Source organism: Lentilactobacillus raoultii (genome assembly GCF_900411375.1).
Taxonomy (GTDB): domain Bacteria; phylum Bacillota; class Bacilli; order Lactobacillales; family Lactobacillaceae; genus Lentilactobacillus; species Lentilactobacillus raoultii.
In genome coordinates, this window is sequence record NZ_LS422984.1 from 587,021 (window position 1) to 702,363 (window position 115,343).

The following is a 115,343-nucleotide window of genomic DNA, read 5'->3' on the forward strand; positions in this document are numbered from 1 at the left end:
AATCAAATGCCAGTATTGTGTTGGTGTTAGGTCAATAACTGAAGTTACCGGTTTTCTAAACTGGTAATTCATTAACTCATCAATATTGCTCAGGCCTATTTTTGATACGAGGTCTTGTAACCTCATTTGGATAAAAGCTTTCCGTTTTTTAATTTGTTTTGAGTCAATAACCATGAAAATTCCAATTAAAACCACCGCCGCAATTGCTAAATATATAACACCGTGGATGATTAGTTGAAAACTGTAAAGCTTTCCTAAAATGAAAAATACAACCAGGATAGTAGCAATAGTTCCTACTACAGATCCTAAGTAAGTCCATACCAATGTTAAAAGGTATAAAATGATGGTTGCGATTATAAATAAAGCAATTAACGTAAATGTATCCATTGGGTTGCAAACCTCTATTCAATCTATTTTTAATGTGATTATTGTCAAGCTAAGTGGTTGTATTTAAAATTTCTTCCAATCTTTATATTATCAGCTTTACTGATTTGTTTTAATAATATCACTAAATAGAACGAGTTGGAACTCTTTCTCTAAAAATGGAAATGGTTAATACCAGTAGTACTTTGTGCCAATACTGACTACTAGATTTTTGATTATTTTGTAACACTGGTTATGGTATACTTTGTGTGGTATCAATCGCTTTCATTATTACAAAAATATTATCGGAGGGGATTTCATGAATAAACAACTTAAGTGGCTTATTATGTCCGCTGTTTTTGCGGTGCTATTGTTTATTGGTTTTAATGGGGGAATAACCGCAAAGGCTTACACAACTAGTGGCCCTTTCTATAACAGTAGTTCTGCTACTGATAAGGAAACTCAATACGGAGATGTTTCATTTACAAGCTATTTTGAAACGAAAGATGGTAAAAGTAGCTTTGCAAATGATAACACGCCAACGCCACGTACTTTGATTGATCCGACAAAACAACCAGTTGGTTCAACAATAGATTTGGTTGTAACAATGACCAATAATGGTACTAATGCTGAAAAAATAACTCGAAGTGTCACTTTTGCGAAGCCTGCTACACCATACAATTCAATGCAAATCGTACTTGCAAAGAATAATAGTGGAACATTTCAGGATGTCATAAAAGATGCAACGACGGATGCTTCTGGGTTTACTGTGACGTATAATAGCAAAACTTACGACGATGTTAAAACCGATCCAGATAGTGTTGATGAACTCGACTTTAGTGGGTCGATTGCGCCTAAAGCAACTGTAACCTATAAGATTCCGGTTCAGATCAAAGAGTATCTAGCCCCTGCCACTTCAGCAACTGAGAATATTACGTTAGTCGACCCTAATGTGTTAGACGATTCAATTGGGGGGTATCGTTTTAATGATTACTTTGGTTTACTGAGTGATTGGCTTTATTTGCTTGATGGCCAAACACCAGACGCACCAAAAGCTATTCAACTTAATTTCGCTGGAAAAGCCAAAAGTTCAGTTCCAGTATATCCGACCAGTGTTAAAAACTATGCTGTGACAGAAGATTCAAGTGGAAATTATAGTTTTGACCCAACTGACTTTGGGTTGCCGGCAGATCAAAAAGACAAGACCTCTGTAGTCGAAATTTTAGGTGGTCCTGAGGATTCGAATCTCAAACTCAATTCGCCGCTTCACGCTTATGGAAGTGAGGTAACTAATTTTTTAGGAAATCAGATTGCTACGGGCCCACTTTATGGATTTGGAAATCTTAAAGTTGCTCAATATTTAGCGATGTTACACCAGCCGAGTGCTAACGGCGAAATCTCTAATAGAGTGGTCTTCTTTGAAGTTTTAAAAAATGATGCGCCTAAAATTACAGGACAGGACGCAACTGTGGATCAGAATACCGCAATTACCGCAAAAACGTTCAAGGCATCCCCAGATGATGCAACTGTTAACGTTTTAGATAGTAACGACAATTCGGTAAGTTTGTCGGATAAGGGAACTCTCCCAGCTGGGAATTACACGGTTTGGTTAACCAAAGAGGGAGATGTTTCTAAGAAAGTCAACCTTACCGTTAAAAGTGTGCCAACGCCGCCAACACCAAATCCTAATACAGGTAACACAACCTCTGGAACGACTGTCACGCCGATAACCAATACTTCGTCATCGTCAACGACTGTCAGTTCAAGTAGTTCTTCATCATCAAGCACATCCAAGCCAAGCACTTCTACACAGACAAGTGCTAGTAAAGTTGCGGTAAAAGGAGAAGTGGTTTATGCTACTAAGAAGATTGGCCTGTATAAAGGGACTCACTTTACCAAAGCCAATCGGCTAACTTGGTACCCTAAGCAAAAGCGTGTTAATCGGCCGATGTTTGTAGTCACAGGATACAAACGTGCCGCAAATGGTGCTATGAGGTATAAGGTACGTGATGTTAACCACGGTCGTAAAACTTTAGGCAAAAAGGGTTATATTACGGCTAGTCAGAAATATGTGGTACCAGTTTACTATGCCAGCGTCCCTAAAGCTAAGAAGATTATCGTGATCTCAACTAAGGGTGTTAATGCTTATAAGTCAGCTAATCTATCTGGCAAAGTTAAACACTACAAGAAAGGCGCTCATTTGACTGTTAAGAAATTGGTTAAACATAATTTGACAACTCGTTATCAATTAAGCAATGGTAAGTACGTCACTGCTAATAAGAAATTAGTGATTGCTGGTAATCATTAAAAATTAATTCTTGATTGCAGATCGCGCAGTTTTGACAGAAGAGAATGAAAATATAAGCTCGGAATTTTAAACTGCATCTAAAAAAGGAATCCCATGTAATCAGCATCTCAATATGCTGATTACATGGGATTCCTTTTTTTATAACCGTTTTTGGATCTTTGCGTCAACCTTTTTTGATCTATAAATTAATGAAGGGAGATTGGCACAGCTGGTAAAGAAGATGAATTACAACAGAACTTTCAGTTGAATTCTTAGTAATTTCCTTGAATCACTAATTTCTTGTTGGCCGTGACATACCGACCGTTACTCAGTTGATATCGGGTTGTTAAGTTACGTTTAACAATCTTTTTAACAGTTAATCGAGTACTCTTTTTATAATGCTTAATCTTTTTAGTTAAGTTAAGATTTCGGTAAGCATTAATACCTTTTTTGGCAATCACAGTGATCTTTTTATTCTTTGGCATGGTTCTGTAATAAACATTGACGACGTATCTTTGATTAGCGGTAATATACCCAACTTTGTTAGCGGTTTTCTTACCGTAGTTAACGTCACGAACCTTGTAACGAAGTGCGCCATTATTAGATCGAGCATAACCAATAACTACAAACATTGGGCGATTGGTTCGTTTAGTCTTAGGATACGAAGCAATTCGCTGTGATTTTTTGAAAGTTGCGTTCTTGTACATGTAGATCGGCTTTATAGCATAAACGGCAGCACCCTTAACTGCAGCCGTATCTGGAACAGTGGCGTGTATACTGCTGGTTGAAGTTGATGTGTTATCAGAGGTGGATGTTGATGAATTGGAACTTCCATTTTGACTGCTTGATGTGGTATTTGTGGTTGCTGATGGTGTGGATGCACCACCACCGTTTGATGAGCTTCCAGGAATTATTACGTGAATAATCTTTTTTATTGTTCGAGTTTCTTTATTTGAATAAGTAAATTTGAGAGTGTACGTTACATCAAAAGAACCGGCATAGCTGGTGTTTAATGTTCCATCAGCATTCAATGGTCGCGAACTTTCAATTGTTAGATCCGGTTTTTCATTAGCAGGAAATGCCTTTTGCTCCATGGCTTCTGGATTCCAGATGGTTACATTGCTCTTTGGGTCCCATTTTGCACCCTGTGAAAGTGTGAGTTGGTCTTGGTCATTAATGCCTTTAACATCAATTACCTTAATAAGTTGAAGATTGATGCCGCCAATTCCGTCTTTATTCATCCATTGACTACCACCGCTATTAGCAGTTGTCGCAGCTTCACCAGAGTAATTCCATGCATAACGTTGCAGGAAACTCCCATTAGAAACAGGGACACCATAGCCATTGTTTTGAATAGTTTGAATCCAATCATTTCCATTAGCGTCTTTTAGTTTAGGAAAGTTAACATACATGTAACCGCCGCTAAATAAGTAAGGGAAATCGTTATTTGTTGCGTTATAGGAGGCATCAAAGTTATTTATAACAATGTCTTCAGGTTTAATAATTGGCATCAAATTCTGAATGTCAGCAGCTCGATAATAATTAGTGCCACTTCGATAAGTTACTAGATATCGATTCTTACCGTTTATGCCAAATTGATTATTAGCGTTTGTGCCTTGGGCGAATCGAAAAATAGCGTTGTGGTAGCCCCAGTTTTGATCAACAGTGGATAATTCAAAAGTAGGATCTGACCCGGACGCTCCATTGAAGCTAACTGTGTTAGGATTTTCTAATTTTAATGGAATATCTAGCTGATAATAGCTACCTCTATTTAGAGTTCCTTGAACTCTAATTGCTCGAAGGTTTTCCCAATCGGTAGCAGTCCAGGATTTAGTTCCTTCTTCAGAGGTGTAATTCATATCTTTATCAGCGTATGTTGTAGTCAAACCAGAGGACGTACTGCCCTCTGTGGGGGTAACAGTACCATTCCCCCGGTACACGACAACGGGAGAAGTGGCAGTTGTTGAAATGTTTCTCGGATAAAATAATGGTAACCCGAACGAAACAAAAAGCGGCATTGGGTCCTTTGAATCGTTTTCTATCCTAATATGTTCATATAGGGATGAAGGATTCTTTTTGTAACTGTCCAAGTTAAGGATAGAGCTAGTGGTGCCGTTTGCTTTTGAACCTACATAATTTGATTTTTTGTCATCTAAACTAATCCAAGAAGTAAATTTCTGGTTAGTGTCACCATTTGAATTTGTAACAAAATCCCTTTGTGGCGTTACCCCATTATAAACGCTTGGAACGCTTGTATCTGCTGAATCGCTGGCTGCACTTGCGTTAATTGCAACAATTCCAGTTACAAGAAAAGTTATTGAGAATAAAGCCAACTTAAACACGTTCAAAAATCTTTGGTGAATTTTTACATCCATAAATTAATCACTCCTCATATTTTTTATCCCTCAAAGTTATTTTACATCAAATGAATAAGACATTACATATAAGTAAGCATAAAATTCTCTTTCATTTTTAAATGAACATTAAAATGATAAATTATTGTTGCAATTGGTGTAATTCTGGATAACTCAAGTGGGGCATTGATCTTAGTTTTTTTGAAAATTAATTAGCCCGAAATGTAATGAATTTTGTATTTTAAAGTTATATTATTCTCAAAGTGATATAAATTATATAATCTTTAAAACATATTGCTTGAGCTTAATTGACATCAAGACTACACTTATATGCGTAGAGGATCATTTGAACGCCAATTCTGATTAATTAATAGTTAATTTACTTGACCCTCACCAAGTTAATGGCCATTGATTAACCCGAAAATCAGTCTAATGGGTAAGTTTGATTGAATTAAATAGAATTGGGGTCTTTTATGGAAAATCGTCATTATTTTCACGTTGTTGCTAAGGCTAAAAAGCGGGTTGTCTGGTTATCCGTGGTTGGTCTAATGGCTGGCCTGGCGATTGGCACGTCGGTCGCTGCCGAAAGTTCACCAAGTGATCAAGGTGATGCTCAAGCAAGTCGTTCGTTAGTCCCAACACCACCATCAGTTAAATCACCGACAGCTGGTCAAACTACTCAGCCAGCTGTTAAAGCAGACGGCATGTTGGAGATTAAATGGGGCACTTGTCCACTTAGCCTGAAAGATGGGATTTTAACCATTCATGCTGGTGAAATGGCTCCCAGGACCTGGGATGATCCAGGGAATCCACTCAACTCATTGCTTTGGAGCGGCTGGGTAACGGGCATCCATGTTGAAAAGGGCGTTATTTTACCAGCTGATGCTTCTTATTTGTTTGGTGGCTTGCCGGTTTCGTCAATTATCTTTAATGAAGGAATTGACACGTCTCGAGTTACCAACATGACTGAGATGTTTGCTTATGATCCAAAATTAGTCTCATTGGATTTAGGCCATTTTAATACTCGTCAAGTCACGACAATGTACTTGATGTTTTTTGGCGATTCTTCGTTGACGTCACTTAACGTTTCAAGTTTCGAGACGCAAAACGTCAAGAAAACGGCATTGATGTTTGCTGGGGATACTAAATTAGAATCCTTGGATCTAAGCCATTTTGACACCCGTCAAGCGGCTGCTGAAGATCGGGGGACTTACGGAATGCTGGGATTCACCACCCAAACACTTGAAAGCTTGTGGAAAGTAAAAGTTGGTCCCAACACGGTCATTAGCAACAAGCGCCCAATCGGTGTCTTAGGAATTCCGGGATTGGTCAATGCGCCGGGAAGTTCAACCCCCGGCCGGGAGCATCCGTTTACCGATGCAGCTTTTCCGGGTGCAACTTTTAAGAACAATGGGCCAAAGTGGCAGGAAGCTGGTACCAGTCAAGATGGTCATAATCCAACGGGACCGCTTCTAAGTGCCAAGAAATTGAATGCTTATTTGGCCAAGCCTCGTGATAAGTCCGAAACTTGGGTTTGGCAACAACTGCCCGCTCAAACGCAATCTTTATTAATTCACTACGTTGATGCCGATGGGAAAACACTTGCCCCGGACTACGAAGGCTATGGTTATCAAGGTGGCACTTATGACGTATCTGCGGCTCACTACCGGCCTGAAATCAACGGCTATACTTGGAACGGCAAGTTGCCCGACAACTACCAAGGCACTTACGCCGATCACCCCGTCGTTGTTAAATACGTCTATGATAAAAAGCCGGTAACACCGGAAAAACCGGGTGGCGGTTCATCCGGGAGCTCTCAAACGGGGACTTCGACGACTGGTTCAAGTATCATTAAACCCGGTACACCAGCAACACCAGGTAACAATGGTGGTAATAATGGGAGTAATGGTAACGGCAGTCATTCGCCTACCGATACTACCAGTCGCGTTAAGATCGTGCGCAAAGTGGTTTATGCGGTGAGAGCGATTCATCTGTACCGCAGCGCTAATTTCGAGAGGTCACAGCGCCTGGCTTCGTATTCACGAGTTAAACGAACCGAGCGGCCGATGTTTATCGTCTTGGGTTATCGACGGTCGACCGGTGGTGCGCTCCGTTTTCAGGTTCGAGATATTAACCATGGTAAACATACGGCAGGGAAAGTTGGTTACATCACTGCCAGTCACCGATACGTGGTGAATGCTTATTATCAATCGTTGCCAAAGACACGCCGGCTCACCGTTATTTCACCAAAGGGAGTTCATGCTTATCGAAGTCGAAATTTGACCGGTCGAAGCAGATCCTACAAACGAGGCACTCGGCTAAAAGTTAAGAGATTGCTTAAGCATAATTTGACCACCCGATATCAGCTGACTAACGGGTATTATGTCACGGCTAATAAGAAATTGGTGATTCAAAAAAATTAGTGAACGATTGACCATTTAATTGATCGCATTTTTGATTTATTGCACAAAAAGCCAAGCAGTTGAGAATGAACTCGACTGTTTGGCTTTTTGTGACTTTTAGCATTGTCTGGTAACAGACAGTAGTTGGCAATCAACTAACCAACTGAATAACTTTAACCTCGTGAACTTAAAAGCACTTTGATCGACATTGAAATTATTCTTGATGGTTGAGTGGTGTGCCGGGATCCCGATCGTAATCCAGCTTTTGGGTGATCTTTTCCGGAATTGGGAGAACCGGATCAATGACTGGATTATTGTGATAAACTTTTTGGTATTTTGACCGGAAGGCGCTTGGGGTAACACCGGTCATTTTCTTGAATTGCTTCATAAACAGCTTTTCATCCGAAAAGTAGGCAGAGGTGCTGATTTCTTTAACTGAGAGGTTGGTTCTGATTAACAACGCCTGGGCAGTTTGAATTTTCAAGTAAATCATATAGTGCTTGGGAGACATCCCGACGTACTTTTTAAATAATCGTGAAACGTACTGCTGATTCAATTCGGTTTCGTCCGCAATTTCCTTTAAGGTTGGCGAACGAAAAATATTTGTCCGAATCCATTCCTTTAATTGACTGACCAAAGCACTGTTCTTATCCTCTTTGGCAGTTTGACTAACCGAATTTGCCAACTGTGTCAAAATCAGGGTCATGAATAAGTTTTGTTGGTTTTGGGCAAAGGGCTGCGACCTATCGACCGTTAACAATTGGTGGGTGAGGATCAATAAATCGCTAAGATCGGTTAAATGGTAACTCATGTTCAATGAGATTATGTCACCATGGTGCTTTTCTTTACCATTATTTGGTGAATCTTTAGTTTTGAGGGTTGGTTTATCGGGAATTAAAAAGTGCAGCCAACAGAATTCCACCGCTTGTGAAGAAGGAACGGTGCCCTTCATAGTTGTATAGGGTGGGACAATTAAGACGTCATTAGCGTTTAAAACCATTGTCTGAGAACCAATGATTAAATTAATTGGCCCGCGAATGCAGATGATCAATTCATAATCACCGTGATGATACCGAACCTTGTGTTTCCATCCCGGATCGGCAGAAAAGTTGCCACCGACCATAAACCAAACGGCTTCATTACTGTCAAAAGTCAGCTGCTTCACAATGATCGCCTCCAATCTAGCAAGCCTTAACATTCAATATAAAAAGTCCACCAAATATCTTATTTCATTCACCTAAACGATTGGGTCACTTTAAAAGGGATACTTTATATGCCTATTTTGGCAGTGCTTTTTAGGACCATTTCTTTCAACTTTTAGTTTAGCATTATTTTTTTGAAAGCGTCATCTAAATTATCCTTTTTTGACACCATTTATGTTTTTTATGAGGTTTAAAGTTTTTGATGAAACCGCTATCATTATAAGTGTAATCGAAGGAAACGACTGAAACTTAAAAAACAAATTGTTTCAGTCTTGTTAGAAAGAAAGTTCTTAAAATGCCGTTATGATATCATGATTTGCTGAGCTTTGATTATGACAATTATTCAATAAAGAAAGCGTGAGTTTTATGGATCAATTAACAAAGTTGTCAATTAATGATGTTCAAATCACATCGAAATTTTGGAAACACTACCGCGACTTGATTGCCGAGGATTCGGTGCCCTTCCAATGGGATATGATTAACGACAAGGGTAAAATGGATGTCACCAATGCCAAGGCAGCCGGTGGCGCAGCTGATCACAGTGGCGCCATCGAAAACCTTAAGATCGCTGCCGGTCGGGCTAAAGGACATCACTTTGGTTATCCTTTCCAAGATACGGATGTTTATAAGTGGTTGGAAACCGTTGCCTATGTCTTGAAATATCACTTTGATCAAAAAATGAAGGATGAAGCCGACTGGACGGTTGACCTCATCGCTGACGCCCAGGATGATGACGGTTACCTGTCAACCTATTTCCAGATTGATGCGCCGCAACGTAAATTTAAGCGACTCCAGCAGTCCCACGAATTATATTCGATGGGTCATTACATTGAAGCCGGCGTTGCCTACTATGAATCAACCGGTAGTCAAAAAGCTTTGGAAATTGCTGAAAAGATGGCCGGCTGCATTGATCGACATTTTGGACCGGAAGATGGAAAAATCCATGGTTACGATGGGCATCCGGAAATCGAACTGGCCTTGTCTAAACTTTATGAAGTCACCAAGAACAAGACCTATTTAAATCTGGCCAAATACTTCATCACTGAACGAGGCCGTGATTTGAATTTCTTCAAACGTCAAAATGAAGCTGACGGAATTGATAATGACTTCTTCCCAGATTTGCGCACGATTGGTGATCGGTATTATTTTGCTGACAAACCAATTACTGAACAGAAGGATGCTCATGGTCACGCCGTTCGGGTCTTGTATTTCTGCACCGGCTTGGCTCACGTTGCCCGTGTTGAACACGATGACAAGTTGTTAAAAGCTGCCAAAACGATTTGGCAAGATATCGTTAAGCGCCAAATGTACATTACGGGAAATGTTGGCCAAACCGCAACCGGTGAAGCTTTCACGTACGATTACGATTTGCCAAATGAGACGGATTATGGCGAGACTTGTGCCTCAGTATCAATGGTCTTCTTTAACAAACAGATGCTGGCCGACCAATTTGCAGGCCAGTTTGGTGATGTGATTGAAAAAGAAATTTTCAACGGTGCCTTAAGCGGGATTGCTTTGGATGGTAAGCACTACTTCTACGCTAATCCTTTGGAAGCCGATCCGCTGGCAAGCAAGTTAAATCCGGGTAAACAGCACATCTCACTACGCCGCTCATCCTGGTTTGCCTGCGCTTGCTGCCCGGCTAATATCACACGCCTGATTGCTTCACTTGATCAATACCTGTATGAAATTCACGATAACGTCATTTTATCTCATCAATTCATCGCAAATGACGCCCACTTCAACGATGGGATTGAAGTTAAGCAGGATGGCAACTTCCCATGGGACGGCCACATTGATTATGCCATTGAGAATCCTAAGATGGATCAGTTTACATTTGGTATTCGGATTCCTAACTGGAGTCTTGATCAATATACCGTCAAGGTAAACGGCCAAGCAGTTGATAAGCAGCTGGATAATCACATCCTCTACTTGCCAATTAGTGCTAAATCAACCAAAATTTCGCTTGAGTTGAATATGAATGTTCATTTAGTTCGAGCAAATACTAAGGTAAGCGCCGATATGATGAAGGTTGCTGTTCAACGTGGTCCGATCGTTTACTGCGTTGAAGGTGTCGATAACGAAGAACCTCTCTGGCGCTATGTTTTGGGACAAAAGCCATCCTTTAAGTACCAATATCAAGCCCACTTGCTTAATGGTGTTGGCACGTTAACCACGGATGATGTTTACCGAATCGAAGATGATCCTGACGATAGTTTGTACACGTTTGATCGACCAAAAGGAGCTCAAAAGAGTCATTTGCAGTTCATTCCATACTATGCTTGGGCTAACCGGGCTGAGAAGCAAATGACGGTTTGGCTGCATCAAAACGAAATTTAAATGCTGTGAGTAAGAATTGATGTTAAAAAGACTTTGAAAGCCCGGTTATTTTGGGCATTTGATGCTGATGATGGTTGGCTTGAATGGACCTGTGATGGGCAAGCTTGTTGTTTATGGGGTTATGGGCGGTCTAAATTAACCGGGCTAATTTAAAGGTTCCGTGAAACTGATGAATGTGAGACGCCGTCAGTTTTGCGGAACCTTTTTGGATTGTATTGATTACTTAAAGTAAATGGCCTCGTGCAGCGCACATTTTGGATTGAAAGGGTGGTGGCAAAATGGGCATGCACCCAGTTTGTATTGGTTAAAGGTGAGTGTTTTTCGACAAACGCCGCAGATAACAGGCGCGTCCTCCTTGTCGCAAGGTACGAAGTGGTGATCCATCAATTCGTCGTGACACTGATAGCAGGCAAAATATTGTTGACATTGGGCGCATTTGAGACCGGCGATGTCGTTTTCTGAGTGATAGTGGCGACAGCGGCCGGCTTGATCGGTTTCGATGCCATGAATGGTGGGCATAGTTGGGCCTCCTTGATGAGCTAACGTAGTAACGAAAATTTTAATTGATCATGCTGGCTTGTCTCTAGCTTTAAATGATTATTCGCGTAACTTCTTCCTTAAAGCGTCTGCCAACACTTTGCTAAAATTGATTCCACGCTCCATTGCCTCTTCATTTAAATCAGCAGGAATAGTCGTATTCTTTTTAACAGTCGCCACCTTGATTTCTTTTTTAGCAGCTTCTAAATCCGCGGTAATCATAACAACATAATCGCCTTTTTTAGGAAGTGAAACGTCTTTAATTATACTTGCCTTAGGTAGGTTTCTGCGATTAGCCAACACTAACCCTAAGACTTCATTCGCTGAATATACGGCTTCTTTTTCATCACGACCATACACGACCATATGTGATTGCTTCTGGTATATCTGGAAATGTTACATTAATGGCACTTCCATCCGGTTCAGGATTAAAAATGGCGGGATAAATTACAATTCGTTTTTTTGACATTTCAATTTTCCTTTCTTATTCCACTATGAATTAAAAGATACGCTAAAGCGGCGAGAGGTCTTTGATCGAACCAGTTCGACGCTATGAATGGTGGGCATGGTTGAACCTTCTTGATAAGCTAACCTAGTAATGAGAGTTTTGTGGAAAATGTTTAAAAAGCGATTAAAGAGTAGCTGCTTTACAATAAAAGATTATAGATAGCATGAAGGATCATGGTGCTGTAAATGCTCTTGCTTTTTAGGTATACGACAGCCAAAATCATTCCAATACCAGTTCTCAAAATGATCCCCTATAGTTCAGCTTGACTAAACAATGAAGCTTGCGTGAAGTTCCAGTGAGCGATGCCGAATAGGAAGCTCGAGAGGATAATGGCAACAATCGTTGAATGGCATAAGTTGGTGAGTATCCGTAACAGGCTCTTTCGAAAGACTAGCTCTTCGACAATTGGCACGAGTATTGATCCAAAAAACAGTGCGATAACGGGATGCAATAAATATAAATTGCTTACCACGTGGTCATTTGCATTCTGAATCATTGAAAAAGGGTTGTTATAAACTCCATCCCAAAGGATCATTGAAATAAATCCGATTAAGACAGCCCCTCCGAAAAGCAATTTTCTATGATTGAGTTGTTGCCAATCCGTTTTAAGCTCAGTTCTTAGCAAAAAAATCACAATCACGGCTTCAATCAGTTCAGCGGAGATCCCCCAAAGAAATTTTTGACTTGGTGAATTGAGCAATCCAAATTTGGACATGTACAGATTACTGTATTGAAAAATTAAGAAGACTAAAATAGCAGCCCAATAAGTGCGATATGGTTTGAAACCAGAATTAATTTTATCCAAGAAATGATGCTCCCAGTTTTGTATTATGCTTTTTGTTATACACTTCTTTTGATCCAATTGGAATTTGCCATGTATAATTAATTAGGTGCTAAAAGAGTCGATAAAGGCTATCGTTGAAGACAATGGTAGTTTGCTATGATTAATAAGATAGAATGGAGGTGTTACCATCGCCAAAACAGTCATCAAATTAATTCAAGAAAACTACACGATTCGTGGTGAAAAATTTAAAATCACTGCCAAAGCCCGTTTTGATGCGGAAAGTGGTGAACAGCTATTTGATGAATCACTTGATAACCTGGCAATTCAACAGGCGTTCAATGTTTATCGTGAAAAGCATCATCATATAATGCCAGCGGAGATTACAAGCTTGCGGCAAAAACTTGGACTAACACGAAACGATTTTGCATCACTGTTTCATTGGAGCTTAACAAAGCTTGCAATTTATGAAGCGGGCGCATTGCTTTCTGAAGAGGACAATGGTCTGTTAAAAGTACTCGCAGCATTAACTGACAGATGAATCGTACCATTTTTTTGGCTCAGGGTGAAGATGAACATGATCTGATTTTTGCTTATTAACTTAAGACTCAGTCAGAAAATCGTTTATTTATTTTTCAAACCTTGCTGAATTGTTTTTGTAGATTCGATATGATATTATAAACACATGAAAAAGAGAGTACCGGATGGCACTCCGATGCTCTCAATCGTGAGTTGGATACTGGGAAATCGGCTAACCTACTTGGTTAGTCATTTTTGATTTCATGGTAGGCTTTGGCTAACAAAAGTATGCCATAGCACAAACCGATAAAATCGGCTACCCAAGGGTCCATCCCGACTTCTCCAGGTCTTTCCAATTCGGATACCCGCCACCTCCGTTTGTCGTAAGTTTTTGAAAAGAGTGGTGGTGTATCCGGTACTCACTTGGCCAAAAGGTCCGGGAGCAACTCCATCGCTTTTAACCATGTTGTTATTATACAGTTGCTAGCAAGCACGAGCAACCAAAATTATTAATATATGTTGGAATTAAATGCCAGTTTATTTATTAGCAAGAATCTACAACCCTAGTGTAACTAAGCTGTTAGCCTAGCGATCCCAAGGTTGTTTCTATTATGATTATTTTAGGTTGAGTAGGAAGACTATTGTTAAAGGCCGTCCGCATTCAACTTGTATATAAAAGTTGTTCCTGCATAATTAATACAATAAAAGGAACCAAATCAGTTTTTCCAAGCCGATTTGGTTCCTTTTGTTGTTGTGGCGAAATTTCTTTCAGCTCTTGTTATGGCGTCAACCTTTGAGACTATTCAGGTTTTATCCAAAAATGCCATCAGATCAACCAAGCTCTGTTGAATGGCCTGCAACCAATCGGTGGGCGTCAAAGCTTCACCTTGCCAACTGGAAACTGACAGGCGAATTTCATTTGGCAGAATCCCATAGTAAACGCCATAGCCATGGGCTGAAGTTGGCGCAAAGGTCAGCCCCTGAATCACCGGGAAGGGAATTGAGGTCGTTGAAAGATAATCGGTACGTAGTTTCGCTAATTGTGGGCTGGTGAACAACGCTTTCGCTACCAGCAATTTTTCCGGATCCTTGTGGTAAACAGTTTCCAATCCCAACAAGTGGCGTTCAACGCCCAAACCTTTTTGAGCGTCGCTGATTCGTTGAACGTGAGCTTTTGCGGCTTCTTCAAATAATTGACGAACTTGATCGGCCGGCTGGTTGGCAGCAAATGCCAAAACGAAGCGCTTCTTTTCCGTACTCAAACTACGGGCATTTTCAGTTCGACCCTGGTAGAATTGCCGCATGGAAACCGGTTCGTAAATACTGTGCCAACTGTGAGTCAGCCGATACATCGCTAACGCCAATGCGATGTGGAAAAAGGCATCCGGACTGACGTGATGGCCTTTGAGTTGGGCTTTGCCAAACTGATTGAAGACAGCGGTGCCAACATCAATTCGATCCGCAATTGCTTGAGTGGCGGCTTGATCAGCTTTCAGTTGGTTGGCAAGTGTTGGTGTGATAGAAAATTCTGTGGCAGGGACAGATACTTTTTCAATAGTTACTGGTGGGTCGGTTAACCCGGCCATGGCTTCACTGATTAAATTCAGTGCCGGGACGCCGTCGACGCGACTGTGCTCAATCGCAAAGCCAACCTGGTTGTCACTGTAGACGATCACTTGAAGCGTCTTATCCACAAACCGATTATAAGTGTCCAACAACGTTTCCTTAAGATGACCAGCTTGATCGGTTGGGGCAGCCACCAAACTCAGTGAAAACAGCGCGTCAGCTACCTTCGCCCACAGCTGTTGATTTGGCGATGTGGCCAACAGATCGGTGAGCTGCTGGGCCGCAGTGTCACGCTCAAGACCTGTCAAGGCGCCAGGGAAGACATCGTTAGTTGGCTGATCGGCCAAAATGCCAGCCAATTCAGCTGCCAACGTTGAAGTTGCAATCAGCTCACCGTTTTGGTCGGTGACAGGTAAAAAGTAGAGGGCCTGATGTGCCATGATAGCGACCGTTTGATTGGCAATCTCCGGAACACCTTGATGAAAATGGTCCTGATTGACTTCGGCCAAGCGCATGGATTTAAAGAAATTCAAGTAATAGCTCATATCCATTGGTTGGTCGTTTCGAAAGTGTTCGACGGGTGCTTGACCGGTCGCAAAGTCACGGTAAACTTTGGTTAATCGGGTGATGATTTCAGCCGCCAAGTGAGCGGGGGCTGTTTTCTCAGGAATCTCATCAGGGCTGACCGTAAAGGCAAAGTTAGCCGATGCCTGCAGTGGCTGACGGTCAGTCAGATAGCTGGTTTCCCAGATTGGGGCCAGCCAGCTGCCATCCGTTCGATTAGCCAATTCCAGGAGTTGCTGCTGAAGAATCGGCCCATCGGTTTCGTTAAATTGAGTCACCAGTTTTTGAAAATCGGCTAATTCGCCTGCGGTCAGTAATGGCGTGATCCAATCCACCAATCGGGTTAGGGTGGCACTCAATTCCGGTACTGGTAAAGCGGGGAGTTGTGATTTTAAATCGGTCGTGTATTTGGTTTGAATCATCGTCACTCACTCCTTTTTACGGTCAAATGCTTCATAAACGATCCACGAGATTAGGGTAATGAACAAAATAATGAGAATTGAGGTGATGAGGTTGGCGACGATCGACTGGTTGGCCAAACTTTTATCTAAAGGAAAGTTTTCCTTAGGGACCAATTTCGATACGAGTAAGATGAGCATTGGCATCATGATTCCTTCTTTCCGTCAGCTAACTTGTCAATGAGTTTCTGATTTTTCTCGGCGGCGGTTAAGAGATTTTTACTGTAATCCAAATTCATTTGACGATACATCCCCGAAATTGAAAGCAACACGAAGAACATGAATGGAATTCCAATGATCACCCCAACGGCCTTAACGCCATCCAACGTGCCGGTGGCAATGTTGGAAAAAGCAATCATTGTGGTCAAGACTGACCAGAGCACAATCCGGTTGCGGGGTGCATTTTCCGGTCCATTACTGGTAATGATACTCAGTGAAATCATCCCGGACGTCGTAGCAGTTGCCAGAAAGACGATTACCAGAATCAGGAAGATGGGTCCGGTAATCGCAAAGCCCGGCAGTTCTTTTAAGACCATGATGAAGGACAGATAGACATTTTCCGGGTTATTGGCAATGAAGTGAATGATTTTGCCATCGCCGAAGAAGGCGTTCCAAAAGCCGTTGCCGGCAAAGACACTGAACCACAGAATCAGGAAGAAAGTTGGCACTAAGATTGACATGGTCACAATCTGGCGAATCGTTCGACCTTTGGAAATTCGGGCAATGAAGATTCCCAGGAACGGCGTCCACGAGAACCACCAAATCATAATCGTGTTTGGCCAGGAATTAAACCAGGATTGATCGGAGAATGGGAAGGTCGTGAAACCAACCGAGAAAACGTCAAGAAAGGCGTGGCGAATATTGAGGGTAACCAACCGCATGATTAAGGTTGAATTAGTGATTAGAAAAACGTAGATCATTAAAATGACAGCGACAATTGTGTTGAGTTTCCCTAAAGTGGCCATGCCCTTTTGAATTGGTAAAATGGCTGCCAACGTGTAAATAACAAACATAATCAGTAGTAACGCGATCGATCCGGTATCCGAAGAGATATTGAAGCCACTAACCGACTTGACTGCGTTTTGAATTTGAAAAATCCCAATGGCAATGTGGGCCGCAATCGTCAGGGCTGCTGCACCAGCTGCCACGATATTGGCTAGGACGGCCACACTGACCGCCCAATGCTTATCCGAAAAACCGGCGGCAATCGGTTCACCAGGTAGGAATTTTTTGCCCTTGTAATAAGCAAAGTAGCCAATGACCAGGCCGGCCATCGTGTAAATGGCCCAAGCCGGCAAGCCCCAGATGAACATACTATATTTCATGCCGTTCTCAGCTGCTTGAGCCGGTGAGATGCCAGACGAGATGCCGACCGGTGATTGTAAATAGTGAACGAGGGGTTCCGCTACCCCAAAATTAACAATCCCAATTCCGATGCCGGCTGTAAACAGCGTGCCGATCCAGGCAAAGGTACTCATTTCCGGCTTGGTATCAGCTTGACCAAGCTTAATTTTGCCAAATTTACTGAAGGCCAGATAGAAACTGATGACTAGTAGGATCACGGGTAATGGCATGGTAAACCAGCTAAACGTTGAGTTGTATTGCCCCAACAACGACCACAGTGCTGCGGTCATGCCGGTTGGGCTGACAACTGCCCAAATTGAAAAGATACCAGTAAAAATAATCGAAGCCCAAAAAAGAAAATTTTTTCTTTGGATGAAGGTTTTCATTAAATTCACCCCAAACTTGAATTAATTGAGTGACGAAGAAGTATATGAAAGCGCTTTCTAAATATTACGTACTTAGTTTACCGGGTGTTTTAAAAATTATCAAGCATTTAAATGCTAGTTTGAGATTATTTTAGGGACCATAAGGCACGAATAGTGGTCTTTCCTTAGTTTAATAAGGACTTTGCGAGCATTATTTTTTGGATATAATAAATAACCAATTATTGAATTCTTACTTGATAGTCGTATCAAATTTATGGTAAAACAAAACCGTCTTGATAACCACTTGGTAATTATCAAGGCGGCTAGCTGGTTAGACCTATACATAAATAATTGCCAGTCCCCGCGGTCCAACGTGGGTCATGATAGTGGGGCTGGTTAATTCATTAATGATTTCCAAGTCAGGGCGGGCTTGCTTCAAAAGTTGTTGCATTTTTTCTATCGGCTTACGGGTACCTCTATTTTCACTGGACAAAGTTAGCTGCAATTTTAGCTTGATAAGAAGTAGATGAATAGTAGCAAGCTTGTTACTGCTTGAAATGAAAGATCACCTTAAAGGTTAATAACTTGTGTACGAATAAATAAAGAAGCATTATAATAGTTAACAGTAGGGTGGTAATTTTAAATTGGGAGGCAAACTTAAATGCACAGTGTTTTAAACGTTGCACGATATGTGGTTGAACATTGTCCAGATCTAACTGCGATGAAACTGGAAAAGTTGGTTTACTATTGCCAATCGTGGGCGTTAGTGTGGGATGGTAAGCCACTCTTTAAAGAAGATTTTGAAGCATGGGCTAATGGACCGGTTTGTCCAGCTTTGTACAAGACGCACATTCACCAGTTTTCTATCTCAAATGATTTTTTGAAAGATTATCAAGGGGATTTTGATGAAGATGAATTAGAGACGATGAATGCCGTGATTAAGTTCTATGGGAACAAAAATGCCATATATTTAAGCGAATTAACACATAAGGAAAGACCATGGAAAGAAACACGGGGGGACTTGCCCTTGGGATCCAGATCTAACAAAGTGATTCCTGAGCTTTTGATGCAAGACTATTACGGTGGCCTATAATGAGTAAAAAACGGGCTGTCTCAGAGGTGTTAACACCATTGGGACAGCCCTTCAATTTTATACATAAATAATTGCCAGTCCCCGTGGTCCAACGTGGGTCATGATAGTGGGGCTGGTTAATTCATTAACGATTTCCAGGTCAGGGCGGGCTTGCTTCAACGTGGCTTCAATGGCATCCGTATCGGCGTGGCTATCGACGTAGGAAAGGCCAACTCGACTAACTTTGGGGTTGGCGACAATTTGATCGACAACCTGCTTGAGTAGTTTTCGCATGCCCTTTTCACCCCGGGCTTTATGGGCAACTTCCAGTTTACCGTCGGCCATCACCAATTGAAGTTTTAGCTTGACCAGGGATGAAATGAACCCAACCGCTCGATTGGCTCGGCCACCCTTAACTAAATAATCCAGACTGTTGACAAAGCAGTTCAGCGAAATTTGTGGTAGATAAGCTTTTAACTGGGTCGTGATATCGTCAATTCCCAAACCGGTTTTAACCAATTCAGCTGCTTTTAAGACGACAAATCCCAAGCCGCGATCGGTTAAGCCACTGTCGATGACCGAAATGGGCGCTTGAATTTGATCGGCGGCCATCTGGGCGGCTTGGGCCGTGCCACTCAAAACAGAGCCGATGTGAATTGAAATGATCGCGTCCCCAGGCTTAATAATCGCCTGATAAGCTTCCAAAAAGCGGCCAACGGATGGCTGACTGGTCTTTGGGAAGACCGTATCGGCTTGGGTATCCAAACGACGAGAGAATTCAGCTCGGCTAATATCAACGCGGTCACGATAGTGTTGACCTTCAAATGAGACTTCCAATGGCACAATTGTAATCTGATTTTCCTGGATTTCCTGCTCGGTTAATTGAGCAGTTGAATCCGTGACAATATGGATCATGTGTGAGACCCCTTTTTAAATTAATGTACTTCCTAAATAGTAGGGGAAAACCGGCTAAGATTCAAGCTGTGATCACAATAATTGTGTCGTTTGAATGCCGAAAATAAGATGGTTGTACGATGCGGGTTAAAAATTACCCATGCAAAGGGTTTAGTTGACCCTTCACTAATAGGTAACTTATGAAATTAACGTTTGTTAAATAATTTGGCCACTATAGTTAACAATTTGTTTAAGAACGTAAATTTTTGGTATATTTTAACGGCTTAGGTCCCGTAAAATGGTTCTGGGGATTAAAATGATTCTAACAAGTTAGTTGGTTAAAACTAACAGTCGAGGTGAATACTTTAAATGATCACAAAACGCAATAAACGACTCATTGCTTGGACCATGGCCATTGGTGCGATTGTTGTGATTCTGGTACTGGGGATGTTCATGTATCTATCAAAAAACTCGCTTGATCGGCCCACCAGCCAGCAAAAGACTACCGCTACCAATCACTCGACCACTCCGGTCCTGTTTGTTCATGGTTGGGGTGCCGGTTTGCATTCGCAAATGCCGTTGGCCAAAAAGGCCATTCGCCAAGGAGTGGCTCAAAAAGGGTTGTACGTCTATGTCGGGCCATCTGGTCAGGTCGTCATGTACGGTCACTTACCGCGGCATCCGAAAAAGTCACCGGAAATTTTGGTTAAGTTTCCAAACGCTTATATGGGTGAATTCAAAGAGGCGGCTGCCCTTCACAAAGTTTTAATCATGCTAAAACGTCATTATCACGTGACCCAGTATAACGCCATTGGTCATTCCATGGGGGCGTATGCTTTAACGATTCAAAGTGAGCGGGATGGTAATTCGCCACAGCTGCCCCGGGTGAATAAATTGGTTTTAATTGCTGGTCCATACGATGGCATTTTAAATCGGCATAAGTGGGATCAGCCAACCAGTGGGGCGTTGAGTCGGCTTTGGGATGATCGCGCCGGCCAAAACCATCTGTTACGCAATGGCCAACCTAAAATTAAGCACCCAGAATATCAGCTATTAATGAAGCATCGGCGTCAATTTCCTCGTCAAGCCCATATTCTCAATATTTATGGCAATGTCGAGAACGGCACCAACTCTGACGGCACGGTCACCGTCACTTCAGCATTATCGCTGGGGTCGATTCTAAAAGATCAAGTGGCCAGCTATCAGGTGCGGGGCTTTCATGGTCGCTTGGCCAAACATCCATACTTGGAAAGCAAAAATCATCGCGTTCAACAAACGATCATCAATTACCTTTGGGGCGCCAAGTAACGTTAACAGTTAGTTGATTTAGCTATTTGCCGATAACGGCTGACTATGGTTAATAATCAATTGGCTCATGAACATCACAAAGGTTAACACAATCGTGATGATTAGAATCAGCGTCCACGATTGCGTGACACTTTGAATGGCACCATAAAGAATCGGGCCAACCGCCGCGATGACGTAACCAAATGACTGGGCAAAGCCGGAAAGGGTGGCCGTTTCAAAGACATTACTGGTCTTGATTTGAAAGTAAACGATACAAATGGCAAACGCGCCACCGGAAGCCGCACCCATAATGATTGAAGAACCGGCGTTTAAAATAAAATTGTCGCCGCCTAATAGGACGCCCAAAGCGCCCAAGGCAAAGCCTAACATGATCCCCCAAGTTAAATAGGTGGGACCATGTTTTTTCATGCCAACAATTGGCGTGATCAACGTGATTGGCATCCCGCTAATCTGAAAGAGGGTGGCTAAGTTACTGGCAGCAATCGTTGAGAAGCCGGCGGCGTGCCACAGGGATGGTAACCAGGTTAACAGAGAATAATAAAGTAGGGATTGAATTCCAAAGACCAGTGCGATCAGCCAAGATAGTTTGGCTCGCCAAATCTTGATGTGGTGGTGTTGAACCGACTGATTGGCCTTTCGATCAGCTAATGTCCAGAAAGCCAACCCCCAGACCAGAAATCCCAAGAGGCCGACTGTCGAAAAAACGTTAATTGTTTTGGACAGACCAATTTTAGTGCCCAATAGCCCGGATAAGCCGGTCCCAAGTGAAGCGATTAGCCCCATTGAAACAGTATAGAGGCTGGTCATGACCCCAATCTTAGTGGGAAAGCGATCTTTAATGATGGCTGGCAGTAACACATTCCCACCGGCAATACCGGCACCAATTAGGCAGGTCCCGGCCATTAACGCCAGCGTGTTGGGAATCACCCGTAAATAACTGCCAAGCATCAACACAAATGCTGATAGCAGTAAGCTCCACTCATTTCCCTTAAGGTTACCCAACCTGGCAATTAACGGTGAGATGATGGCAAACATTAATAATGGAATCGTGGTTAGCAAGCCGGCAAAGTTGGTTGATAAATTAAGTGTCGCTTTGAGTTCCGGTAAAAGCGGCGGAATCATGGTGATTGGCAGCCGTAAATTAGCACCAATCAAAAAAATCCCCAGCGTCAGTAACGCTGTTCGCCGCGGTCGATTTAACATAAATACCCCTCCAAATAAAAACAATCTAATAACCATGGTATCATTGGAAAATCGTAAAGCCAAGCGGGGCTGGAGAAAATAGGTATTTTTAAAAAATGTCCCAACATATTATTATTTTGTCCCAGAGTGTGTTAAACTTTGAACGAGGTGATAGAACGTGAAGAAGAGAGACATCCTCAACCTTATCAAGTATCACTATGATAAAGATGAACAGCGGTTTAGAGCAACTGCTAATAACGTTGCTCGCAGTTTTGACGAAAGTGGCGATCATCAATTAGCAGAGTATGTAATGAGCTTCCTCTCAGATGCAAATACATTTGTGCCCCAAACTTTTTCGTTTGAAAGTCATTTTGTTAAAATGGTTAATATTGAAAATACGTCTTTACCTTTACCAACGCCAATTTTGGAAGATATTAAAGGAATTATTAACGCTGTTAACCATCACGTTGGCATTCATAAGTTTTTATTTGAAGGTGCACCTGGAACCGGGAAAACAGAATCTGCCAAGCAGGTTACTCGGTTGCTTTCCAGACATTTGTACCTTGTCGATTTCAATCAATTAATTGATAGCCGAATGGGACAGACAGCTAAAAATATTGAGGCAGTCTTTAATGAAATTAATCGAATGCCAAATCCGTCAAGTGCGGTGATTCTTTTTGATGAAATCGATGCAATTGCACTTGATCGGATTGATGACCATGATATTCGAGAAATGGGTCGGGCAACATCCAGTATGTTAAAGGCACTTGACCAGGTTAATGAAGAGGTGGTCATTATTGCCACAACTAATTTATTTGATCAACTTGATCGTGCTTTCATTCGTCGCTTTGACAGCGTCATTAGTTTCGACCGATATACTCAACAGGATTTACTGGACATTGCGGAAGGGATGCTGACAACGGATTTGAGACGCTTCAAAGATGCTGGCAGAGACATTAAATTATTTCGAAAAATAGTCACCACATCGCCTCAAATTCCTAATCCCGGTGAATTAAAAAATCTCATCAAAGTTTCTTTGGCATTTAGTGATCTAACAAACCCATATGATTACTTATCCCGACTGTATCGAACACTTCATCATCAAAATGGCCAGTTAAGTTTAACTAAACTGAGATCCCAAGGGTTTACGGTTCGGGAAATTGCTATGTTAACAGGAAGTTCCAAAAGTCAAATTGCTAGAGAATTAAGAGGTGCGACAGGTGAATGATGTTTTAACGCTTAAAGGAAGATTTGAACAGAAAAGGGGAAGTGGTGGTGGTGGGGCACCCAAACTTCCTAAAAATGCCAAAGTTAGTAGCCAAAAGCTTCAATCATTGATTGATGATCTTTTAGCGATGCAAAACTTTTGGAAAAATAAGTCATTATTGCCTAAAATGCTGATAAGTGCTTATTATCGAAAAGTTGCTGCCAAGAGTAATCGAATGAAGGGCTTTTTTAGTGACCACAGTCAATCTCCTAACAAAGAAGTTGTTGGTGCTAAGTTTAGTAATGATCATAAGCACATTATTACGTACTTTGTATCAGATCCTGTAGTCGATCAAACGATTCTCAACGCCCAAAAAACGATTTTGATTTTAAACGATTATTTTTCAGGACACTTAACTGCTAAAATTTTTAATGAGAAATCTAGTTTTAAAGCAGTCAATTTTAAGAAATATTCAATTTCCAAATCAATATTTCAAAGATATGTTGCTGATGCCTTTTACGTTGAGAAATTTGATGTTGAACAAGCAACAATGCCAGAACAGCAAAGCGCTATTGTAACTTTGTATGATACGGGAGAATCGATTAAAACGCTTTTAAGTCGCATTGGTATTAAGGTTTATAACGAGCGGGTTTTGGATGACGGAACAGCTCTACTAGATAAGGATTCAATTGCAGTATTAATGCAGAAGGCACCCTATCTGGTTGCAATGGCAACGGAGGACATTTCCAAGCTAGCCCCAAGTCATTCTGTTGGAGCTGATTATTCCGCTCAAATCAGTATCCCTTCTCCTAGTGATCAACCTACAATTGGTGTAATTGATACTTTGTTTGATAAACGGGTTTATTTTCACGATTGGGTAACCTATACTCAAATGATTGATCCAAATATTACGCCGGATTCGACAGACTATAATCATGGAACTGAAGTGGCTTCAATTATTGTGGACGGGCCAACAATCAATCCGTCACTGGATGATGGGTGTGGTCGATTTAAGGTTAAACATTTTGGTGTTGCGACAGGCAGACAGTTCAGCTCATTTTCAATTATTCGAGCAATTAAGGAAGCGGTTGTTAGTAGCCCTGAAATTCACGTTTGGAACCTTTCATTGGGATCGAATTTGGAAGTTAACAAAAACTTCATTTCGGCTGAGGCGGCCGTCCTTGATCAAATCCAGTATGAAAATGATGTCATTTTTGTCATTGCAGGAACCAATCGGAACTCAGACGATCCCTTGCGTCGAATCGGCGCACCAGCTGACTCGATTAATTCTTTAGTAGTTAACTCTGTCGACAGTGAAAAGCAACCAGCTTCCTATTCCAGACAAGGAATTGTCCTCTCGTTTTTTACTAAGCCGGATCTAAGCTATTATGGTGGTGATCAAAGGACTCCTATGCGAACTGTTAACGCAATGGGAGAACATTTTGTTTTAGGGACGTCGTTCTCTGCCCCTTGGTTAGCGAGGAAATTATCATATATGATTGACGTTTTAGGATTGAGTAGAGAAGTTGCCAAAGCGTTGTTAATTGATGCTGCTATTGGGTGGAAAAAGCAACCCGATCATCGACTATTGGCATTGCGTGGTAATGGAGTGGTACCAGTTCGAATAGAAGATATTCTCCATAGTGACGATGATGAGATTAAATTTGTGATTGAGGGGACGTCGGAGTTATATGATACGTATACTTACAATATTCCAGTTCCAATTGTCTCAGGAATGCAGCCCTTTAAAGCCAAGGCAACTTTATGTTATTTTCCAAAGTGTTCCCGGAATCAAGGGGTTGATTACACAAACACAGAGCTTGATTTGTATTTTGGTCGAATAAAAGATAATGGTGAAATCTTTAGCATTAACGAAAATAATCAAAGTGATGGGACACCAAGCTTTCTTAACGAAGAGGATGCACGTAAACTTTTTAGAAAGTGGGATAATGTGAAGCATATTAGTGAAACTTTGAAGGATAATGCTCGGCCAAAAAAAGTGTATCAAAATTCAATGTGGGCATTGAGTTTGAAGACAAAGGAACGATTGAATTCTCGTGATGGTAATCATACTAAGTTTGGGGTTGTTATCACGTTGAAAGAAATTAACGGCGTCAATCGAATTGATGATTTCATTCAATTAGCTGGTTTAAGAGGCTGGTTGGTTAACAGAATCAATGTTCAAACCAGACTTGAGATTTATAATCAGGCTGAGCAAGATGTTAAACTTGATTAAGAAAACTATTCAAAGGTTAACTAACCAGAGGGAGTGATGTTAATGACCCCAATGCCAAAACGTTTTGAAACTAAAATTGCTCAATGGCGACAAGTTGAACCATTGTTTTCCGCGGATCACTCAGCACGCGTTACGGCGCTTCCTGATCGGACAATGTTCAATGGGATACTATGGATCATGCAGACTGGGGAATGGTGGGATGTCTTGCCGCCCCGCTATGGTGATCCACACGCGCTTCAAAAACAATTCGAGATTTGGCTGGCTAATGGCACATTGAAGAAAGCGATTGATCAGCTTAAAGGTCAGCCGGGGATGGAATGGGTTAATCACCCGACGGCACTTATCAGAGTTGAATGAGTCTTTAGGTGATAGAAAGCAGTTTTTAGACTGGTGATGTAGCTGCCGGGTAAAGCTGCTTTTTGTTTTTAGTTTTGATAAAACGAGAATAATTTATCACAACATTTTGTATACTTAATGGTGTCGTAATCCTTTTGAATTGAAAGGTGGAAGAATAGTTCAATGAATAGTGATAAAGAAATAATTGATCGGGTTAATAAAATTATGAGGCAGTATGGTAGCCCTTTTATTGATGGTAGTCGACAACTCCTTGAAAAATTTGGTGAAAATAATCAAAAGACTGCTTCCGATTTCTTGATATCATTTCTCATTGCGATGGTTTCAGCAAGTGTTCATCCAATTCCACAGTTAACTGAAGAAGACATTATGGTAACGGTAGGTGCAATAGATACTGCACTACCAACGGATGTGGAAACCAATGAGTTATTTGACGAAATCGTCCAAACCGGTTATCTTTTTTTGTGGTCACTGGCAGGGCAAGGCGACATCGAGCTCACTCCAGGACAGGTTACCAAAGCTTTTGGAGCAGTGACGGATTATCAACCAATGTTTAGTGACTTCGATGAGTTAGAAGACATGGATGACTTTGATGAAGTTGATCCAGATGATCCGGACTGGGAAATTTATCACTATGAACGACCAGATCTTCCTGAGTATCGAGTTACAACAGCAAATAGAATTAGAGCGACTGCTTTAGATCTTGCGGAGAAGTTGGTTGATAGCGGTCAGCTAAAACCGATTGTTGGTAAAGTTAGTGAGCTATATGAGGATGATGTGATTTTTAATTTAGTTGGGGTGGTGAGTCATCTTTACGGTGAGTATCGTCGGACACCATCAAGATGGACAAAAAAAGCGTTGAAAGGTGTGTTAACCGGCTATTTAGTTAAAGATGCTTCCATTCGGCCAGTAGAATATTCTCAAGTTGGTGCAATCCTTAAAACGTTTATGACATTTGCGGCGAAAAATCGCTTTGTTTCTGAAAAAATTGCTGAACGGATGAAACGAGCAATTGATGAAATAGAGCCGAAGATGATCCAATTGGGATCTGATAAACAAAACTTTTCAGAAGATAAACGGGACTGGTTGGCTAATACCAATGCAAATCACTTCATGAAAGAAGATGACGATCAATTCTCCGACGTATCAGATGATCAGTTATTTGATAACTCGGCTTCGGATAACGCGTCGTCATCCACTAAGCCTGGCAGTGAGGGCCGGGTGATTTCACTTTCAAAGTGGAAGAAACAAAATAAGAAAAAGAAGAAGCGAAAGCCCAAGAAGAGGTGAGATTGAAAAATAAAATCCTGCCGGGAACTGGCCCCCTTTCACCATGACATGTTAAAGACTAACAGATTAATAGTAAAAGCAGCTTTAAATGGTCAGTTGTCACGACCAACTTAAAACTGCTTTTAAATTTGCTAAAAATAAGTTTTTTGGTATCTCTGGTGGTTAATGGTTGGTATACTAAGAAATAATTAGATTTTAATTTAATCGTCAGGAGACAATGGGATGACTAATGATCAAGAATTAAAGACCGAAATCAAGCAACTTAAGGTTCAAGCTGAACAGATTATGACCCAGTATGGCTACCGATTTATTGATGAAAGGGGCATTGAAATACCAGGCGTAACTGAAGCGGAAAAGAGTGATCTTGATAATCGGCTAAGAGCATTTTTCTATGTATTAGTAGGTTCTATGGCTAAACCGATCTCGCGACTAACAGAAAATGACCTTACGCAAATTCTTTGTGATCAACATCGTTTTTTGTCAGATGAACCGGGAGACGATGTTGCTCAATATTTTTTCAGCATAGTTGAAACAACTTATATCTTCCTAAACTGGTTGTCAGCACGGGGAGACATTCAGTTAACATCTGGCCAAATTAATACTGCTTATCGAAGAATGACAGCCGCCATAGGCATTTTTAATGATTTTTCACGTAATCATTCAAATGTTACCGAGACGGATGCAGCATTAGGTGACCCCGGTCGAGCAATGTATTATTATGATCGACCAACCCTGCCAGCGTTTAATCATGAGTTGGCAACGGTAGTTTGGAATAAGGTGGAGCCTGTCGCAAACGACTTCATTAATTTTGGTTATCTAACACCAATTACTGGTGAAAAAAATTTTTGGTTTAAAGACGATCTGGTTACTAACTTAAGGCAGATTGGGCTCCATTTGTATGGTGAACATCGCCAGATGCCGGATGAATGGACTGTTGGCGCGTTAAAAGATATTTTAACTGGTTATACGATTAAGGATGCCCGGATCTTTCCAAGTGAATACTCCCAATTTGGAACGATTCTTAAAGCATTTATGGATTTCTCTGTAACTGAAGGGTTAACCTATGAAAGAGTTGCTGAGCAAATGAAGCAGGCAATCGAAGAAATTGAACCGGAAATGATTCGGTTGGGCGCAGATGAAACTCGTTTTTCAGATGACAAAAAGTGGTGGCTCAAAACCACTAATCCCGATCATTCGGCTAAAGGGACTACTAAGCAGGAACGAGAATTGGCCAAAAATCCAAGCTATCCTTTTAACAAAGTTGTTTTGGCCAATCAAACCGGTCATGAGGGCCATTCAATTTCACTTTCACAGTGGAAGAAAAAGAATCGGCGGAAAAAGAAGAAATCAAAGAAAAAATGAAGCCTTATTGTGTTTTTTAAATCATAGTAATAAGTGACTTTTCTTGCCATTGTGATCTGAAATGACTTACCCTACAAGTGAAGAACCAGTTTGGTGTAAGATTCATATAAAATCTTGAATTAGTGAGGGAAACTTATGGATGAATTACAAAACAAAAGCGAACGCGTTGATCAATTAATGAACCAATATGGGAAACCGTTTATAGATGACCAGCATTTTTCTGATCCGCATTTGACCGATCAGCAAATAAAAGATGATTATACAAATTTGTTGCGGGCCTTCTTGAGCGCTTTTGTGGTTGCAACTTCCCGGCCAATTTCACAACTTTCCAAGCAGGAGATCATCGCAACCGTTGACACATTTGATCAGCTGCTACCAACTGGAGACGACTATACATTATATTTCGAAAATAGTGTCCGAACCGGGGCCACATTTTTAATTTGGTTATCGGATAAGGGAATTGTGTCACTCACGCCTCAGCAAATTGCCAATGCGTTTAATGAACGGACGATGGCAGCTTCCATGGATGAGATGCCAATGAATATTAAGGAAGGTTTCGATACCTATCTGGTCGATCGGGATCGGGAAGCCTATCATTACGACCGACCAAGTTTGACGGCTTATCAAGATGGGACGGCTGGCAATATCAGAATTACAATTGGGCAAACTGCTCAAGCACTTTTTGACAGCCCGCAATTTAAGTCGGAGATGGGTCAAATTACCCATGGATATACTCTTGATATATTTGACTATTTAATTGGCATGGCTAGTCACTTGTACGGCGAGTTTCGTAAAACACCAAAATCCTGGACCAAGAAAGCCTTAAAAAGTGTTTTAACCGGCTATTTGATTAAGGATGCCACAATTCGACCAGAAGAGTACCCAGAAACGGTCACCATCCTGAAAATGTTTATGGACGTTGCTGCTCAAGAGCACGTTACAACTAAAACAATTGCTGAACGGATGAAGCGGGCGATTGATGAGGTGGCCCCTGAAATGATTCAGTTAGGGAAGAATCGACGCCACTTTTCAAACAAGAAGAAGGGTATGTTAGCCGACATGGATGAAGACCATACATTAAAGGACGAACAGGATGATCAACCATCTGCGAGTGAAACGGCGACCTCGCCGACTTCAAATCCATCCAAAAGTTAAATTGAAAGGGAAGTTTGGCGATAAATCATTACGAAATCAATCCCATAAGCCGAAAAAGGATTAATCTTTTTTTAAAATGTATAAGAGATTATAAATTTTTAGAGCATAATTGATTGTTTTTTAGTTTGAACATTTGTGAAATATTTTACAAGGAGATTTTGGTGAACTATACTTGAAGTGTAGATAGGTGTGGTTAAAGCTTTGAATTAAGTATCGGGAGGTCGATATTTATGGGGCGTTTAGATGAAAAAGTTGCCATTATTACCGGTGGTGTCAAAGGCTTTGGATTGGCAATGGCCGAGCTGTTTGTTAAGGAAGGCGCCAAAGTCGTGATTACTGACGTTGATGATCAGCACGCGGATGAAGCGCTCGATGAGATTGGTCGGACTAATGCAATTTTCATCAAGCAAGATGTTTCACAAGAAGCTGGCTGGGAACCGGTATTCAAAACGGCCGTTGAAAAATTCGGTAAAGTCAACATTCTGATTAATAATGCCGGAATCCTATCATTTAACGATGCTGAAAACATTGATCTCGCAACTTGGCACAAGGTATTATCCGTAGATTTGGATGGTGTCATGTTGGGGACTAAGTATGGCATCAAGTACATGAAAGAAAATGGTGGCTCGATTGTTAATATCTCATCAATTGCCGGCTTAATCGGCATTAGCAATCTCTATGCATATAACGCTGCCAAGGGCGGGGTTCGCATGCTCACCAAATCAGCAGCTCTGTACTGTGCGGAAAAACATTACGCTATTCGGGTTAATTCTGTTCATCCCGGATACGCTCACACGCCAATGGTGGATGCTTATCCTGAAATGCGTCAGCACTTGGAAAGTTTACATCCAATGGGGCGTTTGGGAACGGCTGATGAAATTGCCAATGCGGCACTTTATTTGGCATCCGATGAGTCCTCGTTCTCGACTGGTTCGGAATTAGTTGTCGATGGTGGTTATACAGCGCAATAAAGCTAATTATGAATGGATTGAAATCGACTAATTGTGAAGACGACTTTTTAAATGCAAAAGGTTGGAATTTTGCATTTGGAAAGTCGTTTTATTAATGATCACAATAGTCATCACGATAAGCACCAATTTACCATGATGGCTGCTTTTTAGTTGAGAAATAAAAGCTCATTTGTTTTGTAACCGGTTTCATAAATGCTATGATAACAGTGGAAAATGGTTTTTAGCCATTGATTAATGCACAATTTTATTTGGAATTAGCTGAGGAGGATATCAACATGTCAGCGAAAAAGATTGCAATTTATGGGGCTGGTTCAATTGGCACGATTACAGGGGCTTACCTGTCACAAGCCTATGGAAAAGATCACGTCACTTTAATTGATGCCTGGCAGGAGAACGTGGATACGTTAAATGAAAAGGGCGCCCACATTATTGGCGCAACGGATTTAACCGTTCCGGTTCACGCGGTCACACCGAATGACGTGGACGGTCAATATGATGTGATTTTGCTGCACACTAAACAGGGCTTTAATGGGACAGTGCTGCCAGCAATTAAAAAGATTTTGTCACCAGACGGCACTTTGATTTCACTTCAAAATGGGGTTCCAGAAAGAAATATCTTGAAAATTTTTGATGCTAAAAACGTGATCGCCGGTTCAGTTGAATTCGGTGGCACTGGACATGGACCAGGTGTTTCAGAATTAACGACCGAGTTTGACGCTTTTAAAAAGAGTGCTTTTCAGATTGGCGAGATTGATGGTAAACTGACTGACCGAATTGAAATGATTCAGGAAATTTTATCTAATGTTGGTGGAACAACGATCTCAGATAACTTGATGGGCACTAAGTGGACAAAACTATTAATCAACGCATCGTTTAGCGGATTATCCGCCGCGGCTAATACAACCTATGGTGGTATTTTAGCCAGTGACGTTGGCATTAAATCGGCTTTGCATATTATCAACGAAGCTTTGACAGCCGGCCATGCGGACCAGATCAGATTTGCGCCCATGAACGGCGTCGATTTCAATCAGTTGTTTAGCCTAAAAGGAGCCGATTTTACCCAAAAACAAATCGATTATCTACGGGAAATTATGAAGCCGTGGGCCAGTTTAAAAGCCAGCATGCTGCAAGATTTGGAGCATCATCGAAAGACTGAAATTAACGAAATCAACGGCTTAATTGTTGAAACGGCTAAAGAGCATCAGCTGACCACGCCATATAACGATCTGATTGTGGAGATTGTCACGGAAGCTCAGGATACCGATACGTTGCCGAACTTTGATGAGACAATGATTCGTTTTAGCAAACTGTTAACGAATAAACCGATTCTGTCGTAAAATAATTGCTAATAAAAAATGATAATGTTAAAAATCCGGATCAACGACTACCTTGAGTAGCCATTGATCCGGATTGTCTATTATGTTGAAGATTTTGGTGTTGTCAGTGAACCTTTGGGGGTAATGCTTGAGTTTTGATGTAAGTGAATGACTTTATCAAGTGGCTGATTATTTTGTCGAGCAATAAGTAAATCAGCAACTTCTTCATTGGTTAGCGGCCTTCCTAAGGCTTTGATGATTACATTAATTTCTCGAATATTAATGTAATCCAAAAGCAGCTGACTGAGTTCAGTAGAAGCGTTCTGGAATGAGCGGGAATCAACTGGATCGTGTTCGATGATTTGATTTAGCTGAGTTAACTTTTGTAAAATATCGGTCTTATTCATGAATGCTACCTCCTTTTTTTTACCTTGGTTCTAATCGTATCAGATTATATGTGGCTTTATTGAATGTGCTGAAAGCGTCAAATGCATATTATAAGATGTCTACTTTCATTTTGCATGATTAACTTAGTATTATCAATCTTGAGTACAAGTTTCTATTCATCTTTCTCCTGTACCTGTGATTTTAATTTAGCCTCACTGATAACAGTTACGTCGTCATCTGGCAATTTTAAGCGGTGTTCGCTTTTGGAGATGAGCATTGCCGTTGTGGTATCGCCCACCACGTTGAGAACGGTTCGAAACATACCTGAGAACCACTCAATTCCCGCTAAAACCGCAATGCTTGACGTGGGCAATCCCAGCGTTGGCACGACAATGGTCAGAGCAATAAACCACCGCCAGGAACAACGACCGTTCCAAAGCAGACCAAAATTGCCAGGAAAACAGTTTTGGTCATAAAAGGTAAGCCAAAGTTAAGATGGTATAGTTGAGCCAATGTTAAACAGGAAAGGGATAGAAACATTGCCAGACCGTTGCTGTTCAACGACATTCCCAGTGGCAAAACTAAATCAGCAGTTTGTTGATCAACACCCAGTTTTTCTTTAGCGTCTTGCATTTCAATTGGTAGACAAATTGCTGAAGAAGTTGTTGTTAAGGCAACGACGATCATTCTGGAAAAACCTTGGCTTAACGTTTTGTAGGGAACTTTGGTATAGAGATGGACGATTAGAAACAAGATTCCCAAAAAGAGGCCGGTTCCTACCGCGAAAGTGAATAAGAATTTCAACAGTGGCAATATGACGGTTAGGCCATTTGACCCAACCACGTTGGCAATCAAAGCACCAATTCCAAATGGTGCGGCTTTCATAATCAGCGAAATAATCTTGATGGTAATTTGATTTAATTCGTGAATCCCGGTTAGAACGCCTTGAAAATGACCATTGGCATTAAGCATGTGTAATGCCGTGCCAAAGAAGAGGGCAAAGATAATGACCTGGATAATGTTACCAGAGGCTAGGGATGCAAAGACGTTTTCGGGGATAAAGTTCAAAATGGTTTTAGCCAATGTTGTGTGAACCGTTGCCATGTGAGTGGTGGTTTGACTCATTCGGATACCTAAACCAGGATTGCTAAGATAGCCAATCCCAAGGCCCACGACTGCTGCCGCTGCGGTGGTTCCGAGAAATAGAAGAATGGTTTTAACACCCATTCGTCCCAGCTGGTTTGATTTCAAGGTGCCGATTGCTTCTATAACGGCGCCTAAAATTAGGAGAACGACCGCCATTTGAACTAATCTTAGGAAAATATCACCAACCATTTTAATGCCAGCAATATTTTTGCCAAATATCAGTCCTAAGGTGATGCCGATTATGATTCCAATCATAATTTGTGAAAGTAAGTTAAGCTTTTTCATTTGATTTGCCACCTCGCAAATAATTAATGCTTTTAGTATAGGTGGTCTCGTTTAGAAGTACATTGGTGATGAGTGACAAAGTTGGCGGGAAAAAGGTGCAGAATCGCCAATCACATGTTATATCTTATAACATACCAGTTAAACTGATTTTGGCATGAAACATTGGCTCGTTTTTCAAGGGCATGCTATAATAAAGTTAATAAAAAGGAAGTCCCACATGAATAGGACTTCCAATATAAGCCGCTTTAAAGGCGGTGGCAGAAATTTAATAAACGATTTTAGCTCGTCCTGTGACCTCTACCAAAGTTACACAGGGCGGCTTTTTTATTTGGTGTGTTGGTCGATGTACGTCAGCAGCGCCACTAAAAACGTGCCGAACAGTAACATCAACGTGAGTGCCTGGAAGACGCTCATTGGCTGTGAAACCTTTCTGAAGATTATTCCATGATCCCATAGACCTCACCTCTCAAGGGAAAAGACAGCCACCGCCCTTAAAACTTCTTACTTGATCAATTATACAGAAAGTGTTGATCCTAACCAACCCTTTTGATAAATTTTGATTTATGTGAATATTTAAATAAAGCACCCTGAACCTTCAATCTCACTGGTTAAGAGTTTTAAATCAATGAAACATTGGCTCACTTTTTAAGGGCATGCTATAATGAAATTAACAAAAAGGAAGTCCCGCGGGAACAGGACTTCCGATGCAAGCCGCTTTAAAGGCGGTGGCTAATTACATTAGACTATTTAAGGTCGTCCTGCAACCTGCCAAAGTTACATAGGGCGGCTTTTTTATTTGGTATGGTTGTCGATGTACGTCAGCAACGCCACTAAAAACGTGCCGAACAGTAACATCAACGTGAGTGCCTGGAAGACGCTCGTTGACTGTGAAACCCTTCTGAAGATTATTCCATGATCCCATAGACCTCACCTCTCGAGGGAAAAGACAGTCACCGCCCTTAAAACTTCTTACTTGATTAATTATGCAGAAAACATTGATCCTAACCAACCCTTCTGATAAATTTTGATTTATGTGAATATTTAAATAAAGAGCCCCGAACCTTGAATCTTACTGGTTAAGAGTTTTAGTTTAATCAACTACCGGTCACTAAAGTAACGGGTTTCTTTGCCTCAACTTTAAATGGAAACATTGGCTCGCTTTTCAAGCGCATGTTATAATGAATTTAACAAAAAGGAAGCCCTGCGCGAACAGGACTTCCGATGTAAGCCGCTTCAAAGGCGGTGACTTTAGTTACAGAACAATTTTAGGTCGTCCCATAACCGGTCAAAGTTATGTGGGGCGGCTTTTTCATTTGGTATGTTGGTCGATGTACGTCAGCAGCGCCACTAAAAACGTGCCGAACAGTAACATCAACGTGAGTGCCTGAAAGACGCTCGTTGGCTGTGAAACCTTTCTGAAGATTATTCCATGATCCCATAGACCTCACCTCTCAAGGGAAAAGACAGCCACCGCCCTTAAAACTTCTTACTTGATCAATTATACAGAAAGTGTTGATACTAACCAACCTTTTTAATGAATTTTGAGTTATAATGAAATCGATTACAATATTAGATGACGAATTAATAAGGAAAATCATTGTTGTCAACTTGAAACAGTTTAAGGGAGGTCATTTAAATGTCAATTACAGCGGTTCTCCAACAACAATATAATCGAATTGAGCGTGAGTGGCTGCGCTATCAGAATAACCCTTACGATGCGGATCGAGTTCATGATTTACGAGTAGCGATTCGAACACTGCGGGGGCTGATTAAATTTCTAAAACGCCAAATGCCACAAGCCGTCTACCAAGTATTGAATGCAGATTTGGGGCAGGCTGCTCGGTTATTTGGGCCATTAAGAGATTTAGATGTACTGATTGGCAAAGCCGGTGAATTTGCGGTTGAGCATCCCCAAGCCGGCAGTGCCTATCGCGGCTTATTTGATGAGTTACATGATCAACGAAATCAGTTAATGGAGCAAACGTTAAGTGATTCGGCGGCACTGATGTTAACAACCTGTTTGACACGGGTTAAGACTCATTTGGACAATTTGATTTTTAAAGGGCATCCCGATCAGGCTTTCGTTAAGGAATTTAAACGTCGGGATCAGAAATTGATGAAACAGTACCAAAATTTGGATTTTCATGATTATCCGCGGGTGCATCACGTCCGGAAACGTGCGAAAACGCTACGTTATTCAGCCGCTTATTTTTCACCATTTTTACCTAAAAAATCCAAAAAAGTGTTACGGCAGGCTAAGCACGTTCAAGACGTTTGTGGGTTGATTACCGATGCTCATGTTAACGATGGTCAATTACACCGACTGGCCGATAAAATGAAGAATTCGACCGATCGTCAATTATTGTTACAAATGGCTCAAGCTCAGCGTAAAATTTACACAGCTAACCGAAAAACAATTCTTAAAAAAGCGGCTCAAACAAATTAATAACGGTGATTGGGATTAACGAAAAAGTCTTTCATTTTGAAGTGAAAGGCTTTTTTTCGTCGCTGTTAATAATGGGTTCTAAACAAAGCACGTCATTTGAGCGTCACGTGACGGATTTGGTTAATGGCGATCAGTTTTTGGTCGTCGATCACGATTCGATCGTCATGGTAACCGTAGATATAAGTTTGACTATCAGGCAACTGCCGGCCATTTAAATCAACCTCGTTTAGTTGAAGAGTAACCTGGCGATGGCGCTGATAGGCGTCAGCCAACAGTTTTGAAATGGTCGGCAAAGTTTGCTGCGGTTGGCGTTGGTAAATTCGTTGTTGCTGGTCACGTTGATGGTTTAAGGCTGCGGTGTGATCTGATAAATAAAAGCCTTGCCACTTCAGCATGCCCCGATCGCGGTAATCGTGTTCAAAAAAGTGGTTAACGACGTCCATGTCAAAATTTTTGTGGTTATTCAAGTTGCTCACGCCTCCATTGGATTATTTTGTGAGTGGTCGGCCAGCGCATGCCGGTAAAGCCAGTGAATTCAATCGTTAAGTTGGTTTTGGCCCTTAGCCCTTTAATGAGTTGCTCGAGGTAGGTGAGCTGATAGTTAACCAGTTTATGTAACGGCACCGATTTTAATCGTTCACCCCGGCGTTGGCTGTTAAAAAAGAAATTATAAGTTTGATCATAGGGGTCATTGACAATTTGAATCCAATAACGGGTTCGGCTAATGCGTTTAAATAGTTTTTCAATTCGTTGATCAATAATCTCCAAATCCTTATTCATAAGCGTTGCCTCCGTTATGGCCACCAACCAGCTTGGCCCGTTGCACAGCGGTACCACCACGAGTCAAACTAGTGGCATAAATTAACTTTGTGAAGCCGAATTTTTGATGAATTTCGTCAATGACATGGCCCAACCGGTCGTTTTTGATTTGTTGGTGAGGATCGGTAAATAAATCCAATTGCTGACTAGTGTCCGGTGTGAGTCGACTGCTGTAAACAGCAATGTTGCGGACAGATTGGCCGGTCCAAAGTTGGCGAAATAAGAAGAGTAAGGGGGCGACAATTTCCCGATCACTGTTGCACGGGGTGACCCGGATGGCGTGGTGGAATCCGGCTTGACCAGTTTCTGCAGCAGCTGCGTAGGAGAAACCGATGCTTAAGGATAAACAGCCGGCAAGTTTTCGATGATGACGCAGTCGGGCAGCCACCTGTTCACCGATTTCTTTAATGACCGTTTCGATTTCGGTTTGCGTTTGATAATCACGTGGTAAAACTTGAGAGTTGCCGAGACTGGCTGATTTAACAACCGGTTTACGGCAAACTTGGGAGCGATCCACACCCCAGGCTGTCGCAAAGAGCTGTTCGCCAATTAGGCCCATTTCCTGTTTAAGAAAGTAAGGGTTGGTGTGGGCCAGGTCATCCATATTGTGAATGCCCAGTCGGTTGAGGTGTTTGGCGGTGCGGTTGCCGATTCCCCAAACATCGGTTAGGTTAGGAATAGTCCAAATCATTTTCGGTACGGTTTCGTAATGAATTTCGCCGATAAAATCAGCCGTGTGTTTGGCATAAACGTCTAAGGCAATCTTGGCCTGTAGGGGGTTATCCCCAATGCCGACAGTCGTGTAGAGGCCTAATTTTCGACGGACAGTCTCTTGGATCAATCGGGCAACCTGGCGCGGTGACTGCCCAAATAACTGCCATGAGTGGGTCATATCGATGATACTTTCATCAATCGAATAGGGCCAAATATCTTCTTCGGCCGCAAAGTGGGTAAACAGTTGGTTAATTTGTAGATTGCGTTGAATATAAAGGTTCATCCGCGGCGGGACGACAAGTAAGCGAGGATCGTTTGGCAGATCCCGTTTACGCGAGACGTTGGCTTTTAGATGAAACAAGTGCTTGGCTTCGGGGGAAGTCGCTAGAATGAGGCCGCCGTTGGTATTTTTCTCTTCACTTAATACGACTAATGGCACTTTTAGTGGATTGAAGCCGCGTTGAACCGCTTCGCAACTGGCATAAAACGACTTATTATCAATTAAAAAGAAAAGACCATGTGGTTCCTGATCAATAAACATCGTTCACTCATCCCCCTGACTTGATGTTGACTAAGGTCGAATGCTTGTTTGGATACTTCTATCTTACGAACGCACGTTTAAAAAGTCAAGAGAAATTTCAAAAAAATCGAAATTGTGAACATGATTACGAATTGGTACATAGATATAAAAATTAGATGCGAAAAGTATACTAGTTTTAAAATCGATAGTGAATCATTATGCCTGTGAAACATTAATGAGAATTAGTGAATTGTTTTTCATGAATAGTATGTATTTTATGTTATCTAGATGTTAGAATGATAGTGTTGTGGAAAATAGATAGACTGGAGGGGGAGATAAAAGAGAATTTGGATAATGAATAGAAAAAACATTTGGGGGTTAAAATAATGAGTTTAAATAAAACTCTCTGAGGGTCGCACGCTCCCCTCGTAACCATCAATGAAAAAAGCCGCCTGCTCCCGTATAATATAGGTGAAGGCGGTTTCATTGTACATCGTTGCTTTATTGGTGCTTTTAAGCCTGAAAATAAAACCGATGGCCTTTGATCCTTGAGATTAACCCATTGTTGCCACGAGCACGCTTATAAAATTTCATACCCTCATCGCGATCATTAGGCAACCGTCAATTTTAATTATACGAGGAGGGCTTCACCATGGAAGTGATTGTTGAAAAGTGTTGTGGGATCGACGTCCACCAAAAACAGATCACCCTAACGACGCTGATTGGCCGGGCCGATCAAAAGCCCCAAAAACACAGTCGCCGTTATGGCACCACTTCACCAGAACTCCGTCAATGTGCTGCTTGGTTGTTAGCTCAAGACATTGAAGTGGTTTTGATGGAAAGCACTGGCCAATATTGGCGACCAGTTTGGCAAATTTTGGAACCCTATGGGTTCAAAATGATCCTGTGTAATCCGCGCATTATCAAAAATATTCCAGGAAAGAAAACCGATCAGAAAGATTCCGAGTGGATTGCTGAGTTAGCTCGCTTAGGGTTGGTGGCGGCCAGCTTTATTCCACCGCGTCCCATTCAAGAGTTACGTGAATCGACGCGGGCACGTAAGTCGTTTACCCAAGCGGCCACCCAAGTTAAGAATCAGATTCATAATATCCTCCAACGCTCGAATATTAAGTTAACGACTTATGTAACTGATATTTTTGGGACTTCTGGTCAGCGATTATTGGCACTCCTAATTAGAGACCAACCCATTACCCCCAAGTCCGTCGCCGCGTGTATGCATGACCGTATGAAAGCGCAGCCGGAACAGTTGGTGGCGGCCTTAGACGGGTGCTTATCGGCTAGTGACCGGCGTCTCTTAGAAATTCAGTTGGCGCATTTGGCTGACCTTAAGCGCACCATTCGGGAATTGGAATTACTGATTGAAGAACAGCTTCAACCCCTTGAAGACTTGTATCTTCGTTTACAGACCATTCCTGGTGTTAGTCAGCACATTGCCAAAATTATTATTGCTGAAATTGGGACTGATGTGACGCCGTTCCCATCGGCGCGCCACTTAGCTTCTTGGGCGGGCGTGAGCCCCGGCAACTATGAATCGGCGGGAATTTCGAAAGGCAGTCATGTCACCCATGGCAATGTTCATTTGAAGTCGGCTTTGGTAACCGCCGCTTTAGCTGCCAAAAAGCAGGCCCATTCCGGCCTTAAGGATTTCTTTTATCGTTTAAATCGTCGCATGGGTGCCCAAAAAGCATTAGTTGCCTTAGCCCATAAAATTTTAAAAATCATTTATGCCATGATCGAGCGAGGAACTTGTTACCAAGAATATCAAAAAGACCAGCGAGTTCAAAGTCTCACTGGTCCAACAGATGTTTAATAAGTTTCTCTAGCTAATGATATTATACAAAATTTTTTGGTAGCCGGCTACCTTTAGGTTAGTGCGGCCTCCAGGAGGTTATTTTCTTATAAAATTCATGTCTCGTTGGTAACAAAAGTGATTTTTACTTTTGTTATTAGTTTGGCTTTTATGGGGGTTTCAGCATCTGCTGACTATAATGGCCCATTTTATAATGATGGTAACAAGCCATTCGTGTACCACCTTAATGGGTCGGACACGGCTACGGCTACCATGACGTTAACTGATGATAAAAGCAACACTGAAAAAGGATTTCCAACAAGTTCTGGTACAGATGAAATTCTTCCCATTGATAGTAAAAAATGGGAAACCGGTGGTTATACAAAATTATATGCGAACCTGGATATAGAAAATAACTCTTCCACTGGTCAACCGGTTAACGAGGAGTTAAGACTAGATAATCTTGATGATAGCAAGAGTAAGGGCGTCTATGTTGCAGATTCTGATAAAGGACCGATTCTTGCTAAACTAAAGGGTTGGCTCAAAGATAAGCAAGTTCAAAAGCTTGATTTTTATACTGATAAGGGCGGTGATACTGATACTATTATCAATTCCACAGATAGTCAAAGTGATATAGACAAAAATTTTGACATTTTGGAAAATGCAAATTGGAATGCGAATGGATTTGCGATCCATGTTACTACTCCTGATGGTGGTGATGGATCTCCACTAAAAGCTGGAGGGAGTCTTTCGTTAAAAATTCCCTTAAGTGTTGCGACTAAGGCTAATTTAAAAAGTAATACTGTCGGTTTCAAAATGACTCAGTATGATGGTGAGAATCAAAATCCAACTACACTCAGACCATGTTTCTCTGAGGGATTTACCAAAGCGTCTGTTAACAGTAAACCATATTTAGTCACCGAAAAAACAACAGATGGTACGTATCAGGCAATAACAGATGATGTAAAGAGTTTAGTGCCAGATGCTAAATCGAATCCAATTATCTTTGATCCATTTGGGGTTGGCTTTGATAAAGCTGAGGATCAGCGAAACGATCCTCAGGCATTTAAGACCGGAAATTATTTTGTTGATACAAAGCCAATTTTTAAAAAAGTTTCTCAAGATGGTTGGTCAATTGACTATAGTGATAAAAAGAACAATGTGATGCCTCCATACTATCGATATATTTGGGATGATAGCTCACAACTTAAAATTGTCGACCAAGACGGGAAAACGATTGATATGAGCCAAGGCAAATATGCGACTTACGTTTCTCTAAGAAAAGTCCTTGATGCAAAAGATTGGACAATGAAAGCTGGAGAGACTGTTGACCCAAGTAAAGGGTTTGAAAGTTGGACCAATAGTACTGGGACAATTAAAGATCTTGCAGAAGCTGAGAAAGCAGGTTTGAAAGTAGGTATTAAGTCACTTAGTAATGGTAACTATGATGTTACTTATACAGTGCAGGACGCAAAATTTGATGGCGATCCTACTGTTCAAAATGTTTCGAAGACAGTTCAAGTGACTGTCACTGGTAACGGCGGCAACACTAATAACGGTGGCGGCAGTAATTCAACCAGTGGATCAAGTAGTACTGGTTCAACTACCAACACGAATCCAAGCACCGGCTCCAATTCAACCAGTAACTCGAATAATAATTCGACCAGCAGCAGTAGCAGTTCAACCAGCAATAATGGTTCCAACTCAACTTCGGTTACGACAAGTGCACATGTTAATACCAAGGGGACTGCTGTATATGCTACTAAAAAGATCGGTTTGTATAAGAAAGCTGATTTCTCGAGACGTAATCGAATTAAGTGGTATGCCAAGACTAAGCGGGTTAACCGTCCTGAATTCATCGTTAAAGGTTTCAAGCGCGATAATTCTGGTAAGCTGAGATATCGTGTTCAACAATACAATCCATATACCGGAAAATACGTCAAAGGAACTAAGGGCTATATCACAACCAGCACTAAATATGTTGTCTCTGCTTACTATCAATCAGTTCCGAAGAGTAAGAAGATTCGAGCCATTAACCGCAAAGGCGTAAATTCCTATAAGAAAGCTTCATTAACGAAGAAAGTTAGGAATTACAAGAAGGGAACTTTGCTGAAAGTTAAGAAAGTCATTCATCATAAATTAGCAACACGCTATGTTTTGACAAATGGCCGGTATGTCACAGCAAATAAGAAATTCGTGATTCAAAAGTAAAGATTGGCGCTTATTTAGAGTGCCAGTAACTAAAGCATATAAAGACCTCATCAACGCAATCAGTTGGTGAGGCTTTTTGTCTGAGATGTTTTAGCAATTTTTTAACTCTATAATCCCCAGTTAGCAAATGCCACCGCACCAACCTGTTCATTTAAATTAGGATGGGGCGGTTGTAAGGGTGTTCTAACTGAGCACCGATCTCTCGCTGCCAGTACCTCAGCCAATTTTGTGGTACTGTCTGATTTTGTGCAATAATGAATGGTTATTTAGCTTTAAATTCATTCTATTTAATAACCTATCTATCATATTCAGACTTTAATTATGCGAGTGAGATTTTTGGATCTTTAGCACAATTTAATAACAAAGACACCGCCGATCATGATTAAAATACCAATAATTTGGAGTAGATTGATTGGATTTCTTCTAGCACCAACCCAACCAAATTCATCGATCAATAAGCTGCCGGATAGTTGACCAATTAGGACGATAGCAGCGGTCATTCCCGTCCCAAGAATTGGCACTAAAACCGAATTGCCAAAGACGAAGGCTGCTCCAAAGATACCGCCAATCCAAATCCACCAAGCATTGTACTGATGCAGACGAAATTTGATAGTGTTTATTCTTGGCCTGTCAAAGAAAAAGATAATGACGAATAGCAAGATCATTCCAGTTACTAAAGAAATATAGGATGCTTTTGCGGGAGAGCCTAAAGCATGTCCCAGAGCCCCATTGATGGCTACTTGGCATGCATTCACGCCGCCGCATAAAATTCCAAGTAATCCCCAACTGAATTTACCGGCACTTCGTTGTTTTTTTACTTGAATCAATCGCTGTCGGTTGATCAGATATGTAGGCAAAACAACAGTTGTTAAGATTCCTAAGAGGACTAAGACAACACCGAGTAGACGAAAAGCGGTGATTGCATGGAATGGTGAATCAAATAATCGAAAATTATCTATCAATAAACTACCAAAAATTTGACCCAAGATAGGCATTAAAACAGTTGCAACGCCACCCAAACGTGGAAAAAGCAGAATGTTTCCCATTTGGTAAATGACACCTAAGACACCACCCAACCAAATCCAAACGGGAACATTCTGAACAAAATTAAGCGAAATTCCTAAAGATTGTCCGGTTACTAAAGCTAAAATTGCTAAAACAATTGAACCAATGATAAAATTAACAAGGTTAGCTTGCAGTGACGAGGCGATGGTTTGCTGAAGTTTTGAATTGGTTGCAATTTGAAAAGGTAGGGTAACGCCGACAATAATCCCAAAAATAATAAAGAGCATAAGACTGTCTCCTAACAATAGTTTAGTTTATAATCAAGACAGTCCAAATCGATTTGAACTGTTACCAGTATAGTCCAAAATATTTTGGATTGTCAATCTTAAATCGGTCAGTTTTTAATCATATTTTGGAAATTTGGAAGGAATTTTAAAATGACACAAAATAATCAAGAAATTATTAGGTTAGCGAAGATTTTGGCTGATCCCCTACGATTTCAAGCTTTAAATCTCATCAAAAAGGGTCGTGATGAAGATTGCGAAACGCCGGTTAATCCAGAACACCCAACTAGTTTATGTCCCACTGATTTGTCTCATAAAATGGGCATTAAAAAAACCAAGTTAGATTATCATTTAAAAGTGATGGTTGATAATCACATCATTTCAAAGTATGTTCACGGGATTCACACTTACTATGCGCCAAATTTGCAAGGGTTAAAGCCTTTGGAAAACTGGATTGTTAATTTTAAGTAATGGGCAGTTTTAACGAGGAATCCATGAAAACCGGGATGCAAATTGGCCGCTTTTAGTTATTACGTTGTGGGCTACATCATATAAAAATAAATTCATAGATTTTCAGTTTTTAAAAGCAGACTTTTTTGACTTGGTTTGATATACTATCACCTACTGTATGTTAAATTTGTAAATCGGCCGCTTAGAGCCAAATAAGGAGATTCAATGAATACAAACGACCAAAGTAATTATTTAGACCAGTTGTTGGCACCGTATTGGCAGGATTTTGTTGCTGAAAATGGCGCAGACGATATTGTGTTGAATGAGGATGCAACTAACGCGATGTATCTGCTGGCCAAGGGATTTATGGCAGCTGTGTTAACTGCTAATAACTTTAAACCACTGTCGCAATTGACGCTGGCTGATCTGAAAGCCGGGATTGAAATTCTGACAAAAGCGTCGGACTTTGATGATCAAATGGCTGATGAGGCCGATGATTTTTTGGCAAGCAGCTTAGAGCTTGGCCATTTATTTATCGCCTGGTTGGCACACAAAAAAGTGATTCAAATAACTGACGATGAGGTCGATGAAGTTTTCAATGACCAATTACTTGATGAAGCGCCGTTACTTTTCGACGATGAAGCGGCTAATGAGGATCCGGATTTCGAAGCTTATCGATATGATCGCCCAGAATTGCCCGAGTATCAGGAAAAGACGGCCCAAAAAATTAGTGACGCGACTTTGACCATCACCGCTGAGTTTCTTAAAACAATTGGTTTTAGAAAAATCGCGACGACGGCTGACGATAGTTACAGTAAACGGGTGATGGTCTGTCTCGAAAGAATTACCAGTCATCTATACGGGGAGTATCGCCAAACACCGGCTAATTGGACAGGCGAAGCGTTGAGCCACGTTATGACAAATTATTTAACAAAAGACGCACCACTATTTTCAACGGAATATCAAACTTTTGATCAAGTAATGAAACTGTTCATTGATTTTGCCGGTGAAAAAGGATTCTTGTCCCCATCCTTAACGCCAATATTAAAAGCGGCTGTTGATCAATCAGCCCCAGAGATGGTGGCATTGGGTGAAGATTCTGACAACTTTTCGCTGAATAAGGAGACACTGCTGTCACTATTGGCGCCTGCAACTCACTCAAATGACTTGTTAGGGGAATATTTGACAGAAATGAGTCAAAAAGGGAAAGCTTCTGACGCCCTTGATGGCGAAACTGTTATTTCATTTGAAGAATGGAAAAGGCAAAAACATCAATAATAGGGGTCACTGATGAACTCATAAAGCGTTAAAGGCCCAAGCAAAAATGACTTCGGATAACTGCTAATTTAACAGTTGTTCGAAGCCATTTTTCATTTTAAAAAGTGATGAGATTTTTAATCGATACTGCCTGCTTTTTGATCTTGTTGAATTTGTTCCAAGGATTTACCGGCTGTTTCTTTGAAGAAGATTTGAATAAACAAGCCCATGGCAACACAGAACAACCCGAAAATCACAAATGTCCAGACGCTGCCCAATTTATCAAGCATGACTGGGAAGAGCTGAGTTACCACGTAGGTTGCTAGCCAAAGAGCGGCTGAAGCAATTGAAGAAGCCCGGCCCCGAATTTTGTTTGGAAACATTTCGGAGATCAAAACCCAGGTACCGCCACCCCATGACATTTCAAAACTGGCGGTATGAAGGACGATCAACACAATGATAAAGATGTTAAAGGCTTTGGTAATCGGATCTTGGGCAAACAGCACAGCAATGATGAAGAGGCAAAGGGCCATAGCGTAACTGCCCCATTTCAGCATGCGTTTTCGACCAAGTTTATCGATCAGCCCCATGAAGAAGGCCACAAAAAGCACTTTAATGACACCAATAAAAACGGTTTCAATCATGGCCGCATCAGCACCGGCGCCGGCATCTTTGAAGATGGTCGGGGCGTAGTAGCCAACCGCGTTAACGCCGGTTAGTTGTTGGAAGACCGAGCACATGATGGCGACGAACAAGGCCATTCGGGTCCCTTTTTTGAAGAGGTCCTTCGTGAAACTCTTGTTTTGACTTTCGGCGATGACATTTTGCTTAATCCCTTTGACCTGGGCATCGATTTCTTCTTTTGGTTGAACGGACATCCGCTGTAAAATGCTGGCGGCCCGGTCTTCTTGATCTTTGTTAATCAGAAACCTTGGGCTTTCAGGGATGGCAAATAATAGCAGGAAGAAAATAATGCCTGGAATCATTCCGGCAAGAAACATCATGCGCCAACCAACATCCTGGTTCCATGCCATGGAGTGGGTGTTGGCAATGATTGCGTTGACAAGGTAAACGATAAAAATTCCGGTGGCAATCGCTAACTGGTAGCCACCAACCATCTTGCCGCGAATTTCCTTTGGTGCGATTTCGGCAATGTAGACGGGGACCAGCGTTGACACCATGCCGATTCCTAAGCCACCGATTAGTCGGGCGGCAATCATAATTGTCACGCTGGTTGCTGCAGCACAGCCCAAACCGGAGATGGTGAATAAAATAGCAGAAACAAACATCACGATTTTACGACCGACCTTATCGGCTAACCAACCGGCAATTAAACAACCGAAGAACGCCCCCAGCGGAATGCCACCGGAAACAAAGCCCAACACGCCGCTGGACATATGAAAGACCGGCCCGATAAAGTTAATGGCACCTGACATAACACCTTGGTCGTAACCAAATAGGAAACCACCAAAGGCTGCTACGAAAACGGTCACCAATAAATATCGGGTATAGCCCTTTGATTGAGTCTTCAAAATAAATCATCCTCCTAATAATAGCAATTAAAACATGTGGTGCATGGTTGTTGTATCATCTCCCTAGTGTAAGCTGACCAGTAGCCTGGCTTCAGCAGTGAATCCACTTACACTAGCTATTATATTCTGATGTACTAGATTGTCAAGAAAATTTCGAAAAGAAACTAAAAAGGTCAGGCTACTGGTGGAGAATTAGACAATTGATAATTAAAGGATAATGAGAGAATTGGTGACGTGATGGTGATTTTTGATGATGATTAGTCTATCAAACCATGTAAAATTTAGTCTGTTCTTTTTTAAGAAGGCTGATAAAAGCTTCGAAAGTAATATATTAGTGTGAAGTTAGTTATAACGTCAAATTTAAAATGATCAGGGGTAGGCAGCCAGTTGTAAAAAGTTTAGTTAACGGTAAGTGACGTCATCGGAAAAGGAAAAACAACCTGAGAAAGTGCTGATAAAAAGGCATCCTCTCAGGTTGTTTTTTGATAAAAATTTAATGCATCATACTGAAAAACTCATGAAACGATCACAGCCGAAGTTACTCAACTGCTTTTTCGATAACAACTTGACCCTGGTCAGTGGTCCGAAAAACCACGCGATCACCAGCTTGCAGAAGATCTGCGGCGTGTAACTCTGCTGGCATTACGACTCGACCATCGTTGGAAACTATCTGTACATTCTTTGACATAATAATTCCTCCTTGAAGTCTATAATGTTGTTGAGCTCGCAGTTACATTAAAAATTTAAATTATGTAACTGCGAACATTCTATCATATCATTTAAAATTTGCAATCGATTCGGGCAATTTTTAACAAATGACCAAGGATACGCTGGGATGATCGCATCATTAACAACAGCATTCTTATAAAAATGGTTAAAGTACGTTAATTTTATGGTCCTTGAGTGTAAGCGCTTGATTAATTGACGAAAATCGAGTACATTATCCTTGCTGGTGTATCGATACACCCATTTAAAAATAGCAGAACTAGTTGTGTTGAAATAAACCAAGGTTGATTCGTTTAGGAGGATAAACATGATGACAAATTTTGATAAAAACAGTTTTTCTTTGAAAGGCAAAGTGGCATTAATTACCGGTGGTGCTGAAGGATTGGGCCGAAATTATTCAATCGCACTGTCACTGTATGGAGCTGACATTTTTATCGTTAGTCGGTCTCAAACCGGGTGGCAGGAGATTCAGCAACAGATTGAAGAAAATGGGCAACAGGTTGGCTTTTTCCAGAAAGACATCACGGAACCAGGAGCTGCTCAGGAAACCGTTGCGAAGGTGATGGATCAATTTGGCCATTTGGATGTTTTAGTGAACAATGCCGGGATGCAATTGCGAAATAACGTATTGGATTTTAAAGATGCGGATTGGCAAAAGGTCATTAATTTAAATTTGAACGCACTGTATTACATGTCCCATGAAGCGGCCAAAGAAATGGCCAAACAAAAGCACGGTAAGATCATTAACATTGGGTCCATGCAATCTTATCGGGCTGGTAAGTATATTTTTCCTTACACTGCCAGTAAACACGGTGTTTTGGGCCTGACCAAAGCATATGCGGACGCCTTGGCACCTTACAATATCCAAGTAAATGCTTTGGCACCGGGCTATATTAAAACCAACATGACCAAGCCACTGCAGGATGATCCGGTTCGGGGACCCGAAATTAAGGGTCATATTCCTTCCGGCGAGTGGGGCGTGCCGGAAGACTTAATGGGACCCATGGTTTTCTTGGCGAGTTCAGCAGCTGATTACGTCACAGGTGTCATGTTACCGGTTGATGGGGGATATTTGCTTAGATAAGACTAAAATGAATGCCCCCAAACTCTGGTCGCGGGGATCAGCTGAGTGGCCGGTGTGACCGCTTTGGGCTCTTTGATGGTAGTAAGCAGCGTTTTAGCAGCGGATCGACCGATCTCCTTTGGGTCTTGTTGCATGAGATCAATTCCGTCACTGACAAATTTGGACCAGTCCCAATCATCAAAGCTGGCGAGACCGATTTGATCGGGAAACGTTAACTGGAGTTCTTGAAATGCCGTTAGTGTTTTGAACAACAGTGGCCCCATTAATGAAACAACAACCGTCTTTTTGCCCTGATTCAAGTAATGACGGATTTGTTGAGGAAGCCAATCATCAGTATGGCCGGCTAAGTTTAATTCAATGACTCGACTGGCGGTTTCTTTGACACTGTCTTTAAACCCTTTGATTCGGGGCACTTGAGCCGAGATTGGCACAGTGGTGCTGCTAATCAGTAGCAGTTGGTCATACCCGGCTTTAATCAGTTCGGCGCCAAATTGGCGGCTGGCTTGGAAATTATTCGTCACGACTTTACCAACCGTTTCGGGCTGGTCGCTAACTTCCCGATCGACAGTTACCATCGGCACGTGATTTTTCAAAATAACTTGATAATTCTTAAAATTGGGTTGGCTGGGTTGAATGATCAACCCGTCAATCTCCTGCTCGAGTAGTCGATTGATGCCTTGACGTTCTTCTGAAGCTGAGTTGTTTGCATTTAGTAAAAGGACACTGTAATCCCTGGGTTGTAAAATTTCGTAAATGCCGCTAAACAGCAGTGATGAGAATACATTTGAAACATCACCAACGATCACGCCGATCATTTTGGATTGGTTGGTCCGCATTTTACGAGCGGAAGCGGAGGGATGGTAGTTCAATTGTTGAATAGTGGTCGTAATTTTAGCTTTTGTCTCGGAACTCATTTTGCTAAAGTTGCCGTTTAGGTAACGGGAAATTGTGGTGACGGAAACCCCGGCTGCTTTGGCAACGTCAGAAATTGTCACGTTTTTCATTGATTTAGGTCATCCTTCCTGATTGTGTAAACTTATCATAACGCAAAATGCGGCCAAGGTGATTGCTGGTTTTTAAATGACAGGATGAATTAAGCCAACAAACAACCCCCGCTGAACCATTTTTAAATGGTCTCGCGAGGGTTGTTTGTTGACTTCTAATTGAAATAGAAGTTAATGATCAATTAGGACAGTGATAAGCCACCGGTATAGTGAGCTGAAGCACTGGTTAATACTTTAAGACTGTAAGTTCCCTTGTCCACGTTCAGGGAACCTTTGGCAGCGCCGGTGCTTGACTTAAGCGTTTTGTAAAGTGAGCCATCTTTGTAGATCTTGATGGCGAATGGTTGACTTGAAGCACTGCCATCTGAGTTATAGGTGCTGACGGCGTAATTCAACGTTGCGTTATCATTGGTTGCGGTCACCGAAGTTGAATAGCCCTGGTTGGCATCCGTATAGCTCGAGCCTGTGTAACGTGGTGCCTTATGGGTGTAGTCTTGAGCCACTTTGGTTGGCGTGCTGGTTTTAAAGGCCCCAAAGTCCACTTTACTGAGTGACTGGGAGGCATCGGTCTTAGCCGGCGTTGTCTTCACAGAGTTGTTGTTTGAAGCGTGGTCATTTGCTTTAGCGGGTGTTGAACTGGTTGCCTTGTTATCAGCTGCCTTGTTGTCGTTTGCCTTGGCAGCTTGTGAATTCGCGGTTTTGGCACTGGTTTGGTTGGTGTTTTGATTACCAGCCTTTGCAGTAGCTTGGTTAGTGGTTTTATCGCCGGCCTGTTTGTTATTGATTGCTTTGCCAGCCTGTTGATTGTTGTTGGTTTTACCGGCTTGGGCGGTGGTTTGCGTTGGGGCACCGGTAGCGGCATTGGCAGCGACACTGGTTGCCAACGTTGGTGCGATCATTGCCAAAGCTGCGGTTGAAGTGTATAAGATGTGTTTTAATGTCATAGATTTAAGATCTCCCTTTTTCTTTTGATTGGAATTGTGTTTTTGTATTCATATAGCATGAAACCGGTCAAGTGACTCAGTTTCAAACATCCCCGAGTCATCATTGAACGTGGCCAACATTCAATGACTTGAAACTTGCTAATCACTCCCTTCGGATTTGATGTTTCTTAATATAGATGATGCCCCTTAACTAAACCTTAAAGCAGCCGATTTTTTTCGAGTGCGTTTAAAATTAAATGGCGGGTTAGCGGTTGAATCGTTGGTAGCGTTGGATTTGAGCAATTTAAAAATAGTCAAAAAAGCCAACCCGTTTTTCTAAAATGCGAACAGGTTGACTCTTTTAGGAAATTATTCAGGTTATCTTAGCAGTCGCAATCAACTGCGCAATTTGACAAGTTCTTTAAGTACATATTGTTAATTCGGTATTGTTCAGCCACTTCAGTATTGATTGGCTGATTGTCCCGACGCAGAATCAATTCGGCCAGTGGCGCAAACCGTTGTCGATACTTGTAGACGTAGCAGAGAATGACTTTGCCGTGAACGACTTCCGGGCCGACCATGAAGACGTTTTTGGTGCGGGTTGATTCGTCTTCATCATTTAGAACGGCGCGGGCGTTTTCAACCGCAAACAAGTCCTTCACCAATTTACTTTGGGTATTTGAAAAGCCGGTAGCCAGTAATGGTTGGCTGGTAATTAATTGTTTGGCTCCGTTAGCGAAATCTAACTGGTACTGGTCCCCAATTTTTTCAATTTGAACGACTTTAGCGTCATTTTTAACGGTAATCGAACTTTCAAATGGCTGGAAATTGTTGAAAGTGTAGGTCGATAAACGCTTGCTGGGGTCGGGTTCGTCCAAATTGAACGCCGGTTCAGCTGTATAGAGGGTTGATTGAATGCCCAAAGCGGCTAAATGAGTTGCCAAATCAAAGGCGGACTCATTACCGCCGATGATCGTTTGGGGCCCCTGACCGATAAACTGATCATACTCTTTAATGTCCCGATAGTGGCGGCCTAACTCGGCGTTCTTAATGTTGGCTGTATCTGGGAACGAGTAATCACCCAACGCAATGATGACGTATTCGGCGACGATTAGCGAGTGATCGGCTAAGTGGATGTGGTACTGATCGTTGGCGGCTTTCTCGATTTGAACGACGTCGGCATGTTCTTCAACCGGTAACTGATAGTAATCGACCAAGGAGTTTAAATAGGCTTGGTATTCCGGCCCCGAGGGATGTTCTTCCAGTAGAGTGAAGGCTGGGGAAGTGGTTGGGGTGACCGCATTTAAATCAGGCACACCAAAGCCGTTGGTGGTAAAGGAAGGCGAAATAAATCGGGTTTGGGTGTTCCAATGCTGAAAGCTGTTTCCAACCTGGCCCTTTTCGAGGACAATGTGGTCCTTTAGCCCATATTGTTTAAGGGCAACGCTCATCCCGATACCGGCTGCTCCGGCACCAATGATGGCAACTTTATATTGACGATTTAACATTAACGGCAGCTCCTTTTTCTTGTGGATGACTTAAACGATTGAGCACAGTTTTGGATAACCAATACGCAACGGCTGATCCGACAATGGTGATCAGGGCGGTGATAGCGATTGCCAGTAATTCAACGCCTGCAAAATGACCGTTGCCGGTTAAAAGACCGTTAGCGCCGGCCGGGTTGACTTTTTGACTGGCAAATAGGATCAAGCCTACCGTGCCGACTAACCCACCAATGGCGTTGATACTAAATGAATCGACCGCATCGTAAAATCGGTTGGTAGTGTGGCAAACTTGCGTGACTGCCCAACAGGTTAGCCCACTGACCAGGGCGGTTAAGCTTATTTGGAAGGGTGACACGTAACCCACCAGGGCGGTGCTGGTTACCAAGCCGCAGATTACGCCGTTAATCAACTCATCCATTTCCAAAGCCTTATTCCGGCGATAAGCGGCCAGCCCCCAACCGAGTGTCGCAAACAAAACGGCTAATAGAGTATTTAAAATGATCAGGCCCGCTAAACTGGATAGTTGACCCAGTGGGGCTAAATTAAAACCGAACCAGCCGACAAAGATCAGCACCATGGCGGTGTAATTGTTGGTATTACCAATTGGTGCCGCATACGGTTGCTCCTTAGGTCGGCTTATCAAGGTTGCCATGACCAAGCTTGTTAGACCGGCGGTAAGATGGACCACCAACCCACCGGAAAAATCCAAAGCTCCCAAGTGATTTAACCAGCCACTGGGCGACCAAATCAGGTTGGCCAGTGGGCCGTAAACCAATAGGAGCCATAGCGGGACGAAAAGCGTGAAGAAGTGCCACGAAAATCGTGGCACAATGCTACCACTAAACATGATGACCGCGTATAAAAAGAAGTCCAATTGAACCAATAGGCTGATCAATTCAGAGGTGTGGGGGACAGTTTGCCAGATCGTTAATAATTGGGATAATTGGCCGTGAGCGGTACCGGCTTGAAAAGCTTCAAAGTAGCCAAAAATAATCCAGGCAATAATGCCGATTAAGATACTAACCAGCATCCCGACCATCCCGCGATTTAGTACCCGGCTGGTTAATGCATGGCTGTAAATGACGGGGACACTGAAGATCATGGGAATCATGATCAAGGCGCAGACTAAAAGAAACAAGTTTTGCATGTGAGTGATCCTTTCTATTAAAATTGTAAACAGTAATTATTACTCTTTACATAGTCGCAAAAAAATGGCCGACTGTCAATTCTTAAAATTAGAAATTAACAATCGGTGGGGAGCCTCAATCACTGTGAACAGCGACAATCATCCGGTGGACAATCACAATCAAGCTGGTTAGGTGCGGTTAATTGGCGTTGCTTCAGGATCGCCATTAGTTGGGCGATATCTGTCTGGTCCAATGGTAGGGTTGCCAATTCGGTTGCCAAAATTTCACCAACCTTAACGGTACAGGTACTTTGAAGTAGATGGAGTGATTTTTCCAGAATGGCGTCGGGTTCACTGACAACCGGGCGATAACTAAAGGCCCGGCCCCGTTTCTCGGTTCGCAAAAGCTGCTTTTTGGTTAGCCGCTTTAACAACGTTCTCACCGTTGATGGCGCCCATTGGTGGTCTTCTTGGACAGCCGAAATGACTTGATTGCTGTCAGGATTGCCAAAGGTCCAAACAACCCGCATAATTTGCCATTCGGCTGCAGAAATTTTGAGTGCTTCGGTTTTAGTTGGCATTGTGAAACTCCTTTCCGGCTAATGGTGACATTAATTTGTGGAAAACAACGTGATTTCAGCGACGGTTACCCTTTTAATCCCGCTTCCTGACGGGCCATATTTTCAACAACAACATCGAAGATTTCACCGAGTGACGCGCCGTATTCCAGAATTTGCCACGGTTGATTGGTATGAAAATGAATTTTCATCAAGTCAGCATCGCCACCGACAATTAAGGAGTCACCAACAAATTTTTTAGTGATTTCCTCAGAAATTTGGTGATCGGTCAATGGGCTGCCGACAATTAATAATTGGGTATCAAATTTGTATTTAATGGGCATAGTAACTTCCTTCCAATTTAATGGTGGACCACCAATTGTTTAAAGCTTCGTTCGAATTTCCATCTGGGCAGCAATAGTAAATGCCAGCAGCAATCACACTGCAGGCGGATGTCGGCGCCTAAGCGGATAATTTGCCAAACTTGGCCGCCACAGGGATGGGGCTTTTTTAACCTGACATGGTCGTTTAAATGATAACTTGGTCGATTTTTCAATCCGAAGACCTCCTGATGCTAAAAGATGGCAGCTTGCAATTAATGATCGTCTCTAATAGAATATAAATAGTAATGGTTACGTTTTAATATTCTATAGCGCTCGATTTTCGAAGTCAAGGACGATTGTGCGTTAACAACTAATGAAAGGATGGCAAGCTCATGAAACTTTCAGCAAAACAATTGCGTCGATTGATCGCTCAGGTCGACGATGATCCAAAAGAGAAACAAGACGATTGTTGTCAGTCGGATGGCTGCTGTTAAGCCGTCGATGAGAAACTAAAAGCGCTTGGCAGTCGGGGTTAAAACCTGATGCCAAGCGCTTTTTATTCATTAAAGGAACGGGGCCCATCGTCAGTTAGCAATGCCAAGTCCCACCGATTGAATTGATTAGCTAAATCTTCAAATCAGTGACTTACCACGATTTAAAAAGAGCTGGTAAGTGATTGGCTTAGGCAATTTTGAGCGCTTTGGCAAGGCTTAATGATAAGATATAAGTAACTTTAGATGTTTGGGATAAGACCAAATAATTTCCAAAGTCGACATTGAAAGAAGGCTTTTTTATGCAATCTTTGGCGGAAAAATTGAACCAATTAACCCCCGAAGAACTGATTAAATTAACTTCCGGCGCAGATTTTTGGCGATCGACTGCCATTGCCAAGGCTCACATTCCCAGTTTTCGAATGAGTGACGGGCCAAATGGGTTGCGCTATCAAGCAGGTGAAGGGGATGCACTGGGAATTAATGATAGCGTTGTCAGTACGTGTTTCCCCACGGCCAGCGCGATTGCCTGCACGTGGGATCCTGAACTGGTGGCTGAGATGGGCCGGGCAATTGGCTTGGAAGCCCGCAGTTTAAAAGTTGATATGGTCCTGGGCCCTGGCATTAATATCAAACGAAATCCGTTGTGTGGCCGTAACTTCGAGTACTTCAGTGAAGATCCATATTTAGCCGGCATGATCGGGGCTGCTTGGATTAAGGGACTGCAATCACAGGGGGTGGCCGCCTGCTTGAAGCATTTTGCAGGGAACAATCAGGAAAACGACCGGCTCTTATCGGATTCTCTGATTGATGCCACCGCCCTTCATGAGTTATATTTGGAAGCTTTTCGCATTGCTGTTCAAACGGCCCAACCGGAAGGCGTCATGTGTTCTTATAACAAGGTTAACGGGACCTATGCCAGTGACAACGCTTATTTATTAACCGACGTTTTACGCCATCAATGGCAATTTAAAGGAACGGTTGTCACTGACTGGGGTGCATTAAATAACAAAGTGGCCAGTTTAAATGCCGGCACCGATTTGGAAATGCCATCCAGTCACAATATGTTCGATCAACAGGCGTTGGCTGCCTTAAAGGCGGGCCAGTTAAAACCCAAAGCCCTTTTTCGAGCGGCTGGAAACGTTGCTCGACTGGCTGAAACCCCTCGGCCTGAATTTAAAGGGAATCGTCAGGATTTGCTGGCTAAGAATGGGCAGTTGGCCCAAAAGATTGAGGAACATGCAGCCGTGTTATTGAAAAATGATGATCAGATTTTGCCGCTTCAACCCACACAAAAATTGTTGGTCGTCGGTCAGATGGCAGCGGAAACCCGGTATCAGGGCGCTGGTTCTTCCCACATTAATCCACCGGCTCACACCTCGATTTTAAAGGGGCTAACCAAAGCCGGCATTGCCTACAATTACCAGCAAGGTTACGATTTCACTAATGAAACGGCCGGGCAACTCACTGCCGCCGCGGTCACGGCCGCTAAAAAGGCGCAAACGGTTGTGGTAGTGGCTGGTTTACCTGAGAATGATGAATCGGAAGGCTTTGATCGCCAAAACATGAGCTTACCGGTTAATCAGAATGTGTTGATTGACCGATTAGCAGCGGTCAACCCAAATATCATTGTGTTGCTGGTAGCCGGAGCACCGGTTGAATTGCCGTGGCTGGCCAAAGTTAAGGGGTTGCTCAACTTGTATTTGGGTGGCCAATACGTTGGGGATGCTGCTGCAGCAATCTTGACGGGAAAGGTCAACCCATCCGGTAAATTAGCCGAAAGCTATCCGGCGGCCTATCAGGATGTTCCATCGGCTGAGATTTATGATCAAAATCCCCGTTCAGTTGGTTATGCTGAAAGCGTTTATGTTGGCTATCGTTATTATGAAAAAGCCAAGCAGCCGGTGGCCTTTCCGTTTGGCTTTGGGTTGAGCTACACCACTTTTAAACTGAGTGACACTAAGTTGAGTCGTGATCACATCCAAGCCGGCCAATCGGTTGACGTTACCGTTAATGTGACTAACACCGGCCACTGGGATGGTGCCGAAGTTGTTCAGGTATACGTTGGTAATTCACCTAAGCGGGCCCTGAAGCCATTAAAGGAATTGAAAGGGTTTCAGAAAGTCTTTTTAAAGGCGGGTGAAACCAAGTCGGTCACGATCACGCTGCCAACTCACGCTTTCAGTGAATGGAACGATGAGCAGCAGCGCTGGCAGCTACCGACAGCCGATAAATTTGTGATTGTGGGCATCAGTTCGGCTGAAACGTTACCACCGTTAGTCGTTCAAACGGTTGGCAAACCGTTAGCTGATAACCCACAACTACCAACTTGGTACATCACACCGATCGGCAAACCAAGCTTGGTTGATTTTACGAAAATGAGCGGGCTAACCGTTCAATCACCGATTATCCCCCGGCCCGGGCAATATACGCGGTTGAATACGCCTCGAGAATTGGGAACGCATTCATTGATTGTGCGTAAAGTGGCCGAAATTGTTAAAAAGAACATGACAAAGGGCATTTCGGATCCTAACAGTCCGGAGGCCAAGTTCATGGAAACCATTGTCATGGACACGCCACTGATTCGGCTGGCACAACAGTCCAGCGGGAAACTGTCATTGACGTTGGTCGATAAGTTGGTGGCAGTGGCCAATCGGCATTATTTTAAGGCGGTGTTTGGGTCTTAATGAGGGGGAATAAACAATGAGACAGCAACCTAAATGGCGGCTTGCGGCCGCACTCTTATCGATTTCGGTTCTTTTAACCAGTGCCAATGCAGTTGCTGGCACCATTCCGTTGATGGTTAAGCAATTTCCAACGGTGCCGCTAAGTCAAATCGAAAGCTTAACCACGATTCCCAGTTTAAGTGTGTTAATTTTTGTGATCCTAAGTAATCCAATTGCCAAGAAACTCGGTAATAAATTAACGGTTTTGATCGGGGTGTTGATTGTCCTGATCGCTGGTCTTATCCCAATGGTGGTTCAGTCATTTTGGCTGATCTTAGGGTCCCGATTTCTATTGGGTGCCGGCATTGGGCTATTCAATGCGATGGCCTATAGTTTGATTAGTACCTATTATCAAGGCACACAGCGCCAAACGATGATGGGTTACCAGGGCTCGGTCAATTCCCTGGGAAATATTTTGATGTTTCTAATTTCATCGTTTCTAATTGGTTTCGGTTGGCGCCAGGTTTACTTATATTATTTAATGGCGATTCCGGTACTGATTCTATTTTGGTGGGGTGCACCAACTGATCAACCAACCACTGAAAGTCAAACGCAGCAGCCAACCAACCAGCAACCCATCAGCTTGGGGAAACTATTGAAGGGTCGCTTGATGATTTATGCATTACTGGTTCTTTTCAGTATGATGATCATGCAGACGGTCATTGTGAAAATTTCCGGTTTGATTTTGACAGCTGGTTACGGCAAAATTGCCGATGGCAGTATTGCATTAGCGATTTTAGGCGTTGCTAATATGATTGGTGGGACTTTGTACGGCCGCCTGTTTAAGCTAATTCATCGGTTGATTTTACCGGTGGGCTTATTAGTGGCCGCAATTGCCCTGTTTGCGCTGGCTGGTTCGAGTTCTTTAATTTTGACGTATACACTCACTGCGGTTGCTGGTCTGAGCACGTCGTTAGTAGGACCCTATCTGTTTGCGGAATCCGCGGAAATCGCCGGCAAGGGAAATGAAACCCTGGCTTCGTCAATTTTAATTGTTGGCATCAACATTGGCGTGTTCATCACACCTTATGCTTTGTCGGGCCTCAGTCGACTGATTGGCAGTGATCAACCGGCACCAATTTTGGTAGCCGTAAGTGTTGTTTTAGCGGTAATTGGGGCTTTAACATTTTGGTTGAAAGGATCGGATTCTGCTTCAATTAGTAATGATTGAATTTAGAAAATGACAAAATTGCAACTGATGGTGACATATTTGATGTCATTGCCGGCTGCAATTTTTGGTATATTTTAAAATGAAAAGCCATTTTGGACAATCTTTGGACAATGTCTGGATTTTTACCCCTAAAAAGCATGCCATAATGCTATTGTGGTCAAATAGAAAACCAGCTGATGTCTTAACCTCACTTGATGAGTGTCTCCTCCAAAAAAGTTGCGGACTTAGCTGGCTTTCTAAAGCTGACATTCTATTAATCCAAACATCCAACCTAACTTGAAATGAAAAGCTGTTGATTAATAGAAGTCATCAATGATCACTTGGCGATGATGCTGATCATCATCAATTTAGAAACGAAACGTCACTTCACCGGTGGCGTTTTTGTTTACTCTAAAATTTCAAAAAATGAAAGGAAGTTTTTTCAATGGATACAACAGCAGCCCAGAATACCGCGGATGGGTATACGATTTCCGAGTCCGGAACCTTCACCTTCAATACCAATTGCCGGGTTCGGTCAACACCGGAGATGAGCGATGCCGGGTTAGCCACTTATGATGCGGGACAGTCTGTGAATTACACCAGCAAAGAAAAGAACGATAATCATTTTTGGCTAATCTATACCGGTGATGATGGGTCAACTCGGTATGTCCCATACGCCAACATTACTAAGGGCACCTATTTTGGAACGGACTCCAATTCGGATGATCCGATTCAGGCTTCCAGCGGCGGTGATTCTGGTGGCGATTCAGGAAGCACTGGCGGTTCGGGTTCAGGTGGCGGCTCTGGTTCAACCACGACTGGTCAATTAGGGACACTAACGGGACAGGATGGTGCAAATGTCGCGGACCAAACCGCTGATGGTACGCTATATACCACTACTGGTAACTTTACCTTCTCAGAAAACGCCGCTGGTCGAGCTAATCCGGTGATGTCGGATTCCCATGTGGCCTCATTTAAATCTGGGGATGTCGTAGCTTATCAGGCTAAAGAAAAAAATGATGGTCATTATTGGTTACAGTATGTTTCGGGATCGGATGGGAATACGTATTACGTTCCATATGCGACGATTAATCCTTTCCGATACTACGGAACTGATGACACTCCCGGGGATCCGGTTTATGATAATTCTTCCAGCAATTCTGGCTCGAATGGAGATAATGGTGGTGATTCGGGCTCAGGCGGTGATTCAGGTTCCGGTGGTAACTCTGGTTCGACAACTGGCTCACGACCACAAGGTGGAACCGATACGGGCACCCCAACGTTGAGTGGGGCAACACCACAATCAACCCTTGATGGTTATGAATTTCCTTCAACGGGAACTGTTTACATGGATAGCGGTGCGGCAACTCGGACGGCACCGGTATTTGATGACGACCATAAAACAGGAACTACTCATAAATCTGGTGATAGTGTGCATTACGTAGCTAAAACTAATGGTGACAATCGGATGTGGGTCAAATTCACGGATGGCAATTATATGCCAATTGGTCAACTGGATGATTTGCCATCACATGCCGGCGAGAAAGTTAAGCAAGGCGATATTTTGTTCCACGAACAAGTTGGCTATGTTCAGGATCAAAACTACGAACAGCCGTGGCAGGATATTTGGCCATATATTCAAAATACGACAACCACTGACTGGGACAGTTCAGAAGATTCCAGTAGTATTGAAACGGAAACTGTTGACACCAGTTTTACACCATCTGCAGATGAACAAAGTCAGCTGGAAACATTTCACGGTCAAGTTAATAACTCAGCAGACATGCATGATGACGATGTTTTAATTGCTTATATTACTGATACTCACTACGATAGCTACAAAACCCCGGCAACAGCACGGGTTCTTCACAGTATGATGCTCATGAGCTGGTATGCTAAAACTTATGGGGTTGATTTGGTTGTCCATGGTGGTGATGTGAATGATGGAGTTAAGCCTAAAGATCTTAGTGAGATTGATGTTAATCGCGCTGTTGATGCGATTAAGCTCAGTCAGCGACCATATATCATTTTGCAAGGCAATCACGATGATAATTCGGGGTATGCACGTAATATTACCCGTTATGATTCTTCACAGGTAATTGGTAATGACGATGCATGGAATATCCGTGGCAGTCAGTGGTTAAATCGTCCAACTCAAAATAAAAATGATGGTGTTTTTGGGACTTACGACGTTCCTAACAGCAATCTAAGTATTGTTGTATTGGATGGTTTTGATCAACCGGATGAATTAGAGATCAATGGAAAAGTCGGCTTCGAATCATTTAGACATGGTTACACTCGATACGACACTGACCAACAAGCTTGGCTTCCCTCGGCACTTAACAGCATTCCAAGTGGCAATAAGGTGTTAGTGTTTAATCACATTTCGTTAAGAGGTGTCACGGGATGGAATCAAGGCGAACGAAGTGCATTCGAGAATAATACAGTAACCAACCCAACTGGAGTAGAAGAAAGCAGCAAGATTTATAATGATTTGGTAAATTATCAAGCCAGTTCGCATAATATTCTTGGTGCGATTGTGGGGCATACCCATAAGGACGATCACACCGTAGCGGGAGGTATTCAGTTTATCCGGCAAACCTGTGCCTTGGCTGATCGTGGTGACGGTAAAGGGCAACGAACAATCGATGGTCAAGACAACAATGCTTGGACAATTCTTAGAGTTAGCCCAAGTGCTGGTACTGTTCATCAGTATCGATTTGGCTGGAGTAACGCTAGCTGGTTCTTAAGTCAATGGAGCCTTTAATTAACAAAAAGGAGCCGTTTAGTGCGGCTCTCTTTACATAATGTTTAGTTTGGTTTGTAAGTGCTAGGATTAATGGTTGGATTAGCTGGACAAATGTAAATTTCGTATTCAAATTTATTGTGGATACTTCCAGAATTTGTATATGTCGTAAATGATGTTGGATAACTAGCCACGCCAATGTGATAGCCAGCGTATTGTGACAAATTTGAATATTCGATTACGTTCAACGGGTCTTCGACTTGTTTTTTCAACGTATTAATATCAGCTTCTGGAACACCCCCCTTTTCCTCAAGCAACCCCTTTGGATCACCACCATATAATTTGACTAGACGTTCAGGGAAAAGTGTTGCTGAATCCTCAGGACGGTGTTCGTCAATCCAAATAGAATAGGCAGCTAAATGATCAAGTTTGGAATCCTCGGTTAATCCCGGGAAAAGTTGAATAATTTTTTCGTTAATGCCATCTGTATCGTAATGTAAATTCATTGTTGAATCTGGTGAAGAATTGTCGTTGTTTGCGTTAGAGGAGCCATCAGAACCAGCGCTTGTGCTATCATCATTAGCTGGTTTTAAATACCCCTTCCAGATCCACCCCTGCAGTGATTGATCAGAATTAGTGACGTGATAATAGATAGAGTACATGTTTAAATTCTTTAAGTAGAGTTTTTCATGAGCATCCGTATACCAAGCCACGTTGGCGGTTTCTGTATTGTAGCCATATCGGGTCCCCAAATGTTTGGAAAATCTGGCACCAGTGGGCGCAGTAAACGCATGACGCCCCATCGCTTTGCGCCAAATGAGTTTAACTTCATGTGAGCGTTTAGCGGAATACTGACTAGCTGCGGATGCAGTTGGTTGAGTTGCAAATAACGTGGTAATTCCGGCTAAGGCAACTGCCAAGTCCTTAATTACTTGATGTTTCATTGATTACTCGCCTCCATTGCCTATAAGTATAGCGCGGTGAGGTGTTGGTAGAAAACAAAAATTCGAATTTGAAATGGGTCAGTTTATGATCTATTACCAAAACATGTAAGAAAATATTGCGAAACCTTTAAATCAACTTGGAACTTCTGTCAAAAACCGCTTCATTTGCTGGAATTAAAGCCATTTGGACAATCTTTGGACAATATCTGGATTTTTACCCCTAAAAAGCATGTCATAATGCTATTGTGGTCAAATAGAAAACCAGCTAATACTTTAACTTTACTTGATGAGTCGTCTCCTCCAAGAACTGAAGGTTTAGCTGGCTTCCTAAAGATGTCATTCTATTAATCCAAGCAACCAACCTAAATTAAAATAAAAATCTGTTGATTATATAGAAGTCATCAATGATCACTTGACGATGATCATCATCAATTTAGAAACGAAACGTCACTTAATCGGTGGCGTTTTTGTTTACTCTAAAGCTCTAAATTATGAAAGGAAGTTTTTTCAATGGATACAACAGCAGCACAGAACACAGCAGATGGATATTCAATTACCGAATCTGGGACTTTCACCTTTAATACCAATTGCAAGGTGCGAGCCAATCCTTTAATGAGCGATGCCGGTTTAGCCACTTATCAATCAGGACAATCGGTGAATTACTCAGGTAAAGAAAAGAATGATGGTCACTTCTGGTTATCCTATACTGGTAGCGACGGGTCAACAGTCTACGTCCCATATGCCAACATTACTAAAGGGACCTATTTTGGAACAGATTCCAATTCGGACGATCCGATTCAGGCTTCCAGCGGTGGGGATTCAGGTGGTAACTCCGGTTCTGGTGGTGATTCAGGAAGCACTGGTGGTTCGGGTTCAGGTGGCGACTCTGGCTCAGGTGGCGCTACTGGCGGTAGTACAGGTAGCGATGGTTCCCGGCCACAAGGTGGTACTGATACTGGGACACCAACTTTTGAAAGCGAACCGATCACATCAGCGGAATTGGTTACTGCAAATATTCCGGTTCGAGGATATGTAAAGTTGGTCGATAATGGGGCTTATTCAAGAACCCAACCACTCTATTCCAGTGACAAGGTCGATCATTACAAGCAAAATGATGTTATTCATTATTCAGCAAAAGTGCTTGCGGATGGTCGAATTTGGATTGTTGATCCCAAGGGAAACTACGTGACCCTTGGTAAAGTGTCCGCTCCACTGGCAACCAATCCGGCTACAGGTAGTCATAGCACACTTAATTACGTTGAGGATTCAAGTGCTAAGCAACCTTGGAATGATATTTGGAACTATACCAGTTCTTCGGAAGAGCATGATAAAGATGATGATAATTATTCTGATTTATCGTCACTAAGGGAAAGTCCGCAAACTGATTTGGTTCCCAGTGATGCTGAAAATGGGTTAATTAATAAGTTGAAGGGTGATTTGGCTCAGGTTGATCAGGATAATCCAACCAAGGATGATATTCTAATTGGGTTTATCACCGATACTCACTTCAGTAGTTATAAAACTCCCGGTACGGTTCGTGCTCTGCATCAAATCAAATTGATGAGTTACATTGCTCACGAAGTTGGTTTGGATCTTGTGGTCAATGGTGGTGATTTAAATGATGGGGCCGCCCCGATTAATTGGGAAGAAGACGATATTAAGCGAGCAGTTGATGCAACCGCGCTTGGTCGACGACCATTCATTATTCTTCAAGGTAATCATGATGATAATTCAGGATTTGCCCGTGACGACAACCATGACGAGAATAATGGTGAAAACGGTTATTGGCCCGATAACATCATCACGAATAGTGTGGCAAACACAATTCGGCTTTCCCAATTCCAGAGCTATTTAAATGTTGAACCTAATAGCAACAATGCCCTTTACGGTTCTTACAAGATTCCTAACAGTAAGGTCAACGTGATTGCTTTGGATGGATTTGACCAATCTGATGATTATGGAGACTTTGTTACTTCTCGAACTTCATTTAGACATGGCTGGACCCACTTTAGCCAAGACCAACAAGATTGGTTAAAAACAACTCTGGATTCAATTCAAAGTGCTGGAGAAAAAGCACTTATCTTTACCCATATTATGTTCCATGGGCAAACATGGCAGAGTGGTAGCGGGGCTAATCCATTTGCGGAAGCTAAGCAAAAGGATGGCAGCTTTTATCCGAACGTTTCTGAAGGTTACAACATCAAAACCATTATTGAAAACCATGCCGGATCAGTTATTGGTGTTTTTGGTGGCCATACTCACCGAGATGATTCCTGTGTCGAAGGTGGGGTTACCTACCTGACCACGACTTGTGCGTTACCTGATCGGGGTGACGGGCAAGATGCTCGGGTTATTAATACTGACACAGAACCAGCATTTGATATCTTGCAAATCAAACCAAGTGCTAACAAACTATTCCGGCATCGAGTTGGCTGGAGCAATTCGGGGTTGTTTGTTGATCATATTGATTTTTAAAGTGTAATAAAAAATAGGGTAGCAGGTAGAAAAGTCCGTAATGGCAGCTTTTTCTACCTGCTATTTTTAATTTGGATTCATAACTGAGTCACAGTTCTAGCTAGAAACTACGAATTCGGCAACTGACCATTTCTAACAATAATAATGACACCTTGGCCATAAAGAGAACTTTTATTTGAGAATGCGTAAGCGCCAATTTGACTATTTGGAAAAGAGTTAATTCGATCTTGTCCGCTATCGTCAGAGACAGTGACTTTTGTAACATAGTCTTTGAACGACATTTGATTGGCAATGAGTTGTTTCCTGAGAATGTTAGCATCAACAAAGTCATTGTTGCTATCAAGAAACATAAAGGTTGCGTACCTAACTACCTCAGGATATGTTTTATGCGCCCATCGTATAAGCTCATAATCTTTGTTTACGTATTTTGGATACTGATTAGCAATTTTCTGAAGTTGAGGATTAGATTGTGTTCCAGCAAAAAATCCGGCAAGCTCTTGACTCGTACTGTTTGGGACGCTGGAACTTGTAGAATTAGTAGAAGATCCTGAGGAAGACGTGGAACCATTATTACTTGTTCCGTCATTACTATTATTGGGATTTGTCCCAGAATTATCATTTGTTGCTGGCTTCAAATACCCCTTCCAGATCCAACCCTGAAGTGATTGATCAGAGTTGGTGACGTGGTAATAAATAGAGTACATGTTTAAATTCTTTAAGTAGAGTTTTTCATGGGCATCTGTATACCAAGTCACGTTGGCAGTTTCTGTGTTATAGCCATACCGGGTCCCCAAATGTTTGGAAAATCTGGCACCAGTGGGTGCGGTAAACGCATGACGCCCCATCGCTTTGCGCCAGATAAGCTTAACCTCACGTGAGCGTTTAGCAGAGTATTGGCTAGCTGCGGATGTGGTTGATTGAGTTGAAAATAACGTGGCAATCCCGGCCAGGGCAACTGCCAGGCCTTTAATTAATTGGTGTTTCATTAATAACTCGCCTCCATTGCCTATAAGTATAGCGCGGTGAGGTGTTGGTAGAACACAAAAATTCGAATTTGAAAAACAGAAGATGACCCGAATAAATAAATTAAAGGGAACTCAAAGCTACTTAAACAGTGGGCTTTGAGTCCCCTTTTGAATTTATTTTAAAAAAGCTGTCACAACTTGTGCTGGTTGTCGAATATATAGTGAACCAGCAAAAAATAAAAGATCGGAGAGACTATCATGACAAAACAAACTTTTCCATTAGCGTTAAAGGCACTGAAAGACTATCGACAATACGAATTTTTGGTTAAGAAACGACGACAGGAAATTATGTTTCCCTATTACGAGGGGCGGGACAACAACATTGGTGGCGGTCAAGCTGAAAATAAAGTGAATAAGCGGGTTGAAGACTTGGCAATGAGATTAACAAATGATCCCAAACTAAATTGGTTAGCGCTTGAAAAGGCAATGGATTGGTCTTGATGGCAAAGATACCGAGAAGAAGGGTGAATATTATTGGGGAACTCAGCTTGGTCGAATTAAGTACACCCCTGGTCAAACGATTTCCTCTTATACTGAAGTCACTCGCTTAGCCAACCTAATTGCGGCCAATTCGACTGGGACTGATGTTGGTACGCTTAAACGGGTTGAAAGTACAGTTTCTGAAGATTCATCAGTGATGCTCGTTATGGCTGTCACAACGGATAATAAGGCCTACTTCACCTATTATGATTTTCAACAATTGAACGCGTTGCTTGACCAAAAAGACAGCGATACTTCTCATTTCTTGTCATGCAAAGATAGCACTGACGTTCAAGCACTTGCTCATGATTGGGGCTCCTCTCTTGACTTAAAGACAATGTTGCCATTGAGTACATCAATTCAAGGGCTGGCAATTGATTCCAGCCAAGGCGTTTATATTTCTTCCGGGGCTGCCAAAAAGGGTGCCTATATCGCCAAAGCGTCATGGGGCGGTAGCTTTAATCAACAATCAGTTTCTCCTTCAGGTGAAACCGGTTGGGATGCATCAGCTACAAGTCAAGTCGAAATTGAAGGGCTTCAGCTCTATTACGGTGATGTCGACGCAGCAGTTACGAAGCATCTTGATTCAGGTGATAAAAGTTATATTTATTCTTTTCCTGAGACTCAATTTTAATAGTAAACAGTAATTGAAAATGTTAGGTGCAATATAAAAGGACTAAGTTTCCAAGCAGTAGCGACTGCAATGGATAGGATAATTAGTCCTTTTTATTATTTTTGAGGAGGTAACAATGCAATTAAATAAGTACCAAATGTTTTATAGTAATTAAAAGCCTCCTTGTAAATAAGCGTACTGTTCATGCCGATTTGCCATCCCTTATAATCATTTAAATTAATTTTCTGGTTCTTTAAATCATTTAGTACAAAATCGCTAAAGATTAATTTACCACTAACAAATTCTTGAATTTGGTGTTGAGTTGGCGTTGTTAAGAGCTTAATGTATTTAATATTTTGCGATACACCAATTGACTCGTTTTGAAATTCCGATCCTAGAATGTTGTCAAGCTTTGTATCCGCAATGCCATCCAGCTTTTTACTTTCTTTTGTGCCAGTGAACGATTTGATCACGGGCAAGTCCTGATAATATGTAACAGATGAATCGTAATAGTCTTCACCCACTGGCCAGCCTTTAAGATCCTTCAGTTCAGCTTGGCTGGCATGAGGAACACCACCGGGATTATTTTTGGAAATGTTACTTGAAGTTTTGTCAGTCGTTGTTGCACCGGCTGAGTAAGCGCCCTTAACCAAATACCCTTTCCACACATAGCCATGAGTCTTACCTGAAGCATTATTAACATAATAGAAAATCCCTGTTTTATGCCCATTTGTCATCTTAAGGACTTTTGTAGCATACCACGTAGTTTTGGGGTAGTTGGTCAAGTGGTGCTGCTTAACCGTTAAATTACTGTTCCAAAGGTATGCCTTAGTACTGGTCCCGTTCCAGTGGTAGGGGACATTGGTCACCGCCTTAGATGTCACGACGTGGTAAACACCGGCTGCGTGGGTCGAAGGTGTTAATAGATAACCGCCGCCAAGGAAACTAGCTGTTGTTAAGAAGGGAACAATTAGTGCTTTAAATTTCATTATTAAATGCCTCACATCATAATTTATTTTGATTTTTGAATCGTTATTTAAAAAATAATCAAAGAATTTGATTACTACAAAATTAGTATATCGCGATCGGCTATTTTTCGAGGCTTCATTTCGGATTCGAAAGGTGGGTCGATCTAGATGGGGGTGACGGTATTTTGGGTAATCGGGAAAGAATTTGTTGCATATCGGCTTCCTTGAGGGCTGCTGTGATGATAGCCGGGTCAATTTGAGTTGCGGTTGGTAAATGAAACAGTACCAGAAAGTATTTGCCTAAAAGCTTATAAAACATCAGCTCAGGTAACGGTGGTAAGTCACAAGTGTAGGCCAGTGGAGCCCGGGCAGGCTCAGTCATGTGATCGCGATAACAGCGATCAGCAAAGTTAACCATGATGCTTGCCATAATTCGCTGATAGCCCATATCAGGACTTTTCTTGGAGCGGGCCTGTTTGAGAACGGAATGAATCAGGACGGCCAGTTCATCAAATCCAAACAGGTCCATGGCGTCAGAAAATAGGGAAAGAGAGGTTTTAGTCCAACCGTCGCTCTTAAAAATCTGGCAGCGGATTTGCTGTTTCTCGGTATCAGATAGCTCGTTAACTTTATCGGTTAAAATAACTAGGATAAGTTTGCCAAGCGTCTCGAGGTATTGAATTCGGTCCCCTTTTTGGGATTCCTTTTTTAGACGTGTTAAAATAGCGCCTACTGCTTTGGTGTTTGCGTCGAAAAAGGCGGTATACAATTCGGTTCGCAAAGCTTCAAAGTCAAGGGCAGATTTGCTGGGATGAATGTCTTTGGCAATCTGGGCGACGAAATCAACGACGGGGATGCTGTGCATTTTAAGAATCTTTATTAATTCAATTGTGTTTAGATCATGGATGCCATTTTCAACTTTAGAATAGAACGATGGCGAAATGACGCCGGCAGCCATGTCCTTTTGACTTAAGCCAAGTTCCAAACGTTTTGCTTTTAAAAGTTGGGGTAATTCGCTCATAGTTCCGGACTCCTTAATATTAATATTAGAAATTTGTTTAACTCTATTCCCAGAATGGGTGACTGTCAACAGTTAGTGAGTGAACAAAAGCGGTTAACACCCGGAAGATAAGGCGTCGATTGGAGAAAGCCTAGTTTTGGCTTTTTGCCATTAGATCCCTTAGATGCAGTAGATTGTTTGGTAAAGCTGTCCTAAGTGAGCGGATTCAAGCGATTATTTCACGGAATCTAAGGCACTGATAGGAAGAATCCCATTGTGGGAGTGTAGTTGTTTGTGATAAAAAAATAGTCGAGGGAAAAATCCCCCGACTAAATGATGATAGGTTGTTGCAGTAAGTCTTCTTCAGATCGAACGTTAAAAATGTCCTATGTGGTAATCCGACTGAAGAGTAGACGCTAGGTATGCTTAGTATTCGGTGCTCCCCCATTACCACTCGAACTAAGCACTGTCAGCATACGATACAAAATTAGTTGCGTGTTAATTGTTTTCTAATTCGAAAGTTAGCACCATTTGGCAGACGCCACTTGGTTAATCAGGTAACTCTTGGTAGTCAAAATAATCAAAGGTTGCCACTTCGTCGTAGCCGGCGTAATCAACGGCTGCCAGCCCAACGAAAGCGCCGGTAAAGAAGCCACCATAAGTTTGCAAAACATAATCATCTGACAAAACAGCTGCGTCTAAAGTAACGGGTACTTCATGCCAAGTTTGGCCGTCAAACGAGTAGTCGTACGTATAACTTTGTTTGCGGATGCGAGTTCTAAACCAAACGTCAGTCACTTCTTCCGGAATTTGGATGGCTTGATCCTGAAGGTAGGATTTGTAATGACCACGATTGTTTTCAGCAACTTCAATGACCCGACCCTTCTGTTCATCAAAGGTGATGAAAATCCATGACCAGTGTTGATCGTTATAGAAGTTGGTGAGGCCGGCCATTTGCTGGTAACTAAAGGGATCAAAGCTGACTTTGGTTTCGGCGTTAAAGTTAAAGGCTTGCCATCGACTGGCAATCATGGAAACGTCAAAGTTACTGGCAAGCGAGGCATGTCCAATTAGCTTCAACTGGCCATTGCCAAATGAACCGGTCTGATCCGTAAACGGCGTTCGTAAGGTATTCCAGTCGTTGTCCAAAGTAGGCTGATCAAATTCGTCATGACGGGAGTGGATCAATGGTGCGTCAGTTGGGATGGCGTCTTTGGGGGCGTCAACCGTCACTTGACCGCCGTGGCCACCAACTACCCTGGGCCATCCCTGATCATCCCACTCGACTTTTTGAATCGAAGTTTCCCGGCCCAACGTGCTCCAGCCGCGGGGGTCATAGGCCGATTCAGTTGCATGATGCCATGGACGGGCACATAGTGAAGCGTAATACCACTCGCCACCGGGGGTGTTCACCAAAGCGCCGTGACCCTGCTTTTGAATCGGGGAATCAGGAGTGTCAAAATTAGTGATGAAGGGGCCGCCGGGTTCGGTTTCAAATGAATCCGCCTCAAGGCTTTTTGAGCGGGCAACGACTTCTTGATGGGTGAAGACGGTGCCGCCTTGGGCTGCAAACAAATAATACCACCCGCTAATCTTGTATAGATGAGGGCCTTCGACCAATTTGACGTCAGTGCCCCGATAGAGTGTCCGGGCAGTCTTTGGCATTAATTTTAACGTGTCAGGATTTAACTCGGTGCAGGTAATCCCGTTAAACGGATGGTGGTATTCTCGGTGATCCCAAGTTTGCTGAACAAGGTATTTGCGACCGTCGTCATCATGAAAGAGTGAGGCATCAAAGCCAACCCCATTTAATTTAATTGGCTCAGACCAGGGACCCGTAATATCGGTTGCGGTCGTTAAATAGTTGGTCATGTCTTTAAAGGCGCCCTCGGTCACTTTGACATCGGTGAAAACCAGCCAGAATCGACCGTCGGCGTATGACAGATCCGGTGCCCAAATGCCACCCGATGCTGGATTGCCGCGCATATCCAGCAAGGTGGTTGTGGCAAGCGGTGATGGTAATAGTTGCCAGTGAACCAAGTCTTTGGATGAGTGCAGCCGAACGCCGGGAAACCATTCGAATGTTGAATTGGCAATGTAGTAAGTGTCGTTCACCCGAATCATGCTTGGATCGGCGTTGAAACCTGGTAGAACCGGATTTTGTATTTTCATAAAGCAATTCCTCCTAATTGGTTGAGATAGATTTTTAAGCTTAGAGTTTTCCTTCAGCTTTGCGTTGGTCAATTTCAAGGTTGATTTGATCGACATCCCGATCACTCAACGGGTAACGGCTCATAATCCACATAGCGACCAAGGCTAAAACAATTGGAATCCAGATCATCGACCATTGAATTCCCAGTAAAGCTGAGGGACTTTGGGTCGCTTTGGCCCCGTCAAATTTGAAAAAGGCATTGATGTAGCCGGGAATAATCCCGCCAAGAGCCAACCCAATTTTGAAAAACAGTCCCATAATGGCGTTGATAATACCGGCAACCCGCTTTTTGGATTGGTGTTCACCATATGAAACGACTTCTGGGACGAGTGACCACATGTAGCCGGTGGCTGAAGTGATGCCCCACTGCATGAGGAAGCGCCCGAGATATCCCAAGAGTGGTGAATTTTTGAAAGCTGGTAGTTGCCAGACAAACAAAACGATTTGACCAACGATAAACAGTGCTAAAAACAAATAGAAAAATTGTTTTTTACCAATTCGCTTTCGAACAATCGGCCATAGGAATACCAAGAAGATACCGGGAATTGACCCAATCAAGTTGATGGAAGCCATCCATTCGGGATGACCGACATTATATTGCATGTAGAATGGCCAAACGGTGTTGCCGAAAAACATAAAGGTGAACCCGATTAAGAAAAATAGTCCCAGAATTTGAAGTGGCTTGTTTCGCTTGATTTCAGCGAATAAGTCGGTGTATTTAACTGAAGCAGTTTCTTGCTTAGTTGGCAGGACACGTTCCTTAACACCAAGGTAAGTGGCCATCAGTAAGGCAAAGCCGATAACCATGTAGACTGACATCACCAAAAAGTAAGCGCCACCGGCATGGGATGAGGTATAATCCCCCAAGTTTAATTTGAGACCAAACAGGCCGATGTCTTTTAATTGCTTATCCGGGGATGCAAGTTGAACAAATAAGGGAAGAAAAGTGTAAACCATTAAGTTACCGATGTTTGCTTCAGTCATTCGAACGGTCGTTAAAGTTGAAACTTCATTGTTGTCGCGAGTCAGCGACGCATTTAAGGCACCATAAGGAATGTTGACGAACGAATAAATTAGAGCAGTGGCTAAATATGAAAGAAAGGCATAAATCACGCTACCCCTAACGGCGGTCATTGGAAAGAATAACAGGGCCGCACAGACGGTCAGTGGAATCCCAAAATAAAGTAGGAAGGGACGGTACTTTCCGCGTTTAAAGCTGCTTTTGTCAACAACTGCGCCAACCCAGGGATCCCAAAAGACGTTCACCCAACGGACCACTAGAAAAATGGTGGCACCGATTGCGGCAGAGATGCCGTAAACGGTCGTTAAATAAAATAAGAGCATTGAGCCAACAGTTCCAAAGATCAGATTTTGGGCCAAATCACCAGCACCATAACTGATCCGCTCACGCCAGGAAAGTTTTGCAAATTCCTTTTCGGCGACGTGTTGGGTGCTGGGATCTTTAATAGTATCAACCATGTTTTTAACTCCTTTGAATAAGATTAGTTAGTCTGAGATAGATAACTGCTAACAACAACTGAATTGTATCCGCTTACAAAGAAATGGATTAACTTCATTGGTAACACTAATTTGTTAATTTGTGACCAGGTGATTGAGACGATGAGCTTAACAAAGCGGTACCTTAACCGATGATTGTGAAGCATCCGATCCAAAAAAAGCCAAATCCCGACTGAAAATCCAGTTGAGATTTGACTTTTTCTGATGTGCTTGGCGTTGATGATTATTCAAAATACCCGCTTTGAGCAACCGAGCGAACCGAGCGTTTGCGACCGATTTGTTTGCGGTAATTGCTTGGGGTCATTCCCGACCATTTTTTGAATTGCTTGCTAAAGTTTGAAAGGGTACTGGATCCCAACATGAAGGCAACTTCTTCGACTGAATATTCGGCATAACCCAATAAAAGTTTGGCCTTTCTAAATTTCTTTTCTTCAATAAAATGAAGTGGTGTCACGCCGTAAACTTTATGGAAAGTTCGGTGGCCGTAACCAGTGCTGATGTCCAGCTCATCGCAGATATCACCAAAGGAAAAGGGCGCATTCTCAATGTTCTCAACGCCATCTTCAATTCGAGTAGCCATTTTCCGAGCCAGCTTAGCTTCTCGTTCAGTAAAATGAGCCTGATGGTCACTGGATAACGTTGTTAATTCTTGAGTGAGGTGGTAGAGATAGGTGAGTAGTGAGATTTGAATTTTTAAGTTGGTTTGTTCTTCTGTCAAACTAACATCCTTACTAAATTTCACGATTTCCAGTGCGGTTTGCATCGAGATCTTAGCGATGGGGTTGTCTGATGGGATAACGGTGTTGGCTAGAGTGGCAATCATGGCCGACTTGAGCCGTAAACTTTCAAAATTAAAGTGAAAACAAATGTAGGTCAGCTCTTTATCTTTGCTGGCATTTCGATTGGTATGCAATGAACCGGGCGAAATAATTAAAACATTCCCCGGCCCATAAGTCATCGGAGCCAGACCCTTGATTTCAGTTGTTTGTTGACCCTTCAAAAGACACATTAATTCGAAGGCCTGATGTTTTTGTTCGAAAAAACTCCAACCGCCGGGAACAGTGTGCATATGACCGCCGAAGACATAGAGGCCGGATTCAATCATAGGAATTGAAACAAATTTTTTCATCGTGGTAACTTCACTTTCGGATAAATTAGTAACGAAACGATCCTCTTGTATCATAATAAATTACTGTCACGTCGTCAATGAAAGGGCTTACTTGATTTGTCGAAACTGAAAGTGGATTTGTCAATTTATGACCATAGTCGATAAAAATTAATTTATTTTAAAAACGTTTTCATTGGTTGATAAAGTGTGCTATCGTATCATTGATGGTTTGTTAAAAAATGAGCAGATCAAAGCAATAAATAAATTTGATGGAGGCCACAATAATGGCAAAAGTAGCGATGATTACAGGTGCGGCTCAAGGAATCGGGGCTGAAATTGCCGACCATTTGTCTAAAGATGGTTATGATATTGCGATTGCGGACTTACAACCACAAGCTCAAAAAGCTGATGAAGTGATTACGACAGTTGAAAAGAATGGCCAAAAAGCGGTGTTTGTGCCGGTTGATGTGACGGATCAGGCAAGTGTTTCTAAAGCGGTTGCAGTTGCTGCCGAGAAATTAGGCGGCTTTGATGTGATGGTGAATAACGCCGGTATTGCGAAAGTCGATAAGTTTGAAGACATCGATCCCAAAGATTTGGAGTTGAGCTTTAGAGTTAACGTTTTTGGTGTTGTTTACGGGACCCAAGCGGCTGCCAAGAAGTTCAAAGAGCTGGGCGTTCACGGCAAAATCATCAATGCGTCATCAATCGCCGGTATGCGGGCCTTTCCCGTTTGGGCAACGTATTCAGCAACCAAGGCGGCGGTGATTAGTCTGACCCAAGCAGCAGCTAATGAATTGGCGCCGGCTCACATTACGGTCAACGCGTATGCACCAGGAGTGGTTGGCACGACTGGCATGTGGGATGAGATTGATCAAAAAATGTCGGAAATTAACGGCAAACCACTTGGTCAAAACAAACAGGACTTTGTTAACACGATTCCACTGGGTCGAACCGTTGAACCCAACGATATTGCCAACATGGTCAGCTTTTTAGCTAGTCCGGCCGCTGATTTCATTACCGGCCAGGCTTACGCGGTTGACGGTGGGGGCTTGCTGTAACGTTGAGCTCGGTTAACTGATTAATGATGGACTGCTTACTTTTACTAATGGGATGGCTACTAAAGAAGATTTTAATACGAGATAAGCCATTCCGAAATTTACAAAAAGCATTTATCGGATCCTGCTAAACTCCGGTAAATGCTTTTTATGCATTCTGCTAAATAATCACTTTTTTAATTTTGTAATGAACGTTAGCCTAAGAATGAATAAACACTTGTTAACAATAAACTATATATGCTAAAATATTTATACTTACAAGTTGGAGAGCGATTGGCATGATTTCACCTTTGAGTTGAAGGCACACGCCGAGATTAAGAAGGGATCTGATTTAAATGCCAAAGTGTGAAAAATCTTAGTGGAGATTCTGTATGGAAATTGCCATGCTGATTGTTGCGTCTGTTACTATGACGGCAACGGTATTTGGTGTTGTAGTGGCAATTATTGCACTCACCAAAAACAAAGATTAAGACACTAAAAAAGCTCCTCTGACTTTTGGCAAAGTAAACGAGAGCTTTTAGTGTAGCTGTTAGTTGAAAGCCCAACTGCTCTTCTAGCAGGTGAGTCTCAAGTCGGCATACTACTGCCGGCTTTTGTTTTAAATTCATTAAGAATTGCTTCTTATGCTTTTTATTATAAATGTACGTATAATTTCTGTCAATTATGACTGGTTTTACGAAAAGATCCTCTAAATCATTGGTTATTTTAAGTACAAAATACTTTTATTTGCTGTATAATATTAGAAACAAAAGGCCCCCACTTGAAATAACTTGTTTAGTCACTATTGGATTGGGGATGAGGCTGGGAGCCATCAAAGTTGATATGTTAAATAGACAGGGAGGTAAACATGAGAAACAAAGATCGAGTTCTCGGTACATTGTACGGTCAAGCGATCGGTGATGCGATGGGGATGCCGTCGGAATTGTGGCCAGTAGAAAAAATACGTCAGCGGTTTGGTGAAATTACGACATTCTTGGATGGGCCGACTGACAATGACGTGGCCAAGAATTTTGTAAAAGGTGAGTACACAGATGACACCAATCAGGCACTTGCCATCTTGGATGCGCTGATTGAGAATCATTGGCAGCCTGATCAACAGTTGATTGCTAATCACCTGATTGCGTGGGCAATTTCAGTGGATGCCTGGCAAAAAAATATTTTGGGGCCGAGTAGTAAGGCTGCTTTAACGGCCATCAAAGCTGGTCGTGATCCCCGGTCAATTACTGATCAGGCATTAACTAATGGCGCCGGCATGCGGATTGCACCAGTTGGAGCGTTGTTTGAACCTGATGAATTACCAGAATTAGTTTCGTTAGTGGCCCAAGTTACCAAGGTTACCCATTCCAGTGACGTCGCGATCAGCGGGGCCTGTCTAATTGCTGGCGCGGTCACTGCCGGGGTGGTTGATCAATCTTGGGATGAGATGATGACTTTTGCCCTTCAAGCAAGTGATCTTGGTTTGAAAATGGGTGCACCAACTTGGGCAGCTAAAGTTCACGCCCGACTTGAATTGGGACTGGCACTTGCCAAACGTTATCGAGGCCACACCGCTGCCTTTTCCAAAGCGATTTATGACCTGATCGGCACTGGCACCATGGTTTCAGAAAGTGTTCCAGCTGCTGTGGCGATTGCCTACTTTACCCGAAACGTCGCTGACTGCGCCCGACTTTGTGCCAATTTAGGTGGTGATACGGATACCATTGGGGCCATGGCCTGTGCCATCTGTGGTGCTAAAACCGGGATTGATGAATTGCCACTTGAATGGATTACTTTAATTGATGAACGAAATTCTCAACATGATTTAAAAAAGTATGCGGAAAAAATGATGCGTTTTCAACTTTCGACAAGGGGGTAACAAGATGACACAAACAGAAATCAAAGTGGCTGAATCCAACCGAACATTGACGCCGGGCAAGTTATTCTATAACTGGTTTGCGGCCAATGTTGGGATTATGGGCTTTGTCTTTGGCGCCATGATTGTCAGCTATCATTTATCTTTTTTTCAAGCAATTCTGGCTTCGCTAGTCGGCGCGTTGTCGTTTTTGATACCGGGATGGGTAGCAATGATTGGCCAACGTGAAGGGGTGACCACCTTTAAACTCAGTCGAGCCGCGTACGGGATTAATGGCAACAAGTTGCCAAACGTGATCGCCTGGATTAACATGGTCGGCTGGTTAGCGGTAAATATTATCACCGGTACGCTGTTGCTGGTTTCACTATTTCAGGTGATTCATGTAAAAAAATCACCGCTGACGTTAGCGATTGCCCTCATTATTTTTGGTGGCTTGGTCCTTTTGTCCGGCTTTTTAAATGAAACAACGTTAGGCAAAATTCAAACTTGGTTGAGTTGGCTGTTCGGCCTTTTAACGTTACTGATTCTGGGGCTATTTTTGATGAAAGCCAATTGGCAGGCGGCCATTAACTTGCCGTCTGGCAGTTGGTTGAGTGGTTTTCTGCCAGCCGTTAGTATTGTTGCTGCAGGATCGGGTATTTCTTGGTCCATGGCGGCAGCTGATTGGGGTGCGTATGTCCAACCCAAAGCCAGCCAAGCAGCTACATTTTGGCAAACTACGCTGGGCGGTGCCGTCCCGTTATTTGTCTTAATGGCAGGTGGTGTGTTGCTAAGCACCATTGAACCGACTTTGGCAACCACGGGTGACCCGTTTGGTGTGATGTACGCGGCCCTGCCAAGTTGGATCGGGGTTCTATACTTTCTGGTGGCGGCCGGTGGTTTGGTACCACAATGTATCATTTCACTGCGATCGGCACGAATTAATTTGGCCACTATTGGGATCAAAGTCTCTCAGCCGGTTTCACTAATCCTTCACGGCACCATTATCATCCTGATTCCGGTTTATGTGTTATTTATTTCAGGCAATTTTTTGAGTAATTTTGAATTATTCTTAGGCTTTTTAGGTATCTGTCTGGCAAGTTGGGTGGCCGTTTTCTTATGTGATGCCGTATTGTATCGAACACGGGGATATCGACTAACACTGATGACGCCGCAATCAGGACCGGCTTATAATTGGCGAGGTTTGATTTCATGGTTGGTGGCGACAATTACCGGTTTTCTGTTCACCAATAACGCCATTTGGACAGGTCCCTTTGCCCATGGGATTTTTAAAAATAACAGTTTGGGCGTTTTCGTGGCTGCGTTGGTGGCCGTTATTTGCATGGGGATCGGCCGACTAATTGGTCAATCCCAGGAAGCGGTGGTTAAATGAAACGGACACTGGTCTTAGGAGCTGCCTTTGTCGATGTTCTCATGACTGTCCCACGATTACCGATTTCCGGTGAGGACGTCACTGGCAACTGGCTTGGAAATCAGATTGGTGGTTCGGCGTTTAACGTTTTTGGTGCACTTCGATATGCTCACCAGGCGGCTGACCTGGGAGTGCCGGTTGGTCAGGGACCAAATGCGGATCAAGTCAAGTGGTTCTTGAAACAGCACAATTTGTCGACTCTGGTTGAAAGTGATGGGAAAGACAATGGCTGGGATTTGGCGATGATTGAACCTAGTGGCGAGCGAACTTTTTTGACAGCGCCTGGCATTGAACAGTGTTGGCGGCCGGAGTGGTTTAAACAGGTTGAAATGGCTCAATACGACACCATTTATGTGAGTGGTTACGAAATGGAAGCCGTTCAGGCAGCTAATGTTATTCTGGATCAGCTGGAAAAACGCCGACCCGATAGTGTGCTGTTATTTGATGCATCACCGAGGATTGCGGCCATCGATGATACCATTATCAAGCGGTTGAAATCCCAAAAAGCTTGGTTTCACTGCAACGAAAGCGAGCTTAATCAATTAACGAGCCAGGCTGATTTTTCTGATCGAGTGAGCCAATTGGTAAAGGAGACTCAAGCGCCGGTGATTGTGACGTTGGGTAGTCGCGGGTCATTTGTGATGACCAAGCAGATGAAAACTGGGAAATTGGTACCAGCCACTTCAGTCCCAATTGTCAATACCATTGGGGCTGGCGACACGCATTGCGGTGGTCTTTTAGCAGGCTTAAATCAAGGGATGATGGTCAAAGACGCCGTGGCTTTTGCCAATCAGTTGGCTGGTCGAGTGGTGCAGATGGAGTCGGGGACACTGTTGATGGAATGAATTAATGATTAGTAATTATAGAGAATTTTAAAAGGGCATTTTTTGAAGAGAGTCTGATAATCTATACAAACGATTTTTAAGAACTTTTGGCTTTCTTCTTGCTCTTTTTGTTGTTAAGAATTCTGCCAAAAAACTGTTATTTTACGCGAACTCTAAAAGAGAAATATCAATGTTGTTTGTTTTGTTAAAATGCAGAAATAATTAATTGGTGATTTGGCCGATCGTCACTGGAATTATCCTAAATGCAGGGCTTTTCACATTCGAGATCATAATGCAGCCCTTAATATTTTAGCAAAAGGCCGGACTAAATTAACCTAGACTAGATCGTTCCTCTGGCAACCTGGGAACGTTAAAAGGCGTTGGTAATTAGCTGACCTCTACTTAGTCGACTTCGGTTGGTTAAGCAAGTCGGCTGTATCTACGCAAGTTGTGATTGCAGGGTTTTTGAATTCTAGTGCTCACAAGTTCTTGATTTTTATCAAGGATGGTTGACCGTTAAGTCAGATTAATAAGAATAAATTTATTTCAATCAGTTATTATTTTTAATCAATTCACTGAAGCATGACATGATTTAAATATAATGTCTAACGTTTATCGGTTCTTGAAAACGTTGGCATTATATTTTTTATTAATTGATGATTAAATACTTATAAATAGAAAAAGCGATCCCGCCTACTACTGGGAAGTTGAATTAATTACTAGACATAAACTATTTCAAACTGATGAGTTAATAATTATTGTGACAGTACAATTCATTGGGACACGCCAAAAAATCATGAACTACTAGTGATCGATAGTAGGGAGAAAGGCAGTCTTTAAAAGAAACGCAACACATTGTATTTTCAATTAAATAATTTCAAACTCAATATTTGTTTTTTCTCAATGTAATAAGCTGGGAAGAAATCTTAATTGAATAATTTCATTTAATTTTAACGTGTTAATCAATAAAGTTTGTTAAATGAATAGGAGAATTAGGTGCCACAGATATGAGGATAATCGATAAAAAACATCAATTATTACCGTTTTCTGGTACAATCAGCTTGAAACAAAAATAATGATGATCTGGGGTGCCAAAATGGCTGAGATAATACCCATGGAACCTGATGCAGTTAGGACTGCCGCAGGAAGATCGAGAAGTAGTGATCGACTTGAGTAGGGAAAGTGGGTCTTCTAATTGTTATGATGGCCACCAGTCAAATCATCGAGGAGGACTTACAATGTCACTATCTGAAGAAATGATTCAGGAAGCACAACCTTACCTAATTGCCAACGAGAAGCATCCGTTTGTTCAAGGAATTATTAAGGGCCAGTTAACGCCGGCCCAGTTGCAATACTATGATCGACAAGATATTGCTTTTGAATATAACGAGGTGGCCGTGATTACAGCATTGGTGAATGCTAGTACGAGCACTGAACAAGCATTGCTGTTTCAAAAACGGCTGACCTTACAATTATCAATGCTCAAAGATTGGTTGAAACGCGAACCAGCTGATGGGCCACACGATTGGGAAAGCCTGAAACAAGCGCCGATTCAACCGATTAATCAGCTTTACCGGCAGCACATGGTCGCGACCATTCCAACCCATAGCGTTTTACAAATTCTACCATCATTTGCGGCCGGTGAGTGGATGTACATTGAACTGGGCAAGTTTATGGAGACCCAAACCAGAGTTGAAACCGAACCGTTTCGCAGCTTTTTGACGCTCAGTAATCAGGATTTTCTTGGGCCAAGAGGCTATATCCAACAGTTTTTCGACATCATTGATCACGAAGCTCAAACTGCTTCGACTCAAGAACAGCAACGGGCCAAGGCGACTTTTCTGAAAAGCTGTTTGCTGGAGTGGTATTTTTGGGATGCTGCTTATAAACAAATTACTTGGGAAAACTGGCAGACGATGGCTTTGAAGGGGCAGGCTGGTTTAGGATTATAGAAATAGATACAAAGAAGAAGCGATGGCCGTTGAGTGCTGATTGGTCATCGCTTCTTTTGATGCAGCTATTTTAAAACCATAAAGCGGTTTAACTATGATATTAATAGAAACTAGTGCCTAGTACAGGTGTGTAAACAGTTTGTGAACCTGTAGACAATACAGCGGTCCCTGTTAAGGAATGGCTCGCTCCGGTTTCCATAATTATTCTCCTAACTTTTTTTGTAAACCGTTTAAACCCCATAGGTGGAAGACTAACATTTTTAGTTAGTGCTACTTTGCCGTCAATGTAAAAAGTGACGGACATTTGAACCGTTTGTGGGATTGAAGAAGCGATCGCTCCGTTTATCTCCACCTTTCTAGAATTAATTCTATGTACATTTCCATTCGCAACAACTATTCCTCCGGATGTAAGTGTTGTACCAGAATCGGAACCCTCACTGGCTGGTTGCTGTGCCCCCCTGTGGGTTATTTGTTGTTGAAGAGGAGTTATTGTCTGGTGTTGCTGTGTCATTTCCGTTAACTTTAAATTGTACGGAGTATGGATCGTATGGATAACTGTCATTGTTTTCAGGTGCTGAAGAAGTTGTAGCATCAACACTTGAAGATTCAGATGACACGCTTTGGGAGCTCTCGTTGCTACTTGTAACATTTGAGCTTTAAGAACTTGTTGTTTGCATGCCCACACCTGTACTCGATGCTGAAGCAGAAGAAACTGACGTTGAAGAGGCAAAGACATTACTTCCTGTTACCGCACCCCAATGCACTTACTAAAACTAAACCGCTTAAAAGAACTTTCTTTCAAATTTTCTCATTTCCATGTAATAAGGAGAACATATAGAAAAGTCATACGAAACCCTCGATTAGTTTCAATAGTAGATAGATAGTGAAGAAAATGCCTATAAGAAGTAAGGTGAGAAATATTTCAGTAATCGGCATAAAATCAACAAAAAGGCCTGAAAATCTGCCGAAACGCTTGCTAAATTTAATGGTTAAATAGTCAGCTAAGTTATAAACCCATGCAAAAATATCTCCAATTTGACTGAATATTTTTTTCAACCTTTTCTCCTTCTTTAATCTTTATCAATATGTAGTATACGATAATGTTTGAACATAATTCAAAGACAAAACTGCATCCGTTTAAAATCAGATCTTTGCTGGCTTTGCTTTTGGGACTCTCCAAACAATTATTTTTAAATCCAGGTATACCTAATTAATTAGTAATTTTTGGTGTAAAGATTAAAAGTCGATTCTCAAACACTATAGTTTTGATCCGTCTTGATTTTTTCTTATGATTAATCTGTAATTGTTTCTTGGACGTGGTATCTTATTGAAGAATAGTGAGGAGGAAATTAACATGGAAACTATCAAAACCCAAAAGCAAGGTAATGCGATTACTTTAACCGTTCCGCAATCATTTCACATTGGAGCGGGCGTTAATACCAATCCAATACTAACGTTGAACGGGATTTTTTATAAATTTGTGGATAATGACGAATTTTGGGACTTTGACATCGACATCTTGAAGGATTTAGTTAAACAGGGGTATCAAAGTACTGCTCTTGTGTCACACTTTAAAGCCCTAAAATCTGACGTGCCTTCTGCTTTAGGCAAATTGATTGAAGATGCTGAAGAGCAGCCTATAATGACAAAATCGGAGTTTGAAAAAGAAATTGGTTTATAGGGGCTGACCACTAAACTAGGGATTGCGTAGCGTGAATTACCCTTTATTCGATTAATAATGGCTAAATACCCACAAAATTCCTCGTAATTTTGAATTGTATCTTAATTAAAAAGCTAATAACCACATGTCTTTAGTGTGATCATTAGCTTTCGGATTTTAAGGCAACTATTTTAATTGATTACAGGTGATGGATTTCAAATTAACGATCCGTTAGTCAATCACAACTAACGATTTAATCGCTTCCCGCTTAGCCATCGCTTGATAGGCTTCATCAATGTTGTCGAGACTAAAGCGCTTGGTGAAGACTTTGCCGGGGTGAATCTCGCCATCCAAAACAGCTTTCAGCAAAACCTGCTTATCATAGGTTGTGACGGAAGCCGGTCCGCCAGCAACTGCTGTATTTTGATAGAATGGCGTGGTTAAATCAGTTTTTGGCGTATGCGGTAGGCCAACTCGACCGATAATTGCACCTGGTCGGGCAATCTTCAATGCGGTGTCGGTGGATAATTCTGTGCCAACACATTCGAGAACTGCATCCGCGCCGGCGCCGTTAGTGATCGCCATCACTTTTTTAACTGCTTCATCACCACGTTCCGGCACAATGTCGGTGGCACCAAATTCGCGAGCCAATTTTTGCCGATCTTCGTGGCGGCTCATCGCGATAATCCGTTTGGCACCCCGCATTTGGGCAGCAATCACACCACACAAACCAACAGCGCCATCACCAACGACGGCAACTGTGTCACCGGTTTTAACATTGGCCACCCGGGCAGCATGATAACCGGTCGCCATGACGTCAGCCAACGAGAGTAGTGAATTAAGCATCCCGTCAGAGTAGTCTTCCGGTTGGCCGGGCACTTTGATGAGTGACCACTCGGCGTGTTGGTAACGAACATATTCGGCCTGACAGCCGGCACTAAAATTATCCTGATGAGTTTGGCAACTGCCTTCGTAACCGGCCCGACAGGCAGCACAATGACCACAGCCGTGAGTGAACGGTGCAATGACAAAATCACCTGGTTTAACAGTGGTAATGTCATCGCCAACTTCTTCAACAATTCCCAAAGCCTCGTGGCCACTGTTTTCTGAGTTGGCTGGTTTGTCTTCCAGCCCACGATAGGCCCACAAATCTGAACCGCAAACACATGCTCGAATAATGTGGAGAATCACGTCATCAGCCTTTTGTAGTTTTGGTTTTTCAACGTTTCCAATTTCAACTTTCCCCGGTTTTACAAAAATGGTTTCTTTCAATTGTAGGACTCCCTTTAATTATCTGCTACAAGGTTATTTTAACACTTGAAGGATAACAGGATTTCGGCGAAAAATCGATCTAGAATTTGCACACTGGTCTGGAATGTAAATTTTGAGTATCACTTTGGTAATTTTTGGGTAAATTCCAGTTTCACCACCCCATTTTATGGCATCCTAAATAAGTAATAAATCTTAACGATAGGGGACAAAAATGATGCTGGATATGATTAAAGCGGTAATCCTGGGCATTGTGGAAGGGATTACCGAGTTTTTGCCGATTAGTTCAACCGGTCATTTGATTTTAGTGGATGAATTCATCAAAATGCACGAATCGACGCAGTTCACGGACATGTTTAACGTGGTGATTCAACTGGGGGCCATCATGGCAGTAGTAGTACTATATTTTCACAAGTTAAACCCATTGTCACCAAGAAAAGCGCCACTTGAAAAGCGGGCGACCTGGATTTTATGGGCTAAAGTGATTGTTGCCGTCTTGCCGTCGGTGGTTTTGGGACTGTTGTTCAATGATTGGATGGATGCGCACCTGATGAACTGGGAAGTTGTGTCGGCAATGTTACTGCTTTACGGGGTTCTGTTCATCTTAATTGAGAATCGAAATGCCAAGCGGCAGCCGCGGTTCACAGATTTGAATCGATTACCTTACCAAACTGCATTTATCATCGGGATGTTTCAATTATTGTCGCTGGTCCCGGGAACGTCACGATCTGGGGCGACCATTCTTGGCGCAATCTTGATTGGCACGTCGCGGTATGTCGCCACCGAGTTTTCCTTCTTTCTAGCAATTCCGACGATGTTTGGCGCATCGCTATTAAAAGTTTATAAATATTTTGATCATGGCGGCACGTTCACTGGAACCCAAAGTGCAGTCTTGGCAATCGGAATGTTGGTGTCGTTTGTGGTGGCCTATCTGGCTATTCGCTTTCTGCTAAACTACATTAAAAATAACAACTTCAAAATTTTTGGCTGGTACCGAATTGCCCTGAGTCTGATTGTGATTGCTTACTTTGGGTTGATTGCCAGATAATCAGTCAGGATGTCTGATGATCACATTGTTGTCTGGTATAATGAACTAAAGCTTTTTGCCAACTTGATTGTCATCAAGTTAGTTTTCGAAATTCAGGATGATCAGTCGAATGATTATCCGGTAGTGGTTTCAGGGCAGGGCGCTTGTCCACCTGAAGATTCCGGTGGGGTTTATGGCTGGTTGGCGACTTACGAAGCCTACAAAGATCCTAAGAACCCGGATCACGACGATGCGGTTGAATGGTTGACCGAATCGGAGCAGTTGCCGGAAGAGATGTCATTTGATTTGGATGATGTTAACCAATTTCTCAAAGCTCGTGTAAAACTTTAAAATAAAAGCTGCCAGTAACGTTATCGCTTTCACTCAAGAAGTGATCATTATTCGGCAGCTTTTTAAAATTTAATTTAAAGCGGTTATCGGTTGGAAGTCTTAGAAATGCATGTTAAAGTAAGACATAATTAATAATAGCATTGTTAATTTGATTAAGTTAATTGATCTAAAGAAAGGAAGAAAGTTAAATGAGCAAAATTAATTATCAGGAATATTGCAACGATATCAGTCAATTATTGAAGTATGCGGATAATGATAATTTGTCGGCAATAACGGCCGCTGTCAGTAAGATTAGTAAGTATGCCCATGCCTTGAGTGAGGTTGATGCCGATAAAAGCGAAGAAACAGCTAAACCGGCTGATCAAGTAGATTTGAAAGCAGCGGCGCCTACTGATCAAAAGTTGCCAAGTTCAACTACTACTCATGATCAAACAAAAACCAGTAAGGTTGATCAGTCAGCTGAACCCGTTAATAATGCTGACATGACCTATCGTTTTCAACGAAAATTAGTCGGCGCGCAGGTTGGTATTTATCATTATGGTGAATCACTGGTTCGGAAAATGAATTTTCAGGATGGCGATATGGTTAAGATTAAAGACGGGGATGCGTTTCCACCGGCGCTTGAGCTAGTCTTAAGAAATGAGTCAGTGACACCGGCTAAAATTGTCCGAAAAACGGTGATTGCGGAAAGTGACGGCTTTGGTGGCCTGGTAGCTAAGCGAACATATGACGGCGAGCCGATTTTAAAGGATGGTGAACCAGTAACGATGCGCTTAAACATCAGTGATGTTGAGCGAAACAACGTCCAACCTGATGATATTGTGGAAGTGGCCTACTACGTTGATCGAGGCCCTGAAGACGTTCGAGTTCCTTGGGTTTATCGAATCGGTGATCAAACCGATACGCTGGTAGCTGAATCAACGCCGAAACCACATCGGGCTTACGTCGATCATAAGACTAAACCAGCTGATGTCTTTACACCTAAGATTGACTTTGATTTAACCAACAAAACGGTTTTGATGGCGGGGTACTCTGCTCATCGAACCGAAGTTGAGGAAGTTGTTAAGGCCCACCACGGCAAGCTGATCGTCTTTGATCACGCAGCCAGTGGCAAAGGAATCGAATCAGACTTGTTAACAGCGGTCAAACATGCCGACGTGGTAATTGTGATGTTACACTCGGTTAGCCACGAAACGGCTAATAAAGCGATTGCCAATGCCAGAAGCTTCAATAAAATGGTCGCTACCAGCAATATCAACAGCCCGTTGAGTATTGAAGAGGCCATTAAACGGGCGTTGAATCGCGAGCCAATTTATCAACAATCTAGTCACGTCGTTGAATAAAATTTTATTACCAGTTATCTAAAAAGTCACCACCTACCCAAGTTTTTAAGTGCTTGCATAGGTGGCGACTTTTGTATTTAAACTTGTTAAGAGAGTTTATGGCTTGTTGAAAAGCAGCTTAAGTTTACCCCACATGGAAGCCTGTTGCCAATTGGCTTCCCACTGTTTGACTTTTCGGCGATACTTAGCAACCCTGATCTCCTCTTGGGTTGGCCAATTTCTTTTCGTGATTGTCACTTTGAAGCGGATCCAGCATTTGGGACATTTGCAGGTCCCCTGATAGCCTTCGGTGCGTGAGTGGGTGACGTCTGTTTGAACCCAACCGCAGTAAGGACAGGCATAGTGGTAATAACAGGCATGTTCGTCGGATTTGGTGAAGACAACACCTCGAGTGGCGAAAAATTTAATCATATAGCAGCTTTGATACTCCTTATTATTAGTGTTGAACCGGCACTAAATTATATTTCCTAATGGTTTTATAACATATCGTCGAAGAAAATTCAAACACCAATTTTTAGAGAAGACCATGCTGTCGGGGATTTATATCTCAAAATTTTTTGTTAACACGAGGGTGGTTATTTAAGATGAGTCACTCGGGATACTGATCAGCTGGTAATTTGATGATGGGCCAAGTTGAAAAAACGGTTACAGTGGTCGGCCGTTTTCGAGATGAATGTCAAGCAACCAAGTTAGAATGTCTGGTAAGACCCGTTGCCAGTACAACCAATCATGATCGCCTGGAGAAGTTCGGTAGGTGATATTTAAATGAAGCTGGTCTTTCATATAGGCGGCGAAGCGATCATTATCGGTCTTCATAAAATCCTGGTCGCCGATACAATCATAGAACTCAATCCGCTTCAAAGCGGTTTGATTTGCTTGCCGGGCGAGGTTTTCTAAGTAGTGTTTGGGTGCGGGCCCGTTAAAAATACTACGATAATCCGGCATTAACTCAGGTAAAATTGTTAAATTAACCACTGATGAAATGGCAATTGCGGCACTGAACCAGTCGGGATGACTGAAGGCTAATTTGAGTGCACCAAAGCCACCCATTGAAACGCCACCAACAAAGTTATCTTTGGGGTCGGTTGAGAGTGGGAGCAGTTTGCGCATTTCAGGAATCACTTCTTGGGTCAAATAATCCCAGTATGGCAGCCCATTGGCCAGATTCATGTAAAAGCTGCGGCCCATCTCAGGTGTAATGATGGCTAAATTGGTGTATTTATCCAAGACTTCCAGGTTGGTTTTGCGTAGCCAGCCGTTGCCGCTGTCACCAAGTCCGTGAAATAACCAGAGGGCTTGTAATGGTTGGTTGGCAGGGATATCGTTGGGTAAAATCACATGAATGGTGGTTTGTTCCTGAAGTGCTGGCCACGCTCGAGTTAGATTCAGCAATGTCATTTCAAAACCTTCTTTGATCGTTTATTAATCAGTCGTTTTCAGCCTCCATCATAGCATGGTTAAATGATTGAAAGCGGCTGGAAGAATCGAAGTACTACCACCAGAGGCAACTAAAAGTAAGAAGTCGGCAAGCAAAATTAAAGTAAGTTGTTTGACTAGACTTTCTTGAAGGGCAATGTTATATTATCGCCGATAAGAAATGGCTGTTTGGTGGCTGAACAACTCAAACTTATCAGGTAAAATGATTGAAATCCGATTTAAAAAGCCACATTAGCGCCGCTATCTCCCCCTTAAGTAGTGGCGCTTTTGTATGAAATCATTTTAAAGCGTTTGATTAATCAATAAAATAACTCCTGTAGAATTAAACAGCAATTTCTGTTAAATAAAAAATTATTATGCCTGAAGTCAAATCATGTGCAATAATCTCAGGAACGACGTATTATGAAATCGAATTCAAAAGGATTCATTATTTTAGGGGAGGTTATCATTATGGCAAAAAAAGTAGCTGTTGTAACCGGTTCAGCCGGTGGTTTAGGTAAAGGCATCGCAGAACGCTTGGCTAACGACGGGTTTGCGATTGTCCTTCACGATATCAATCAGGATTTGCTGAAAGAGACCGAAGCTGAATTCAAAAATAAGGGATACGACGTTACCAGCTTTGTTGGCGATGTTTCTAAACGTGATGATCAATTTAATTTGGTAAAACATGCGGTTGATACTTTCGGACGTTTGGATGTTTTTGTTAACAATGCCGGTATTGAAGCCGTGACACCATTCATGGAAATTGATGAAAAAGAACTTCAACGAGCTTTCTCAATTAATGTGTTTGGCATGGTTTATGGCACTCAAGCAGCCGCAACCCAGTTCATCAAACAAGGCGGTGGCGGCAAGATTATCAGTGCGTCAAGTATTGCCGGCCATGAATCCTATGCAATGCTGGGAACCTATTCAGCAACTAAACACGGGGTTCGTTCATTTACTCAGACGGCATCCAAAGAGCTGGCTAAGTACAAGATTAACGTAAATGCTTATGCACCAGGTGTTGCCAAGACCAAGATGTGGGATCGAATTGATGCCGAAATGGTCAAGCATGATCCATCATTGAAACCGGGCGATGCTTTTGCAAAGTACAGTTCAGAAATTTCACTGGGACGTTATGAAGTACCGTCAGATGTTGCTAACTTGGTATCATTCTTGGCATCCCCAGATTCAGACTATATTACTGGCCAAACGATCCTGGTAGATGGCGGAATGGTATATCGATAAAAGTGAGCGAACAAAAGCGCTTAACACCCGAATGATAAGACGCCAATCTGGGAAATCCTGGGGTTGGATTTTTCAGATTGATCTCTTATCAGGAGTGGTGCTGCTTTTGGTAGGCTCTTTCCTAAGAGTGAGTTTCACCCAAGAAAAAAAGTCATTCAAAATGCAAACTATTAAAAAAATCACTCAACTTTCGCTTTGAGAGTTGGGTGATTTTGTTGTTGACAGTGATTGCTAAAAACCAGTTATTCTTCAGAAATGATAATTCCCTTGGCTTTTAGGTTGTTCAGACACTCAGTTAAGTAAGCCTGATTGTGCTCTGGGTAGATCGGATCTGTTAATGGACAAGGTGCTAACTGCTGATAAGCAGGACAATGTTCACCGCGATAGCAGGGATCCAACCATTTAGGGTTTGGGTGATACCCCCGACGCATCATTTCTGCCATTACCAACTGATGAAACTGATAGAGCTTATAAGGTGAATAGTGAAAAACATAGTCAACCGTTGCGTGTTTGCGGCCCCAGCCGTTACCCCGTAAAGCAGCCAGTTCATGATGCTGACCGAGTAACTGCTGGCGGGGCAGCTTGGTAATAAGTAATTGATGCCATAATCTCATAAATGAAAGCCTCGAATAGTTTAGTCTTGGTAGGATGACGATTGATTATTTCAAATTTTTTTAACTGATGGCCGTCATGCCATTGTTGGCCAAACTTTAGAGCTGTTGTTTTGGTACTTTTGGAGAAAGAAGTTATAAGATTTTGCAGTTAATTTTTGATTTGCAAAATTTGCTAATGGAACTTTGGTTAACGGCGACATCCTAATCTTGACCAAGTGTTTTACCTTTGATGTTTTTTCATCCGGGATAACCGGAATATCCGCCCATTTTTTAGTGTGTCCGTTGACGACAATTCCAGGTGTGCCTGAATTGAATTCAACTTCATAACCCATTTCGTTAAAAATGCTTATCAATCGTTTTTTATCCAGCATTATTAAAATGTCCCTTCTTTCTAAATATAAGTTACACTTAAGCTCTTAAAATCAATAATCGACTGGTCAATGACATTAATTTGGATGCCAGTATTTCGAATCCTATTTTGAAAGTCATTTTCCAAATTAAGTGCCTTGTAGGTCAGTTTGTCATCTGCAAAAGTGTATTTGACGGCCTTAATGTTATGATATTTAATAAAAGCATCGATTATCAAACAACGGCACGTTGCATTATCTGATTGCGGTGTCAACTTAATAGATAAGTTTTGCAACTGTTCCGCAAATGCTTCTAAGGAGTTCCTTCCTTTCTCAGTATCTAGATTTAAGAAAACCTGTTCATCCACTTTAATTTTAACTTTAATGACACATTTGACAGATCCTCTTAAATTGGGATTTGAACATGCAAACCACTGCGCCTTGGACTTATCTTCAACAAAAAAGTAAATGCCTTGCCCTAACCAGTGATTAGTTCTTCTCTTGAATTTGAACTTTTTGCATCGCCTAATGGATAAAAAGCGTTCTTTAGATGTACCGTGATAGCACTGATTATAAGACAACAAGTTACTTTCTCCTGTTATTAAATTTTGTATGAAAAGCAATTCCTTTGAAGCAAAAAATTACTACTCAGTTATTATAAAGGGTTTTTAAGACTATATCAATGCACTAATTGTTATAATTTTATTAAGTAAATTCCGGATTCAGATATGTTAAAGCAGTTGGACAACCTAATGTTTTTAGATTGAACACGGCCATAAAGCCAGATATCACCTTTCTCCATTTTGAAATAGTCGGGACTTCAACAAGTAGGTGACTTGATACTTTTCGGCTAGTTCTTTCAAAAAAGGATTCAATTGATCATTTTCAGGCGTTAACTGGGCTAATAATGTCAAATATCGTTGCTTTTCTTCTGGCGTGGCGACCTTCTTGAAATAGCCCCAAACGTGCTGATAGGTATTGGTGAGCGTTGCTTTAGTTGGTTGTTTGCTGGCCACAGAATTTAGTAAGGCGTTAAATTGCGCCTGTTTTTCTTCCGACCAGTCGTTATTTTTTGCCAGTTGGCGGAGTTGATTGTAAGTTTGCTGCGAACGGGCCATGACCCAGTACTTGTTAGTTGCCCAGACAGTCTGCCAATTTTTGATGGCTGGTCACCCCTTTCTACATAGACGATAGCAAGAATTCCCCAAATTGTGAAATCTGACGATTGAAATCGGTTTGATCTAAAAGGTGATCCAAAACGAGCTAAATCAACAGGCTAGATTAGTTAAAGATGAGAGAAAATCTTACTTTTCACTTGAAAAAATTATTTGATATGGTATTATCGAGAATAATTAAATCGTTTGATAATGTTATGAAGAGAAGAGTATCCGTGATGTTTCTTTAAAGAGAGCCGCGTTGGTGGAAAGCGGTAGGAAAAATGACGGTGAAGATGAGCTCTGAACATTGAGACTTGTTCACGCAGGTGTCACGGCAGGATCCGTTACCATCCCGGGCATTTAAATTTGAATGTGCCGATGAGGTGAGCTGTGTAAGCAGGTCACAAATTAGGGTGGTAACGCGAAGCTTTCGTCCCTAGCTGCATTGATGTGGCCAGGGATGAAAGCTTTTTTCGTTTCAGATGTAAAATTCTGAGTTGCATCAACATTGATCAAACGACAATTAACTTGAAAGAGGGGTTAGAATGACGAATTTGATCGGTTAATGGTTGGATTCGGGTATCAAAGTTTTTGCTATTATTTTTTAATCCGATTAAGAAGAGGAGTGTTTAAGTTATGAAAAGATCAACCAAATGGATTATTGGCATTGTAGTCATTTTGGTCATCGTTGTGGCCGGTTACTTTAGTTTTGCCAGAAAGTCGGCTACCAGTAGTCAAACTGTGACGGTAGGAATCATGTCAGGCACCAGCAAGGATGACAAAGTTTGGAATGAAGTTGCCAAAATTGCTAAGGATAAGTACAAGTTAAACGTAAAATATAAGAAGTTTACCGATTACACCCAGCCCAATAAGGCAGTTGCTAACGGGGATGTTGATATCGATGCCTTCCAGCATTACGATTTCTTAGACGACTGGAACAAGAGTAATAAAGGTAACTTGGTGCCAATTGGTCAAACATTTATTACCCCAATTCGGGTCTACTCTAAGAAAGTGAAGAGTTTGAATGATTTGAAGACCGGCGCCACAATCGCGGTACCAAACGATGCCACCAATGAATCACGGGCCCTCTTTGTTTTGAAAAATGCCGGCTTGATCACCTTTAAGCCGGGAACGACTCAGGCAACGGTCAGCTCGATCGCCAAGAATCCAAAGAAAATTAAGATTAAAGAATTGGATGCCAGTCAAACGGCCCGGGCTTTATCCGACGTTGACGCAGCGGTCATCAATACCAACTTTGCGCAAACAGCCGGTTTGAATTATAAATCAGCCATTTACGTTGAACCGCTCAATAAAGATTCTAAGAAGTGGATCAATATCGTTGCCGCTGAGAAGAAGGACAAGAACAAGAAAGCTTATAAAGAATATGTTAAAGCTTTCCAGACTAAAAAAGTTAAAAATCTAATCCATAAGGAATACGGCAACGCTGAACTTGCCGCTTGGGATCTGAAGTTCAAATAAGTCAAATTAACGAGGTGTTAAAATGTCTGACAGCATTATCGACTTGGAAAAGATTAACGTTCACTTTGAACAGGAAGGTCAAACCATTAAAGCCGTGAATGATGTCACCATTCACGTCGATCAGGGCGATATTTACGGGGTCGTTGGCTACTCAGGAGCCGGCAAATCGACACTGGTCCGAGTGATTAACCTGCTTCAGAAACCGACTTCCGGTAAAGTGGTGGTCAACCACGAAACGCTGTTTGAAAAAACCGATCAGTCAGCTGCGAAGATTATTGATGCTAAAAAACTGCGAATCAAGCGGCGTAAAATTGGGATGATCTTTCAGCATTTTAATCTGTTGGAAGAACGGACCGTGAGTCAAAACATTGAATTTGCCCTGCGACACAGTGGTCAAAAGGAAAAAGCTATTCAGCAGCGCGCTCAGCGACTATTGGAGTTGGTCGGTTTGGGTGATCGTGGGAAAGCCTTTCCCGCCCAGCTTTCAGGTGGTCAGCAGCAACGGGTTGCCATTGCCCGGGCGTTGGCCAATGATCCCGAAATTTTGATTTCCGATGAAGCCACTTCTGCACTGGATCCCAAGAATACGATTCAGATTCTGGACCTGCTAAAACGAGTCAACCAGGAACTTGGGTTAACGGTTGTGTTAATTACCCATGAAATGGATGCCGTGAAACGAATTGCCAATAAGGTGGCGGTCATGAGCGACGGGCAAATCGTTGAACGTGGTAGTATCGTTGATGTCTTTACCAATCCGCAGGTCCCCTTAACTAAAGAATTAATCGGGACCTCAGGCGAATCAGCCAAGGCTCGCAAAATTCTGGCAACCCATCCGGTTCAGGCAAGCGATGATCAGTGGGAATTACTGCACTTAACCTATACCGGCCCGTCAGTTATTGAACCGGTAACTACTGAACTGTACCAGAAATTTAACGTCGAAGTCAGCATTATTTTCGGTAATGTCGATGAATTGCAGGGCATTCCGGTTGGAACACTGTTTGTGACGATGACCGGCACGCAGCAAGCCCGACAGCAGGCAATTGCTTATTTACATGATAAGAAAATTGGCGTTGCGGCAATTGAGAAGGAGGTGGCCCACTAATGGCTTGGTTTGCAAAGTATTTTCCCAACGTGGTGACGCTGGGTTGGGGTGGCGACGATGGTTGGCTGACCGCCATTGGCCAGACCCTTTATATGACATTCTGGTCAGCGTTATTCGGCGGCATTCTTGGCTTGATCTTTGGGGTTGGCTTGGTGTTGTTCGATAAGGGCGGCATCAAGGAAAATCAGATTTGGTTTAACATTTTTGATAAGATCGTGTCGTTCTTTCGAGCAATCCCGTTTATTATTTTGCTGGCGTTTATCGCACCGGTGACGCAAAAGATTGTCGGAACCCAGATTGGGACGACGGCGGCATTAGTACCGTTGTCACTGGGGATGTTTCCCTTCTATGCCCGTCAAATTCAGGTAGCTTTGGAGAGCGTTGATCACGGAAAGATTGAAGCAGCTCAATCAGTTGGCGCGACCTTTTCTGATTTGGTCTTCGCGGTTTATCTGCAGGAAGCCCGCTCGGAAATTGCCCGGGTCACCACGGTAACACTGATTAGTTTGATTGGTTTAACGGCCATGGCTGGCGCGATTGGTGCCGGTGGCTTGGGAAATACCGCTATTGCGTATGGCTATAATCGATTTGATAACGATGTGACGGTGATGGCGACCTTGCTGGTATTGATTTTCGTGTTAGTTGTTCAATTGGTTGGGGACTTCTTGGCTAAGCGATTGAGTCATCGCAGTCAATAACCGGTGAGTGAAAGCTTGGTTTGATTTGGAAAGGTTCGATTAGGAAAAGATGCAAAAAGAACAGCAGTTGCAAATACTCAAAGATTTAATTCGAATTCAATCGACAAACGGCAATGAAGCCGCTGTTTCGGCTTATATTGGCAAGTTATTTGACCAACATCACATTTCATACCAAATTGATAATTTTGGTGATGACCGAGCTAATCTAGTGGCTGAAATTGGCAGCAAGCAAACGGATCAGATATTGGCGTTTGAGGGCCATCAGGATACCGTAGCCGTAGCGGATGAACATGCCTGGCAAACCAAACCGTTTGAACCGACCGTTGTGGGCGATAAACTCTATGGTCGGGGCTCGGCAGACATGAAAAGTGGTTTGGCGGCTGAAGTGATTACCTTGATTGAATTGGCGGAAGCTAATGTGCCGATCAAGGGCACCATCCGCTTGATCGCAACGGCTGGTGAGGAGTACGGCACACCCGGCGCCAATCGCTTAAATGAAAAGGGCGTTGCCAAAGACGTTTCGGCGATGGTAGTTGGCGAACCGACCAGCGGCCAAGTGATTTATGCGCATTCCGGTAGTTTGAATTATCAGGTTAAAAGCATTGGCAAAGCGGTTCACAGCTCAATTCCTGAACAGGGGGTTAATGCCATTGTTGGCTTAGCTAAGTACATCGATGCCGAAGCTGATTTGTTTGATCAGGCCGGCAAAGATCCATTCTTGGGGCCGGTGAAGCATTCAGTAACGCTAATTAAGGGCGGTGAGCAGGTCAATATCATTCCCGGATATGCGGAATTGGCTGGTAACGTTCGGCCGACACTGAGTTTTGATAATGATCGAGTCATTGCAGCGATTAAAGGGGCCGTTGACCGAATCAACCAAGAGACGCCTTATCAGCTGGAATTTTCATTGATTCATAATTTCCGACCGGTCGAAACCGATCCAAAGACGCCGTTCGTCCAGTTGGTTAAGCAGGCCGCTGATACGGCTTATCAGGACCGGCAAGTTGAATTAAAGATTATCAACGGTGCGACGGATGCCAGCGTCTTCATTAAAAGCAATCCTGATATGCCCGTTGTAGTGTTGGGACCAGATGCTTGGGACGTTGCCCATCAAGTGAACGAATATACGACATTAACCAGCTTTTATGAAACGATCCAGTCTTATGAACAGATTGTGAAACGGTATTTTGAAATTGAAAACTAGGTGAAGTAAAAAGCTTTCCGGAGGCAGTCAAGTGGCTGCTTTTGGAAAGCTTTTTGAGTGGGGAAATAAAATGCGACCTTTTCATTGAGGCTTGAAATTATTATTAGCACGATTGATGCGTTTCAAATTGGAATTCATTTGCTGATTAACGCTTTTTAATGTTTTGACGACATTTTTGCCCTCGTAACTGGTTTCCATGGCGGTTTGTTCTAATTGACGGGTGTATTGCATCCCTTCCATTAACAAACCAGAGTTGGCATCGTTCGGTTTTGCGGCTGCCAATTGTTCGGCTGGGACTTTAGCTTCCGGAATCTTTGCGTAAAGCTTTTTAAGAGTAGCCGTTTTTTCGGCTTGATGATTAATGGCCAAATACCCGGTTGCCCTTTGCCAGTTGGCTTGGCTTTGCGGTTTCAAAGCATATTTGATAAAGGCAAAAGCACCATTTTGAACCTGTTTTGATTTATCATTACCAATCCACAAAGACGCGCCACCAATGCTGACACCGTTATTTTTAACGCCATCTGGATGTGGGAAGTAAGTAATTCCCAGCTGCGGTTTCTTAGTTACCGTTAGCTGACTGATGTAAGCTGACGTGTTGAAGAAAAGCGCAACCTTGCCAGACATAAAGCCGGCAATTTCATTGGCGGCGGCATTGGAACCCGAACCATAATTCATGAAATCGCCATTTTTAATGTTGGTTTGCAGCCACTTGAGGTATTTTTGAGTTGTGGGGTTATTCAGGTGGATATTAGTTGGTGTCCCTTTATGGCCATCGTGTTGATTAACCAGCAACGTTTTGGCATTTGCCAATGCTTCTTCCATTAACCAGCCGTTAATTTCCATCGTCATCCCTTTAATTTGATGATGTGATCGTTGATAAACTTCTTTTGCAATTTCAGTAATTTCACTATAACTTGGCGATTTCGAAGGTAGGTTAATGTGATATTTTTTAAGTACCGATGCATTATAGTACATCACCGGTTGGGAGATGTTAAAAGGCATTGAAAGCTGTTGTCCCTTATTGGAAAAGAACGCTTTAGCTGCTGGTGCAATTTGACTCATATCGTAATATTGTTGGTTGATGAACTTTTGCACGGGCGTGGCGTAATGAGTATGCATGATTTGAGCGGTTGAAATGTCAAATGATTGAAATAAGGCAGGGGATGAAGAGGAGCCGTGCGTTTGAATGATTTTTTGAACCGCTTCATCATAAGAGCCTTGGTATTGTGGAATGACCTCGTATTTCGATTGTGACTGATTAAAGTTTTTGACCATCTGATTCAATGCAACCTCGGCCGGGCCGCCCATTTCATGCCAAAAGACAATTTTAGTACGACCGGTTTGGGCGGATACTTGTCGGTTGGCAGAGGAAATGACGAACCCGCCGAAGATGATCACAATTAGCAAACCAATTAACAATAGGTAGTTTTTATAAACATGGTTAACCCGTTTCATTTTCGCCCCTCCAAAATGATTAAAAATGGTGAACTATCTTCAAATTTATTATTGAAAAGTACTGTAAAAAATTGGAGTTCATCCTGTAAAAAACGGGTAAAATTTGGAAATTAATTTTTATTGGCAAAAGGGCTTGCACTTGATCGAAATCAAACCACAGCGCTCCTTTGTTTCAAATGAAGAGACTGTTAAAATTGAAGTGAGAAAAATTCAAAATTTGTTTGAAAGGAAATGGGGTTATGTTGAAGAAATGGTGGCTTGGACCGGTGATGGCGCTGGTTTGTTTAGCGGTGTTGGTTGCACCGGTCCATGCCTCAACGGATTTGGGAAACGTTAAACGGGTATTCTACGTTAAGGTGAAGAAACCGATTTTTACCGGTCAATATACTAAGATCAATGGTCATCGCGGTCATCGGCTGCTAACGCCTAAGGGGACCATTTTGCGGGTCGTAGCGGTTAGACACGAGAAGGGCAACCCTTCCCAAGCAATTTTAACGCGTGGGTTAATCAGTTACCGACTGCGTCAAAGGATAGATCTGGGAACGGGCGAGTATCGGGTTAAGCACTTCAATACAACCTATTTCAAACCTTGTCATTTAAAATTGCCGATTAGCGAATATCAATTTCAAGCCGGTCGAGCAACCATTAATCATTCGGCTTATTACAAACCGATTTTCAACTTGACCATGGATGGTTATCTACAGTACTATACGTCGGCACGATTAAAGCATGCCCATATCCAAACCACCTGGTTGTACGGTAAACATCCAGTTAACGGTAACCATAATCCGCTGAGTACCATTAAGCCGTCAGTTGCTGTGAAAATTAATAAAACTGTTGCCAAGGGACATCATTTCTACCTGTACTTTCGACAGCCAGTTAGCGGGTTAAAGGCCAAAAAGGGTCATGGCGGTTATCGACTTTTGATTAATGAACTGAAGGATCACACTAAGACTTGGCACCAAAAGAATAATTTCTATTCACTGATGTGGCGGGATTACCACGTTGGCGGTCAGCCGTTCTATTTCCTTTGGGGAGCACAATCGAATGATTCGGGTTATTTGAAATGATGTGTAACGACTAACTTGAAAGGAACAGTTTTCTCAATTAATCCAAGGACTCTAGCTATTACCATTTTGCCGGCTGTCTAGGTTATTGAGCAGTTTTTTAAGAAAGGTGGTTCCATTAATTGAAATCAGTCACATACTCGGATTTTAGACGATCTTTGAAAGTGTACCTAAAACAAGCTAGTGAAGATTCTGAGTCCCTAATTGTTACTAATGAAGATACAAAAGATAATGTTGTGATGTCTAAGAGAGACTATGATGCCATGGTAGAAACGATGCGAATAATGTCCAATCCATATTTGATGAAGAAAATTAAAGCGGCAGATAGGCAGTTCAACAGTGGCCATTATCAAGAACATCAATTAATTGAGGATAGTGATAAGTAAGGCTTGGTCCGATGTTGCCTTGGATGATTATATGTACTGGCAAAATCAAGAACAGAAAAAATAATTAGAAAGATTACCAACTCATAAAAGATATTGATCGTCATCCGTTTTATCAAAATTAAAGTTGTACGAAAAGTGATGATAGCCAAAAAGACCGATTCAACAAAAATGAGTCGGCCTTTTCTATTGGGTTATAAAAGTTACCGGTTAAAATAGTTTTCCCAGTAATGCTGCGATAGCTGAACCGAAGAGAATCAGAATTTGAAAGGGCTCCAAGGCGATAACCTCCCTACATTTCAGATGATAATTTGTCGAATCTTTAAATGGTTAGCCAGTTTGGCTTGCTTAATCAAAAGTCTTCTAAAAATGACTGTTTTACATGAAATGATCTATCTTGAGATCTTCCAAAATATGGCGGCACCTGCTGCACAAATGAGAACTAAAATTTGAATGGGTCCCATAGCGTTACTTCCTTTAGATATTGATTGAATTAACTTATTATAACGCCAATTGGCATTAATAATCAGCCGCAATTTGACGATTTCTTCAAGTTAATGACATTCTCGTGGATTATTTCTATAATGAAGACGGTAACGAAAGGAAGTTTTTTAACTATGGCGAATGTATTAATCTTAGGAGCGAATGGCAAAATTGCCCGCTTGGCTGAACAGCAATTACTTGATCAAACTGATCATCATCTGACGTTGTTCTTGCGAAAAGCCAATCGATTAACAGTGACTGATTCAAGCCGGGAAACGGTGATCGAGGGGGATGCCACCGATCAAGCAGCTTTAGTCAAAGCATTAACCGGTATTGAGATTGTGTATGCCAACCTTGGCAATCAAGCTATTGAGAAACAGGCTAAATCTGTCGTGGCCGCAATGGATCAAGTGGGTGTCAAACGACTAATCTGGATTTCCACTCTTGGTATTTACGATGAAGTTCCGGGAGCGTTCGGCAAATGGAATCACGAAAAATTGGATGGCGGGTACTTGGAAACTTATGCCGCAGCTGCCAAAGTTATCGAGAATTCCGACTTGGCTTATACGATTATTCGGCCAGCCTGGTTATCAAATAAGGACATTGTCAGCTATGAAACAACGCAAAGGGGTGAATCTTTCAAGGGCACCGAAGTTTCCCGAAAGAGCATTGCCGATTTTGTCGTGAAATTAATCAACCAACCAGACAAAGAAGTCCGTCATTCTGTTGGGGTTAACCAGCCGAATACGGATGGTGATAAGCCGTCGTTTTATTAGGAAAAAGGCCATATAGGAATTAGTTCCTGTATGAAGCTCATCCCTTATTAAATTAAGCGACTGTCATATGTTTTAAAGAGATAATATCATTTCAATCTTCTCAATCTTCCTTAGAAATGGTCAACCAGCAACTCAAGCTGGCCAACCATTTCTTAGGAAGATTTTTATTTTATCATTGACAAATTTACCACACAGCATATACTGTACATATAATCATATAAACAGTATATGCAGGTATTAGCAGTGGAGGCGAGGAGCATGTTATCAGTTCAGCAAGTAACTAAGCGGTTTGGTAATCAAACGGCGGTTGATCAAGCAACGTTTCAATTAAAACCAGGCGAAATTTTGGGGTTGATTGGTCAAAATGGCGCCGGTAAGACGACAACTTTTCGAATGATTCTAGGATTTTTAATGTCAGATGCCGGTCAAATTAATTGGGATGGTCAGCCAATGGCCAAATTGGACCATCGCTTTGTTGGTTATCTACCGGAAGAGCGTGGGTTGTATCCTAAAATGACCATCGAAGAACAGGTATTATTCTTTGGCCAATTGCACGGGATGAGTCGACGAGCAGTGTCAGCAGCTTTAACTGATTGGCTGGCTAGATTTCAAGTCAAAGGTAAACGTTCCGATAAAATCAAAGACCTTTCCAAAGGGAATCAGCAAAAAGTCCAACTAATTTCAGCACTAATTCATATGCCCAAATTGGCGATTTTGGACGAACCCTTTTCCGGCTTGGACCCGGTAAACGCTGGCCTATTGGAACAGGGAATTCGGTTATTGCAAAAGAATGGCACAGCAATCATTTTCTCAAGTCATGATATGCGAAACGTTGCTGAACTTTCCGATCGGATTTTAATGCTGCGGAATGGTCGAACGGTACTTTCGGGAACCGTAGATGACATTCAAAAGCAGTATGGGCGAACCCGGATTTTACTTGAACGCCCCGCATTAAATCGAGCAGAACTCGCTGGTTTGCCCGGTGTTTCTTCAGTTCGGGAAAATGGCGATCGGTATACGTTAGCTTTGAAAGATGAAACGGCTGGGTCGGCTATTTTTAAAGCCGTAAGTGCCAATGGCTATATTCAGACATTTAGCCAGCAGGCGCCAAGTTTGGATGAAATTTTTCGGATGAAAGTTGGTGAGTCAAATGACTAAATTAAAAGTAATTATGAATCAGGTTTATCGAAAAAATCTTCACAGTTTTGGTTGGTGGTCAATGGTGTTGGCACCGTTAATCTGTGTGCTGGTGTTTGCAGGATTAAATTGGTTCAGTACGGCCAACCAGCAAACGCCTAAGGTGGCAGTTGTGGGCTCAAGTGCCGTTACCAAAGGCTTGGTACGTCAAAATAGTGCCCATTTACATTACGTCGCCTATCCGACAGAAGCCAAGGCCAAAGCAGCGTTAAGTTCGGCAGATGCTGACGGCCTGCTGGTAGTTGGTAATCAGACAAATCAAACTAAATTGTATCAGCGTAGTGACGGTCAATCGATTGGGATTGGAACGGTTCAGGCCAATTTAGGTCGCCTGAAAACGGCGGCGGTTGCTCAAAGCTTGCATCTTAACCAATCACAGTTGACGGCTTTGCTGAAATTACCGCGGGTTGCACACCAAACTGTGACGTTGAAAGGCGGGCAGATGGTGAAGACGACTAACCAAAGTAATGCCACTAAAGATATTGTCTCAATTGCGGTGGGTCTGTTGATGTACCTGTTTCTTTTAAGCTATGGCAGTATTGTGGCTTCAGAAATTGCGACTGAAAAGGGATCGCGGATTGAGGAATCGATTTTGGCGGCCGTTGATGCTAAAACCCAGTTTTATGGTAAACTAACGGGTATCGGCGCCTTGATCTTGACCCAATTGGGATGCTATACCGTTGTTGCTTTAGGCATTGGTCTATTTGGCAATCGGCTCTCGATTATCAAAGATTGGTTGTCACAAATTGAGTGGCAACAACTTGGCTGGTCATTTGTACTGATTTTAGCGGCGTCCTTTGTGATTGGCATTATCAGTTACACCATTTTAGCGGCGCTTTGCGGCTCACTGGTTTCAACTCAGGAACAAGCCAGCCAAGCCGTTCAGCCGGTGGTTTTGTTATCAATGGTCGGCTACTTTGCTTCTTTAATGGTAGCCAACGGGAACGGTGCGATCATGTCGGTACTGAGTTATCTGCCGTTTTTAAGCCCGATGATTATGCCGGTGCGTTACGGGATTGGCCAAGTCGACTTGATGCAGGCTGGCCTTGCATTAGGGATTAATTTCATTTTCTTGATCGGCTTTGCGATGGTGAGTGCCCGAGCTTATCAAACCAATGTGTTGGTTTACAGCCAAAAGGGGCTTTGGTCGTCGTTTCGGCGGAGCTTACCCTTTGGTAAACGTCGACCGGTTCGTAATTAACCGATCACACTTTAATGTGGTGGTTTAATGGCACCAATCATATGAAATTAAAAATAATGGGGAATGTTTATGCGAATTGTCGTTTCAAATAAAACCGGTGTCCCGATTTATCAACAGATTGAAGATCAAATCAAAGCGGCGATTCTGGCTGGCGAGTTGCAAGCTGGCACGTTGTTACCGTCGATTCGTCAGCTTGCCAAGGATCTACAAATCAGCGTGATTACCACAACACGGGCCTATCACGATTTGGAGGCTGCCGGGTTTGTCAACAATGTTCAGGGGAAAGGGACCTACGTTTTAGGACAGGATAGCGAATTGCTGAGAGAAACCGCTTTGCGGGCAGTCGAGAAGGGACTTCAGGAGGCCTTGGATGCCGCCAAGCTGGCACATCTATCAGCTGAGGAGCTTCACCAAATGTTGGATGCTTTGATTTCTGCTGGAGGGAAAACGGATGACTAATTTACTGGAAGTAACGGATTTAACCAAGGAATACGGCCACTTTTCACTGGACAAGTTGACGTTTCAGCTGCCCGAAGGTTTTATTTTAGGGATGATTGGGCCAAATGGCGCTGGTAAAACCACCACGTTGCGGATGATCTTGGATATGGCGACGCCCACCAGCGGCCAAATTAAGTTGGATGGCCAAACCAGTCGTCAAACCAGATTGGCGGATCGGGACCAGGTTGGTATTGTTTTGGACAACACGGTGTTTCCCGATGGCTGGAAAGCTGATAAAATTGCCAGAACTTTGGCGATGGTCTATCAAAATTGGGATGGTGACCGCTTCTTTGACCTGTTAAAAGAATTTGATGTTGATCGACAGGTTAAATACAAATCATTGTCGCGGGGCTCGCAAGTTAAATTAAATTTGGCTGCAGCCATTGCCCATCAACCCAAGTTGCTTATTCTGGACGAGCCGGCAGCCGGCTTGGATCCAATTGCCCGAGATCAATTGATCACGTTGCTACAGGGATTTATTGCGGATGGGCACCATAGTGTGTTGCTGTCCAGTCACATTACGGATGACCTTGCAAAAATCGCCGATTATTTAGTGTACCTGATTCACGGCCAACAGTTATTTTTCGGTGAAACTCAGACTCTGCTTGATCGCTATGCGGTAGTGAAGGGTGGTCTTGATCAATTGACTGGTGTGATTAAGCAAGCGGGCATTGGTTTGAGAACTTATGAAACCGGCTTTAGTGTGCTAATGGCGCGCAAACAGTTGTCAGCACTGCCAAGGGATTTAGTTATTGAGCCGGTCAGCCTGGACGAATTAATGGTTTATTTTGGAAAGCGGGTGGCAAAAGATGAAGCACGCGCTTAAAGTAGCCCGGATTGATGTGGCGTGTTGGCCGGTGAAGTGGGGGATGCTGGGAGCAATTTTGGCTTTGGATCTGTTGGTTTTGATTTTGGCACTTATTAAACTTCCAATACTTTCCATTGCATTTGGATTTGCGTCAGGCCTGTCTGTAGCTGGGTTAATTATGCCATTTTATAGCAGCCAAGGGCACAATTTGGATGGAATGTTTACTCTATTTAATTTTCAGCGATCTGAAGTTGTTTTAGGACATTTCTTATATGGGCTGGGTTTTATCCTACTGGTTATTTTAAATTATTTATGCATGGCAGGTCTGATGACTTTTTTGGCGCCTGGCCAAGCTGGAATTGAGATGGTTCCGGCAATTTGCTTGGCAATGGTTGGTTTTTTAGTTTTTTTGCTTAGCGTTCAATACCCGTTTGTGATTAACTTGGACTATGGCAAAGCACTTTGGAGCGTGGTCATTTCTTTATGCATTGTGATGTTTTTGGCCCCAACAGTTGGGACCGAGTTATCAAAAACTGGTTTAATAGGTATCTTGATTTGCATTGTTGGTGTGATCGTAGTGCTATTTAGTTCTATCTGGCTATGTATTCGACTATATCAGAAAAAAGAATTTTAAGAGCTAACCTTGATAAACAACAGATGTGAGGTGATTTAATGATGAGAAATGCTGGAAAAGTCATGCGGTTGGACGCGGCGACGTGGCCTCTTAAACTTGGCTTTTGGTGGACAATTGGATTGGTGGACTTGGTGAGCCTTCTTTTAGTGGTCGTTGGGTTTGCGGATGAGGCAATGTCAATTTTATCAGTAGTAACGGTAGGAACAGCTGCCAGCACGATTACAAGTCCTTTTTTTAGTAATCGGAAATATGGAACTGATGGAATGCTGGCAACAATGCCCTTTCAGAGGATCGAAATTGTGCTAGGGCATTTTTTCTATGGGCTGAGTCGGATTTTAACGCTAGAAATGAATTTATTTGCGATCTTTGTTTTAACTATGGAAGTTTTTCATGCTGATGATGCTGTTAACACGTTTATTCTATTTAGTATTTCCTCAAGCCTGTTTCTATTATCAATATTGATTTTATCTTATCCGCTTATTTTTAATTTTGCATTTCAACAAGTTTTATTGTTAGTAACGGCGGTAACAGTTAGTTTGGGACTTATTGTAATGTTGATCGTTCCAGTCATCAGTGTAGCTGATTTGATTCGACGGTTAACAGTAATGGACCTTAGTGGCTTAGGATTGCTGATGGTGATTGGACTATTGGTTTCGATTTGGCTGAGTATCAAGTTTTATGATAGAAAAGAATTTTGAGGCTCCTTTGATATAAGGTTATTTAAGCATTTTCGAGATTATTTATCTGTTTTCGGTATCGTTTGGCTTGATTTGATACCGAAAACAAGTTGTTGATACAGAAAAGGGCTCATAGTCTGTTGTTTTCGCTCAGACTATGAGTCCCGTTTTCTTTGAAGTTGGATTTTAATTTAAAAAATGTTGTGCTAAGAATTCTGCAAGATATATTTGGAGGCTCGTCCCTGACTAATTAATTTGATTTGGTTTGATCGTTGGAGTGTTACCAAGGTCCGTTTGATGGTAATATCGCTGTATTGAGGGACCAGGGCACCGATTTCTTGGCGAGATAGCGGCCTTAGTTCCTGCTGGAGAGCTTTAAGAATCAGGTCAGCTGCTGAAATCGGCTTTTCCTCAACGATATTAATTCGTTCATTTAGATTTCGATAAGCTTGAAGAACAACACCCAGGAAATAATCCAGAAAAGGACCGTAATCGTTTTGATTGACATGCCAGTCTACGGAACTTTGTTTTAAAGCCTCGTAATAATTATGCTTAGTTTGTTCGATAAGATGCTCTAAACTGATATACTTGCCAACGTTAAATTTGGCTTGGTACATTGTTAGAAGCATCAGTAGGCGAGATAGTCGACCGTTGCCGTCTCTAAATGGGTGGATGGTGACAAAATCAAAGATGAAGGCCCCACAAAGGATAAGTGAAGGAAAAGTCGCATCATTGACGGCTTGATTATAAGCTTGACAAAGTTCTTCAATTAGTTGTGGTGTGAGGTAAGCTGCTGGCGGCTGAAATCGGATTTCACGATCACCGTTTGCAAATTCAGTGATGATTTGATTATCTGAATCTTTAAAATGTCCGCCCCGGGTACTGTTGGTGTAAGCAAATAGTCGTTTATGAAGCGTTAGAATTGAACTCTTTGTGATTGGGATGTACTGAGCCTGTTCATGAACTAAACTTAGGACGTCACGATATCCGGCAATTTCGGCTTCCGATTGGTTATGTGGTTGGGTTCGTTGATGAACCAATTCTTTTAATCGAGTATTACTGGTGTAAACACCCTCAATTCGATTAGAAGCATCGGTACTTTGGACTTTAGCCACACTGGTTAGGTGGTCCAAGATCTTTTTCGATTTAATTTGGATAGTTGATAATCGCCCTTTCAATTCGTAAATTTGGTTGAGCTTATCGACCATTTGACCAGTTAATTCTAAATGATTCAAATCAGTATAGTTGAATTTTTTCAGGATCATTGACCTCTTTTCGGTATCATTTTACACTATTTGATACTGAAAAGATATTGTTGGTACCGAAAAATTGAAACTCTTAAATTGTCGAATTGGAATTGGTCGGTTTTTCTTCTTTTGTATCAACGTCGTTCACATATAAGCTGACTAAATCGTTAGTCTTCATTAGAATCATTCAACCAATCTTTTACGTCATGAGCATTTTTGAATTTAGTTACTGGTATGTCTTGAGCTTGTTTAAAAAAATGCAGGGTTGCTTTTTCACCAGGTGTTAGAGTTGGCTGAAATGGTAGAGAACCAGTAGCGACGATTCTTTTGTAAAACATATTAATTGCAGTTGTAGGTGTTAAGCCCAATTTGTCTAGTACTTGTTCTGTATCATTCGCTAACTCTTTATCAATCTGAACTTGAATTCGCTTTTTTTCTTTAACTGCCATTAAAAAGCCACCTTTCTTTGTTTACTCATATTATATTACTTAATGAGTGCTGAGATAAACGGACGTGTCTGTGTTGACTAATACCAATTTTGTAGAAATGATAAAATAATGATAAAAGTTATATTAAAATAAGTTTTCGTTCAAATTCATTGACACGAGCTTCGAAACTAACTATGATTATTTTTAAATAATATCGATTGTGTTGAAGAGAAGAGTAACTGTCAGTTGTCGGAATAAAAGAGAGGCCGGTTGATGAAAAAGGTCATCTGATAGTAACAGTGAAGATGAGCTCTGAACTTACTTTAATGTGAAAGCATTTAGTACGTGTGCCACGTTACCGGCCGACTTGTTGATTTGACAAGTTATTGAGTGATGCGTTTTGTGAAAGACGTGTAATTTGAGGTGGCACCGCGGTACTCCGTCCTTTAATTTATTTTGAGGGACGGTGTATTTTTTTGAATTTATTTGGAAGATTTTCTAAAGTGAAAGTTGGTTATTTGATCGGTGTTGCAGCAATTGCCTCAGTGTTAAGTGGTTGCGGTCAAGTCAAGAGTGGTCAACAGGGTGGTCAAAAAACACTTCATTGGACTGAGAATGCGGAACTTGCCGGAAATGATTTAAGCAAAGTGACCGATGTCGAAAGTTTTAACGTTTTGCTAAACACGCAATCCGGTCTTTATCGAGCCACTGATCATGGCAATCGAACGGTTAATGATTTAGCCAAGGCAACCAAGATATCGGATCACGGGAAGAAATATGTTATTCAACTGCGACACGCCAAATGGAGTAATGGTGATCCAATTACGGCCAAAGACTTTGTTTACTCTTGGCGCCGAACCATTGCGCCTAAAACGGCCTCACAAAACGCCTATTATATGTACTCGGTAAAAAATGCTGAAGCTATTAATAAAGGGAAGAAGTCGCCAACCACTTTAGGCATCAAAGCTAATGGCAACAATCAACTAACGATTCAGTTGGTTCGACCAGTCAGTTATTTCAAGAAATTATTAGCTTGGCCAACTTTCTTCCCATTAAATGAAAAGGTGGTTGAGAAGTATGGTAGTCGCTTTGGGACCAGCGCTGCTAAGAATGTTTATAGCGGCCCATTTGTTTTAAAGGGTTGGAATGGGACTAATGACCACTGGGAATTGCAGAAAAATAACCATTATTGGGATCAGAAACATGTTCGACTAAATAAAATTACTGAAACGGTGGTCAAGGACCCCCAAACCGGGCTGAACCAATATCAATCTGGTAAACTCGATCGAACAATTTTAAGTGGTAGTCAGGTTAAAAATTATCGACATAACAAAGATTTTGTCTCACGACGGATGTCTGAAACACTCTGGCTTTCATTTAACCAGAAAAAAGTCAAAGCCTTCCGAAATCAAACTATCAGGAAAGCTTTCTCACTAGCTGTTAATCGGCATCAGTTAGTTAATAATGTGTTGGCTGATGGTAGTTTGGCTGCTAAGGGATACACACCGGTCGGCTTGAGTAAAAATCCAAAGAACGGGACGGATTTTACTAAAGACGCCTATGTCAAGAGTGGCGTTCAGTACGATCTTAAATCCGCCAAGAAGCTGTTAGCTAAGGGATATCGCCAAGCCGGCATTAAATCGATTTCAATTGGGCTAAAGGTTCCTGACACCACTTCGGATAAAGAAGCAGCTGAATTTATTCAATCGCAGCTGCAAAAATTACCCGGCGTTAAAATTGCGGTGCAATCAGTTCCCAATACGGCCTTACTTTCTCAGCAGAGTAAAGGTGATTTTCAACTGACATTGGAAGGCTGGCAACCGGTCTTCTCCGACCCAATTGAATTTTTGGACATTTGGACCTCTACTAATTCATTTAATACCGGTGGTTGGCACGATGCTCAATATGATCGGTTGATCGATCAAGCAGAAAATCAGCTTGGTAACCAACCTTATCAGCGTTGGCAGAAACTGGTGGCAGCGGAAAAGCGGCTGATGACTCATCAGGCAATGATCCCATTGTATCAAGCAGTTCAGCCGCAACTTGAAAAGTCGACCATTAAAGGAATTAATTACAATCCTTCCGGTGTGCCTTATGATTGGAAAGACACCTATTTTGCAAGATAATGACTGAGGGTTTGTTATCTAAGCATTAAAAAACGATCAAGAAAGTCGAAGAGACACTTGATCCGTTTTCGTTTATCCAGTTTTCTGATCCGCTTTAATTTGTCTACCAAACTCAGTCTCATCAAAGTGGTCAATCACATTTTTCAATTCAGCTTGTCTTAAACTGGCGCCAAACAACTCGCTGCCGGGTTCCGTCATGATTCCATCGGCCAAGCGATAGTGGACCACCGTGTCAAAGCCCGTGGTGCTCACAAATTCGGCTACTTGATCGACTGCGTCATGATTATCACCGGTTACAAATAAGGCTTTGCGATTCTTGGCACCGGCCGGCTTGGCTTCCTCTTGGAGATTATGGTAGCCCATGTGGTTGAACGTCTTCACGATGGTACTCTTATTGAAATATTGCTGGACCTGTTCACTGGAAGTGGTCGATGGATCCAAAACTTCTTCACGAATCCCGTCAGTTTCCCACCAGAAGTTCATTGCATCAATCACCAATTTACCCTTTAAGAGCTTTGGGTGAATATTTTTATAACGACTCAGCGGGATTGCCAGAATGATTAAATCACTTTTACTGACGACACCTTGATTGGTGGATGGTACGGCACCCGGTACCAGCGTTTCAATTGTTAGGGCAATTTTTTGAACCGAGCCGGAGCCGGAAATCCGAACGTGGTAACCAGCTGCCAAAGCCAACTGCGCTAAGACAATGCCGACTTTACCGGCACCCAAGATGCCCACCGTTTTAATTTGTGTCATTTTGCAACCGTCTCCTTGGATAGAATTTCCTTAACCCGCGGGATTACTTTGGTAGCGTACAGTTCAATCATCCGCTCACGTTGGGCAGCGGTTTGATTACCGGCGCCGTAAACGAGATCGAAACGGCCCAAATCAAGTAACTTGATGGTTCGAGCAATTCGCTGGGCGACGTGTTCTGGGTTGCCTACGTAAAAGGAACCGGATTTGGTTTCACCGTCAAACTGTTCCCGACTCATCGGTGCCCAACCCCGGGTTAAGCCGATGCGATCAAAGTTAGCCTTGATATTTTTCCAAGCGACTGCCACAGCTTCGTCCTCGTCGTCAGCAATGAAGCCGTGAGAGTGAACGGCGACGGGATGAACCGGCTGGTTAAATTGAGCGGCGGCCTTCTTGTAGAGGTCCAAATAGGGCACAAAGCGATCAGCTTGACCGCCGATGATGGCTAAGATGACTTTGTAACCATAGCGGGCAGCTCGAATGATTGATTCGGGTGAGCCGCCAATGCCGATGTAGGTTTCCAAACCATCATAATCGGTCTTTGGATAGACGTCTTGATCTTTGAGAGATTGGGTGAAGCGACCATCCCAAGTAATTGGTTTTTCTTTGATTAATTGACTGTACATTTCCAGCTTCTCGTTAAATAAATCATCGTAATCGGTCAAATCATAACCAAACAATGGGAAGGATTCGGTAAAGGAACCACGGCCAAGCATGACTTGTGCGCGGCCATTGGAAAGTCCTTCAAGCGTCGCAAAGCGTTCGTAGACTCGAACGGGATTGTCAGAGCTGAGCACCGTGACCGCTGTTGCCAGTTTAATATGTTGGGTGACGGAAGCAATGGCCCCCAGCACGATTTCGGGACTGGAAACACTGTAATCCGGTCGGTGATGTTCACCAACGCCAATCACATCAACGCCAAGTTTGTCAGCTAAGGCACCTTCCTTAACAATTTGGCGAATGGATTGACCAGCTGTTAACAGGCTGCCGTCTTCAGCTGAAACAATATCACCAAAGGTTTCAAGCCCAAACTGTAATTTATCTACATTGACCATGTTGATCCTCCTTTTGCTTACTTTTTGTAAGTATGATATTAGGATATTATAGTTTGCGGGGGAATGCAAGGAAAATACATAAAAACGGATTGGTTATTATTAGAATTCTCATAGTTTGCCATAATTATGTAGTATAATAGTTATAAAAATAGATGCATTAATCGTAGAATCGATTGTTTGAAAATGTGAAGAAAGAGTAGTGATATAATGCCGAGAGAGCCTAGTGTTTATATTAAGTTAGTTGATCCAATGTTTTTGACTTCCTTTGTAAATGATGGGATTATTCATTTTGGAAGCACTGCTGAGTATAGGAAAATTGAAGAAACTATGGGGAATTCTTGGATAGGCGACAAGCAGGATGGGTTGCTAACTGTTCCGACAAAGCATCTTTCGGAATTCAAGAGTGTAATCACTTATGCTGGGAAATCATATTCAGTACCTGTCACTGGAGGATTAAGCATGTCCATGGGAATGGATGCGTTTTGTTTTACACATATTGAAATTAGTGAATTACTAAATCCTAATAAGAGGACGAAACTTATTAAAGATTTGAATAATTCTTTACTAAGTGACCCTGATTTTCCTAAAAAAGTGGTCTATTTTAAAGACTTTTCAATCTTTAAAAAGCGATTAATGAGGTGTTTGGAGATAGCAGGTTATGAGTCAGCAATTGGAAATGTAATATACGATAAAGAACCTTATGAACGTGCAGTCTGGATTATGAAGCACTTGCCAGGAAGTGGATTAGGAAGTACATTTTGGATAAATTTTGTAAAAGCGAAAAAATTTTCAATTGAAAGGGAGACACGGATCATAATTAATCATAGGGCGTTGTTTCGGAACTTTGAAAACGTAAAAATAGGATCGATTTGTTCAATTACAAATTGTTATGATTCCCTTGCCGATTTCATAAAAGATTTTTATGAAACAAATTGCTGACTTTTCAGGTTAGTAGTACGTAAAATGCATCTTGCGAAACAATTTATACTGGGTGTCAAATTTAATATTTGAGATGGGGGATTTCTTTGTTTATAGCCAATATTTGTTCTGTCATTTTGCTTATTTTAGTTGCATTGACTTTTCTAACGCAACAACGTAGTAAGCAGCAAACAGCAGCCAGTAAAATTGCTACTTGGTTTAATGAGCGAGATGACGGAGTGGGTCAGTGTATTGTTAGTAATCGGAATGATTTTCCGGTATATAATATCTTCACATTTATAATCCCTAATAATTTTAAAAGTAAAAATGTAAAAAGAATATTTGCTCATGTTATTAAAAACCAGGATGACCTCTATTTAAATCAACAATTGTTAGAGAAAAACGAGTGTAATGATCCTGAGCAAGTTGGAGTAGGTATAGAACAAATGAATAGGGAAGCTAACTTTAAAACATTAGTCTATTTTGAAAATCTTCCGCCTGGTGATAAAGACTTCCTATTCGATAATAATTATAGTTCTGGGCATGGTCATGGTGTACCAGGGATCTTTTTTACAGATAATCAAAATATAGAGTGGCTCCGCTTTTCTGATGGTAGTTTGCATCGAAAGAAATATATTAAAACAGCAACAAAATTGGCAGTTTTATTTAGTCACGTTTGAACAGTATTAAGTCTGTCCTAGAGTAATTCTTAACTATTTGGTATAGTTTTGCTATTTAGTTTAAGAGCCAGTTTTATTTTTTCACTTATTTTGATTACTGATGAATACATTGAGATTCTACCATTTGTGTATTGTCATGGAAATGTAAATGATGGTATGATAATTTTAACATTTAAATCGTGCGCTTACTGGAGTGAATTAAGCATTACTAAATTTATTAGAAGATGGCTGATTGTCACAGAAATATTGGCAGATTTGGGCCTCTGTTATTGGATGGTAAACGAAATTCGAAGTACGGTTGGGCATTCTATTACTGAGACTGCTTTTTAGATGGGATTATACAGTAATCGTTGGCTAGGTTTAGTTAGATGAGCCATAAAATAAGAATTTCAAGGTTACTGATTGATGATGGACACAGGGACAAGCTTTTGCCAGCAAATTGTGTCTTGGAAGGCTGACAGGATGAAAGAAACTAATTTTGACAAAAATAAACTGTATTGGAGAAATGTACTGATGAGGAAAAGATGGTTATGGTTGTTAGAAATTGCTGGGGTAACAGCCGGGGTAGTGGCTTTTAACTCACTAAACAATGTAGAAGCGGCTATTTGGCATAGTGGAATGCCAAAAGCTGTTAAGGGAACATGGGAAAGCAAACCTAAGAATGGTAACTATCATACATTCTTTTATCTTTGGAATTCGCCTACTGCGGGTGTGTATACAGTATCTAGATCTTATTTTGATAATCATTGGATGTGGGGAAATGAGAGGAATGGAATTTTTGGCAAGACACATTATAAGGTGATTAACCGTCATACATACATGATAAAGGCAAAAAATAAAGATCTCTCAACTGGGTACGTGAAAGAAACCGTATATTCGCACAAACTCAAGATGAAATACTATGGTGAGAAACATGGTTATGATGCTTTTACTATGTCCTTTCATAGATAACTAAGTAAGCTGATCTTACACCTCAATAATTAACCTATCAGTTTATTGAACGAAAGCGGCGATTTTGAATGTCCTCATTTTTTCTAGCTTCACAAAATAAAAGCCACAAGTATGAATTCGAACATCAACTACTCTGGTCTCCAAAATTAAACAGAAATAAAGGTCGGAATCAAGGATATGAAAATATGTCACGTGTTAAAAGAGGGGACATTATATTTCATGTGTTTAATCGAACTATTCATGCGGTAAGTGTTGCTAAGTTTGATGCTTATACTTATCCTAAGCCTCCTGAGCTCAGTAAGACTATTTGGAATGATGATGGGTGGCGTGTTGACTGTGACATGATTATGATTAACCAAGAAAACGCTATTCTTTTGGACGATTACCAAAGATGGTTTGACTCTCATAAAGGCGAAGTCTTTGACAAAATAGGAAGATTGAAGGAGCAGTATTTATTTCAGCTAAATGAAGATCAAAAGAACTTTTTGGTTAACTTACTTCCAAGAAAATTAATCCAGTCTCTTTTACTTGATGATACGGAGCCTAACGTAGATTCAATGTTTTCACATTTAGAGAAGGTTGATGTTGAAAGTGCAAGGGGAGTCAGTCTTGTAGGTGCAAGCGAAAGGGCTATGCATAGGATTGATCATAGTTTTAAAGTCAGTCACGTAAAAGATGAAGTTGGTAAGTTGGGAGAACGGCTTGTCTTTAAGTATCTAAGGCATGTCTGTTCAAATAAGTATCAGATTATTCCGATTTCCTCAAATTTAGCAGGTAACAAGGGAGACGACACGGCTGGGTATGATTTGAAATTAATTGGAAAACAAACAATAATTTATATTGATGTTAAAACAACAACTGGATCAGATGGGCCGTTTTATATGTCTGCAAATGAAAAACGGGTCTTAGACATGGTGGCTTCCAGAACGAATGAAATATATGAAATTTATCGAGTGTTTAATCTGTCCAAAACTGGTGAAGGTGTTGCTAAATTTGAAATAATTCGTGAAAAAGATCTAAACAATGCTAACTTTCAACCAGAAGACTATTTCGTTTCGCTCAGATGATTTTTATTCTGGATTTCTCAAGTGTTCAGAGATATGATTATTTTGTCCACTTAATCTCTTATGTTTTTATTTGGCTTACACGGAGAAACGGAGGATTAGTAATGAAAATTCCCAAGCATCGCTATTTAAAAGAATTATTTGATTCTGATGATCCTTATTGGCTATTTGACCAAGACGAGAAGGATTTAAAAGAGGATTCGAATTATCAATCGACTGGTATCCATTATTCGGAAATCTGGAATCTTGATGCTGAAAGTTTAGCGTGGGTTTACGAGCATTTACGATACTATAAAGGCTATACGTCAACCATGTTGTACCCCAGCTACGATAAAGGAACTGGCGAAAAGCAAAAGCCAAATATGGTTGAATATAAAGGACAAGAATATTATATAGGCAGTTTAATTGATATTTTGCTTGATAAGATTCGCTACTACTTCAAACATGATCCGATAGAGTTTATTAAATATAAATATGCTTATATAAAGGGGCATGAAGGTGAACCAAAGCAGAGCTTTAACTTAACTGAGGGTGAGCGTAAATATTGGCAGTCAAAGGGGTTATTCCGGTCAGATAAAGCGGGCACAGTAGAAGTTACTAACCCGCATACCTATTCAATGGAGCGGACTGATCAAGTGGGGTTATTTAAATATAAGCAGTACACCAGTGATATTTGGGATATCTGGAAAGCTTTATGGCCGAGTCTTTGGGATTGACAGAGAGCTCAATTGAGGTTTTTCCTAGATATGTGCAGGAACCTTCTTTAAGCGTAGCTACTTTATAATTAAAAATGAATAGTTTCACAAGACAATGTTTAATCGATAAAAGTGGTGCGACTTTATTATCTAAAACTTTAGCTTAGATAAAATTGTTTGAATTTTGGTGAAATCATTAGTAGGTAGTTGGCCAAACTGATAGAAATTGAGTGTTTTTTAATTTTAAAATGGCGATACAATGGGATTTATTTAGTGTATTCCCCACGTATGTAGGGGTAATCCCTGCCCGCCTATATGCCGAAACCTCGTCTATCAGTATTCCCCACGTATGTAGGGGTAATCCTCGTTGAGCGTGATGTTCTTGACAAAAATTTTGGTATTCCCCACGTATGTAGGGGTAATCCTAAGTTTGTCTTGAATGTCCGAGTTATCTTTGAGTATTCCCCACGTATGTAGGGGTAATCCCGCAAGCTACTTACACAAGTTGCTGGTAGCCTAGTATTCCCCACGTATGTAGGGGTAATCCTGAGTGAAGATGAAATGCTTGATCGCTTTGTCTGTATTCCCCACGTATGTAGGGGTAATCCTACTATTAAATGCTGTACCGACTGCATTTAAAGGTATTCCCCACGTATGTAGGGGTAATCCCCCTTGTTAACATTTTCTAGTGTGTGCTCACTAGTATTCCCCACGTATGTAGGGGT

At 42.0% G+C, this 115,343-nt stretch carries 101 protein-coding genes, 2 pseudogenes, 1 CRISPR repeat array, 1 riboswitch and 1 other annotated feature (2 of these 106 running past the window's edge); of the genes and pseudogenes, 54 read left to right on the top strand and 49 right to left on the bottom strand.

All coding sequences use genetic code 11. The annotated features are described in order from the left end of the window. Positions 1 to 387 carry the 5' portion of a nuclease-related domain-containing protein gene (locus ED605_RS04415; protein WP_121977675.1) on the bottom strand. 873 nt of this gene lie to the left of the window's left edge, so 387 of the gene's 1,260 nt are visible here — the first part of the coding sequence; it begins with the start codon at positions 385 to 387; its stop codon lies off the left edge, out of view. Between the two features lie 295 nt (positions 388 to 682). Here ED605_RS04415 and ED605_RS14675 point away from each other — a divergent pair, with 295 nt between their 5' ends. Next, entirely contained in the window at positions 683 to 2,671 is a 1,989-nt protein-coding gene (locus ED605_RS14675) for a DUF5776 domain-containing protein (protein WP_191981339.1), read from the top strand. A gap of 251 nt (positions 2,672 to 2,922) precedes the next feature. On the opposite strand, the gene ED605_RS14680 is transcribed toward ED605_RS14675, so the two are convergent. Further along, positions 2,923 to 5,025 carry a DUF5776 domain-containing protein gene (locus ED605_RS14680; RefSeq protein ID WP_191981340.1) on the bottom strand — a complete coding sequence of 701 codons (2,103 nt, stop codon included), beginning with the start codon at positions 5,023 to 5,025 and terminating at the stop codon, positions 2,923 to 2,925. Between the two features lie 452 nt (positions 5,026 to 5,477). On the opposite strand from ED605_RS14680, the gene ED605_RS04430 reads away from it, so the two are divergent. Then, a complete protein-coding gene (locus ED605_RS04430) occupies positions 5,478 to 7,427 on the top strand; it encodes a DUF5776 domain-containing protein (protein WP_121977676.1) in 1,950 nt (649 codons plus the stop codon). A 193-nt stretch (positions 7,428 to 7,620) separates the two neighbouring features. Here the strand turns inward: ED605_RS04430 and ED605_RS04435 are convergent, their stop codons facing one another. Then, complete coding sequence (locus ED605_RS04435; protein ID WP_121977677.1) at positions 7,621 to 8,571, bottom strand: helix-turn-helix domain-containing protein; 951 nt, start codon at positions 8,569 to 8,571, stop codon at positions 7,621 to 7,623. A 403-nt stretch (positions 8,572 to 8,974) separates the two neighbouring features. Here ED605_RS04435 and ED605_RS04440 point away from each other — a divergent pair, with 403 nt between their 5' ends. Further along, positions 8,975 to 10,948 carry a glycoside hydrolase family 127 protein gene (locus tag ED605_RS04440; protein ID WP_121977678.1) on the top strand — a complete coding sequence of 658 codons (1,974 nt, stop codon included), beginning with the start codon at positions 8,975 to 8,977 and terminating at the stop codon, positions 10,946 to 10,948. Positions 10,949 to 11,167: 219 nt separating this feature from the next. Here ED605_RS04440 and ED605_RS04445 read toward each other — a convergent pair whose 3' ends face one another. The 5 genes and pseudogenes from ED605_RS04445 to ED605_RS04475 all read right to left on the bottom strand — a co-directional run bounded on the left by ED605_RS04445 (position 11,168) and on the right by ED605_RS04475 (position 17,611). After that, positions 11,168 to 11,467: a CHY zinc finger protein gene (locus tag ED605_RS04445; RefSeq protein ID WP_121977679.1), complete on the bottom strand. Its 300-nt coding sequence runs from the start codon at positions 11,465 to 11,467 to the stop codon at positions 11,168 to 11,170. Between the two features lie 78 nt (positions 11,468 to 11,545). Then, positions 11,546 to 11,851 (bottom strand): type II toxin-antitoxin system CcdA family antitoxin, encoded by a 306-nt coding sequence (locus ED605_RS04450; RefSeq protein WP_121977680.1) that lies wholly within the window; start codon positions 11,849 to 11,851, stop codon positions 11,546 to 11,548. A 281-nt stretch (positions 11,852 to 12,132) separates the two neighbouring features. Continuing rightward, positions 12,133 to 12,708, bottom strand: a pseudogene (locus tag ED605_RS14930) (CPBP family intramembrane glutamic endopeptidase). 1,388 nt (positions 12,709 to 14,096) lie between these two features. Then, positions 14,097 to 15,845, bottom strand: a complete 1,749-nt coding sequence (locus tag ED605_RS04470; RefSeq protein ID WP_121977684.1) for a choline/carnitine O-acyltransferase — start codon at positions 15,843 to 15,845, stop codon at positions 14,097 to 14,099. Between the two features lie 182 nt (positions 15,846 to 16,027). After that, complete coding sequence (locus tag ED605_RS04475; protein WP_121977685.1) at positions 16,028 to 17,611, bottom strand: BCCT family transporter; 1,584 nt, start codon at positions 17,609 to 17,611, stop codon at positions 16,028 to 16,030. A gap of 640 nt (positions 17,612 to 18,251) precedes the next feature. Here ED605_RS04475 and ED605_RS04485 point away from each other — a divergent pair. Then, positions 18,252 to 18,683, top strand: a complete 432-nt coding sequence (locus tag ED605_RS04485) for a Panacea domain-containing protein (protein WP_121977687.1) — start codon at positions 18,252 to 18,254, stop codon at positions 18,681 to 18,683. A 57-nt stretch (positions 18,684 to 18,740) separates the two neighbouring features. On the opposite strand, the gene ED605_RS04490 is transcribed toward ED605_RS04485, so the two are convergent. Then, positions 18,741 to 19,577, bottom strand: coding sequence for a DegV family protein (locus tag ED605_RS04490; protein ID WP_121977688.1), 837 nt, complete (start codon positions 19,575 to 19,577; stop codon positions 18,741 to 18,743). A 348-nt stretch (positions 19,578 to 19,925) separates the two neighbouring features. Between ED605_RS04490 and ED605_RS04495 the strand changes: the two genes are divergently transcribed. After that, positions 19,926 to 20,864 carry an alpha/beta hydrolase gene (locus ED605_RS04495; RefSeq protein WP_121977689.1) on the top strand — a complete coding sequence of 313 codons (939 nt, stop codon included), beginning with the start codon at positions 19,926 to 19,928 and terminating at the stop codon, positions 20,862 to 20,864. A gap of 18 nt (positions 20,865 to 20,882) precedes the next feature. On the opposite strand, the gene ED605_RS04500 is transcribed toward ED605_RS04495, so the two are convergent. After that, the gene (locus ED605_RS04500; RefSeq protein ID WP_121977690.1) at positions 20,883 to 22,067 is read right to left on the bottom strand and encodes an MFS transporter; all 1,185 of its coding nucleotides are present in this window, start codon (positions 22,065 to 22,067) and stop codon (positions 20,883 to 20,885) included. A gap of 157 nt (positions 22,068 to 22,224) precedes the next feature. Between ED605_RS04500 and ED605_RS04505 the strand changes: the two genes are divergently transcribed. The 8 genes from ED605_RS04505 to ED605_RS04540 all read left to right on the top strand — a co-directional run bounded on the left by ED605_RS04505 (position 22,225) and on the right by ED605_RS04540 (position 31,958). Beyond that, complete coding sequence (locus tag ED605_RS04505) at positions 22,225 to 23,274, top strand: ATP-binding protein (RefSeq protein ID WP_121977691.1); 1,050 nt, start codon at positions 22,225 to 22,227, stop codon at positions 23,272 to 23,274. Next, positions 23,267 to 25,489 (top strand): S8 family peptidase, encoded by a 2,223-nt coding sequence (locus ED605_RS04510; RefSeq protein ID WP_121977692.1) that lies wholly within the window; start codon positions 23,267 to 23,269, stop codon positions 25,487 to 25,489. The genes ED605_RS04505 and ED605_RS04510 overlap by 8 nt, the downstream gene beginning before the upstream one ends. A 42-nt stretch (positions 25,490 to 25,531) precedes the next feature. Next, positions 25,532 to 25,846 (top strand): transposase, encoded by a 315-nt coding sequence (locus tag ED605_RS04515; protein WP_162919745.1) that lies wholly within the window; start codon positions 25,532 to 25,534, stop codon positions 25,844 to 25,846. Between the two features lie 162 nt (positions 25,847 to 26,008). Next, positions 26,009 to 27,133: a hypothetical protein gene (locus ED605_RS04520; RefSeq protein WP_121977694.1), complete on the top strand. Its 1,125-nt coding sequence runs from the start codon at positions 26,009 to 26,011 to the stop codon at positions 27,131 to 27,133. 222 nt (positions 27,134 to 27,355) lie between these two features. After that, positions 27,356 to 28,495 carry a hypothetical protein gene (locus ED605_RS04525; protein ID WP_121977695.1) on the top strand — a complete coding sequence of 380 codons (1,140 nt, stop codon included), beginning with the start codon at positions 27,356 to 27,358 and terminating at the stop codon, positions 28,493 to 28,495. 135 nt (positions 28,496 to 28,630) lie between these two features. Next, complete coding sequence (locus tag ED605_RS04530) at positions 28,631 to 29,650, top strand: hypothetical protein (RefSeq protein WP_121977696.1); 1,020 nt, start codon at positions 28,631 to 28,633, stop codon at positions 29,648 to 29,650. 230 nt (positions 29,651 to 29,880) lie between these two features. After that, positions 29,881 to 30,621, top strand: coding sequence for a glucose 1-dehydrogenase (locus ED605_RS04535; protein WP_121977697.1), 741 nt, complete (start codon positions 29,881 to 29,883; stop codon positions 30,619 to 30,621). 275 nt (positions 30,622 to 30,896) lie between these two features. Beyond that, a complete protein-coding gene (locus ED605_RS04540) occupies positions 30,897 to 31,958 on the top strand; it encodes a ketopantoate reductase family protein (RefSeq protein WP_121977698.1) in 1,062 nt (353 codons plus the stop codon). Positions 31,959 to 32,038: 80 nt separating this feature from the next. Here the strand turns inward: ED605_RS04540 and ED605_RS04545 are convergent, their stop codons facing one another. From ED605_RS04545 to ED605_RS14970, 6 genes and pseudogenes are all read right to left on the bottom strand, one after another. Further along, positions 32,039 to 32,344 (bottom strand): hypothetical protein, encoded by a 306-nt coding sequence (locus tag ED605_RS04545; protein ID WP_121977699.1) that lies wholly within the window; start codon positions 32,342 to 32,344, stop codon positions 32,039 to 32,041. 152 nt (positions 32,345 to 32,496) lie between these two features. Continuing rightward, entirely contained in the window at positions 32,497 to 32,646 is a 150-nt protein-coding gene (locus ED605_RS14865) for a dicarboxylate/amino acid:cation symporter (RefSeq protein ID WP_263852936.1), read from the bottom strand. Further along, positions 32,647 to 33,755: pseudogene (locus tag ED605_RS04550) on the bottom strand (dicarboxylate/amino acid:cation symporter); the annotation flags it as partial. Between the two features lie 324 nt (positions 33,756 to 34,079). After that, positions 34,080 to 34,169 (bottom strand): putative holin-like toxin, encoded by a 90-nt coding sequence (locus tag ED605_RS14565; protein WP_162919746.1) that lies wholly within the window; start codon positions 34,167 to 34,169, stop codon positions 34,080 to 34,082. Between the two features lie 378 nt (positions 34,170 to 34,547). Next, positions 34,548 to 34,610, bottom strand: coding sequence for a putative holin-like toxin (locus ED605_RS14965; RefSeq protein WP_370824496.1), 63 nt, complete (start codon positions 34,608 to 34,610; stop codon positions 34,548 to 34,550). Positions 34,611 to 35,064: 454 nt separating this feature from the next. Next, complete coding sequence (locus tag ED605_RS14970) at positions 35,065 to 35,127, bottom strand: putative holin-like toxin (protein WP_263852935.1); 63 nt, start codon at positions 35,125 to 35,127, stop codon at positions 35,065 to 35,067. A gap of 264 nt (positions 35,128 to 35,391) precedes the next feature. On the opposite strand from ED605_RS14970, the gene ED605_RS04570 reads away from it, so the two are divergent. Beyond that, on the top strand, positions 35,392 to 36,201 hold the full coding sequence (locus ED605_RS04570) for a CHAD domain-containing protein (protein ID WP_121977700.1): 810 nt from the start codon (positions 35,392 to 35,394) through the stop codon (positions 36,199 to 36,201). Positions 36,202 to 36,293: 92 nt separating this feature from the next. On the opposite strand, the gene ED605_RS04575 is transcribed toward ED605_RS04570, so the two are convergent. Genes ED605_RS04575 through ED605_RS04585 form a run of 3 tightly spaced genes read right to left on the bottom strand, consistent with a single transcriptional unit; the run spans position 36,294 to position 38,275 of the window. Next, entirely contained in the window at positions 36,294 to 36,644 is a 351-nt protein-coding gene (locus ED605_RS04575) for a hypothetical protein (RefSeq protein WP_121977857.1), read from the bottom strand. A gap of 16 nt (positions 36,645 to 36,660) precedes the next feature. Then, positions 36,661 to 36,981 (bottom strand): acetyl-CoA carboxylase, encoded by a 321-nt coding sequence (locus ED605_RS04580; RefSeq protein WP_121977701.1) that lies wholly within the window; start codon positions 36,979 to 36,981, stop codon positions 36,661 to 36,663. Beyond that, on the bottom strand, positions 36,974 to 38,275 hold the full coding sequence (locus tag ED605_RS04585; protein ID WP_121977702.1) for a Y-family DNA polymerase: 1,302 nt from the start codon (positions 38,273 to 38,275) through the stop codon (positions 36,974 to 36,976). Before ED605_RS04585 ends, ED605_RS04580 begins: the two co-directional genes overlap by 8 nt. A 631-nt stretch (positions 38,276 to 38,906) precedes the next feature. Between ED605_RS04585 and ED605_RS04590 the strand changes: the two genes are divergently transcribed. Next, positions 38,907 to 40,085 (top strand): IS110 family RNA-guided transposase, encoded by a 1,179-nt coding sequence (locus ED605_RS04590; RefSeq protein ID WP_121977703.1) that lies wholly within the window; start codon positions 38,907 to 38,909, stop codon positions 40,083 to 40,085. A gap of 150 nt (positions 40,086 to 40,235) precedes the next feature. Continuing rightward, positions 40,236 to 42,275: a DUF5776 domain-containing protein gene (locus ED605_RS14720; RefSeq protein ID WP_225419041.1), complete on the top strand. Its 2,040-nt coding sequence runs from the start codon at positions 40,236 to 40,238 to the stop codon at positions 42,273 to 42,275. Positions 42,276 to 42,619: 344 nt separating this feature from the next. Here ED605_RS14720 and ED605_RS04600 read toward each other — a convergent pair whose 3' ends face one another. Beyond that, positions 42,620 to 43,567, bottom strand: coding sequence for a DMT family transporter (locus tag ED605_RS04600; RefSeq protein WP_121977704.1), 948 nt, complete (start codon positions 43,565 to 43,567; stop codon positions 42,620 to 42,622). 150 nt (positions 43,568 to 43,717) lie between these two features. Here ED605_RS04600 and ED605_RS04605 point away from each other — a divergent pair, with 150 nt between their 5' ends. Together ED605_RS04605 and ED605_RS04610 are read left to right on the top strand one after the other, a co-directional pair. Then, positions 43,718 to 44,035, top strand: a complete 318-nt coding sequence (locus tag ED605_RS04605) for an ArsR/SmtB family transcription factor (protein WP_121977705.1) — start codon at positions 43,718 to 43,720, stop codon at positions 44,033 to 44,035. Between the two features lie 204 nt (positions 44,036 to 44,239). Then, positions 44,240 to 45,292, top strand: a complete 1,053-nt coding sequence (locus ED605_RS04610) for a hypothetical protein (RefSeq protein WP_121977706.1) — start codon at positions 44,240 to 44,242, stop codon at positions 45,290 to 45,292. A 116-nt stretch (positions 45,293 to 45,408) separates the two neighbouring features. Here the strand turns inward: ED605_RS04610 and ED605_RS04615 are convergent, their stop codons facing one another. Both ED605_RS04615 and ED605_RS14575 read right to left on the bottom strand, forming a co-directional pair. Then, positions 45,409 to 46,803 (bottom strand): sugar porter family MFS transporter, encoded by a 1,395-nt coding sequence (locus ED605_RS04615; protein WP_225419042.1) that lies wholly within the window; start codon positions 46,801 to 46,803, stop codon positions 45,409 to 45,411. Between the two features lie 538 nt (positions 46,804 to 47,341). Then, positions 47,342 to 47,491, bottom strand: a complete 150-nt coding sequence (locus ED605_RS14575) for an AbrB/MazE/SpoVT family DNA-binding domain-containing protein (RefSeq protein WP_162919748.1) — start codon at positions 47,489 to 47,491, stop codon at positions 47,342 to 47,344. A gap of 348 nt (positions 47,492 to 47,839) precedes the next feature. On the opposite strand from ED605_RS14575, the gene ED605_RS04620 reads away from it, so the two are divergent. Beyond that, on the top strand, positions 47,840 to 48,613 hold the full coding sequence (locus tag ED605_RS04620) for an SDR family NAD(P)-dependent oxidoreductase (RefSeq protein ID WP_121977708.1): 774 nt from the start codon (positions 47,840 to 47,842) through the stop codon (positions 48,611 to 48,613). Positions 48,614 to 48,615: 2 nt separating this feature from the next. Here the strand turns inward: ED605_RS04620 and ED605_RS04625 are convergent, their stop codons facing one another. The 7 genes from ED605_RS04625 to ED605_RS04655 form a co-directional block, all read right to left on the bottom strand. Beyond that, complete coding sequence (locus ED605_RS04625) at positions 48,616 to 49,617, bottom strand: LacI family DNA-binding transcriptional regulator (RefSeq protein WP_121977709.1); 1,002 nt, start codon at positions 49,615 to 49,617, stop codon at positions 48,616 to 48,618. Positions 49,618 to 49,799: 182 nt separating this feature from the next. Beyond that, positions 49,800 to 50,561 (bottom strand): hypothetical protein, encoded by a 762-nt coding sequence (locus ED605_RS04630; RefSeq protein WP_121977710.1) that lies wholly within the window; start codon positions 50,559 to 50,561, stop codon positions 49,800 to 49,802. Between the two features lie 362 nt (positions 50,562 to 50,923). After that, positions 50,924 to 52,048: an NAD(P)/FAD-dependent oxidoreductase gene (locus ED605_RS04635; protein ID WP_121977711.1), complete on the bottom strand. Its 1,125-nt coding sequence runs from the start codon at positions 52,046 to 52,048 to the stop codon at positions 50,924 to 50,926. Continuing rightward, a complete protein-coding gene (locus tag ED605_RS04640; protein WP_121977712.1) occupies positions 52,029 to 53,192 on the bottom strand; it encodes an ammonium transporter family protein in 1,164 nt (387 codons plus the stop codon). The genes ED605_RS04635 and ED605_RS04640 overlap by 20 nt, the downstream gene beginning before the upstream one ends. Positions 53,193 to 53,311: 119 nt before the next feature. Continuing rightward, positions 53,312 to 53,752 carry a CopY/TcrY family copper transport repressor gene (locus ED605_RS04645; RefSeq protein ID WP_121977713.1) on the bottom strand — a complete coding sequence of 147 codons (441 nt, stop codon included), beginning with the start codon at positions 53,750 to 53,752 and terminating at the stop codon, positions 53,312 to 53,314. A gap of 65 nt (positions 53,753 to 53,817) precedes the next feature. Next, positions 53,818 to 54,072 carry a fatty acid kinase subunit FakA-related protein gene (locus tag ED605_RS04650; protein WP_121977714.1) on the bottom strand — a complete coding sequence of 85 codons (255 nt, stop codon included), beginning with the start codon at positions 54,070 to 54,072 and terminating at the stop codon, positions 53,818 to 53,820. 17 nt (positions 54,073 to 54,089) lie between these two features. Continuing rightward, on the bottom strand, positions 54,090 to 54,284 hold the full coding sequence (locus tag ED605_RS04655) for a DUF951 domain-containing protein (protein ID WP_121977715.1): 195 nt from the start codon (positions 54,282 to 54,284) through the stop codon (positions 54,090 to 54,092). 560 nt (positions 54,285 to 54,844) lie between these two features. On the opposite strand from ED605_RS04655, the gene ED605_RS04660 reads away from it, so the two are divergent. The 3 genes from ED605_RS04660 (at position 54,845) to ED605_RS14580 (ending at position 61,185) form a co-directional block, all read left to right on the top strand. Continuing rightward, positions 54,845 to 57,229: a beta-glucosidase gene (locus ED605_RS04660; protein ID WP_121977716.1), complete on the top strand. Its 2,385-nt coding sequence runs from the start codon at positions 54,845 to 54,847 to the stop codon at positions 57,227 to 57,229. Positions 57,230 to 57,245: 16 nt separating this feature from the next. Then, the gene (locus ED605_RS04665) at positions 57,246 to 58,439 is read left to right on the top strand and encodes an MFS transporter (protein WP_121977717.1); all 1,194 of its coding nucleotides are present in this window, start codon (positions 57,246 to 57,248) and stop codon (positions 58,437 to 58,439) included. A 424-nt stretch (positions 58,440 to 58,863) separates the two neighbouring features. After that, entirely contained in the window at positions 58,864 to 61,185 is a 2,322-nt protein-coding gene (locus ED605_RS14580; RefSeq protein WP_162919749.1) for an SH3 domain-containing protein, read from the top strand. A gap of 44 nt (positions 61,186 to 61,229) precedes the next feature. Here the strand turns inward: ED605_RS14580 and ED605_RS04675 are convergent, their stop codons facing one another. Further along, positions 61,230 to 62,108, bottom strand: coding sequence for a hypothetical protein (locus ED605_RS04675; RefSeq protein WP_121977718.1), 879 nt, complete (start codon positions 62,106 to 62,108; stop codon positions 61,230 to 61,232). Positions 62,109 to 62,618: 510 nt separating this feature from the next. On the opposite strand from ED605_RS04675, the gene ED605_RS14685 reads away from it, so the two are divergent. Next, positions 62,619 to 64,583, top strand: a complete 1,965-nt coding sequence (locus tag ED605_RS14685) for an SH3 domain-containing protein (RefSeq protein ID WP_191981341.1) — start codon at positions 62,619 to 62,621, stop codon at positions 64,581 to 64,583. Between the two features lie 107 nt (positions 64,584 to 64,690). Here ED605_RS14685 and ED605_RS04685 read toward each other — a convergent pair whose 3' ends face one another. Continuing rightward, positions 64,691 to 65,569 carry a hypothetical protein gene (locus ED605_RS04685; RefSeq protein ID WP_121977719.1) on the bottom strand — a complete coding sequence of 293 codons (879 nt, stop codon included), beginning with the start codon at positions 65,567 to 65,569 and terminating at the stop codon, positions 64,691 to 64,693. A gap of 237 nt (positions 65,570 to 65,806) precedes the next feature. Here ED605_RS04685 and ED605_RS04690 point away from each other — a divergent pair, with 237 nt between their 5' ends. Together ED605_RS04690 and ED605_RS04695 are read left to right on the top strand one after the other, a co-directional pair. Beyond that, complete coding sequence (locus tag ED605_RS04690; RefSeq protein ID WP_121977720.1) at positions 65,807 to 66,049, top strand: hypothetical protein; 243 nt, start codon at positions 65,807 to 65,809, stop codon at positions 66,047 to 66,049. Then, the gene (locus ED605_RS04695) at positions 66,024 to 66,722 is read left to right on the top strand and encodes a helveticin J family class III bacteriocin (RefSeq protein WP_121977721.1); all 699 of its coding nucleotides are present in this window, start codon (positions 66,024 to 66,026) and stop codon (positions 66,720 to 66,722) included. The genes ED605_RS04690 and ED605_RS04695 overlap by 26 nt, the downstream gene beginning before the upstream one ends. Positions 66,723 to 66,817: 95 nt before the next feature. Here ED605_RS04695 and ED605_RS04700 read toward each other — a convergent pair whose 3' ends face one another. The 5 genes from ED605_RS04700 to ED605_RS04720 form a co-directional block, all read right to left on the bottom strand. After that, on the bottom strand, positions 66,818 to 67,690 hold the full coding sequence (locus tag ED605_RS04700; RefSeq protein ID WP_121977722.1) for a hypothetical protein: 873 nt from the start codon (positions 67,688 to 67,690) through the stop codon (positions 66,818 to 66,820). 115 nt (positions 67,691 to 67,805) lie between these two features. Next, positions 67,806 to 68,690: a helix-turn-helix domain-containing protein gene (locus ED605_RS04705; protein ID WP_121977723.1), complete on the bottom strand. Its 885-nt coding sequence runs from the start codon at positions 68,688 to 68,690 to the stop codon at positions 67,806 to 67,808. A gap of 528 nt (positions 68,691 to 69,218) precedes the next feature. Further along, positions 69,219 to 70,841, bottom strand: coding sequence for a glycoside hydrolase family 43 protein (locus ED605_RS04710; protein WP_121977724.1), 1,623 nt, complete (start codon positions 70,839 to 70,841; stop codon positions 69,219 to 69,221). A gap of 40 nt (positions 70,842 to 70,881) precedes the next feature. Beyond that, positions 70,882 to 72,360: an MFS transporter gene (locus ED605_RS04715; RefSeq protein WP_121977725.1), complete on the bottom strand. Its 1,479-nt coding sequence runs from the start codon at positions 72,358 to 72,360 to the stop codon at positions 70,882 to 70,884. A 262-nt stretch (positions 72,361 to 72,622) separates the two neighbouring features. After that, positions 72,623 to 73,528 (bottom strand): AraC family transcriptional regulator, encoded by a 906-nt coding sequence (locus ED605_RS04720; protein WP_121977726.1) that lies wholly within the window; start codon positions 73,526 to 73,528, stop codon positions 72,623 to 72,625. 260 nt (positions 73,529 to 73,788) lie between these two features. Between ED605_RS04720 and ED605_RS04725 the strand changes: the two genes are divergently transcribed. The 5 genes from ED605_RS04725 (at position 73,789) to ED605_RS04750 (ending at position 80,604) form a co-directional block, all read left to right on the top strand. Continuing rightward, entirely contained in the window at positions 73,789 to 74,568 is a 780-nt protein-coding gene (locus tag ED605_RS04725; RefSeq protein WP_370824499.1) for an acetoin reductase, read from the top strand. A gap of 844 nt (positions 74,569 to 75,412) precedes the next feature. Beyond that, positions 75,413 to 76,420 (top strand): ADP-ribosylglycohydrolase family protein, encoded by a 1,008-nt coding sequence (locus ED605_RS04730; RefSeq protein ID WP_121977728.1) that lies wholly within the window; start codon positions 75,413 to 75,415, stop codon positions 76,418 to 76,420. Between the two features lie 4 nt (positions 76,421 to 76,424). Beyond that, positions 76,425 to 77,789, top strand: a complete 1,365-nt coding sequence (locus tag ED605_RS04735; protein WP_121977729.1) for a purine-cytosine permease family protein — start codon at positions 76,425 to 76,427, stop codon at positions 77,787 to 77,789. After that, complete coding sequence (locus ED605_RS04740; protein ID WP_121977730.1) at positions 77,786 to 78,673, top strand: PfkB family carbohydrate kinase; 888 nt, start codon at positions 77,786 to 77,788, stop codon at positions 78,671 to 78,673. Before ED605_RS04735 ends, ED605_RS04740 begins: the two co-directional genes overlap by 4 nt. A 1,053-nt stretch (positions 78,674 to 79,726) precedes the next feature. Further along, positions 79,727 to 79,817: riboswitch (TPP riboswitch) on the top strand. Positions 79,818 to 79,890: 73 nt separating this feature from the next. Continuing rightward, entirely contained in the window at positions 79,891 to 80,604 is a 714-nt protein-coding gene (locus tag ED605_RS04750) for a TenA family protein (protein WP_121977731.1), read from the top strand. Between the two features lie 100 nt (positions 80,605 to 80,704). Here ED605_RS04750 and ED605_RS04755 read toward each other — a convergent pair whose 3' ends face one another. Next, on the bottom strand, positions 80,705 to 81,334 hold the full coding sequence (locus tag ED605_RS04755) for a hypothetical protein (RefSeq protein ID WP_121977732.1): 630 nt from the start codon (positions 81,332 to 81,334) through the stop codon (positions 80,705 to 80,707). A gap of 624 nt (positions 81,335 to 81,958) precedes the next feature. Between ED605_RS04755 and ED605_RS04765 the strand changes: the two genes are divergently transcribed. Then, on the top strand, positions 81,959 to 82,285 hold the full coding sequence (locus ED605_RS04765; RefSeq protein WP_121977734.1) for a toxin-antitoxin system: 327 nt from the start codon (positions 81,959 to 81,961) through the stop codon (positions 82,283 to 82,285). Positions 82,286 to 82,495: 210 nt separating this feature from the next. Here ED605_RS04765 and ED605_RS04770 read toward each other — a convergent pair whose 3' ends face one another. Beyond that, the gene (locus tag ED605_RS04770; RefSeq protein ID WP_121977735.1) at positions 82,496 to 83,536 is read right to left on the bottom strand and encodes a zinc-dependent alcohol dehydrogenase family protein; all 1,041 of its coding nucleotides are present in this window, start codon (positions 83,534 to 83,536) and stop codon (positions 82,496 to 82,498) included. A 214-nt stretch (positions 83,537 to 83,750) separates the two neighbouring features. Here ED605_RS04770 and ED605_RS04775 point away from each other — a divergent pair, with 214 nt between their 5' ends. From ED605_RS04775 to ED605_RS04785, 3 genes are all read left to right on the top strand, one after another. Further along, on the top strand, positions 83,751 to 84,581 hold the full coding sequence (locus ED605_RS04775) for an undecaprenyl-diphosphate phosphatase (protein ID WP_121977736.1): 831 nt from the start codon (positions 83,751 to 83,753) through the stop codon (positions 84,579 to 84,581). 9 nt (positions 84,582 to 84,590) lie between these two features. Then, positions 84,591 to 84,911, top strand: coding sequence for an IS1096 element passenger TnpR family protein (locus ED605_RS04780; RefSeq protein ID WP_121977737.1), 321 nt, complete (start codon positions 84,591 to 84,593; stop codon positions 84,909 to 84,911). A 188-nt stretch (positions 84,912 to 85,099) separates the two neighbouring features. Further along, positions 85,100 to 86,254 (top strand): DUF2325 domain-containing protein, encoded by a 1,155-nt coding sequence (locus ED605_RS04785; RefSeq protein WP_121977738.1) that lies wholly within the window; start codon positions 85,100 to 85,102, stop codon positions 86,252 to 86,254. Positions 86,255 to 86,350: 96 nt separating this feature from the next. Here the strand turns inward: ED605_RS04785 and ED605_RS14585 are convergent, their stop codons facing one another. Together ED605_RS14585 and ED605_RS04795 are read right to left on the bottom strand one after the other, a co-directional pair. Next, the gene (locus ED605_RS14585; protein ID WP_162919750.1) at positions 86,351 to 86,491 is read right to left on the bottom strand and encodes a hypothetical protein; all 141 of its coding nucleotides are present in this window, start codon (positions 86,489 to 86,491) and stop codon (positions 86,351 to 86,353) included. A 408-nt stretch (positions 86,492 to 86,899) separates the two neighbouring features. Further along, positions 86,900 to 87,652, bottom strand: a complete 753-nt coding sequence (locus ED605_RS04795; RefSeq protein ID WP_121977740.1) for an alpha/beta hydrolase — start codon at positions 87,650 to 87,652, stop codon at positions 86,900 to 86,902. A 489-nt stretch (positions 87,653 to 88,141) separates the two neighbouring features. Here ED605_RS04795 and ED605_RS04800 point away from each other — a divergent pair, with 489 nt between their 5' ends. Then, complete coding sequence (locus tag ED605_RS04800) at positions 88,142 to 88,918, top strand: acetoin reductase (protein WP_121977741.1); 777 nt, start codon at positions 88,142 to 88,144, stop codon at positions 88,916 to 88,918. Between the two features lie 242 nt (positions 88,919 to 89,160). Here ED605_RS04800 and ED605_RS04805 read toward each other — a convergent pair whose 3' ends face one another. The 4 genes from ED605_RS04805 to ED605_RS04820 all read right to left on the bottom strand — a co-directional run bounded on the left by ED605_RS04805 (position 89,161) and on the right by ED605_RS04820 (position 90,997). Beyond that, positions 89,161 to 89,532 (bottom strand): TIGR02328 family protein, encoded by a 372-nt coding sequence (locus ED605_RS04805; RefSeq protein ID WP_121977742.1) that lies wholly within the window; start codon positions 89,530 to 89,532, stop codon positions 89,161 to 89,163. Positions 89,533 to 89,606: 74 nt separating this feature from the next. Beyond that, entirely contained in the window at positions 89,607 to 89,903 is a 297-nt protein-coding gene (locus ED605_RS04810; RefSeq protein ID WP_121977743.1) for a hypothetical protein, read from the bottom strand. Between the two features lie 20 nt (positions 89,904 to 89,923). After that, positions 89,924 to 90,463, bottom strand: a complete 540-nt coding sequence (locus ED605_RS04815) for a hypothetical protein (RefSeq protein WP_121977744.1) — start codon at positions 90,461 to 90,463, stop codon at positions 89,924 to 89,926. Between the two features lie 204 nt (positions 90,464 to 90,667). After that, the gene (locus ED605_RS04820) at positions 90,668 to 90,997 is read right to left on the bottom strand and encodes a YbgA family protein (RefSeq protein ID WP_370824445.1); all 330 of its coding nucleotides are present in this window, start codon (positions 90,995 to 90,997) and stop codon (positions 90,668 to 90,670) included. A 245-nt stretch (positions 90,998 to 91,242) separates the two neighbouring features. Next, positions 91,243 to 91,477, top strand: a binding site (T-box leader). Positions 91,478 to 91,672: 195 nt separating this feature from the next. Here ED605_RS04820 and ED605_RS04825 point away from each other — a divergent pair. The 4 genes from ED605_RS04825 to ED605_RS04840 are packed head-to-tail and all read left to right on the top strand — an operon-like array spanning position 91,673 to position 95,519. Beyond that, a complete protein-coding gene (locus ED605_RS04825) occupies positions 91,673 to 92,515 on the top strand; it encodes a MetQ/NlpA family ABC transporter substrate-binding protein (RefSeq protein WP_121977746.1) in 843 nt (280 codons plus the stop codon). A gap of 22 nt (positions 92,516 to 92,537) precedes the next feature. Then, the gene (locus tag ED605_RS04830) at positions 92,538 to 93,617 is read left to right on the top strand and encodes a methionine ABC transporter ATP-binding protein (RefSeq protein ID WP_121977747.1); all 1,080 of its coding nucleotides are present in this window, start codon (positions 92,538 to 92,540) and stop codon (positions 93,615 to 93,617) included. After that, the gene (locus tag ED605_RS04835; RefSeq protein ID WP_121977748.1) at positions 93,617 to 94,315 is read left to right on the top strand and encodes a methionine ABC transporter permease; all 699 of its coding nucleotides are present in this window, start codon (positions 93,617 to 93,619) and stop codon (positions 94,313 to 94,315) included. The genes ED605_RS04830 and ED605_RS04835 overlap by 1 nt, the downstream gene beginning before the upstream one ends. Before the next feature lie 49 nt (positions 94,316 to 94,364). Continuing rightward, positions 94,365 to 95,519, top strand: a complete 1,155-nt coding sequence (locus ED605_RS04840; protein WP_121977749.1) for an ArgE/DapE family deacylase — start codon at positions 94,365 to 94,367, stop codon at positions 95,517 to 95,519. Between the two features lie 81 nt (positions 95,520 to 95,600). On the opposite strand, the gene ED605_RS04845 is transcribed toward ED605_RS04840, so the two are convergent. Further along, positions 95,601 to 96,974, bottom strand: coding sequence for an extracellular solute-binding protein (locus tag ED605_RS04845; protein ID WP_121977750.1), 1,374 nt, complete (start codon positions 96,972 to 96,974; stop codon positions 95,601 to 95,603). 239 nt (positions 96,975 to 97,213) lie between these two features. Here ED605_RS04845 and ED605_RS04850 point away from each other — a divergent pair, with 239 nt between their 5' ends. The 9 genes from ED605_RS04850 to ED605_RS04895 all read left to right on the top strand — a co-directional run bounded on the left by ED605_RS04850 (position 97,214) and on the right by ED605_RS04895 (position 104,719). After that, complete coding sequence (locus ED605_RS04850; protein WP_121977751.1) at positions 97,214 to 98,044, top strand: hypothetical protein; 831 nt, start codon at positions 97,214 to 97,216, stop codon at positions 98,042 to 98,044. Between the two features lie 119 nt (positions 98,045 to 98,163). Then, on the top strand, positions 98,164 to 98,427 hold the full coding sequence (locus ED605_RS04855) for a type II toxin-antitoxin system Phd/YefM family antitoxin (protein WP_121977752.1): 264 nt from the start codon (positions 98,164 to 98,166) through the stop codon (positions 98,425 to 98,427). Between the two features lie 614 nt (positions 98,428 to 99,041). Further along, on the top strand, positions 99,042 to 99,683 hold the full coding sequence (locus tag ED605_RS04865) for an SDR family oxidoreductase (protein ID WP_121977754.1): 642 nt from the start codon (positions 99,042 to 99,044) through the stop codon (positions 99,681 to 99,683). A gap of 258 nt (positions 99,684 to 99,941) precedes the next feature. Then, on the top strand, positions 99,942 to 100,841 hold the full coding sequence (locus ED605_RS04870) for an ABC transporter ATP-binding protein (RefSeq protein ID WP_121977755.1): 900 nt from the start codon (positions 99,942 to 99,944) through the stop codon (positions 100,839 to 100,841). Then, a complete protein-coding gene (locus ED605_RS04875) occupies positions 100,834 to 102,081 on the top strand; it encodes an ABC transporter permease (protein ID WP_121977756.1) in 1,248 nt (415 codons plus the stop codon). The genes ED605_RS04870 and ED605_RS04875 overlap by 8 nt, the downstream gene beginning before the upstream one ends. A 69-nt stretch (positions 102,082 to 102,150) precedes the next feature. Continuing rightward, positions 102,151 to 102,540 carry a GntR family transcriptional regulator gene (locus ED605_RS04880; protein WP_121977757.1) on the top strand — a complete coding sequence of 130 codons (390 nt, stop codon included), beginning with the start codon at positions 102,151 to 102,153 and terminating at the stop codon, positions 102,538 to 102,540. Then, positions 102,533 to 103,405, top strand: a complete 873-nt coding sequence (locus ED605_RS04885; protein ID WP_121977758.1) for an ABC transporter ATP-binding protein — start codon at positions 102,533 to 102,535, stop codon at positions 103,403 to 103,405. The genes ED605_RS04880 and ED605_RS04885 overlap by 8 nt, the downstream gene beginning before the upstream one ends. A 58-nt stretch (positions 103,406 to 103,463) precedes the next feature. After that, positions 103,464 to 104,021, top strand: coding sequence for an ABC-2 transporter permease (locus ED605_RS04890; RefSeq protein ID WP_162919751.1), 558 nt, complete (start codon positions 103,464 to 103,466; stop codon positions 104,019 to 104,021). 38 nt (positions 104,022 to 104,059) lie between these two features. Beyond that, a complete protein-coding gene (locus ED605_RS04895) occupies positions 104,060 to 104,719 on the top strand; it encodes an ABC-2 transporter permease (protein ID WP_121977760.1) in 660 nt (219 codons plus the stop codon). Positions 104,720 to 104,904: 185 nt separating this feature from the next. Here ED605_RS04895 and ED605_RS04900 read toward each other — a convergent pair whose 3' ends face one another. Both ED605_RS04900 and ED605_RS04905 read right to left on the bottom strand, forming a co-directional pair. Next, positions 104,905 to 105,963, bottom strand: coding sequence for a Fic family protein (locus tag ED605_RS04900; RefSeq protein ID WP_121977761.1), 1,059 nt, complete (start codon positions 105,961 to 105,963; stop codon positions 104,905 to 104,907). Between the two features lie 149 nt (positions 105,964 to 106,112). Continuing rightward, a complete protein-coding gene (locus tag ED605_RS04905) occupies positions 106,113 to 106,394 on the bottom strand; it encodes a type II toxin-antitoxin system RelB/DinJ family antitoxin (protein ID WP_121977762.1) in 282 nt (93 codons plus the stop codon). 482 nt (positions 106,395 to 106,876) lie between these two features. On the opposite strand from ED605_RS04905, the gene ED605_RS04910 reads away from it, so the two are divergent. Further along, on the top strand, positions 106,877 to 108,499 hold the full coding sequence (locus ED605_RS04910) for a peptide ABC transporter substrate-binding protein (protein ID WP_121977763.1): 1,623 nt from the start codon (positions 106,877 to 106,879) through the stop codon (positions 108,497 to 108,499). Between the two features lie 72 nt (positions 108,500 to 108,571). Here ED605_RS04910 and ED605_RS04915 read toward each other — a convergent pair whose 3' ends face one another. Then, positions 108,572 to 109,258, bottom strand: a complete 687-nt coding sequence (locus ED605_RS04915; RefSeq protein WP_121977764.1) for an NADPH-dependent F420 reductase — start codon at positions 109,256 to 109,258, stop codon at positions 108,572 to 108,574. Further along, positions 109,255 to 110,310 (bottom strand): LLM class flavin-dependent oxidoreductase, encoded by a 1,056-nt coding sequence (locus tag ED605_RS04920; RefSeq protein WP_121977765.1) that lies wholly within the window; start codon positions 110,308 to 110,310, stop codon positions 109,255 to 109,257. The genes ED605_RS04915 and ED605_RS04920 overlap by 4 nt, the downstream gene beginning before the upstream one ends. 207 nt (positions 110,311 to 110,517) lie before the next feature. On the opposite strand from ED605_RS04920, the gene ED605_RS04925 reads away from it, so the two are divergent. The 5 genes from ED605_RS04925 (at position 110,518) to ED605_RS04945 (ending at position 114,639) form a co-directional block, all read left to right on the top strand. Further along, on the top strand, positions 110,518 to 111,249 hold the full coding sequence (locus ED605_RS04925) for a hypothetical protein (protein WP_121977766.1): 732 nt from the start codon (positions 110,518 to 110,520) through the stop codon (positions 111,247 to 111,249). An 86-nt stretch (positions 111,250 to 111,335) separates the two neighbouring features. Next, positions 111,336 to 111,908 (top strand): hypothetical protein, encoded by a 573-nt coding sequence (locus ED605_RS04930; protein WP_121977767.1) that lies wholly within the window; start codon positions 111,336 to 111,338, stop codon positions 111,906 to 111,908. Positions 111,909 to 112,370: 462 nt separating this feature from the next. Next, positions 112,371 to 112,859 (top strand): hypothetical protein, encoded by a 489-nt coding sequence (locus ED605_RS04935; protein ID WP_121977768.1) that lies wholly within the window; start codon positions 112,371 to 112,373, stop codon positions 112,857 to 112,859. Between the two features lie 185 nt (positions 112,860 to 113,044). Then, positions 113,045 to 113,926 carry a protein NO VEIN domain-containing protein gene (locus ED605_RS04940; RefSeq protein ID WP_162919752.1) on the top strand — a complete coding sequence of 294 codons (882 nt, stop codon included), beginning with the start codon at positions 113,045 to 113,047 and terminating at the stop codon, positions 113,924 to 113,926. Positions 113,927 to 114,027: 101 nt separating this feature from the next. Beyond that, positions 114,028 to 114,639, top strand: coding sequence for a hypothetical protein (locus ED605_RS04945; protein ID WP_121977770.1), 612 nt, complete (start codon positions 114,028 to 114,030; stop codon positions 114,637 to 114,639). Positions 114,640 to 114,893: 254 nt separating this feature from the next. Beyond that, a CRISPR array of direct repeats spans positions 114,894 to 115,343; the repeat unit is 28 nt; unit sequence GTATTCCCCACGTATGTAGGGGTAATCC (it continues 653 nt past the right edge of the window).

What these genes read in the sequence shown, in the direction of transcription:
- ED605_RS04635 (WP_121977711.1), bottom strand. Translation starts at nt 52,048, where the DNA reads ATGTTAAATCGTCAATATAAAGTTGCCATCATTGGTGCCGGAGCAGCC.
- ED605_RS04525 (WP_121977695.1), top strand. Translation starts at nt 27,356, where the DNA reads ATGACTAATGATCAAGAATTAAAGACCGAAATCAAGCAACTTAAGGTT.
- ED605_RS04500 (WP_121977690.1), bottom strand. Translation starts at nt 22,067, where the DNA reads ATGTTAAATCGACCGCGGCGAACAGCGTTACTGACGCTGGGGATTTTT.
- ED605_RS04590 (WP_121977703.1), top strand. Translation starts at nt 38,907, where the DNA reads ATGGAAGTGATTGTTGAAAAGTGTTGTGGGATCGACGTCCACCAAAAA.
- ED605_RS04825 (WP_121977746.1), top strand. Translation starts at nt 91,673, where the DNA reads ATGAAAAGATCAACCAAATGGATTATTGGCATTGTAGTCATTTTGGTC.
- ED605_RS04445 (WP_121977679.1), bottom strand. Translation starts at nt 11,467, where the DNA reads ATGCCCACCATTCATGGCATCGAAACCGATCAAGCCGGCCGCTGTCGC.
- ED605_RS04750 (WP_121977731.1), top strand. Translation starts at nt 79,891, where the DNA reads ATGTCACTATCTGAAGAAATGATTCAGGAAGCACAACCTTACCTAATT.
- ED605_RS04450 (WP_121977680.1), bottom strand. Translation starts at nt 11,851, where the DNA reads ATGGTCGTGTATGGTCGTGATGAAAAAGAAGCCGTATATTCAGCGAAT.
- ED605_RS04715 (WP_121977725.1), bottom strand. Translation starts at nt 72,360, where the DNA reads ATGGTTGATACTATTAAAGATCCCAGCACCCAACACGTCGCCGAAAAG.
- ED605_RS04700 (WP_121977722.1), bottom strand. Translation starts at nt 67,690, where the DNA reads ATGAAATTTAAAGCACTAATTGTTCCCTTCTTAACAACAGCTAGTTTC.
- ED605_RS04820 (WP_370824445.1), bottom strand. Translation starts at nt 90,997, where the DNA reads ATGGCCCGTTCGCAGCAAACTTACAATCAACTCCGCCAACTGGCAAAA.
- ED605_RS04865 (WP_121977754.1), top strand. Translation starts at nt 99,042, where the DNA reads ATGGCGAATGTATTAATCTTAGGAGCGAATGGCAAAATTGCCCGCTTG.
- ED605_RS04940 (WP_162919752.1), top strand. Translation starts at nt 113,045, where the DNA reads ATGTCACGTGTTAAAAGAGGGGACATTATATTTCATGTGTTTAATCGA.
- ED605_RS14575 (WP_162919748.1), bottom strand. Translation starts at nt 47,491, where the DNA reads ATGTCAAAGAATGTACAGATAGTTTCCAACGATGGTCGAGTCGTAATG.
- ED605_RS04705 (WP_121977723.1), bottom strand. Translation starts at nt 68,690, where the DNA reads ATGAGCGAATTACCCCAACTTTTAAAAGCAAAACGTTTGGAACTTGGC.
- ED605_RS04920 (WP_121977765.1), bottom strand. Translation starts at nt 110,310, where the DNA reads ATGGTCAATGTAGATAAATTACAGTTTGGGCTTGAAACCTTTGGTGAT.
- ED605_RS04540 (WP_121977698.1), top strand. Translation starts at nt 30,897, where the DNA reads ATGTCAGCGAAAAAGATTGCAATTTATGGGGCTGGTTCAATTGGCACG.
- ED605_RS04675 (WP_121977718.1), bottom strand. Translation starts at nt 62,108, where the DNA reads ATGAAACATCAAGTAATTAAGGACTTGGCAGTTGCCTTAGCCGGAATT.
- ED605_RS04880 (WP_121977757.1), top strand. Translation starts at nt 102,151, where the DNA reads ATGCGAATTGTCGTTTCAAATAAAACCGGTGTCCCGATTTATCAACAG.
- ED605_RS04570 (WP_121977700.1), top strand. Translation starts at nt 35,392, where the DNA reads ATGTCAATTACAGCGGTTCTCCAACAACAATATAATCGAATTGAGCGT.
- ED605_RS04495 (WP_121977689.1), top strand. Translation starts at nt 19,926, where the DNA reads ATGATCACAAAACGCAATAAACGACTCATTGCTTGGACCATGGCCATT.
- ED605_RS04530 (WP_121977696.1), top strand. Translation starts at nt 28,631, where the DNA reads ATGGATGAATTACAAAACAAAAGCGAACGCGTTGATCAATTAATGAAC.
- ED605_RS14680 (WP_191981340.1), bottom strand. Translation starts at nt 5,025, where the DNA reads ATGGATGTAAAAATTCACCAAAGATTTTTGAACGTGTTTAAGTTGGCT.
- ED605_RS04650 (WP_121977714.1), bottom strand. Translation starts at nt 54,072, where the DNA reads ATGCCCATTAAATACAAATTTGATACCCAATTATTAATTGTCGGCAGC.
- ED605_RS04685 (WP_121977719.1), bottom strand. Translation starts at nt 65,569, where the DNA reads ATGAAACACCAATTAATTAAAGGCCTGGCAGTTGCCCTGGCCGGGATT.
- ED605_RS04545 (WP_121977699.1), bottom strand. Translation starts at nt 32,344, where the DNA reads ATGAATAAGACCGATATTTTACAAAAGTTAACTCAGCTAAATCAAATC.
- ED605_RS04630 (WP_121977710.1), bottom strand. Translation starts at nt 50,561, where the DNA reads ATGACATTAAAACACATCTTATACACTTCAACCGCAGCTTTGGCAATG.
- ED605_RS04810 (WP_121977743.1), bottom strand. Translation starts at nt 89,903, where the DNA reads ATGCTGGATAAAAAACGATTGATAAGCATTTTTAACGAAATGGGTTAT.
- ED605_RS04925 (WP_121977766.1), top strand. Translation starts at nt 110,518, where the DNA reads ATGCCGAGAGAGCCTAGTGTTTATATTAAGTTAGTTGATCCAATGTTT.
- ED605_RS04775 (WP_121977736.1), top strand. Translation starts at nt 83,751, where the DNA reads ATGCTGGATATGATTAAAGCGGTAATCCTGGGCATTGTGGAAGGGATT.
- ED605_RS04885 (WP_121977758.1), top strand. Translation starts at nt 102,533, where the DNA reads ATGACTAATTTACTGGAAGTAACGGATTTAACCAAGGAATACGGCCAC.
- ED605_RS04945 (WP_121977770.1), top strand. Translation starts at nt 114,028, where the DNA reads ATGAAAATTCCCAAGCATCGCTATTTAAAAGAATTATTTGATTCTGAT.
- ED605_RS04575 (WP_121977857.1), bottom strand. Translation starts at nt 36,644, where the DNA reads ATGGACGTCGTTAACCACTTTTTTGAACACGATTACCGCGATCGGGGC.
- ED605_RS04785 (WP_121977738.1), top strand. Translation starts at nt 85,100, where the DNA reads ATGAGCAAAATTAATTATCAGGAATATTGCAACGATATCAGTCAATTA.
- ED605_RS14865 (WP_263852936.1), bottom strand. Translation starts at nt 32,646, where the DNA reads ATGTTTCGAACCGTTCTCAACGTGGTGGGCGATACCACAACGGCAATG.
- ED605_RS14580 (WP_162919749.1), top strand. Translation starts at nt 58,864, where the DNA reads ATGGATACAACAGCAGCCCAGAATACCGCGGATGGGTATACGATTTCC.
- ED605_RS04780 (WP_121977737.1), top strand. Translation starts at nt 84,591, where the DNA reads ATGTCTGATGATCACATTGTTGTCTGGTATAATGAACTAAAGCTTTTT.
- ED605_RS04625 (WP_121977709.1), bottom strand. Translation starts at nt 49,617, where the DNA reads ATGAAAAACGTGACAATTTCTGACGTTGCCAAAGCAGCCGGGGTTTCC.
- ED605_RS04875 (WP_121977756.1), top strand. Translation starts at nt 100,834, where the DNA reads ATGACTAAATTAAAAGTAATTATGAATCAGGTTTATCGAAAAAATCTT.
- ED605_RS04730 (WP_121977728.1), top strand. Translation starts at nt 75,413, where the DNA reads ATGAGAAACAAAGATCGAGTTCTCGGTACATTGTACGGTCAAGCGATC.
- ED605_RS04490 (WP_121977688.1), bottom strand. Translation starts at nt 19,577, where the DNA reads ATGATCCATATTGTCACGGATTCAACTGCTCAATTAACCGAGCAGGAA.
- ED605_RS04905 (WP_121977762.1), bottom strand. Translation starts at nt 106,394, where the DNA reads ATGGCAGTTAAAGAAAAAAAGCGAATTCAAGTTCAGATTGATAAAGAG.
- ED605_RS04870 (WP_121977755.1), top strand. Translation starts at nt 99,942, where the DNA reads ATGTTATCAGTTCAGCAAGTAACTAAGCGGTTTGGTAATCAAACGGCG.
- ED605_RS04610 (WP_121977706.1), top strand. Translation starts at nt 44,240, where the DNA reads ATGAATACAAACGACCAAAGTAATTATTTAGACCAGTTGTTGGCACCG.
- ED605_RS04800 (WP_121977741.1), top strand. Translation starts at nt 88,142, where the DNA reads ATGGCAAAAAAAGTAGCTGTTGTAACCGGTTCAGCCGGTGGTTTAGGT.
- ED605_RS04720 (WP_121977726.1), bottom strand. Translation starts at nt 73,528, where the DNA reads ATGAAAAAATTTGTTTCAATTCCTATGATTGAATCCGGCCTCTATGTC.
- ED605_RS04740 (WP_121977730.1), top strand. Translation starts at nt 77,786, where the DNA reads ATGAAACGGACACTGGTCTTAGGAGCTGCCTTTGTCGATGTTCTCATG.
- ED605_RS04805 (WP_121977742.1), bottom strand. Translation starts at nt 89,532, where the DNA reads ATGAGATTATGGCATCAATTACTTATTACCAAGCTGCCCCGCCAGCAG.
- ED605_RS04640 (WP_121977712.1), bottom strand. Translation starts at nt 53,192, where the DNA reads ATGCAAAACTTGTTTCTTTTAGTCTGCGCCTTGATCATGATTCCCATG.
- ED605_RS04515 (WP_162919745.1), top strand. Translation starts at nt 25,532, where the DNA reads ATGACCCCAATGCCAAAACGTTTTGAAACTAAAATTGCTCAATGGCGA.
- ED605_RS04535 (WP_121977697.1), top strand. Translation starts at nt 29,881, where the DNA reads ATGGGGCGTTTAGATGAAAAAGTTGCCATTATTACCGGTGGTGTCAAA.
- ED605_RS04600 (WP_121977704.1), bottom strand. Translation starts at nt 43,567, where the DNA reads ATGCTCTTTATTATTTTTGGGATTATTGTCGGCGTTACCCTACCTTTT.
- ED605_RS04850 (WP_121977751.1), top strand. Translation starts at nt 97,214, where the DNA reads ATGTTGAAGAAATGGTGGCTTGGACCGGTGATGGCGCTGGTTTGTTTA.
- ED605_RS04660 (WP_121977716.1), top strand. Translation starts at nt 54,845, where the DNA reads ATGCAATCTTTGGCGGAAAAATTGAACCAATTAACCCCCGAAGAACTG.
- ED605_RS04795 (WP_121977740.1), bottom strand. Translation starts at nt 87,652, where the DNA reads ATGACATTGCTGAATCTAACTCGAGCGTGGCCAGCACTTCAGGAACAA.
- ED605_RS14720 (WP_225419041.1), top strand. Translation starts at nt 40,236, where the DNA reads ATGGGGGTTTCAGCATCTGCTGACTATAATGGCCCATTTTATAATGAT.
- ED605_RS04580 (WP_121977701.1), bottom strand. Translation starts at nt 36,981, where the DNA reads ATGAATAAGGATTTGGAGATTATTGATCAACGAATTGAAAAACTATTT.
- ED605_RS04835 (WP_121977748.1), top strand. Translation starts at nt 93,617, where the DNA reads ATGGCTTGGTTTGCAAAGTATTTTCCCAACGTGGTGACGCTGGGTTGG.
- ED605_RS04840 (WP_121977749.1), top strand. Translation starts at nt 94,365, where the DNA reads ATGCAAAAAGAACAGCAGTTGCAAATACTCAAAGATTTAATTCGAATT.
- ED605_RS04440 (WP_121977678.1), top strand. Translation starts at nt 8,975, where the DNA reads ATGGATCAATTAACAAAGTTGTCAATTAATGATGTTCAAATCACATCG.
- ED605_RS04485 (WP_121977687.1), top strand. Translation starts at nt 18,252, where the DNA reads ATGCACAGTGTTTTAAACGTTGCACGATATGTGGTTGAACATTGTCCA.
- ED605_RS04665 (WP_121977717.1), top strand. Translation starts at nt 57,246, where the DNA reads ATGAGACAGCAACCTAAATGGCGGCTTGCGGCCGCACTCTTATCGATT.
- ED605_RS04735 (WP_121977729.1), top strand. Translation starts at nt 76,425, where the DNA reads ATGACACAAACAGAAATCAAAGTGGCTGAATCCAACCGAACATTGACG.
- ED605_RS04690 (WP_121977720.1), top strand. Translation starts at nt 65,807, where the DNA reads ATGACAAAACAAACTTTTCCATTAGCGTTAAAGGCACTGAAAGACTAT.
- ED605_RS14685 (WP_191981341.1), top strand. Translation starts at nt 62,619, where the DNA reads ATGGATACAACAGCAGCACAGAACACAGCAGATGGATATTCAATTACC.
- ED605_RS04710 (WP_121977724.1), bottom strand. Translation starts at nt 70,841, where the DNA reads ATGAAAATACAAAATCCGGTTCTACCAGGTTTCAACGCCGATCCAAGC.
- ED605_RS04895 (WP_121977760.1), top strand. Translation starts at nt 104,060, where the DNA reads ATGATGAGAAATGCTGGAAAAGTCATGCGGTTGGACGCGGCGACGTGG.
- ED605_RS04520 (WP_121977694.1), top strand. Translation starts at nt 26,009, where the DNA reads ATGAATAGTGATAAAGAAATAATTGATCGGGTTAATAAAATTATGAGG.
- ED605_RS04935 (WP_121977768.1), top strand. Translation starts at nt 112,371, where the DNA reads ATGAAAGAAACTAATTTTGACAAAAATAAACTGTATTGGAGAAATGTA.
- ED605_RS04845 (WP_121977750.1), bottom strand. Translation starts at nt 96,974, where the DNA reads ATGAAACGGGTTAACCATGTTTATAAAAACTACCTATTGTTAATTGGT.
- ED605_RS04470 (WP_121977684.1), bottom strand. Translation starts at nt 15,845, where the DNA reads ATGATTCAAACCAAATACACGACCGATTTAAAATCACAACTCCCCGCT.
- ED605_RS04765 (WP_121977734.1), top strand. Translation starts at nt 81,959, where the DNA reads ATGGAAACTATCAAAACCCAAAAGCAAGGTAATGCGATTACTTTAACC.
- ED605_RS04830 (WP_121977747.1), top strand. Translation starts at nt 92,538, where the DNA reads ATGTCTGACAGCATTATCGACTTGGAAAAGATTAACGTTCACTTTGAA.
- ED605_RS04915 (WP_121977764.1), bottom strand. Translation starts at nt 109,258, where the DNA reads ATGACACAAATTAAAACGGTGGGCATCTTGGGTGCCGGTAAAGTCGGC.
- ED605_RS04475 (WP_121977685.1), bottom strand. Translation starts at nt 17,611, where the DNA reads ATGAAAACCTTCATCCAAAGAAAAAATTTTCTTTTTTGGGCTTCGATT.
- ED605_RS04645 (WP_121977713.1), bottom strand. Translation starts at nt 53,752, where the DNA reads ATGCCAACTAAAACCGAAGCACTCAAAATTTCTGCAGCCGAATGGCAA.
- ED605_RS14675 (WP_191981339.1), top strand. Translation starts at nt 683, where the DNA reads ATGAATAAACAACTTAAGTGGCTTATTATGTCCGCTGTTTTTGCGGTG.
- ED605_RS04620 (WP_121977708.1), top strand. Translation starts at nt 47,840, where the DNA reads ATGACAAATTTTGATAAAAACAGTTTTTCTTTGAAAGGCAAAGTGGCA.
- ED605_RS14565 (WP_162919746.1), bottom strand. Translation starts at nt 34,169, where the DNA reads ATGAGCGTCTTCCAGGCACTCACGTTGATGTTACTGTTCGGCACGTTT.
- ED605_RS04605 (WP_121977705.1), top strand. Translation starts at nt 43,718, where the DNA reads ATGACACAAAATAATCAAGAAATTATTAGGTTAGCGAAGATTTTGGCT.
- ED605_RS04900 (WP_121977761.1), bottom strand. Translation starts at nt 105,963, where the DNA reads ATGATCCTGAAAAAATTCAACTATACTGATTTGAATCATTTAGAATTA.
- ED605_RS04585 (WP_121977702.1), bottom strand. Translation starts at nt 38,275, where the DNA reads ATGTTTATTGATCAGGAACCACATGGTCTTTTCTTTTTAATTGATAAT.
- ED605_RS04430 (WP_121977676.1), top strand. Translation starts at nt 5,478, where the DNA reads ATGGAAAATCGTCATTATTTTCACGTTGTTGCTAAGGCTAAAAAGCGG.